Annotated in this window: 113 protein-coding genes, 1 tRNA gene and 1 riboswitch (1 of these 115 only partly in view); of the genes, 47 read left to right on the top strand and 67 right to left on the bottom strand. The window is 42.8% G+C overall.

The features are described 5' to 3' along the window. The 5 genes from LKX84_RS11035 to LKX84_RS11015 form a co-directional block, all read left to right on the top strand. Positions 1 to 379 carry the 3' end of a type IX secretion system plug protein domain-containing protein gene (locus tag LKX84_RS11035; protein ID WP_228237217.1) on the top strand. Its footprint begins 866 nt before the window's first position, so 379 of the gene's 1,245 nt are visible here — the last part of the coding sequence; the start codon falls outside the window, past its left edge; the stop codon is at positions 377 to 379. Positions 380 to 409: 30 nt separating this feature from the next. Continuing rightward, positions 410 to 1,660 (top strand): DUF3667 domain-containing protein, encoded by a 1,251-nt coding sequence (locus tag LKX84_RS11030; protein WP_228237216.1) that lies wholly within the window; start codon positions 410 to 412, stop codon positions 1,658 to 1,660. A 3-nt stretch (positions 1,661 to 1,663) separates the two neighbouring features. Then, positions 1,664 to 2,050 (top strand): Co2+/Mg2+ efflux protein ApaG, encoded by a 387-nt coding sequence (gene apaG, locus LKX84_RS11025; protein WP_228237215.1) that lies wholly within the window; start codon positions 1,664 to 1,666, stop codon positions 2,048 to 2,050. Positions 2,051 to 2,122: 72 nt separating this feature from the next. Next, positions 2,123 to 3,751, top strand: a complete 1,629-nt coding sequence (pruA, locus tag LKX84_RS11020; protein WP_228237214.1) for an L-glutamate gamma-semialdehyde dehydrogenase — start codon at positions 2,123 to 2,125, stop codon at positions 3,749 to 3,751. Between the two features lie 69 nt (positions 3,752 to 3,820). Further along, complete coding sequence (locus tag LKX84_RS11015) at positions 3,821 to 4,585, top strand: creatininase family protein (RefSeq protein ID WP_228237213.1); 765 nt, start codon at positions 3,821 to 3,823, stop codon at positions 4,583 to 4,585. 238 nt (positions 4,586 to 4,823) lie between these two features. Here the strand turns inward: LKX84_RS11015 and rsmG are convergent, their stop codons facing one another. Further along, positions 4,824 to 5,465, bottom strand: a complete 642-nt coding sequence (gene rsmG / locus LKX84_RS11010) for a 16S rRNA (guanine(527)-N(7))-methyltransferase RsmG (RefSeq protein ID WP_228237212.1) — start codon at positions 5,463 to 5,465, stop codon at positions 4,824 to 4,826. 115 nt (positions 5,466 to 5,580) lie between these two features. Here rsmG and LKX84_RS11005 point away from each other — a divergent pair, with 115 nt between their 5' ends. Beyond that, positions 5,581 to 6,684 carry a fatty acid desaturase family protein gene (locus tag LKX84_RS11005; RefSeq protein ID WP_228237211.1) on the top strand — a complete coding sequence of 368 codons (1,104 nt, stop codon included), beginning with the start codon at positions 5,581 to 5,583 and terminating at the stop codon, positions 6,682 to 6,684. A gap of 13 nt (positions 6,685 to 6,697) precedes the next feature. Beyond that, positions 6,698 to 7,882 carry a pyridoxal phosphate-dependent aminotransferase gene (locus LKX84_RS11000; RefSeq protein ID WP_228237210.1) on the top strand — a complete coding sequence of 395 codons (1,185 nt, stop codon included), beginning with the start codon at positions 6,698 to 6,700 and terminating at the stop codon, positions 7,880 to 7,882. Positions 7,883 to 7,981: 99 nt separating this feature from the next. Here the strand turns inward: LKX84_RS11000 and LKX84_RS10995 are convergent, their stop codons facing one another. Further along, on the bottom strand, positions 7,982 to 9,472 hold the full coding sequence (locus tag LKX84_RS10995) for a TrkH family potassium uptake protein (protein WP_228237209.1): 1,491 nt from the start codon (positions 9,470 to 9,472) through the stop codon (positions 7,982 to 7,984). Continuing rightward, complete coding sequence (gene trkA, locus LKX84_RS10990; RefSeq protein WP_228237208.1) at positions 9,472 to 10,821, bottom strand: Trk system potassium transporter TrkA; 1,350 nt, start codon at positions 10,819 to 10,821, stop codon at positions 9,472 to 9,474. The genes LKX84_RS10995 and trkA overlap by 1 nt, the downstream gene beginning before the upstream one ends. A 139-nt stretch (positions 10,822 to 10,960) precedes the next feature. On the opposite strand from trkA, the gene ubiE reads away from it, so the two are divergent. Together ubiE and LKX84_RS10980 are read left to right on the top strand one after the other, a co-directional pair. Further along, positions 10,961 to 11,746, top strand: a complete 786-nt coding sequence (gene ubiE / locus LKX84_RS10985; RefSeq protein ID WP_410548878.1) for a bifunctional demethylmenaquinone methyltransferase/2-methoxy-6-polyprenyl-1,4-benzoquinol methylase UbiE — start codon at positions 10,961 to 10,963, stop codon at positions 11,744 to 11,746. Between the two features lie 4 nt (positions 11,747 to 11,750). Next, positions 11,751 to 12,449: a porin family protein gene (locus tag LKX84_RS10980; RefSeq protein ID WP_228237206.1), complete on the top strand. Its 699-nt coding sequence runs from the start codon at positions 11,751 to 11,753 to the stop codon at positions 12,447 to 12,449. A gap of 77 nt (positions 12,450 to 12,526) precedes the next feature. Here LKX84_RS10980 and LKX84_RS10975 read toward each other — a convergent pair whose 3' ends face one another. After that, positions 12,527 to 13,243, bottom strand: a complete 717-nt coding sequence (locus LKX84_RS10975) for a TrmH family RNA methyltransferase (RefSeq protein WP_228237205.1) — start codon at positions 13,241 to 13,243, stop codon at positions 12,527 to 12,529. Positions 13,244 to 13,267: 24 nt separating this feature from the next. On the opposite strand from LKX84_RS10975, the gene LKX84_RS10970 reads away from it, so the two are divergent. From LKX84_RS10970 to accD, 3 genes are read left to right on the top strand one after another with little or no spacing between them, the layout of a single operon-like run. Next, positions 13,268 to 15,856, top strand: a complete 2,589-nt coding sequence (locus LKX84_RS10970) for a BamA/TamA family outer membrane protein (protein WP_228237241.1) — start codon at positions 13,268 to 13,270, stop codon at positions 15,854 to 15,856. 54 nt (positions 15,857 to 15,910) lie between these two features. Continuing rightward, on the top strand, positions 15,911 to 16,978 hold the full coding sequence (gene fbaA / locus LKX84_RS10965) for a class II fructose-bisphosphate aldolase (protein ID WP_228237204.1): 1,068 nt from the start codon (positions 15,911 to 15,913) through the stop codon (positions 16,976 to 16,978). 28 nt (positions 16,979 to 17,006) lie between these two features. Further along, entirely contained in the window at positions 17,007 to 17,867 is an 861-nt protein-coding gene (gene accD / locus LKX84_RS10960) for an acetyl-CoA carboxylase, carboxyltransferase subunit beta (protein WP_228237203.1), read from the top strand. A gap of 94 nt (positions 17,868 to 17,961) precedes the next feature. On the opposite strand, the gene LKX84_RS10955 is transcribed toward accD, so the two are convergent. Next, positions 17,962 to 18,840, bottom strand: a complete 879-nt coding sequence (locus tag LKX84_RS10955) for a hypothetical protein (RefSeq protein WP_228237202.1) — start codon at positions 18,838 to 18,840, stop codon at positions 17,962 to 17,964. A 173-nt stretch (positions 18,841 to 19,013) separates the two neighbouring features. On the opposite strand from LKX84_RS10955, the gene rpsO reads away from it, so the two are divergent. From rpsO to LKX84_RS10915, 8 genes are all read left to right on the top strand, one after another. Further along, positions 19,014 to 19,283, top strand: coding sequence for a 30S ribosomal protein S15 (gene rpsO / locus LKX84_RS10950; protein ID WP_119641935.1), 270 nt, complete (start codon positions 19,014 to 19,016; stop codon positions 19,281 to 19,283). A gap of 213 nt (positions 19,284 to 19,496) precedes the next feature. Then, positions 19,497 to 21,746: a polyribonucleotide nucleotidyltransferase gene (locus LKX84_RS10945; RefSeq protein WP_228237201.1), complete on the top strand. Its 2,250-nt coding sequence runs from the start codon at positions 19,497 to 19,499 to the stop codon at positions 21,744 to 21,746. A 161-nt stretch (positions 21,747 to 21,907) separates the two neighbouring features. Beyond that, the gene (locus tag LKX84_RS10940) at positions 21,908 to 22,771 is read left to right on the top strand and encodes an RNA polymerase sigma factor RpoD/SigA (protein ID WP_119641932.1); all 864 of its coding nucleotides are present in this window, start codon (positions 21,908 to 21,910) and stop codon (positions 22,769 to 22,771) included. 245 nt (positions 22,772 to 23,016) lie between these two features. After that, positions 23,017 to 24,285 carry a serine hydrolase domain-containing protein gene (locus LKX84_RS10935; protein WP_228237200.1) on the top strand — a complete coding sequence of 423 codons (1,269 nt, stop codon included), beginning with the start codon at positions 23,017 to 23,019 and terminating at the stop codon, positions 24,283 to 24,285. 74 nt (positions 24,286 to 24,359) lie between these two features. Further along, a complete protein-coding gene (gene rpe, locus LKX84_RS10930) occupies positions 24,360 to 25,019 on the top strand; it encodes a ribulose-phosphate 3-epimerase (protein WP_228237199.1) in 660 nt (219 codons plus the stop codon). Continuing rightward, positions 25,019 to 25,987 carry a YpdA family putative bacillithiol disulfide reductase gene (locus LKX84_RS10925; protein ID WP_228237198.1) on the top strand — a complete coding sequence of 323 codons (969 nt, stop codon included), beginning with the start codon at positions 25,019 to 25,021 and terminating at the stop codon, positions 25,985 to 25,987. Before rpe ends, LKX84_RS10925 begins: the two co-directional genes overlap by 1 nt. Positions 25,988 to 26,030: 43 nt before the next feature. Further along, on the top strand, positions 26,031 to 26,504 hold the full coding sequence (locus LKX84_RS10920; RefSeq protein WP_228237197.1) for a glutathione peroxidase: 474 nt from the start codon (positions 26,031 to 26,033) through the stop codon (positions 26,502 to 26,504). A gap of 58 nt (positions 26,505 to 26,562) precedes the next feature. Next, entirely contained in the window at positions 26,563 to 28,125 is a 1,563-nt protein-coding gene (locus tag LKX84_RS10915; protein WP_228237196.1) for a TlpA family protein disulfide reductase, read from the top strand. Here the strand turns inward: LKX84_RS10915 and LKX84_RS10910 are convergent. The 4 genes from LKX84_RS10910 to LKX84_RS10895 form a co-directional block, all read right to left on the bottom strand. Continuing rightward, on the bottom strand, positions 28,122 to 29,171 hold the full coding sequence (locus LKX84_RS10910) for a D-alanine--D-alanine ligase (protein WP_228237195.1): 1,050 nt from the start codon (positions 29,169 to 29,171) through the stop codon (positions 28,122 to 28,124). The two genes, LKX84_RS10915 and LKX84_RS10910, sit on opposite strands and share 4 nt — an antisense overlap. 5 nt (positions 29,172 to 29,176) lie before the next feature. Next, complete coding sequence (locus LKX84_RS10905) at positions 29,177 to 29,893, bottom strand: NRDE family protein (RefSeq protein WP_228237194.1); 717 nt, start codon at positions 29,891 to 29,893, stop codon at positions 29,177 to 29,179. After that, complete coding sequence (locus LKX84_RS10900; RefSeq protein WP_228237193.1) at positions 29,881 to 30,372, bottom strand: DinB family protein; 492 nt, start codon at positions 30,370 to 30,372, stop codon at positions 29,881 to 29,883. Before LKX84_RS10900 ends, LKX84_RS10905 begins: the two co-directional genes overlap by 13 nt. 134 nt (positions 30,373 to 30,506) lie before the next feature. Next, positions 30,507 to 30,959 carry a YHS domain-containing (seleno)protein gene (locus LKX84_RS10895; protein ID WP_228237192.1) on the bottom strand — a complete coding sequence of 151 codons (453 nt, stop codon included), beginning with the start codon at positions 30,957 to 30,959 and terminating at the stop codon, positions 30,507 to 30,509. Positions 30,960 to 31,250: 291 nt separating this feature from the next. On the opposite strand from LKX84_RS10895, the gene LKX84_RS10890 reads away from it, so the two are divergent. Genes LKX84_RS10890 through LKX84_RS10880 form a run of 3 tightly spaced genes read left to right on the top strand, consistent with a single transcriptional unit; the run spans position 31,251 to position 33,337 of the window. After that, positions 31,251 to 32,501 carry an NAD(P)/FAD-dependent oxidoreductase gene (locus LKX84_RS10890; RefSeq protein ID WP_228237191.1) on the top strand — a complete coding sequence of 417 codons (1,251 nt, stop codon included), beginning with the start codon at positions 31,251 to 31,253 and terminating at the stop codon, positions 32,499 to 32,501. Positions 32,502 to 32,520: 19 nt separating this feature from the next. Further along, complete coding sequence (locus LKX84_RS10885) at positions 32,521 to 32,829, top strand: TusE/DsrC/DsvC family sulfur relay protein (RefSeq protein WP_228237190.1); 309 nt, start codon at positions 32,521 to 32,523, stop codon at positions 32,827 to 32,829. A 31-nt stretch (positions 32,830 to 32,860) separates the two neighbouring features. Beyond that, the gene (locus LKX84_RS10880) at positions 32,861 to 33,337 is read left to right on the top strand and encodes a DsrE/DsrF/DrsH-like family protein (protein WP_228237189.1); all 477 of its coding nucleotides are present in this window, start codon (positions 32,861 to 32,863) and stop codon (positions 33,335 to 33,337) included. Between the two features lie 110 nt (positions 33,338 to 33,447). On the opposite strand, the gene LKX84_RS10875 is transcribed toward LKX84_RS10880, so the two are convergent. Genes LKX84_RS10875 through hypA form a run of 6 tightly spaced genes read right to left on the bottom strand, consistent with a single transcriptional unit; the run spans position 33,448 to position 37,425 of the window. Further along, on the bottom strand, positions 33,448 to 35,184 hold the full coding sequence (locus LKX84_RS10875) for a tetratricopeptide repeat protein (protein ID WP_228237188.1): 1,737 nt from the start codon (positions 35,182 to 35,184) through the stop codon (positions 33,448 to 33,450). A gap of 17 nt (positions 35,185 to 35,201) precedes the next feature. Next, positions 35,202 to 35,885, bottom strand: a complete 684-nt coding sequence (locus tag LKX84_RS10870; protein WP_228237187.1) for a leucyl/phenylalanyl-tRNA--protein transferase — start codon at positions 35,883 to 35,885, stop codon at positions 35,202 to 35,204. Between the two features lie 10 nt (positions 35,886 to 35,895). Then, positions 35,896 to 36,162, bottom strand: coding sequence for a HypC/HybG/HupF family hydrogenase formation chaperone (locus tag LKX84_RS10865; RefSeq protein ID WP_228237186.1), 267 nt, complete (start codon positions 36,160 to 36,162; stop codon positions 35,896 to 35,898). A gap of 11 nt (positions 36,163 to 36,173) precedes the next feature. Continuing rightward, on the bottom strand, positions 36,174 to 36,791 hold the full coding sequence (gene hypB / locus LKX84_RS10860; protein WP_262909130.1) for a hydrogenase nickel incorporation protein HypB: 618 nt from the start codon (positions 36,789 to 36,791) through the stop codon (positions 36,174 to 36,176). Then, positions 36,731 to 37,033, bottom strand: coding sequence for a hypothetical protein (locus LKX84_RS10855; protein WP_228237242.1), 303 nt, complete (start codon positions 37,031 to 37,033; stop codon positions 36,731 to 36,733). Before LKX84_RS10855 ends, hypB begins: the two co-directional genes overlap by 61 nt. A 50-nt stretch (positions 37,034 to 37,083) precedes the next feature. Beyond that, positions 37,084 to 37,425 (bottom strand): hydrogenase maturation nickel metallochaperone HypA, encoded by a 342-nt coding sequence (hypA, locus tag LKX84_RS10850; protein ID WP_228237184.1) that lies wholly within the window; start codon positions 37,423 to 37,425, stop codon positions 37,084 to 37,086. A gap of 162 nt (positions 37,426 to 37,587) precedes the next feature. Between hypA and LKX84_RS10845 the strand changes: the two genes are divergently transcribed. The 7 genes from LKX84_RS10845 to hypE are packed head-to-tail and all read left to right on the top strand — an operon-like array spanning position 37,588 to position 46,167. After that, a complete protein-coding gene (locus LKX84_RS10845; protein ID WP_228237183.1) occupies positions 37,588 to 38,712 on the top strand; it encodes a hydrogenase small subunit in 1,125 nt (374 codons plus the stop codon). A 10-nt stretch (positions 38,713 to 38,722) separates the two neighbouring features. Beyond that, the gene (locus LKX84_RS10840; protein ID WP_228237182.1) at positions 38,723 to 40,456 is read left to right on the top strand and encodes a nickel-dependent hydrogenase large subunit; all 1,734 of its coding nucleotides are present in this window, start codon (positions 38,723 to 38,725) and stop codon (positions 40,454 to 40,456) included. A 13-nt stretch (positions 40,457 to 40,469) separates the two neighbouring features. Next, positions 40,470 to 41,222, top strand: a complete 753-nt coding sequence (cybH, locus tag LKX84_RS10835; protein WP_228237181.1) for a Ni/Fe-hydrogenase, b-type cytochrome subunit — start codon at positions 40,470 to 40,472, stop codon at positions 41,220 to 41,222. A 9-nt stretch (positions 41,223 to 41,231) separates the two neighbouring features. Continuing rightward, positions 41,232 to 41,786 (top strand): hydrogenase maturation protease, encoded by a 555-nt coding sequence (locus LKX84_RS10830; RefSeq protein ID WP_228237180.1) that lies wholly within the window; start codon positions 41,232 to 41,234, stop codon positions 41,784 to 41,786. Between the two features lies 1 nt (position 41,787). Next, positions 41,788 to 44,043 (top strand): carbamoyltransferase HypF, encoded by a 2,256-nt coding sequence (gene hypF / locus LKX84_RS10825; protein WP_228237179.1) that lies wholly within the window; start codon positions 41,788 to 41,790, stop codon positions 44,041 to 44,043. A gap of 3 nt (positions 44,044 to 44,046) precedes the next feature. Then, a complete protein-coding gene (hypD, locus tag LKX84_RS10820; protein ID WP_228237178.1) occupies positions 44,047 to 45,135 on the top strand; it encodes a hydrogenase formation protein HypD in 1,089 nt (362 codons plus the stop codon). A gap of 6 nt (positions 45,136 to 45,141) precedes the next feature. After that, complete coding sequence (gene hypE, locus LKX84_RS10815) at positions 45,142 to 46,167, top strand: hydrogenase expression/formation protein HypE (RefSeq protein ID WP_228237177.1); 1,026 nt, start codon at positions 45,142 to 45,144, stop codon at positions 46,165 to 46,167. On the opposite strand, the gene LKX84_RS10810 is transcribed toward hypE, so the two are convergent. Next, complete coding sequence (locus LKX84_RS10810) at positions 46,164 to 46,868, bottom strand: sulfite exporter TauE/SafE family protein (protein WP_228237176.1); 705 nt, start codon at positions 46,866 to 46,868, stop codon at positions 46,164 to 46,166. The two genes, hypE and LKX84_RS10810, sit on opposite strands and share 4 nt — an antisense overlap. A 48-nt stretch (positions 46,869 to 46,916) precedes the next feature. Here LKX84_RS10810 and LKX84_RS10805 point away from each other — a divergent pair, with 48 nt between their 5' ends. Then, positions 46,917 to 48,173 carry an amidohydrolase gene (locus LKX84_RS10805; RefSeq protein WP_228237175.1) on the top strand — a complete coding sequence of 419 codons (1,257 nt, stop codon included), beginning with the start codon at positions 46,917 to 46,919 and terminating at the stop codon, positions 48,171 to 48,173. 121 nt (positions 48,174 to 48,294) lie between these two features. Here the strand turns inward: LKX84_RS10805 and LKX84_RS10800 are convergent. From LKX84_RS10800 to mraZ, 15 genes are all read right to left on the bottom strand, one after another. Beyond that, positions 48,295 to 48,368 (bottom strand) — tRNA-Arg (locus LKX84_RS10800). Positions 48,369 to 48,492: 124 nt separating this feature from the next. Then, positions 48,493 to 48,945 carry a GatB/YqeY domain-containing protein gene (locus tag LKX84_RS10795; RefSeq protein WP_228237174.1) on the bottom strand — a complete coding sequence of 151 codons (453 nt, stop codon included), beginning with the start codon at positions 48,943 to 48,945 and terminating at the stop codon, positions 48,493 to 48,495. Positions 48,946 to 49,045: 100 nt separating this feature from the next. Beyond that, on the bottom strand, positions 49,046 to 51,028 hold the full coding sequence (gene ftsZ / locus LKX84_RS10790) for a cell division protein FtsZ (protein WP_228237173.1): 1,983 nt from the start codon (positions 51,026 to 51,028) through the stop codon (positions 49,046 to 49,048). A 26-nt stretch (positions 51,029 to 51,054) separates the two neighbouring features. Beyond that, positions 51,055 to 52,386: a cell division protein FtsA gene (ftsA, locus tag LKX84_RS10785; protein WP_228237172.1), complete on the bottom strand. Its 1,332-nt coding sequence runs from the start codon at positions 52,384 to 52,386 to the stop codon at positions 51,055 to 51,057. 3 nt (positions 52,387 to 52,389) lie between these two features. Then, positions 52,390 to 53,109: a cell division protein FtsQ/DivIB gene (locus tag LKX84_RS10780; RefSeq protein ID WP_228237171.1), complete on the bottom strand. Its 720-nt coding sequence runs from the start codon at positions 53,107 to 53,109 to the stop codon at positions 52,390 to 52,392. Next, positions 53,099 to 54,448 (bottom strand): UDP-N-acetylmuramate--L-alanine ligase, encoded by a 1,350-nt coding sequence (murC, locus tag LKX84_RS10775; protein ID WP_228237170.1) that lies wholly within the window; start codon positions 54,446 to 54,448, stop codon positions 53,099 to 53,101. Before murC ends, LKX84_RS10780 begins: the two co-directional genes overlap by 11 nt. Beyond that, on the bottom strand, positions 54,445 to 55,533 hold the full coding sequence (murG, locus tag LKX84_RS10770; RefSeq protein ID WP_228237169.1) for an undecaprenyldiphospho-muramoylpentapeptide beta-N-acetylglucosaminyltransferase: 1,089 nt from the start codon (positions 55,531 to 55,533) through the stop codon (positions 54,445 to 54,447). The genes murC and murG overlap by 4 nt, the downstream gene beginning before the upstream one ends. Further along, a complete protein-coding gene (locus LKX84_RS10765) occupies positions 55,520 to 56,725 on the bottom strand; it encodes an FtsW/RodA/SpoVE family cell cycle protein (protein ID WP_228237168.1) in 1,206 nt (401 codons plus the stop codon). The genes murG and LKX84_RS10765 overlap by 14 nt, the downstream gene beginning before the upstream one ends. 2 nt (positions 56,726 to 56,727) lie before the next feature. Next, complete coding sequence (gene murD, locus LKX84_RS10760) at positions 56,728 to 58,062, bottom strand: UDP-N-acetylmuramoyl-L-alanine--D-glutamate ligase (protein WP_228237167.1); 1,335 nt, start codon at positions 58,060 to 58,062, stop codon at positions 56,728 to 56,730. Continuing rightward, positions 58,063 to 59,283: a phospho-N-acetylmuramoyl-pentapeptide-transferase gene (gene mraY, locus LKX84_RS10755; protein WP_228237166.1), complete on the bottom strand. Its 1,221-nt coding sequence runs from the start codon at positions 59,281 to 59,283 to the stop codon at positions 58,063 to 58,065. Positions 59,284 to 59,291: 8 nt separating this feature from the next. Beyond that, on the bottom strand, positions 59,292 to 60,755 hold the full coding sequence (locus LKX84_RS10750) for a UDP-N-acetylmuramoyl-L-alanyl-D-glutamate--2,6-diaminopimelate ligase (RefSeq protein WP_228237165.1): 1,464 nt from the start codon (positions 60,753 to 60,755) through the stop codon (positions 59,292 to 59,294). After that, the gene (locus tag LKX84_RS10745; RefSeq protein WP_228237164.1) at positions 60,752 to 62,761 is read right to left on the bottom strand and encodes a penicillin-binding protein; all 2,010 of its coding nucleotides are present in this window, start codon (positions 62,759 to 62,761) and stop codon (positions 60,752 to 60,754) included. The genes LKX84_RS10750 and LKX84_RS10745 overlap by 4 nt, the downstream gene beginning before the upstream one ends. Further along, on the bottom strand, positions 62,761 to 63,078 hold the full coding sequence (locus LKX84_RS10740; protein ID WP_228237163.1) for an FtsL-like putative cell division protein: 318 nt from the start codon (positions 63,076 to 63,078) through the stop codon (positions 62,761 to 62,763). Before LKX84_RS10740 ends, LKX84_RS10745 begins: the two co-directional genes overlap by 1 nt. An 88-nt stretch (positions 63,079 to 63,166) precedes the next feature. Further along, positions 63,167 to 64,069, bottom strand: a complete 903-nt coding sequence (gene rsmH, locus LKX84_RS10735; protein WP_228237162.1) for a 16S rRNA (cytosine(1402)-N(4))-methyltransferase RsmH — start codon at positions 64,067 to 64,069, stop codon at positions 63,167 to 63,169. Further along, positions 64,062 to 64,517 (bottom strand): division/cell wall cluster transcriptional repressor MraZ, encoded by a 456-nt coding sequence (gene mraZ, locus LKX84_RS10730; RefSeq protein ID WP_228237161.1) that lies wholly within the window; start codon positions 64,515 to 64,517, stop codon positions 64,062 to 64,064. Before mraZ ends, rsmH begins: the two co-directional genes overlap by 8 nt. Positions 64,518 to 64,783: 266 nt before the next feature. Here mraZ and LKX84_RS10725 point away from each other — a divergent pair, with 266 nt between their 5' ends. From LKX84_RS10725 to LKX84_RS10700, 6 genes are all read left to right on the top strand, one after another. Next, positions 64,784 to 65,548, top strand: a complete 765-nt coding sequence (locus LKX84_RS10725) for an alpha/beta fold hydrolase (RefSeq protein WP_228237160.1) — start codon at positions 64,784 to 64,786, stop codon at positions 65,546 to 65,548. A 2-nt stretch (positions 65,549 to 65,550) separates the two neighbouring features. After that, entirely contained in the window at positions 65,551 to 66,162 is a 612-nt protein-coding gene (gene yihA / locus LKX84_RS10720; protein WP_228237159.1) for a ribosome biogenesis GTP-binding protein YihA/YsxC, read from the top strand. 75 nt (positions 66,163 to 66,237) lie between these two features. Beyond that, positions 66,238 to 67,104 (top strand): AraC family transcriptional regulator, encoded by an 867-nt coding sequence (locus tag LKX84_RS10715; RefSeq protein ID WP_228237158.1) that lies wholly within the window; start codon positions 66,238 to 66,240, stop codon positions 67,102 to 67,104. 91 nt (positions 67,105 to 67,195) lie between these two features. Next, positions 67,196 to 67,924 carry a pirin family protein gene (locus LKX84_RS10710; RefSeq protein WP_228237157.1) on the top strand — a complete coding sequence of 243 codons (729 nt, stop codon included), beginning with the start codon at positions 67,196 to 67,198 and terminating at the stop codon, positions 67,922 to 67,924. Positions 67,925 to 68,086: 162 nt separating this feature from the next. Then, complete coding sequence (locus LKX84_RS10705; protein WP_228237156.1) at positions 68,087 to 68,746, top strand: SH3 domain-containing protein; 660 nt, start codon at positions 68,087 to 68,089, stop codon at positions 68,744 to 68,746. Between the two features lie 38 nt (positions 68,747 to 68,784). Next, positions 68,785 to 69,282, top strand: a complete 498-nt coding sequence (locus LKX84_RS10700; RefSeq protein ID WP_228237155.1) for a hypothetical protein — start codon at positions 68,785 to 68,787, stop codon at positions 69,280 to 69,282. Position 69,283: 1 nt separating this feature from the next. On the opposite strand, the gene gldC is transcribed toward LKX84_RS10700, so the two are convergent. Both gldC and gldB read right to left on the bottom strand, forming a co-directional pair. Further along, on the bottom strand, positions 69,284 to 69,622 hold the full coding sequence (gene gldC / locus LKX84_RS10695; RefSeq protein ID WP_228237154.1) for a gliding motility protein GldC: 339 nt from the start codon (positions 69,620 to 69,622) through the stop codon (positions 69,284 to 69,286). 1 nt (position 69,623) lies between these two features. Continuing rightward, positions 69,624 to 70,613, bottom strand: a complete 990-nt coding sequence (gene gldB, locus LKX84_RS10690; protein WP_228237153.1) for a gliding motility lipoprotein GldB — start codon at positions 70,611 to 70,613, stop codon at positions 69,624 to 69,626. 66 nt (positions 70,614 to 70,679) lie between these two features. Here gldB and nadE point away from each other — a divergent pair, with 66 nt between their 5' ends. Both nadE and LKX84_RS10680 read left to right on the top strand, forming a co-directional pair. Beyond that, positions 70,680 to 71,468 (top strand): NAD(+) synthase, encoded by a 789-nt coding sequence (nadE, locus tag LKX84_RS10685; RefSeq protein WP_228237152.1) that lies wholly within the window; start codon positions 70,680 to 70,682, stop codon positions 71,466 to 71,468. Positions 71,469 to 71,628: 160 nt separating this feature from the next. Next, the gene (locus tag LKX84_RS10680; RefSeq protein WP_228237151.1) at positions 71,629 to 72,258 is read left to right on the top strand and encodes a response regulator transcription factor; all 630 of its coding nucleotides are present in this window, start codon (positions 71,629 to 71,631) and stop codon (positions 72,256 to 72,258) included. Between the two features lie 59 nt (positions 72,259 to 72,317). On the opposite strand, the gene dnaG is transcribed toward LKX84_RS10680, so the two are convergent. Further along, on the bottom strand, positions 72,318 to 74,291 hold the full coding sequence (gene dnaG / locus LKX84_RS10675; protein WP_228237150.1) for a DNA primase: 1,974 nt from the start codon (positions 74,289 to 74,291) through the stop codon (positions 72,318 to 72,320). Positions 74,292 to 74,454: 163 nt separating this feature from the next. Between dnaG and LKX84_RS10670 the strand changes: the two genes are divergently transcribed. From LKX84_RS10670 to LKX84_RS10660, 3 genes are all read left to right on the top strand, one after another. After that, entirely contained in the window at positions 74,455 to 76,278 is a 1,824-nt protein-coding gene (locus tag LKX84_RS10670; protein WP_228237149.1) for a Xaa-Pro dipeptidyl-peptidase, read from the top strand. 85 nt (positions 76,279 to 76,363) lie between these two features. Then, positions 76,364 to 76,915 (top strand): flavodoxin domain-containing protein, encoded by a 552-nt coding sequence (locus LKX84_RS10665; protein WP_228237148.1) that lies wholly within the window; start codon positions 76,364 to 76,366, stop codon positions 76,913 to 76,915. Continuing rightward, a complete protein-coding gene (locus LKX84_RS10660) occupies positions 76,902 to 77,204 on the top strand; it encodes a phosphoribosylpyrophosphate synthetase (RefSeq protein ID WP_228237147.1) in 303 nt (100 codons plus the stop codon). The genes LKX84_RS10665 and LKX84_RS10660 overlap by 14 nt, the downstream gene beginning before the upstream one ends. A gap of 9 nt (positions 77,205 to 77,213) precedes the next feature. On the opposite strand, the gene LKX84_RS10655 is transcribed toward LKX84_RS10660, so the two are convergent. Further along, positions 77,214 to 77,825: a 2OG-Fe(II) oxygenase gene (locus LKX84_RS10655; RefSeq protein WP_228237146.1), complete on the bottom strand. Its 612-nt coding sequence runs from the start codon at positions 77,823 to 77,825 to the stop codon at positions 77,214 to 77,216. A gap of 138 nt (positions 77,826 to 77,963) precedes the next feature. Between LKX84_RS10655 and LKX84_RS10650 the strand changes: the two genes are divergently transcribed. Continuing rightward, the gene (locus tag LKX84_RS10650) at positions 77,964 to 78,314 is read left to right on the top strand and encodes a DUF6150 family protein (protein WP_228237145.1); all 351 of its coding nucleotides are present in this window, start codon (positions 77,964 to 77,966) and stop codon (positions 78,312 to 78,314) included. A 35-nt stretch (positions 78,315 to 78,349) separates the two neighbouring features. Next, positions 78,350 to 78,592 carry a zinc-ribbon domain-containing protein gene (locus LKX84_RS10645; protein WP_228237144.1) on the top strand — a complete coding sequence of 81 codons (243 nt, stop codon included), beginning with the start codon at positions 78,350 to 78,352 and terminating at the stop codon, positions 78,590 to 78,592. A 51-nt stretch (positions 78,593 to 78,643) separates the two neighbouring features. On the opposite strand, the gene LKX84_RS10640 is transcribed toward LKX84_RS10645, so the two are convergent. From LKX84_RS10640 to rsgA, 10 genes are all read right to left on the bottom strand, one after another. Continuing rightward, the gene (locus LKX84_RS10640) at positions 78,644 to 79,717 is read right to left on the bottom strand and encodes a hypothetical protein (protein WP_228237143.1); all 1,074 of its coding nucleotides are present in this window, start codon (positions 79,715 to 79,717) and stop codon (positions 78,644 to 78,646) included. A gap of 85 nt (positions 79,718 to 79,802) precedes the next feature. After that, positions 79,803 to 80,540, bottom strand: a complete 738-nt coding sequence (locus tag LKX84_RS10635; RefSeq protein ID WP_228237142.1) for a hypothetical protein — start codon at positions 80,538 to 80,540, stop codon at positions 79,803 to 79,805. A gap of 10 nt (positions 80,541 to 80,550) precedes the next feature. Then, positions 80,551 to 81,120, bottom strand: coding sequence for an RNA polymerase sigma factor (locus tag LKX84_RS10630; RefSeq protein ID WP_228237141.1), 570 nt, complete (start codon positions 81,118 to 81,120; stop codon positions 80,551 to 80,553). A 107-nt stretch (positions 81,121 to 81,227) separates the two neighbouring features. After that, positions 81,228 to 82,202, bottom strand: a complete 975-nt coding sequence (locus tag LKX84_RS10625) for a polyprenyl synthetase family protein (RefSeq protein WP_228237140.1) — start codon at positions 82,200 to 82,202, stop codon at positions 81,228 to 81,230. Between the two features lie 232 nt (positions 82,203 to 82,434). Further along, the gene (gene rlmN / locus LKX84_RS10620; RefSeq protein ID WP_228237139.1) at positions 82,435 to 83,475 is read right to left on the bottom strand and encodes a 23S rRNA (adenine(2503)-C(2))-methyltransferase RlmN; all 1,041 of its coding nucleotides are present in this window, start codon (positions 83,473 to 83,475) and stop codon (positions 82,435 to 82,437) included. A 232-nt stretch (positions 83,476 to 83,707) separates the two neighbouring features. Beyond that, positions 83,708 to 84,757 (bottom strand): tRNA preQ1(34) S-adenosylmethionine ribosyltransferase-isomerase QueA, encoded by a 1,050-nt coding sequence (gene queA, locus LKX84_RS10615; RefSeq protein ID WP_228237138.1) that lies wholly within the window; start codon positions 84,755 to 84,757, stop codon positions 83,708 to 83,710. Between the two features lie 87 nt (positions 84,758 to 84,844). Next, the gene (locus tag LKX84_RS10610) at positions 84,845 to 86,074 is read right to left on the bottom strand and encodes a 3-phosphoshikimate 1-carboxyvinyltransferase (RefSeq protein WP_228237137.1); all 1,230 of its coding nucleotides are present in this window, start codon (positions 86,072 to 86,074) and stop codon (positions 84,845 to 84,847) included. A gap of 69 nt (positions 86,075 to 86,143) precedes the next feature. Further along, positions 86,144 to 86,470 carry a nucleotide pyrophosphohydrolase gene (locus LKX84_RS10605; protein WP_119648359.1) on the bottom strand — a complete coding sequence of 109 codons (327 nt, stop codon included), beginning with the start codon at positions 86,468 to 86,470 and terminating at the stop codon, positions 86,144 to 86,146. Beyond that, entirely contained in the window at positions 86,470 to 86,922 is a 453-nt protein-coding gene (gene dtd / locus LKX84_RS10600) for a D-aminoacyl-tRNA deacylase (RefSeq protein WP_228237136.1), read from the bottom strand. The genes LKX84_RS10605 and dtd overlap by 1 nt, the downstream gene beginning before the upstream one ends. Next, positions 86,922 to 87,860, bottom strand: a complete 939-nt coding sequence (gene rsgA / locus LKX84_RS10595) for a ribosome small subunit-dependent GTPase A (protein WP_228237135.1) — start codon at positions 87,858 to 87,860, stop codon at positions 86,922 to 86,924. Before rsgA ends, dtd begins: the two co-directional genes overlap by 1 nt. Before the next feature lie 94 nt (positions 87,861 to 87,954). Between rsgA and LKX84_RS10590 the strand changes: the two genes are divergently transcribed. Continuing rightward, positions 87,955 to 88,395, top strand: a complete 441-nt coding sequence (locus LKX84_RS10590) for a hypothetical protein (protein WP_228237134.1) — start codon at positions 87,955 to 87,957, stop codon at positions 88,393 to 88,395. Positions 88,396 to 88,462: 67 nt separating this feature from the next. Here the strand turns inward: LKX84_RS10590 and LKX84_RS10585 are convergent, their stop codons facing one another. The 5 genes from LKX84_RS10585 to LKX84_RS10565 all read right to left on the bottom strand — a co-directional run bounded on the left by LKX84_RS10585 (position 88,463) and on the right by LKX84_RS10565 (position 93,191). After that, positions 88,463 to 89,137, bottom strand: a complete 675-nt coding sequence (locus LKX84_RS10585; protein ID WP_228237133.1) for a head GIN domain-containing protein — start codon at positions 89,135 to 89,137, stop codon at positions 88,463 to 88,465. A 130-nt stretch (positions 89,138 to 89,267) separates the two neighbouring features. Continuing rightward, entirely contained in the window at positions 89,268 to 90,350 is a 1,083-nt protein-coding gene (locus LKX84_RS10580) for a bifunctional 3-deoxy-7-phosphoheptulonate synthase/chorismate mutase type II (RefSeq protein ID WP_163634924.1), read from the bottom strand. A gap of 8 nt (positions 90,351 to 90,358) precedes the next feature. Further along, positions 90,359 to 91,219, bottom strand: a complete 861-nt coding sequence (locus tag LKX84_RS10575; protein ID WP_228237132.1) for a prephenate dehydrogenase — start codon at positions 91,217 to 91,219, stop codon at positions 90,359 to 90,361. 2 nt (positions 91,220 to 91,221) lie between these two features. Beyond that, entirely contained in the window at positions 91,222 to 92,364 is a 1,143-nt protein-coding gene (locus tag LKX84_RS10570; RefSeq protein ID WP_228237131.1) for a pyridoxal phosphate-dependent aminotransferase, read from the bottom strand. After that, complete coding sequence (locus tag LKX84_RS10565) at positions 92,361 to 93,191, bottom strand: prephenate dehydratase (protein WP_228237130.1); 831 nt, start codon at positions 93,189 to 93,191, stop codon at positions 92,361 to 92,363. Before LKX84_RS10565 ends, LKX84_RS10570 begins: the two co-directional genes overlap by 4 nt. 367 nt (positions 93,192 to 93,558) lie before the next feature. Between LKX84_RS10565 and gldA the strand changes: the two genes are divergently transcribed. Together gldA and LKX84_RS10555 are read left to right on the top strand one after the other, a co-directional pair. Further along, positions 93,559 to 94,452 carry a gliding motility-associated ABC transporter ATP-binding subunit GldA gene (gene gldA / locus LKX84_RS10560; protein WP_228237129.1) on the top strand — a complete coding sequence of 298 codons (894 nt, stop codon included), beginning with the start codon at positions 93,559 to 93,561 and terminating at the stop codon, positions 94,450 to 94,452. 82 nt (positions 94,453 to 94,534) lie between these two features. After that, positions 94,535 to 95,974, top strand: coding sequence for a pyridoxal phosphate-dependent decarboxylase family protein (locus LKX84_RS10555; RefSeq protein WP_228237128.1), 1,440 nt, complete (start codon positions 94,535 to 94,537; stop codon positions 95,972 to 95,974). 32 nt (positions 95,975 to 96,006) lie between these two features. Here the strand turns inward: LKX84_RS10555 and LKX84_RS10550 are convergent, their stop codons facing one another. From LKX84_RS10550 to LKX84_RS10470, 17 genes are all read right to left on the bottom strand, one after another. After that, a complete protein-coding gene (locus tag LKX84_RS10550) occupies positions 96,007 to 97,050 on the bottom strand; it encodes a HEPN domain-containing protein (RefSeq protein WP_228237127.1) in 1,044 nt (347 codons plus the stop codon). Next, a complete protein-coding gene (locus tag LKX84_RS10545; protein ID WP_228237126.1) occupies positions 97,047 to 98,120 on the bottom strand; it encodes a serine hydrolase domain-containing protein in 1,074 nt (357 codons plus the stop codon). The genes LKX84_RS10550 and LKX84_RS10545 overlap by 4 nt, the downstream gene beginning before the upstream one ends. 82 nt (positions 98,121 to 98,202) lie before the next feature. After that, positions 98,203 to 98,997, bottom strand: a complete 795-nt coding sequence (locus LKX84_RS10540; protein WP_228237125.1) for a head GIN domain-containing protein — start codon at positions 98,995 to 98,997, stop codon at positions 98,203 to 98,205. Between the two features lie 23 nt (positions 98,998 to 99,020). Further along, on the bottom strand, positions 99,021 to 100,118 hold the full coding sequence (locus LKX84_RS10535; RefSeq protein ID WP_228237124.1) for an acyloxyacyl hydrolase: 1,098 nt from the start codon (positions 100,116 to 100,118) through the stop codon (positions 99,021 to 99,023). A gap of 392 nt (positions 100,119 to 100,510) precedes the next feature. After that, positions 100,511 to 101,464: a methylenetetrahydrofolate reductase [NAD(P)H] gene (gene metF / locus LKX84_RS10530; RefSeq protein ID WP_228237123.1), complete on the bottom strand. Its 954-nt coding sequence runs from the start codon at positions 101,462 to 101,464 to the stop codon at positions 100,511 to 100,513. 180 nt (positions 101,465 to 101,644) lie between these two features. Then, positions 101,645 to 104,365: a methionine synthase gene (gene metH, locus LKX84_RS10525; protein WP_228237122.1), complete on the bottom strand. Its 2,721-nt coding sequence runs from the start codon at positions 104,363 to 104,365 to the stop codon at positions 101,645 to 101,647. Next, positions 104,362 to 104,712, bottom strand: a complete 351-nt coding sequence (locus LKX84_RS10520) for a four helix bundle protein (protein WP_228237121.1) — start codon at positions 104,710 to 104,712, stop codon at positions 104,362 to 104,364. The genes metH and LKX84_RS10520 overlap by 4 nt, the downstream gene beginning before the upstream one ends. Positions 104,713 to 104,733: 21 nt before the next feature. Continuing rightward, positions 104,734 to 105,735, bottom strand: coding sequence for a homocysteine S-methyltransferase family protein (locus tag LKX84_RS10515; RefSeq protein WP_228237120.1), 1,002 nt, complete (start codon positions 105,733 to 105,735; stop codon positions 104,734 to 104,736). 66 nt (positions 105,736 to 105,801) lie between these two features. Continuing rightward, a riboswitch (SAM riboswitch) is annotated at positions 105,802 to 105,945 on the bottom strand. Positions 105,946 to 106,086: 141 nt separating this feature from the next. Then, positions 106,087 to 106,848, bottom strand: a complete 762-nt coding sequence (locus tag LKX84_RS10510) for an SDR family NAD(P)-dependent oxidoreductase (protein ID WP_228237119.1) — start codon at positions 106,846 to 106,848, stop codon at positions 106,087 to 106,089. Positions 106,849 to 106,933: 85 nt separating this feature from the next. Then, positions 106,934 to 107,851 carry a helix-turn-helix domain-containing protein gene (locus LKX84_RS10505; protein WP_228237118.1) on the bottom strand — a complete coding sequence of 306 codons (918 nt, stop codon included), beginning with the start codon at positions 107,849 to 107,851 and terminating at the stop codon, positions 106,934 to 106,936. Between the two features lie 87 nt (positions 107,852 to 107,938). Further along, positions 107,939 to 109,000, bottom strand: coding sequence for an NAD(P)/FAD-dependent oxidoreductase (locus LKX84_RS10500; protein WP_228237117.1), 1,062 nt, complete (start codon positions 108,998 to 109,000; stop codon positions 107,939 to 107,941). A gap of 70 nt (positions 109,001 to 109,070) precedes the next feature. Continuing rightward, on the bottom strand, positions 109,071 to 109,847 hold the full coding sequence (gene cobA, locus LKX84_RS10495; RefSeq protein WP_228237240.1) for a uroporphyrinogen-III C-methyltransferase: 777 nt from the start codon (positions 109,845 to 109,847) through the stop codon (positions 109,071 to 109,073). Then, positions 109,840 to 111,930, bottom strand: a complete 2,091-nt coding sequence (locus LKX84_RS10490) for a HEPN domain-containing protein (protein ID WP_228237116.1) — start codon at positions 111,928 to 111,930, stop codon at positions 109,840 to 109,842. Before LKX84_RS10490 ends, cobA begins: the two co-directional genes overlap by 8 nt. 73 nt (positions 111,931 to 112,003) lie before the next feature. Further along, a complete protein-coding gene (locus LKX84_RS10485; RefSeq protein ID WP_228237115.1) occupies positions 112,004 to 113,251 on the bottom strand; it encodes a sulfate adenylyltransferase subunit 1 in 1,248 nt (415 codons plus the stop codon). An 80-nt stretch (positions 113,252 to 113,331) separates the two neighbouring features. Continuing rightward, positions 113,332 to 114,240 (bottom strand): sulfate adenylyltransferase subunit CysD, encoded by a 909-nt coding sequence (cysD, locus tag LKX84_RS10480; RefSeq protein ID WP_228237239.1) that lies wholly within the window; start codon positions 114,238 to 114,240, stop codon positions 113,332 to 113,334. Positions 114,241 to 114,335: 95 nt separating this feature from the next. Further along, positions 114,336 to 114,959, bottom strand: coding sequence for a phosphoadenosine phosphosulfate reductase family protein (locus LKX84_RS10475; RefSeq protein WP_228237114.1), 624 nt, complete (start codon positions 114,957 to 114,959; stop codon positions 114,336 to 114,338). An 11-nt stretch (positions 114,960 to 114,970) separates the two neighbouring features. Continuing rightward, positions 114,971 to 115,234: a DUF2061 domain-containing protein gene (locus LKX84_RS10470; protein WP_228237113.1), complete on the bottom strand. Its 264-nt coding sequence runs from the start codon at positions 115,232 to 115,234 to the stop codon at positions 114,971 to 114,973. Between the last annotated feature and the right edge of the window lie 109 nt (positions 115,235 to 115,343).

The raw sequence follows: 115,343 nt of genomic DNA, 5'->3' as shown, positions 1-115,343 counted from the left end.
CCTGCAAGGTGATGATGTATCGCGGGAAGCAGAATACACCAAAGTGCATTTTAAGCTGCCCTACTCCAATTTAATTGGGTTGGACCAAGTGTATGTGGTAGGCAAATTCAACAACTACGCGTTGGAGGACGAAAATCGGATGACCTTCAACCCAGATAGCGGAATGTTCGAGGTTTCCCTATTGATGAAGCAAGGGTTTTACAACTACAAATATGTGGTGGAAAGGGAGAATGGCACCATTGAACCCAACTTTGTCAGCGGCAATTTTCACTTCACCGAAAACAATTACCTGATCTTGGTATACTATCGTGATTTTGGCGATTTGTATGATAGTATAATAGGTATAGGAAATGCAAATTCCAGAACTATCAGCAATTGATTATATTTAAACCCAAATCCTGGTAAGGTTATGGGGAAAAAAGGCAGCTTGGTCAGTAGGGGCCGTTACGAACTACAATTTAGGGGCGTTTCATGTTTAAACTGTGGCCATCCGTTGGACATCAGCGATAAATACTGTCCCAATTGCTCCCAAGCCAACAGCACCAAAAAATTGACCCTCAAGGATTTTGTTGATGAGTTCTTTTCCAGTGTCATCAATTACGATTCCAAGCTTTTAAAAACGCTCTCCGCCCTATTATGGCGTCCCGGCGCCATTACAAGGGACTATATCAATGGCAAAAGAGTCTCCTACACGAATCCCTTCCGGTTTTTATTGAGTTTGGCCTTTATCTACTTTTTGATGTTCACCTTCAATAATAGGTTCACTGAACTGGATAAAAGTTTCAAGGATTTTGACGGAACCATTTCAGGGGGATCGCCAGTATCCTATAATTTAAAGACCGGTGAAACCACGGTAGACAGCTTAAAATTGAAACAACAGGCCGAAGAAGTCCTACAATCCTTGGATTCCGTTGAAAACAAAAGTCCCGGATTGGTATTTGGCCTTAAAAAGTTCGATTCCATCCGAAATGCCGATCCCGAAGTGGCCCATTCCCTAAGTATGCTGGATTCCCTCTCCCATTTGAAGGACCAAAAACCGAAGGTGAACAAAGATTCTTTGATGGCGGTCAATCCTAAAGGATACTATGATAGCATCAGCAAAAAAACAGGCATGGATGCATTTTCCGACAAGGTTGATTTTTTTGTTCAAATGATAAAGAAAGATACGCTGTACTCCTTTGAACAGGCCAGTGAAAAATATGATATTGAAAGTACCATGTCCAACCGGATGGCCTTCAATTCTTCCAATAATTTTCTGACCATTTTACAGCGTCCCAGTATCTTCATCAAGAGCACCATTTCCAAGTTACCTTTTGTGATTTTCTTCTTCATGCCGTTGTTCACCATCTTTATTTGGCTGGTGTACATCAGAAAAAAATACACCTACACCGATCATCTTATTTTTAGTTTCCACAATCAGTCCCTCTTGTTTATCTTGCTCATCCTTAGCTTGCTCTTGGATACCATTTTCAAGATCAGCACCGCAGGATTGTTTGTGACCATTTTCAGTATATATCTGTTCATGGCCATGAAAAGGTTTTACGGTCAAGGGATATTTAAAACGATTGTGAAATACATTTTTCTGAACACCATATTTACGATTTTGGCCTTTTTTGCCATACTCGTATTGTTTACAGGAAGTGTTTTTATCTATAACTAGCGTATGTTCACTCAAGTAACAAAAGGCATCAAGGTTTCCGTACAGACCACTTTTGAAGGCACTTTCTTCAAGAATTATAAAATGCACTATGCCTTTGGCTACACCATTACCATAGAAAACCTGAGCAAGGATGCCGTACAACTCGTGGCAAGACATTGGGACATTTTTGATGCCCTGAAGGACATGGAGACCATTGACGGCGAAGGAGTGATTGGCAGAAAACCGGTGATTAAGCCAGGTAAGTCGCACACCTACAGCTCCGGATGTCTTTTGGCCTCCCCCATTGGTGCCATGAAAGGACATTATGAGATGGTGAACTTTACCACCTCCGAAGAATTTGAAGTGGAGATACCCACCTTCAAATTTGCCGCTCCTTTTGCCATAAACTAAAGCGCATCATTTTCTATTCGATATCCGATTGCTTACCTTTGGTGGAATTTTAAAAATTAAAAGAACTACACCATGGGAAAAGGATTTTTTCAAGTTCCGACTGCATATAACGAACCTGTAAAAAGCTACGCCCCGGGAACCCCGGAACGCGACGAGGTATTAAAACAATATAAGGCCTATTACAAGGGAAATATAGAGGTGCCCCTTTATATTGGCAGTGAAGAGGTAAAGACGGGCAACACCAAGCCCATGTCGCCCCCACATGAGCACAAACACGTTGTAGGGCATTACCACACCGCCGACAAAAAATTGGTGGAAAAGGCCATTGCCAATTGTCTGGAATCCAGAAAGGCATGGGCCAACCTCCCTTGGGAGCAGCGTGCCGCCGTCTTTTTGAAAGCCGCCGAACTGATCGCAGGTCCATACCGCGCCAAGATCAATGCGGCCACCATGATGGCACAGTCCAAAACCATACACCAAGCAGAGATCGATGCCGCCTGTGAGCTCATCGATTTCCTGAGGTTCAACGTGGAGTTCATGTCCCAGATATACGGGGAACAACCCGAATCCTCGGAAGGCATTTGGAACCGGGTGGAGTACCGTCCGTTGGAAGGCTTCATCTACGCCATCACCCCTTTTAACTTTACGGCCATTGCAGGAAATCTGCCAGCCAGTGCCGCTATGATGGGCAACGTGGTCGTTTGGAAACCCAGTGACAGTCAGGTATTTTCAGCTAAAGTCATTATGGATGTGTTCAAGGAAGCAGGTCTTCCCGATGGGGTCATCAACATGGTGATGGGAGACCCTGCCATGATTTCCGAAACATTATTGGCCAGCCCTGATTTTGCGGGACTGCACTTCACCGGTTCCACCTATGTGTTCAAGGAACTTTGGAAACAGATCGGGAACAACATCCATTCCTATAAAACGTATCCAAGGATCGTGGGGGAAACCGGAGGGAAGGATTTCATCATCGCACACCCATCGGCAAAACCAAAACAGGTAGCCACTGCCATCGTTAGGGGAGCTTTTGAGCTACAAGGCCAAAAATGTAGTGCCGCTTCCCGTGTTTACCTTCCAAAATCCATCGCAACTGAAACATTGGATTTGGTGAAAACGGATTTGGCATCCTTCAACAAACCAGGATCGCCAGAGGATATGACCAACTTTGTTACCGCTGTGATCCACGAAGGATCCTTCGACAAATTGGCCAAGTACATCGATAAAGCAAAAGCCGACAAGGATGCGGAGATCATTGCCGGGGGCGGTTACGATAAGTCCGTTGGTTATTTTGTGGAACCTACCGTTATTCTGACCACCAATCCAAAATATGAGACCATGTGCACCGAACTGTTCGGGCCTGTGGTCACCGTTTATATTTATGAGGACAAGGATTGGAGCGAGACCCTGAAACTGGTAGACGGCACTTCCGAGTATGCCTTGACAGGGGCAGTTTTATCTACAGATCGTTATGCTATCGAGGAGGCCACCAAGGCCCTTCAGGATTGCGCAGGGAACTTCTACATCAACGATAAACCCACAGGTGCCGTTGTGGGACAGCAGCCCTTTGGCGGTGCCAGGGCATCGGGGACCAACGATAAGGCTGGGTCCGCCCAGAACCTGCTTCGATGGGTGTCCCCACGTTTGATCAAGGAAACCTTTGTAACACCAGAAGATTATCGCTATCCGTTTTTGGGATAATTCCGAAATACCTAATTTAAAGGCTGCCAATATTGGCAGCCTTTTTTTTGACCTAAATACAAATACACCATGCCCAGACCCTATATTTTGGCCGAAACCAATTGGAAACACTTAAAAAACGAGTCGTTTGATTTGGCCGTTCTGCCTTGGGGCGCCACCGAAGCCCATAACTATCATTTACCTTACGCCACAGATGTAATCGAAGCGACCAAAATCGCTGAAGAATCGGCACGATTGGCTTGGGACAAAGGTTGTAAAGTGGTTGTTCTGCCCACTATTCCGTTTGGGGTGAATACAGGGCAATCGGACATCTATTTGGATATGAACCTGAATCCTAGCACACAATTTGCCATTTTGAAGGACGTGCTGACGGTTTTGGAAAGACAAGGCATACACAAGTTCATGATATTGAACAGCCATGGCGGTAATAATTGGGAAGCACTGGTACGGGAATTGGGGCTGTTATTCCCCAACATGTTCCTTTGCGTGACCAATTGGTTTAAAATGGTTGAAAAAAAGGACATTTTTGAAAATCCAGGTGATCATGCCGATGAAATGGAGACCAGCCTTATTCTTCATTTGGCTCCAGAATTGGTATTGCCCAAAGCAGAATGGGGAGATGGAAAAGAATTCAAAAACAAGATAAAGGCCTTTTCCGAAGGATGGGCATGGACAGAGCGACCTTGGTCCAAAATTAGTGTAGATACCGGGGTAGGTAATCCTTCCAAAGCAACTGCGGAGAAGGGAAAGTTGTTTTTTGATGGAGTTTGCTCAAAAATGGCAAAACTTTTCATGGATATTTCTGAAGCCGATATTGCGAAGCTATACGAGTAAAATTGAGGGATTCAGGATGAATTTTTCATCAATCCAAACAATTCTTTTGTAAATTTAACGTTAATTAATTGTTACTTGAATGTAATCCACTTAGCTTTACAGTATCAAATCAATTCGTTATGAGCTCAGGAAAACATGTTTGGTGGAAAAAAATGGTTGATAAATACAACCGTCTCTGGAAATTTGGGAAAGACTATTCCAGAAAATGTAGATTGGTTTATAAAAGGATGTACAGTATTTAACTCCGGTCCTTAAACTTCTGCGGCAGGTACACCACTTTTTTGGTATCGAAAAAATCCTCCTCATAATAATCCTTAAGATCAAAGATCTGAACGGTGGTATAATCTTTCAACTCCTCTTCCAAGTCTCCACCCTTTAAATAAAGAATCCCATTTTTGCGTTCGTGCGCGGAATCCTTTTTTATTTTTCCCTTTGTCCAATGCACAAAAGTGGGCATAGCAGCAACGGCTCTGCTCACGATAAAATCGAATTGACCCGGGATTTCTTCAACACGGGAATGTATGGCCTTCACATTTTCAAGTTGTAGCCCATCGATCACTTCTTGAACAACTTTGATCTTTTTCCCGATGGCATCCACCAGGGTAAAATTTACGTTTGGAAACAAAATGGCCAACGGAATACCAGGAAAGCCCCCACCCGTTCCCACATCTAGAATATCGGCACCTTCATTAAAGGTTTGGATCTTTGCAATTCCCAGGGAATGAAGCACATGCCTTAGATATAGCTCATCAATATCTTTTCTACTGACCACATTGATCTTCTGGTTCCAATCTTGGTACAACTCCTCCAGTCCCTTAAAATGGAGTTGTTGCTGCTCGGTGAGCGTCGTAAAATATTTGAAGATCAAATCCGCATTCATCTTTCAAGTGTTAATATTGACAAAATTAATACTTTTAAAGACCTTAACACCGTTCTAACACAGATGAGGTGGCCTTAAAAGGTCAAATTGGTTATTTTTGCAAAAATATTTTTTTATGGATAAGACAACGGTCCGGTTTTCGAGAAGCGATTCCGCTAATTTTTTTAGGACACTGAACAAGCGAGTAAACGAATACTTCAACGAAAACAACCTCAAAAAAACAGGCAACTGGAAACTTCACCTGAAGACGATTGTAATGTTCGCCATTTTTTTGACCCCTTATTTTTTAATGTTAACCTTGAACTTGCCTTTTTGGGGCTATCTTTTGCTTTCCATCACAATGGGAGTGGGTATGGCCGGAGTGGGCATGAACGTAATGCACGATGGTAACCATGGGGCCTATTCCAACAAGAAATGGGTAAACAAGATCATGGGAAGCAGCATTTATATTTTGGCCGGAAATGTATACAACTGGCAAGTACAGCATAATGTTTTGCACCATACCTACACCAACATCCATGAGCATGACGAGGATATGGAAGCCGGAAGGATCCTTAGGTTCTCCAAACATGCAGAATGGCGCAAACACCACAGATTCCAACATTATTATTCCATTTTCCTGTACGGGTTGCTCACTTTCAATTGGGCGCTTACCACTGATTTCCAACAGATGTACCGCTACATGAAGCGTAACCTCAGCTATGGAAAATTGCCAAACCCTGTCATGAACTGGAGCACCTTGGTGATCACCAAGGTCATTTATTTGACTGTTTGGATCGTGCTTCCGTTGATTTTTGCTAATATCGCCTGGTGGCAAGTATTGCTTGGTTTCTTCATCATGCATTATGTGGCCGGAGTAATTTTGAGCGTAGTGTTCCAATTGGCCCACATTGTGGATGATGCCGATCAGCCCCTACCGGATGCAGAAGGAAACATGAAAAACACTTGGGCGATCCATCAATTGTTCACTACCGTGAATTTTGGCACCAAAAACAAGATCGTAAACTGGTTTACCGGCGGTTTGAACCATCAGGTAGAGCACCATATCTTCCCCAATATCAGTCACATACATTACACAAAAATTTCCAAAATTGTGAAACAGACTGCCAAGGAGTTCAATTTGCCCTACAACGAGTATAAAACTACCAGAAAAGCTATAATTTCGCACTTCAAACATTTGAAGGAATTGGGTAAAAACCCAGCACTTCAATACCAGTAAAATAGCATAATCGATGAGCAACCATTTATCTGACAGGATCAAGAACATGTCCACGTCAGCAACTTTGGCCATGGCTGCCAAAGCTCGTGAACTACGAAGTGAAGGAAAAGACATTATCGGATTGAGTTTGGGGGAACCCGACTTCAATATTCCCGATTTTATCAAAGAGGCCGCCAAACAGGCCATTGACGAAAACTACAGTGCCTATACCCCTGTTGATGGGTATGCCGAATTAAAGAAATCCATTTCTGGTAAGTTCAAACGAGATAATGGTTTGGATTACGGGTTGAACCAAATCGTGGTGTCCACCGGTGCCAAACAATCGTTGTTCAACGTGGCCATGGTTTGTTTGAATCCAGGGGATGAGGTGATCCTACCTGCCCCATATTGGGTAAGCTATAGTGATATCGTAAAATTGGCCGATGGTGTTCCCGTTGAAGTCCCTACCGGAATTGAAACGGATTTTAAAATGACACCTCAACAATTGGAAGCTGCCATCACCCCTAAAACCCGTATGCTTTGGTTCAGCTCGCCCTGCAACCCAAGTGGTTCGGTATATGGTAAGGAAGAATTGGAAGCCCTTGCTGCGGTTTTGAAGAAGTATCCAGATATTTATGTGGTTTCCGATGAAATCTATGAGCACATCAACTTTGTTGGTGGCCATGTAAGCATTGCCGCCATTGACGGTATGTACGATAGGACCATCACGGTAAACGGAGTTTCCAAAGCTTTTGCCATGACCGGATGGCGTATTGGATACATCGGTGCACCGGAATGGATTGCCAAGGGATGTACCAAACTTCAGGGACAGGTAACCAGTGGCGCCAACTCCATTGCCCAACGCGCCGTTATCGCCGCACTGGATGCCCCGTTGAGCAAAATCCAGTTCATGATCGATGAGTTCCATAAAAGAAGGGATTTGGTTTTGGATTTGCTTGGTGAAATCGAAGGATTTAAACTTAACGTACCAGAGGGTGCATTTTATGTATTCCCAGATATTTCATCCTTCTTCGGAAAAACGTTAAAAGGCACCACCATCAACAGTGCCGAGGATTTTGCATTGTATTTGTTGGAGCATGCCAATGTAGCTACTGTTACCGGCGAAGCTTTTGGTAATCCTAACTGCATCCGTATTTCTTACGCCGCATCTGAAAAAGAATTGAGAGACGCCATTGCCCAAATAAAGGCGGTACTTTAAAAAGTTTTTATGCGACCTTGAAACCAGTAAGGGTGACAACTTAAAATAAAAAGTAATTCAAAAACCTCTTGTTGTGAAAACTTCAGGAGGTTTTTTGTTTTAGGTCTTTTTCCAGAAGTAGGGTGTCAGGACAATCAAAACGGTGAACAATTCCAATCGACCCAAAAGCATCAAGAATCCGCACCACCATTTCCCTGCATCGGGCAAACTGTTGTAATTGCTGACAGGGTTCAAACTACCAAAAGCCGGACCTACATTTCCCAAGGAAGAAGCCGAACCACCCACAGCGGAGACAAAGTCCAACCCCAAGAAGCCAAGTACCAAAGCTCCGATGATAAACAAAAGCATGTACAGCACAAAGAAGGCTACCACATTATAAACGATATGTTCCGTAACCGTTTTTTGGTTGTATCGCACCGGAATCACCGCATTGGGGTGAAGCGTTCGTTTGAATTCCAATATCCCGTTCTTGATGATGAGCAAGTGCCGCATCACCTTGATCCCACCCGCGGTGGAACCGGCCGAGCCTCCAAGGAACATCAACCCAAAAAAGAATACGGTCAAAAAATGTGTCCAACCCGTAAAATCAGCCGTAACAAATCCCGTGGTGGTGATTACCGTCAACACTTGGAACAAGGTATGCCTAAAAGCACTTTCCGCTTTCCCCCAAACCATGGGATGAAAATCGGAAACAGGCACATCAGCCTTAAAATAAACACCCAATGCGGCCAGAATGGAAAAAACGACCACAAAGCCAAAGTAGTATTTGAACTCTTCGTCCCGAAGTGCCCGTTGCACTTTTCCCGTTAAGGCAAAATAACTGAGTACGAAGTTGCTCCCCGCCAAAAACATGAATACAATCACTATATATTGAATGATCGGTTCGTTGTTCCAATAGGCCAAACTGGCATTTTTAGTTGAAAATCCGCCTGTGGACATGGTTGCCAACGAATGATTGATGGCATCAAAAAAGGACATTCCGGCAACGTTCAATAAAATGGTCTCCAACACTGTATATCCAAAGTAGATGAACCATAGGCGCTTTGCCGTGTCGGTAATCCTGGGGTGAAGTTTATCCCCCCCTGGACCAGGAGCTTCTGCAGCGAACAACTGCATACCACCAATCCCCAAAAGCGGTAAAATGGCAATGGCCAGAACGATAATACCCATCCCTCCTATCCAATGCGTCAAGCTACGCCAGAGCAAAATACCCTTGGGCAAAGCCTCAATATCATCCAATATGGAAGCCCCCGTGGTGGTATAGCCTGAAATCGTTTCAAAAAATGCATCGGTTATGTTGGGAATGGATCCAGAGAACAAATAGGGCAACATTCCCGAAATGGACATGATAATCCATCCGAAGGTCACCACAATATAACCTTCTTTGCGCTTTACTTCCTTTTTATGGCCTCGGGTATAGAACATGGCCATGATCCCAAACAACATGGTTACAATAGCAGCTAGGGAAATGTCCAATGTTGCACCATCCTTGTACATGGCACTGGCAAAGGCAGCCAAAAGCATAAAGGAACCGTTGCACAAGAGCAACAATCCCATGATGTGGATGATGATTCGTGTATTGAGCCTCATTATAGGAACAACTTTTCAATCTTGGGAATGGCCTTGGGCAGGCAACAAACCACCACTTTATCCCCTTGCATAATTCTAAAATCACCCAAGGCAATGATGCCTTCCCCATTTCTGATGACCCCGCCGATACTTGCTTCGCGAGGGAAATTGAGTTCTCGGATAATCTCACCGTTCACCAAGGATGTAGCTTTCACCTCAAATTCCAGAATTTCGGCATTCAGGTTGTTCAAGCGGGTCAGGGCCAACACCTCCCCTTTTCTGATGTATCTAAAAATACTGTTTGCAGCAAGTAGCTTTTTATTGATAAGGGTATCCACCCCAATGGAATGCGACAACTGAAAATAATCCATGTTCTCCACCAAGGCGATGGTTTTCTTCACCTTCTTGGATTTCGCCACCAAACAGGACATGATATTGGTTTCCGAATTCCCCGTCACTGCAATAAAGGCATCCATAGAATCCAAACTTTCTTCATCCAAGAGCTCCACATTTCGTCCATCCCCATTGATAACCAAAGCATGTGGCAGTTCATCGGCAATATCAAAGGCCTTTTCCTTACTCTTCTCGATCAATTTTACATTGAATTTTTTACCACACAGGTCGCGGGCCGTTTTAAATCCAACCTTACTACCTCCCAAGATCATAACGTTCTTAATCTCTTGTTTTTGCATTCCCGTGAGCTTGTAGAGCTCTTCCACCCCTTTATCGGAAGTAATGAAATAGACCTGATCTCCTTCCTTGAAAACGGTATCCCCACGGGGAATCAAGGTATATTGGGTTCCCATGCGCTGCAAGGCAATGGGCATAAAATGAAGTTCCGGAAAAATGCGGGCGGCCTCTTTTACCATTTTGCCCACAAAGGGAGCTGTCTTGGGGAGAATTACCCCGAACATGGTCAACAAACCGCTTTCAAACTCGTAGGTGTCGTTAAAAGCCGACTGGTTCAGCATGAGCTGAATCTCCATGGCGGCCAACCGTTCTGGTGAGATCAATTCATCAATACCCAGTTGCTCAAACTTGATGACCTCTCGGTTATCCATAAACTCGGTATTCGAAATCCGCGCCATGGTCCTTTTACAGCCCAATTGCTTGGCCAATAAACAAAGGGTCAGGTTAGTGGTCTCCGAAGCCGTCACCCCGATCACCAGATCAGACCCATCTACCTGGGCATCGTTCAATACCTGTATGGAAGTGGCATCTCCCCGGAGTACCCGTATATCCAAATGGTTATCGGCATAGGACAATTTTTCCTTGTCCGTATCGATCAATGTTATATCCTGGGATTCATAGGACAATAGTTTTGCCAAATGAAACCCTACCTCACCAGCTCCAGCAATAATGATCTTCATTGAATAAAATAAGATGTGTTCCTAAATAAGTCCAATTGGTACCACACAAATGAATAATAGAATAGTAAACGTAGTCTAAGTGACATACTCTTAACCAAATACGGAATGGATCAGCCACTTAAGGGGCAAAATTACACAAATATTTTTGTCTGCCTTCCATATTGCTAAGTTGTATATTTGCGACCAAATTGTAAAGATGTCTAAAAAAGTATTGCCCTACAAGGAATCGGAACTTGGAAAGAAGGAACAGGTTAAACAAATGTTCGATAATATTTCGGGCAGTTATGATGGCCTAAATAGGGTAATTTCTTTCGGTACCGATGTGAAATGGAGAAAACGGATTGTGGCCTTCCTCAAAGAAGAACATCCCCAAAACATCTTGGATATTGCAACCGGAACCGGCGACCTTGCCATTGCCCTTGCTCAAACGGGAGCAAAAAAAATAGTCGGACTTGATCTATCTCCCGGAATGCTTGAGGTTGGAAAGGTAAAAGTCTCCAAAAAAAATCTTCAGGATACTATTGAAATGGTGGTTGGTGATAGTGAAAACCTTCCTTTTGACGACAACACCTTCGATGCCGTGACCGTGGCATTCGGCGTCCGTAATTTTGAAAATCTGGAAAAAGGTCTGGATGAAATCCGAAGGGTATTGAAACCTGGTGGACACCTACTCGTTCTGGAAACTTCCGTACCAACCAAAACACCCGTAAAGCAAGGGTATCGCATCTATACCAAATACATCATGCCAACTATAGGTAAAATCTTTTCCAAAGACCGATCTGCGTATCAATATTTGAGTGAATCGGCATCTGTTTTCCCTCATGGAAAAGCCTTCAACAATATTTTGGACAAAATTGGGTTTATAGGAATAGAGAACAAACCCCAGACATTGGGTGTAGCCACCATCTATGTCGCCACAAAGTAGATTAATGAAAAACATCCTCATCCTATTTGGGCTCTTGGTATTGACAGGCCCTAAGTCCATTGCGCAATTTGGCAAAGAACCCATACTCAATCTTCAGAATGAGGACAAGCGACTATTGAACTGGGGTTATTACCTCGGTTTCAACCAATATGATTTTCAGTTTGAGTACAAAAATGATATTGGCAAGGACATCTTGGTCGACAAAAGCATTGGTTTTAATGTGGGTTTGATCGGGGAGCTTAATATCAATGAATTTTTGGACACCCGCTTTGAGCCCGGGTTGTTATATACGGCAAGAACTTTGGGCTTCCCAGGATTTACCACAGAGGCTGATGCCATACGCGAAGTACGATCCACATACATTCGTTTTCCGTTATTATTGAAGGCCAGTACCCGTAGGATTGGCAACTGGAAACCTTTTATTGAAGGTGGGGTGTATGCGGCCATCAACTTGGGCAGCAAGGAAGACAGTTTGGACGATAACAGCAGTGGCGAGTTCCGGATGAAGAAAAATGTGTACGGTTACGAACTGGGTTTCGGAATCGATTTATATACCGAGTACTTCAAATTTACGCCATCCATTCGCGGCGTGTTCGCGTTGACCAACGAACTTGTTCCCGATAACGACCCCAACAGTCCTTGGACGGGCAACATCAACGCCATGCGTACCCGTGGCATTTTCATCAACTTTACGTTTGAATAAATTAGATTATTGGATTACCAGATTGTTAGATATTTAGACGTCCGAAAATCCAAGAATCTAATTATCCAATAATCTGATTACCTCCTGATCTCGTTTAGAAGAATCGCAGTAGCTGTGGCCACATTTAGGCTTTCGGCCGTTGGTTCACCAAATTGTGGAATGGAAATACGTTCGGTGACCAATGCTGATATCTCCTTGGAAATACCATTGGCCTCATTGCCCATGACCAGCACACCTTTTTCGGGCATTTTTTGGGTATAGATGGATGTACCGTCCATAAAAGCTCCAAAAACAGGCAACCCCGATTTTTTGATGTAAGTAGTCAAATCCGTGTACACAATGTTCACTCTGGCAATGGACCCCATGGTGGCCTGAAGTACTTTTGGGTTGAAGCAATCCACGGTATCTTCGGAACATATTAATTGTTTGATCCCGAACCAGTCGCACAATCGTATGATCGTTCCCAAATTGCCAGGATCCCGAACGGCATCCAAAACAACCACCCAATCAGAAATTTCGTTTTGGTGCACTTCGGGCATATAAAAAACTCCCAAAACGCCATTGGGTTGTTTCAAACTGCTCATTTGTTTTAAATCCGCCGTGGAAATTTGGTCCACTTCACCAAATCCGCTGAAATGATGGCCAGATGCCACAAAAATTTTGAAAGGCCTTAATCCCTCTCGTAGCAACTCTTTTATCAACTTTTCACCCTCAACCACAAAGAGTCCGTGTTGAGATCGGTACTTTTTTTGCTTTAGGCTTACAACTAGTTTAATTTGGTTTTTTGTAACCATCTAAATCGTGTATTTTTGGCGTCTATGAGGGGTTCTTTAAGTCTAATGTGCAACTGGGCAAAAATAGGATTATTGTTGCTTATGGTAAGCATTTCGGGTTGCAATACACTTAAAAAGGTGGGGGATGATGAATTGCTGCTCACCAAGAACACCATTTATGTAGATGATGAAAAGGTGACCGATAGCGAGATCAAAGGCCTCATCGACCAAAAACCCAATAGCAGCGTTCTCGGATATCCCCTGCGTTTGAACCTGTACAACATGGCCAAGGAAAATCCGGATTCTTCTTTTCAGGATTGGCTGCACAGAAAGGACAAACGTGAAAAACGACTCAATAATCTACTCTCCAAAAAACAAGTCAGCAGGTTACAGGAATCTTTTATCGTAAAAGGTGCCAGTGAATTTCTAAAAAGAGTTGGCGAGCCCCCAGTGGTCATTGATACTGCTTTGACCAACAAATCCTTGAACCGGATGGAGGCCTATTATAACAGCAAGGGGTACTTCAACAATTACGGCGATTATGAAATTGTGGAAAGCTCCCGAAAAAAACGAGCGCAGGTAGCTTATAACATCACCCTGAACAATCCGTATATCATTGACACGGTCCAAAAAAACATTACTTCCCCTGAATTGGATTCCATTTACAACGTGACCTCAAAGCGAAGTTTTGTAAAAAAAGGAGAGCAGTTCGACCTTCAAAATTTCACCTTGGAACGGGAACGACTGACTACTTTGTTCCGAAACTCCGGGGTCTATAATTTTCAGGAAAGCTCTATTAATTATGACATTTTAAGGGATACCACTTTAGCTGCCGACGACCAATTGATGGAGGTACAACTCAATATTAAAAAATTCAGAAGCGCCACGGATAGTACTGATGCCAACAGTCCATATAGGGTAGCCAGACACAAACAGGTGAATATTTATGCGGATTACGATATAAATGGCGACACCGATTCTTTAAAAACGTTGGAGTACGACAATTTCGTCATTCACTACGCCAACAAATTGAGGTACAGCCCCAAAGCACTCACCGATGCCATATTTTTTGAAAAGGATAGTGTATACCGGGATTTGGACCGCATAAGAACCTACAGACAGATTACCAACCTGAATACTTTTAAGTATCCCAACATCGAATTTATTCCGGATTCTTCCCAAACCGAATTGACCACCAATGTGTATTTGGCAGCCAAAAAGAAGTTTTCGCTGAACATGAACTTTGATGTGACTCATTCCAACATCCAACAGGTTGGAACGGCGTTCAGTACCTCCGTGATTACCCGAAACGTGTTCGGTGGTGCAGAAACTTTGAACGTATCGGCCAGGGGATCCATTGGTCTTTTGAGTGATGCCTCCCTTTCCAACGAAACCTTCACCTCAGAGCTTGGTGGGGATATCAACATCACCTTCCCAAGGATTTGGTTGCCCTTTAGCACCGAAAAAATAATTCCATACTACATGTTGCCCCAAAGTAGGTTGTCGGCAGGTACTAATTTTCAAAAGAACATTGGTCTGGACAAACAATCCCTTAACTCTATTTTATCCTATAACTGGACTCCTTCGGATAGGTTGAAAAACAACTTTGAGCTATTGAATGTCGAATTTGTTCGAAACGTAAACCCGGACAACTTTTATAATGTATACCGAAATACGTTTTCCAATTTAGATGACATTGCCGATCAATTTCAGGATGACCCAGCGTATGCCGATTATTTTAAAAGCGTGGACGATTCAACAGACCCCCTCCGCTTGGATATACCTGATGGTGCCAATGCCTTTGTTCAGGCGGTATTGAACAATGAGATTCCCGTTACAGCCGATGAACTAGACGAAGTAAACAGCATTGAGGAACGAAGAAGGCGATTGACGGAGAACAACCTCATTTTCGCCAGTAACTTTACCCATACCAAGAACAGCAAATCGGACATCAACGATAACGACTTTTATCAGTACCGCATCAAGTTTGAAAGTGCGGGTGGCATGCTGTCCCTGATTGCCAATGCGGTTCCTTACAACAAGAACGATAACAATCAATTGTTGGTTTTCGGCGTACCCTTTTCACAATATGTGAAATCGGAATTGGATTATATCCGACATTGGGACATTGGTGGATCGCAAGTGTTGGCTTTTAGGAGCTTCTTCGGGATGGCCGTCCCTTACGGAAACTCGAACAGTATTCCGTTCGTTAGGAGTTACTTTGCCGGGGGATCCAATGACAACAGGGCCTGGAACGCTTACGAATTGGGCCCCGGTAAAACGGACAACATCAACGACTTTAATGAAGCTAACCTGAAACTGGCCTTCAACTTGGAATACAGGTTTCCCATTGCAGGGGATGTAAAGGGTGCCCTTTTTGCAGATGCCGGGAACATTTGGAACGTATTTGACAATGAAAACAACCCCGATGCCATTTTCACAGGTTTTTCATCCTTGGCCGATATTGCCTTGGGTACAGGGCTTGGTCTGCGGTATGACTTCACCTATTTTGTCTTCCGACTAGATGTGGGCTTCAAAACCTACAATCCCGCAAAAGTGGGATCAGATCGCTGGTTCAATGGCTATAACCTCGGAAACGCCGTGTTCAATATCGGGATCAATTATCCTTTCTAGAGCAAATATTTTATTACTTTTGTCCTCTATTTTAATTCGAAACCATCTATAACTATGTCCCACAATATCAAGCCGGGCGTTGCCACCGGCGATGAAGTACAAGCAATTTTTAAGCACGCAAAAGAAAACGGATATGCCCTTCCCGCGGTAAATGTGATCGGTTCGGACACCATCAATGCCGTAATGGAAACCGCAGCCTCTTTGAACTCTCCCGTAATCATCCAATTTTCTAACGGGGGTGCACAATTCAATGCCGGTAAAGGACTTTCAAATGAAGGACAGAAGGCTGCCATCCTTGGTGGTATTGCCGGAGCAAAACATATACACCAATTGGCCGAGGCCTATGGTGCTACCGTAATTTTGCATACTGACCACTGTGCCAAAAAACTGTTGCCTTGGATCGATGGCCTTTTGGATGCCAGCGAGGAAAACTTCAAAGCTACGGGCAAACCATTGTTCAGCTCGCATATGATCGACCTATCCGAAGAACCTCTTGAAGAAAACATTGAAATCTGCAAGGGCTATTTGGAGCGCATGAGCAAGATGGGCATGACCTTGGAAATTGAATTGGGTATCACCGGTGGCGAGGAAGATGGTGTGGATAACTCCGATGTGGACGATTCCAAATTGTACACCCAACCTGAAGAAGTGGCCTATGCTTACGAGGAACTTTCTAAAGTAAGCCCACGTTTTACCATTGCGGCCGCTTTCGGTAACGTGCACGGGGTTTACAAACCGGGTAACGTGAAGTTGACCCCAAAAATCTTGAGAAACTCCCAAGAATATATTTCCAATAAATACGGTGTGGAGCACAATCATATCGATTTTGTTTTCCACGGTGGATCCGGTTCTACTTTGGAAGAGATTAGGGAAGCTATTGGTTATGGGGTAATCAAAATGAACATCGACACCGATCTTCAATATGCATTTTTGGAAGGCGTTAGGGATTATGTTCAAGGCAAATCCGCTTACCTACAAGGCCAAATCGGAAATCCTGAGGGAGACGACCAACCCAACAAAAAATATTACGATCCAAGAGTTTGGCTTCGTGAAGGTGAAAAGACTTTCATCGCACGTTTGAAGAAGGCTTTTGAAGACCTGAACAATGTAAATACCTTGTAAACCCTTCGTTTAACTTAAATTTGATTGCATGTCGTCTTGGTTTAAAAGAAAGGAAAAAGGAATACAGACCGCAACCGAGGAAAAAAAGGACACCCCAAAGGGATTATGGTATAAATCCCCAACCGGTAAAATTGTAGAATCCGAAGATCTCGCCAAAAATTTTTACGTTAGTCCAGAAGACGATTACCACGTTCGTATTGGCAGTAAGGAATATTTTGAGATTCTTTTTGATGACAACAAGTTCCGTGAGTTCGATGCCAACATGACCTCCAAGGATCCTTTAAAATTTGTGGATACCAAAAAGTACTCAGATCGCTTAAGGGCCGCTGAGCAAAAGACCGGTTTAAAAGATGCCGTAAGGTGTGCCGTTGGTAAGTCAATGGGGCAAGACCTTGTGGTTGCCTGTATGGATTTCGCCTTCATCGGTGGTTCCATGGGTAGTGTGGTAGGAGAAAAAATTTCTCGAGCCATTGATGTAGCCAAAAAGAAAAAGGCCCCCTTCCTGATGATTTCAAAATCAGGTGGTGCCCGTATGATGGAAGCCGCTTTGTCTTTGATGCAGTTGGCAAAAACCTCTGCAAAATTGGCACAATTGGCCGAAGCGCAGATTCCTTACATTTCCTTATGTACCGACCCAACTACTGGGGGAACAACCGCTTCCTATGCTATGTTGGGAGATATCAATATTGCAGAACCGGGAGCATTGATCGGATTTGCAGGACCAAGGGTAGTGAAGGATACAACAGGAAAAGATCTTCCGGAAGGTTTCCAAACAGCGGAATTTTTGAAAGAACATGGGTTTTTGGATTTCATTGCACACCGCAGTGAGCTGAAAAAGAAAGTCAATCTTTATATCGACTTGATCACCAACCAGCCCATTAGAGCATAAAAAAAGCCCCGAGTCCGGGGCTTTTTTATTTTCTTTTTCAATTGATGCATTTACATATCGACTGCGCTCGATGTGACAACACTTATTTCTTCATTTAATTCTTAAATCTGCGGAGGAAAATTTCTTCTTGGGTGCCATCAAGATAAGTTAAGGTTCCAATGGCATCACAAGAGCCATCACCAAAATCAAGACTTACCGTATTGCCCAATCGGGTAATATCCAAAACTCCGCTCACAATAAAACGGCAAGACATTTCCCTTCTCAATGGCGTAGTAATTTCCTTGATGAATTCATTGCCTGCCCTACTCACATAGGTTCTTTTACCTGTGATCAAGAAAACATTGTCGCCCCAAAAACCGGTTCCAAATCCTTCGATCCATTCCCTAGTGCGGGTTCCGTTAAAGGAAGCCACATCACCATTGGGCCAAGTGGCCGTAAAAGAAGCATTGGCGGTACCCTGTGGATTTCCATTTTCATTGCTTCGTACCCTTACAATGTTCGAAGCACCTTCTACTGCCACATCATTGAAGGTAAAGTTTTCCAAAGTCAGTTCAATGGTGTTGGATGCAGCCTCCAAATCCAAAGCATAGCTTATATGGATGATACCGCTTAGGGTATTCCCATTGTGGAGTTCGCAACCTTCACCAAAATCCAAGGTAACATCTTTGGTGGTATCGGTGACAACCACGGTAACAGTAGCACATTCAGGCAAATAATCGGAATGGTAATCGCCCTTGGATAAACTGGCAATTTCATCAGCGGCATACAGGTCTTCGGCAATGGTGGAAACTTCTTCCGAGATCATTTCCGTTTCATCGCTGTACTTAAGTTCAGTTGCTGAAATCACCTCGGTGGAAGATAGGTCTTCAGTTTGGGCAGCTTCATCACTACAAGAGGAAAAGGTCAGCAAAAGTCCACCCAAAACAAATAGGGCAAACGGATTCAAAATCATTGATTTAGTTTTCTTTTTCATAACGATTGAATTTAAAGGTTTGGCTCTTTGACCACCCTTTTTGCAAAAGGTTTAATTTCTTGTTAAAATTCGTAGTTTCAAAAAAAGGCTTATCTTTGCACGCTGATTGCGCGTCCTTCGAGAGACGAAGGAACTGACAATCAATACATAAAAATCATTTAAATAATATTGGAATGTATTTAACCAAAGAAGTAAAGGCCGAGATTTTCAAGAAACACGGCGGCTCAGAAGGCAACACAGGTTCTACGGAAGGACAGATCGCTTTGTTCACACACCGTATCAACCACTTGACAGAACACCTTAAAAGGAACCACAAAGATTACAACACCGAGCGTTCCTTGGTTCGTTTGGTAGGTAAAAGACGTAGTCTTTTGGATTACCTTAAAAATAAGGATATTGAAAAATACCGTTCTTTGATTAAAGAATTAGGTATCAGAAAATAATAATAACGGGGAGGCTTTGGCTTCCCCTTTGTTTTAGTTGGACGGGCTCCAACGACAAGTCCCGATGCAGGTCGGGCAAACACAAAAAGCTTCATATAGTTTTTCATTGGTCAGTGCCGAGAGGCAAACACAACAACAACACAACCCGGCCGCCCGGATGGCGGTAGACCAAATGTTTAACGACCCGCGCTATTTGCGGGTAAGACAATTTTTATGATTCCAAAAACTTTTAAAGAGGTCATTGACCTTGGTGACGGTAGGGAGATTTCCATCGAAACCGGAAAATTGGCTAAGCAAGCCCATGGTTCTGTTGTAGTCCAATCAGGCAAATGTATGTTGCTATGTACAGTTGTCTCCAATTATCAAGCTTCGGATGTGGACTTTTTGCCACTTACCGTTGATTATCGCGAAAAATTTGCCGCTGCTGGGCGTTACCCAGGCGGATTCTTCAAACGTGAGGCCAGACCTAGCGATGGCGAGGTTTTGACCATGCGTTTGGTGGACAGGGTGTTGAGACCTCTGTTCCCAAAAGATTATCACGCCGAAACCCAGGTGATGATCCAATTGATGTCTCACGACGAAAACGTTATGCCCGATGCTTTGGCAGGTTTGGCCGCTTCTGCTGCCATTCAATTGTCAGACATTCCTTTTGAGTGCCCCATTTCCGAGGTACGCGTAGGAAGGGTGAACGGTGAATTGATCATCAACCCGACCATGGCTCAATTGAAAGAGTCCGATATCGATATGGTTATCGGTGCTTCTGAAGATTCTGTGATGATGGTGGAAGGTGAAATGGGTGAAATTTCCGAAGAGGAAATGGTGGAAGCCATCAAATTTGCCCATGATGCCATTAAGGTTCAGTGTGCCGCCCAGGTGAAATTGGCTGAAGCTTTCGGCAAAAAAGAGACCAGGGAATACGAACCAGAGGTTGAAGATGAGGATTTGAAGAAAAAAATCCACAACATGGCTTACGATAAAGTGTATGCCGTGGCAAAAGGTGGATCTTCCAAACATGAGCGCAGTGAAGCTTTTGCTGCCATCAAAGAAGAGATCAAAGCCACTTATTCTGAAGAGGAATTGGCAGAGATCGGTGGATTGGTATCCAAATACTACCACAAAGCTGAAAAAGAAGCCGTTCGTAACCTTACTTTGGAAGAAGGACTTCGTTTGGATGGTCGTAAAACTACCGATATTCGTCCTATCTGGTGCGAGATCGATTATTTACCATCCGTTCACGGTTCATCTATCTTTACCCGTGGGGAAACCCAAGCTTTGGCAACGGTAACTTTGGGTACTTCAAGGGAAGCCAACCAAATTGACATGCCATCTTACGAAGGTGAAGAAACATTCTATTTGCACTATAACTTCCCTCCTTTCTCCACTGGTGAAGCAAGACCCATTCGTGGTACATCACGTAGGGAAGTAGGTCACGGTAACTTGGCACAACGTGCCTTGAAAGGTATGATCCCTGCGGATTGTCCTTATACCGTGCGTGTGGTTTCCGAAATCTTGGAATCCAACGGATCTTCATCCATGGCAACCGTTTGTGCGGGTACCATGGCCTTGATGGATGCCGGTGTACAATTGCAAAAACCTGTTTCAGGTATTGCTATGGGATTGATCACCGATACCGAAACCGGTAAATATGCCGTGCTTTCCGATATCTTGGGTGATGAGGACCACTTGGGTGATATGGACTTTAAAGTAACCGGTACCGCTGACGGTATCACGGCTTGCCAAATGGACATCAAAGTAAAAGGATTGTCCTATGAAATTTTGGTAAAGGCTTTGATGCAGGCAAGGGATGGTAGATTGCACATTTTGGGCAAATTGGTAGAGACTATTGCTGAGCCAAGACCAGAAGTGAAATCGTACGCTCCGAAAATCATTACCAGAGTCATTCCCGGTGAATTTATCGGTGCCCTTATCGGTAAAGGTGGAGAGGTTATCCAAGACCTTCAGAAAAAATCCAAGACTACAATCGTTATCAATGAAGATCCTGATACTGAAGAAGGTATCGTGGAAATCTTGGGTACCGATCAGGAAGGTATTGACATGGTATTGAAAAAAATCGATTCCTTGTTGTTCAAGCCTGAAGTAGGTAGTGCTTATGAAGTGAAGGTTATCAAAATCTTGGAATTTGGTGCCGTTGTGGAATATATCGATGCCCCAGGAAACGAAGTGTTGCTTCACGTATCCGAATTGGCATGGGAACGAACCGAAAATGTAACCGATGTGGTCAACCTAGGTGACGTAATCGACGTAAAATATTTCGGAATAGATCCTAAGACCAAAAAGGAGAAAGTTTCCAGAAAAGCGTTGTTACCTAAACCTGAAGGGTACAAGGAAAGACCACCAAGAGAAGATCGTGGTGATCGTGGCGGTGATCGCAGAGGTGGCGGTGACCGTAGAGGTAACGACCGTAGAGGTGGTGACCGCGACAGAAAGCCAAGAAGGGATTAATTCCATTCTTCAAAATAAAGTGAAACCCTGGACCAGTTCCAGGGTTTTCTTATTTTAAAAAATTTGAAAATAATTTTTATCGAATTGTAACTTTTTGGTTTTTTCAACGTATAACCTAATGAGCTTCTGCTCACAAATTTAATTTGAAGGGAAATTTTTAGATGAGACAGTTAAAAATTACAAAACAGGTTACCAATAGGGAAACCGCATCGTTGGACAAGTATTTGCAGGAAATCGGTAAAGTGGATTTGATCACTGCTGATGAAGAGGTGGAGTTGGCACAACGGATTAAGGCGGGAGATCAGGTAGCTCTGGAAAAATTGACAAAAGCCAACCTAAGGTTCGTTGTTTCCGTGGCCAAGCAATACCAAAACCAAGGTTTGACCCTTCCTGATTTGATCAACGAGGGTAACTTGGGATTGATCAAGGCCGCACAACGTTTTGACGAAACCCGAGGTTTTAAATTTATTTCTTACGCAGTTTGGTGGATCCGTCAATCCATTCTTCAGGCATTGGCCGAACAATCCCGTATCGTTCGTTTGCCGTTGAACAAGATCGGTTCCATCAACAAGATCAACAAAACCTTTGCTTTCTTGGAGCAAGCACACGAGCGTACCCCATCTGCAGAGGAAATTGCCAAAGAATTGGACATGACCGTGGAAGATGTGAAGCAATCCTTGAAAAATTCAGGGCGTCACGTATCCATGGATGCACCTTTGATCGATGGTGAGGATTCTAACCTTTACGACGTATTGCGTAGTGGGGAATCCCCTAACCCGGACAGGGAACTTTTGCACGAATCACTTCGTACTGAAATTGAGCGTGCCTTGGAGACCTTGACCCCTCGTGAGGCAGATGTTATCAGGCTTTATTTTGGATTGGCAGGACAACATTCCATGACTTTGGAAGAAATCGGTGAAACTTTTGACCTAACCAGGGAGAGGGTTCGTCAAATCAAGGAAAAAGCCATCCGTCGCCTAAAACACACCTCAAGAAGTAAGATTTTAAAGACATATTTGGGATAATATGTTAATTTGACCAAATAAATTACAGTTAAACTATCCTTAAATTTGATTTTTGGCAGGAAAGTTGTAATTTAGACACTATAACAGTTTATCATGACTGTTCGTTTTTTGATTGATGAATAAACTCCGGCTGATTACCGGAGTTTTTTCATTTTACCCCTTTCCTAACTTCACCCAAATCTTTCAATAAAGTTTTCAAATCCGTTTTATTTGTTAACTTTCTGGTATTCAACTGCATTTACACCATGAAACAAATACTTCACCTTTTTTTCATAGCCTTCTCGGTAATAGAAATGGGCATAGCTCAAGAGAACGCCCAATCGATTATAACCGAAAAGTCCATAAAAAGATTGGATTCTACCCTTAAAAGCTTTGTGGACAACAGGGACGTAGCCGGAGTATCTGCACTTATCTATGAAAAAGGAAAAGAAGTTTATTACAATGCTTTTGGATATGCCGACCTACAGAAACGAAAACCTATGGAGCGCAATACCTTGGTACAGATCTACTCCATGACCAAGCCAATAACAGGAACTGCGTTGATGAGCTTGCACGAGAAGGGAAAGTTCAAGTTGGACGACCCTTTGGAAAAATATGCACCAGAGTTTGCTAACATGCAGGTGTACAAAGGTGTGGATTCCACCGGAAAAATGATTCTGGAGCCTATCAAACGACCCGTTACCATCAGGGATATTACAAGGCATACAGGTGGTTTCACAACTAGAAATGATATTCCAAGATTGAGTACGGCCCTTCGCCTTGCAGACCCTTTTAACTGGGAAAACGATCTGGACCAAATGGCCGCAAGGTTGGGAAGGGTTCCCCTATGGTTTCAACCAGAAGAAAAATGGGAGTATGGCCCATCCGTTGATATACAGGCTTTTCTGGTGGAACGCATTTCTGGCCAACCCTATGCGGAATACCTGCAAGAGCATGTACTGGGCCCCTTAAACATGAAGGAAACCCGATATTTTGTACCTAAATCTGACCGAAAAAGAATGTCGGCAACCTATTCCCATGATAATCTGGGTTTTTTGGACCAACAAGATGACCAGAAATCCCACGCATACAATTATGGAAAATGGAAACTTACACCAGGCGGATGGGGCCTGACCTCAACCTTAGACGATTACATGACATTTGCCCAGATGCTGGTAAACAAAGGATCATTGAACGGCGTAAAAATTCTTGAACCCGAGACCGTAGAGTTGATGGCCACAAACCATCTGGACGAAAACATCAAAGATCGGTCTTGGTTGCCCAGTAAAGGACAGATGGGATTTGGGATAGACTTTGCCGTCAGGTTGAGACCACCTGTCTCAACAAAGGAGAACAATGGGGTTGTCGGTGAGTTTTTCTGGGATGGGGCTGCAAGTACCCTCTTTTGGGTAGACCCGATAAATAAGCTTACTGCTGTTTTCTTTGTTCAGATATTTCCCTTCAATGGAACGTTGCACAAAAAGTTCAGAGACGCTGTTTATGGGCCGGTTTCTATGGAAACAACGGGAAATTAAGGTAAGCTCCACTTCAAAACAGGATATTGATTTAACATTTCACTACCTTTGTATGGAACAATTTTGGTCCACTCATGAGCAAAAAAATCATAGCACCTTCCCTATTGGCATCTGACTTTGCCAATCTCCAACATGAAATAGAAATGGTGAACCAAAGTGAGGCCGATTGGTTTCATTTGGATATCATGGATGGTGTTTTTGTCCCCAACATTTCCTTTGGAATGCCCGTTGTGGAAGCCATTGCTAAACATGCAAAAAAACCGTTGGACACCCATTTGATGATTGTAGATCCGGACCGCTACATCAAAACCTTTGCGGACCTTGGTGTACATCACCTTACCGTACATTATGAGGCATGTCCACATTTACATCGCACTTTACAAGCTATAAAGGCCGAAGGGATGAAGGCGGGTGTAGCCCTAAACCCCCATACCTCCATCAATCTTTTGGAAGATACGATCCAAGATATCGATATTGTGATCGTGATGAGTGTAAACCCTGGTTTTGGAGGTCAATCCTTTATTGAGAACACCTATCAAAAGGTAAAGGACCTTAAAAATTTGATCGAAAGGAAAAATTCCAGTGCCTTGATCGAAATTGATGGCGGGGTAAATGCTGGCAATGCAAAAAAGTTGATCGACCACGGGGCGGATGCCTTGGTAGCCGGTAGTTTTGTGTTCAAAAGTGAACAACCTACAGAAACCATCAAACAATTAAAAGAAGCCATAGCATAATGCAGGAATTTGATGTTGCCATTATCGGAGGCGGACCCATTGGTATTGCCTGTGGATTGGAGGCAAAAAAACAGGGCTTGAGCTACATCATCATCGAGAAGGGACCTATTGTAAATTCCCTTTTCAATTATCCTGTGAACATGCAATTTTTCTCCTCTTCAGAAAAATTGGAAATCGATGAAATTCCTTTTATCAGCAAGGAAGCCAAGCCCAAACGTAGCGAGGCCTTGGAATACTATAGAAGAATCGTGACCTCCAACCAATTGAACATCCAGCTGTTTGAAACGGTGTTGAAGGTGGAAAAACAAGCGGATTTCTTTTTCGTGGAATCCAATAAAAACCAGTATCGCGCCAAAAATGTGGTGGTGGCCACCGGATTTTATGATCTCCCCAACAAAATGAATGTACCTGGTGAAGATTTGCCCAAGGTTTCCCATTACTACAACGACCCCCATTTTTATGCAGGCCAAAAGGTGGCTGTGATCGGTGCTAGCAATTCCGCCATTGATGCGGCTTTGGAATGCTGGCGAAAAGGGGCCCAGGTAACCTTGATCATTCGCGGGCCTGAAGTGGGTCAAAGGGTTAAATATTGGGTGAGACCGGATATTATCAACCGGATCGAGGAAGGCAGCATTAAGGCTTATTACCATGCAACCGTAAAGGAAATCACTCCAAACGATATCATTATAAACACTCCCGATGGAGATGTGTCGTTAGACAACGACTTTGTGTTGGCGTTGACGGGTTATATGCCCAACTTCGAATTTTTGGAAAAATTAGGGATTACCCTTTCGGATGACGAAAAGCGATTGCCTACTTATGACCCAGAAACTATGGAGACCAATATTCCAGGACTTTTCTTGGCGGGAGTAATCTGTGGAGGGATGGAAACCCATAAATGGTTCATTGAAAATTCCCGTATCCATGCACCGATAATCATGCAGGCAATTCTTCAAAAAAGGCAATAAGCGTAAAAGAATGCTTAACTTTAGGAAGCTAAATTCTTGAACCATGACCTTTTACGACTTTGAAGCAGAACGTTTGGATGGCACCTTGAAATCCATGTCAACCTACAAGGGTAAAACCGTAATTGTGGTGAATACGGCCAGTAAGTGTGGGCTGACCCCACAATATGAAGGATTGGAAAAACTGTACGAAACCTACAAAGATCAAGGGTTGGTTATCTTGGGGTTTCCTTGCAACCAGTTCGGGAATCAAGAACCAGGAACTGCGGACGAAATCGAAGAATTTTGCCAATTGAATTACGGTGTGAGCTTCCCTATGTTTGCCAAAATCGAAGTGAATGGCAAAAACACCCATCCCATTTTTAAGTACCTTAAATCTGAACTAAAGGGATTGTTGGGCAGTGCCATTAAATGGAACTTCACCAAATTTGTGGTGGATAAACAGGGAACTCCGGTAAAACGCTTTGCGCCCGTCAGCACCCCGGAGTCTATGAAAGACTACATTAAGGAAATCCTTTGATCACTTCAATCTTTTTTCCTCCAAATATTCCTATTTTTAAGGAAACCTCTCATTTTCAATGTTTAACAAGAGTTTTTTCTCCATTATCGTTTTTACTATAACGGTCTTTTTATCTTCCTGCAAAAAGGAGCTACCTATATTGGATACGCCGCTCATCAAACCCAACCAAGTGGTTCTGATATCCATTGATGCCCCTGCCGAATATGTGCATCTCATGGCCCAGGATAGTGTTGGAAAATCGGTAAAGGACAGCTCCGGACCCAGAGCCATCCACCCGAATAGGGGTTTTTCCTATTTAGATCACATGAACAATGAAAAACTTTGGATTCCCAAACCGAACACCAATGACACTTTGATCGTTGAAACATACTCAGAGTTTTTGGAGTTAGCTACCCAAAACTTTTTCACTTCCATCAAAGAAACCTTTTTGGTAAAAAAAGGAGATACTGTACTGTTTACCTATAACCATCTTATCCCTGAAGCAAAGATTACGAACAGAACCGTAAATGATTGGGAATTAAACTATAACAAACATCGACTAGCTGAACTCTTTGACAACAAATACACCAGTCACAGCCTCATTTTATTAGGGAATATGCTTGCCCATGATGATGGTATTGCAAGTTTCGATGAACGTTCGGTTCATTATTATCAATTGGCAAAAATTGATTTTGATAGGGAAATGGCTTATTTGGATTCCCTTTATCAATCCAATATTTTGTCAGATGAGCACTATAAATATCGAAAAGATGCATTGGACATGTTGATGGAGACCCATAAAACCATGAAACCGATTGCCGATTGGTTAAAAGTAAATCAATCCTTGCTTGGTGATGACCAGATGGAACCACCAGTTTCCTTTGATCTGTACAAAACAGATTCCCTCATGACCTTTTCATTTTTCCGAGATTATTTGGACCAAATCACTAAGTATGATCTCAACTTGATTACGGAAAATCATGGCGGGTCGGGAGGTTCCTATATCGATTCACGCATCCGTTTCGATTCTATCTTGGCCGATAATCGCCTGAACCAAACCGCAAAAAACCATTTGTTGTTCAAAACTTATGAGGGAATTGGACAAAATTTCAAAGTAAAGGACAAGGAAAATTATTTTAAAAAGCTCCAACAAAACACCACCAATCCAGAAAAATTGAATGCCTTCCAGAAAAAATACAAACTGGATTTCAGCAAATCGAACACCTTGATCCTAACCAATATCCAAAGTGATACCACCACCTATTCAAACATGCTGAAAAAGAATCTTGGCAAATGGCTCTATATTGATTTTTGGGCTAGTTGGTGCCGACCTTGTAGGGAAAACATGCCAGCCTCCATAACCATGAAAAAGCGTTTGGCAAATAAGAATGTAGAGTTCATTTACATCAGTTCCTACGACAAAAAAGAACTTTGGGGAAAAGCCATGGAGAAGGACGGAATCATAGATAGCCAAAATTATTTTATTGAAAATGGCAATGTATCAAAGGTCATCGAAGAGCTTGGAATTGAGACTATACCCCATTATTTGATCTATAATCCAGAAGGGAAGTTGGTAAATAGATATGCCGATAGACCCGGACAAGGTGCGGAAGAACAGTTGTTGGGTTTGATGGAAAACTAGTGGAAACTCATGCGTATACGAGCTTGGTTCTGCCCGTTTTGTTTGAGCATGGCCCTACCATCCTTAAAACTTAGGTAAGAATGTCCCTTTTGATGGTTCAAAATACTGATCTCGTTCAGTAAACCCCAGTGCCTGGCCACTTCTTTCCAGGCCCAGAAAATGGAGTGTTTGGGATCATAAATATGGGTGGCCTCCCCTCCTGTTCCGTTAATCTCAATCACCTTAAAATTTTTCCCTTCGCACAGCTCCTCAAAAGTATTGTATAGCACATCCAATCGACCATAATGAAAATCCTCCATTTGCCCGCAGATGGCATGTATTGTCCGTGTTAAGTCTTCATTGATGCGATGACTGATATCCACAAATTTGGCACCCCGCGTATGGCTGCCGTAAGGTACCAAGATCAAATCCTCCCCTTCAGAAAGCACCTCGTTCAGTCGCTCACCGAATTTCTTCCGGAGGGGTTTTAACTGTAAGTGGCTCCTTGGATTTTTCTTGATGAGTTGCAACAAGGTGCTTTTACCATCGCCTTTAACAGACAAGAATTCCTTCGAAACGATTCCCGTAATGGTACCTTGTTCCTCCCCTGGTTTGCGGATATAAAAAATACCTACCTCTTTCTGGTAGGGAATAAGCTCCTGCACCAAAAAATTGGATGGACTCCATGACACATAGCTCTTGAATTCGTCCTTATTGTGAATTTTCTCCACCCCAAATGCCTTCATGCCCATATCGGGTTTGGCTATAAAGGGAAAACCAATATCCGAGGACAATACCTTTCCCAAAGCCAATTCTGGAGATTGTTCCTTTGGAACATAAACCGTCTTTGGGATGTATTGCTGTGGGATCATATTATAGATCACCATTTTGGATTCCATGGCCATGCCGCCATTTTTCATAGTTGGATTGGCCGCATTGAAAAAGAAAATAGATCTAGCCTTAAAGGAATAGTACAACCAAACCGGGAACATAGGATAGTATACGAGCCAAAAGGGCCAATACTCCCAATGGGTAATCCTGTGCCAGGTAAGTTTGAGGGAATCCATCGTTTTTATACCAATAATTGACGGGAGGAAAACGGAACCTCATAAATGCTATCGTTGAGCAAATCGGCATGCCGCATCAGAATTTCGTCCTCATGCAACACCACTTGGGTAACGCTAAAGGTCTTCAATCCGGTTTCGCGGTCGATTACAAATCCGTTCTCATAATCATTATGGTTGTTGGAATGAAAAGCCATCACGTCCTTGGCACTGATTTGGTCATTTCCCTCTACAAATTGGGAAAATAACTTCGCTCTATGTTCCATCACTTCATGTTGATAAAGTGTGGCGGAGGACCAAATGTGGTTTTGCGCCTTATCCAAAGGCCTAAAATATTTTTGTGTTCCATCCCAACGAAATTCCAACAATTGAGAAGTGAACAACACTAAGGTAAAGGGTTCGATTTGATATAGATCTATTTGTTCCAACACCACAACAGGGTTTTTGGAAGCAAGCACCTCCAAAAGTATCAATCCCCTACTCCTCGCATAATTTCCTTGCGGGGTATGTCGCACAAAGGCACCATTCAATAATACTCCCACAGCTCCAAATTCATTCACGGTAAACCAAGTTCCACCAGCTTTGGGATCTTTGGGAAACAACTGTTTCAATGAACCAATGGTCTCTTCCTTGGGAACATGTGAAATTGGTCTGGAAACATGTTCATCCCTATTGGAAGTAATGTAATAGGTATTTCCCTTTGATATGAAACTTACTGTGCACATGTTTCCCTGTATTGCATGGTAGAAGGTGCCACACCGAAGGATTCCGGGAGTTGCAAACTAGTAAAATGCTCAATACCCACTTTGATCAAAGCCTGATGATGAATGGTATGCTCCAGATTGTACATGACTTCCCTAAAATAATTGGAATCCAAACAGGTTTCGCAACCGGCCAATTCATAACTGATCTTAATGGATTTGTTCGGGCGATCCAATTGTGCTTGAATAAATTCCAGTTGTTGGATGGCAAAAGAAAGGTCCTGTTCAATTTGAAGGTCACGCTTTCTGCGGTCGTATGACACATCGGCGGTATCATAACCTTGCAACAAACAGAGGTACAGTTCAATGATATGACGGGTGTGTTGCCCAATACTGGAATTGGAAAGTACGTTGCACGACTGAGCGTAACAATCCTTGGGCAATCCCAACAGTACCTGCTTGAATTGTTCAAGGGTATCCAAAGAAGATTTGAATAGGGTCATTAGAGTTTGATTGAATTTAGTTTTTTGATGAATTGGAACATAAGATAGAAAGAAAATCCAAGGTATAAGGTTGCCAACTCCACATTTACTGTCTTGAATACCCCAAGCTTTTTAGTGGGTCGTTCCATCAAAAATTAGTTATTCTTTATTTTTTGCCAATTGGTATCGGCTTTATTTTGAAGGTTTTCCGGCGACTCTTTGAGCCAAAGTGCCAAGGTGTTCGTACTTCCTGAATTGTAGAACAGGTACAACTTGCCATCCCGAATTTCAAAGGTTTTCGGGTTCACACTTACCTTTTTACCCGAAACAGCAACCGCATAGGCACAATATCCACCATACTCGGGAAGGAAAGCCTTGGGATCCGCTTTGAATTTTTCTAAATGGGATGCATTTGCAAATTTGTAGTTCACCCCATCATAGGCGGCAGTAAATTCTTTTAAGCCTTCTATGGCCTTTCCATCAAAATAGGAAACCACGTCGTACCCATTGGCTGCATATCCTTTTTTGGTATTGTAGTCTATACTTTGTGAAAAGGTTAGTGCTCCCATCAACATGAAAAGTCCTAAAATCAGTTTTCTTTTTCCCATTATTTCAACATTAAATGAGGTGATATGGAAAATTTAGTCCTAGGAGAGATACTTTCCTTTCAATTTTATTGAAAAAAACTATTTAGGGTACAAATTCTTTCCACTTGCATTATCCTTTCGGAGGACCTCCAATTCCTTGTAAATTGCTTAAAACCAAATCATATCTTATTGATTAATAATGTCTTATGTAACCTAAGTTACACAACTTTAGGCCAAAAACTGATAATTGTCATAATTGCTCGCAGGGGCTTTAAGTACTTTTACATCAGTAAATCACACAATCTAGAAATCATGAAAAATTTGGTCATATTGGGTGCGGGAACAGCAGGAACCATGATGGCAAACCATCTGGTACACAAGCTTCCCCATAACGAATGGAAAATTACAATTGTAGACCAGTACAAGACTCACTACTATCAACCAGGGTTCTTGTTTTTGCCCTTTGATATATACACTACGGACCAAGTAAAAAAGAAAGGTTCCAAGTTTATTCCCAAAGGTGTTGATTATATTCAAGAGAAGATTGAATTGATCAAGCCCCAAGAAAACAAAGTCTTGTTGGAAAAAGGCGATGAACTCCCATATGATATTTTGATCATTGCCACCGGTACCAAAATTGCCCCCGAAGAAGTCGAGGGCATGAAAGGTCCCGAATGGCACAAGAGCGTCTTTGATTTCTACACCTATGAAGGTGCAAAGGCCCTACGTGATAAATTCAGGGAGTGGGAAGGTGGAAAATTGGTGGTCCATATCACCGAAATGCCAATCAAATGTCCCGTTGCCCCATTGGAATTTGCCTTCTTGGCCGATTCCTATTTCAAAAACAAAGGCATGCGCGACAAAGTGGACATCACTTTTGTGACCCCTTTGGGAGGTGCTTTTACCAAGCCCAAAGCCACTGCCGCCCTTCACCACTTGTTGACCGATAAGAACATTACTGAGGTTACCGACTTTAACATAGAACGGGTGGATTATGAGAACAACAAGATCATCGACTATGCTGATACTGAAGTTCCTTATGACATTCTGGTAACTGTTCCCACCAACATGGGGGATGCGTTGATCGCACGCTCCGGTATGGGAGACGACCTTAACTATGTACCTACCAACAAGGCCACCTTGCAGACCGAGGATTATGAAAACATTTTTGCCTTGGGCGATGCCACCAACCTACCAGCATCCAAAGCGGGTTCCGTGGCCCACTTTGAGGCAGAGATCTTGACAGAGAACATCATGAGGTACATCAACGGGGAACCTTTAAAAGAAGAGTTCGATGGTCACGCCAACTGTTTTATTGAAACTGGTGATGGCAAAGCGTTGTTGATTGATTTCAACTACACCCATGAACCTGTTGAAGGAACCTTCCCCTTCCCCGGAGTAGGTCCTTTGAACTTACTTAAGGAAAGTAGAATGAACCACATGGGCAAATTGGCCTTCAGGTGGATCTACTGGAACATGCTGATCAAGGGAATCCATATCCCCTTCGTATCGGCAACCATGAGTGAAAAAGGCAAAAAATTTGAAGAATCAAAAAGCATATAAACCATAAAAATCTATCAAAATGGACAAGACATTAGCACATGCAACAATTTCCGTGGACCCAGAAGGATATCTAACCGATTTTTCCCAATGGAACAAAGAAATTGGCACAGAGATAGCCAAAGAACAAGGCATTGAAATGACCGATAAACACTGGGCCATCATAGACTACATCCAACAAAAGTTCAAAGAAGAAGAACCTTTGTCCATCAGGGGCATCAAAAAAAGTGGTGTAATAGATATTAAGGCATTTTACGATCTGTTCCCAGGCGGCCCATTGAAAAAAGCCACTATGATCGCTGGTGTTCCAAAACCAAAAAGCTGTATTTAACCAAGTTGAACGAACCCTAAAATGTAAGGTCATGAGTCAAACAAAAGTCAAAAAAATGCTCTTTATCCTCTCCAAAGCTACTTTGGAAAATGTCTATGCGGCATTTGTTATGGCCAACGGAGCAAGAATGGAAGGCATTGAATCAGAAATATTTTTCACCTTCTTTGGATTGGAAGCCATTCAAAAGAAAAAATTGGAGCACCTCCACGTGGCAACGGTAGGAAACCCTGCCATGCACATGCCCACCATGTTAGGTGGATTACCTGGAGTAGAAGCTTTCGCATCCAACATGATGAAGAAAGAAATGGAAAAATTGGACATGCCCCCCGTAGGTGAGTTCTTGGAAATCCTCTCCGATTCCGGATGCAAGCTTTGGGCCTGTAAATTGGCAGTGGACATGTTCCACTTGGAAAAAGAAGACCTCATTGATGAACTGGATGGCATCCTTACCATCGGCGATTTCTACAGTAGGGCCGATCAAGAGGGAACACAATTGTTGTTCATCTGATCAATAGAGAAAACGATACCTTTTTCATATGTAATGGGAACCGGTCAAAAAGTGATCTTTCCGAATTGGAAAACACTTCTTGGTCGGTTCCTTTTTTTGATAAATTGTTTTTAGGTGAACAGGGATTTTATCTGAATAAAATTTGGGTGATCAATACCATCACTTTCCAAAACATTCAGGTCGTTCAAGATAATTTCCTGGAAAGATTTTCCCTCACCATTAACCCGATTTCTTAATTCAGCATAAAGGGTTTGCGCTTTTTCCCATTCATCTTTTAAAAGATAGGTATGGGCCAGATTACATTTTAAGGACCACAGCGGATTTGGAAGTTGGGGAGCATCTTGTAAAACCTCCATAGATTGATCATACTGCTTTGTCCTCAAATACAGCCATCCCAAATTGGAACAGGCAATGGCCAGTTCCATTTGTAATCTACTATTTTGTGTGTATTGTTCTGATTTTGAGTTGAGGAGCGACTTAATTTCTTTTTGATACACCAACTTCTCCATAGGATCTATGGTACTATCAATTTCTTCGTTTAGGCTTTTGATTATTGAATAAACCAGATTCAAGTCCAACTGTTCCTCGTCCACTGCATTGAAATAGGCTGTATAAAATGTACAATCACCCTTCATGTTTTTGATCACCGGTCTGTGGTCTTCATATTGGCTCAACCTTTTTTCCACATCAGTAAGCAGGGAAAGGGCTTTTTCCCGATAAATAAAATCAACCTTTTCCTCCAATTCGGCTTGGTACAGTTCCACAAGGTTCAAAGCTGTGGCACAATAATCCGGATCAAAATTTTCTGGTTGTTCAGCAGCCAATCTTTTTCGTAATTCCAAGGCTTGATGAAAATACTCTGCTGCCTTGTGCCTGTGTTTCAATTCAAAATGGAACAATCCCAAGTTATGCAGTCCAGTGGCCAGGTAATGTGTAAATTCTTGGGGACGTTTATCAGCTAAATCATTATATATTTCAACCGCTTTTGAAACAAAATTTATTGCCCCGTCTAGTTGCTTCAATTCGGAATGAACGATACCCATACTGTTACAGCTGGCCGCCACATAAGGTTGAAAGACGTCAAAGGCCTCCTTCGTTAAAATCTCATATTCCGCCAAAGCTTTGTCATAATATTCCAAAGCCTTTTCCGGTTCGCCCATCGCATTGAACGTAACTCCTAAATTATTGAGCACTGCAGCCAAATGTGGTCTAACTGCATTTTCACCGCCTTTGACCAAATCTTCATATAGGGAAAGGGCTTTCAGATATTGCATTTTGGCATCGAACTCATAGAATTCCTCCGTATAAATATTTCCCAGTTGATAATGTGCACTGGCACGTAACCCTTGATACGTACTTTCGGCCAAATGTTCGTAATATTTAATAGCTTCCTTGTAATGCTTTTTGGCAAAATAATAATCATTCTTTTTGTTGTAGACCTCTGCAAGCGCCAATTGGGTGTTGGCAAAATGTGGCATGAACTCCACTTTTCCCTCTTCCATTTGGTATGAAAATATTTCAGATGCTGCTTTATAATTCTCGATGGCCTTTGCCCTGTCCCAATCCACATAAATGGCCGCCAAATTGTTCAGCAACAATGCTTTCTCCACCAGATTACAAATCTCCTCATTGCAAAATGACAAGGCCTTTTCAAAAGCCGTCAATGCTTCTTTGGGATTCTTCATTTTTTGGTACAATTTGCCCAAAACACTATATAAATGGAGTCTTTCCTGGTCGTTTCGGGCCAGCTGAAGTGCTTCCAAATAAATTTCAATGGACTTCTCCAGATCATTTTCCTGCAAAAGCACATTGGCATGCTGTAACTGTTCTTCAAAGGATAGGTTCATTATTTTGCTTTTTACAATTAAAAATCTTGGCAATCTTCAGGATGTAATCGGGCATTTTCTTTGCACAGGTCCACATATTCCAATCTGGGCATTTCATCATATTCAAAACCAGGAATCAAAAAGGATTCCTTTTGCATGTCGATCAAATCAAAATTCTGGTCTTTGAGTTTTTCTATCAAATAAATCATGGCCGCTTCATCCGCACGTTCTACTTTAGCGAACACGTATTCCCCGAAAAACAGTTTTCCTATGGCTATACCGAACAATCCCCCTACCAAGTCATTATTTTGCCATACTTCAATGGAGTGAGCATAACCTTTTTGGTGCAATTCCATAAACAAACGGATCATCCGCTCGGATAACCAATTATTGTCCATCCGATCTTGAATATTGAACACACTTTGGCATCCCCGAAGGACTTCTTCAAAATGCGCATCTACCTGTATATCAAAATCTTTAAATAAGCTTTCCTGCTGAGAATTGGATTTTACAAAGGAATCCGGCTTTAACACAATCCTTGGGTCAGGTGACCACCATTTGATGTGTTTTAGGGGATAATGCCAATAATAGATACCGCTGTTATAGGCCAACAGCAAGCGTTCCACGGACATGGTGCCCCCAACGGCCAACAAACCATCTATATCCGCAAAATACGCGGGAGGAAAAGAAACCTCATCTTTCTTAAGCTCAAAATAAGGCATCTGTAAAGGGTTATGGGTTATTTTCAGGCGGAGGATTCAGATCTTGCAATTCGCCCAGTTGGGACAAAACCTCAAAGGTTTTTTTGGCCTCTTCCTCATCCACAACACTGATGGCAGCACCAACATGCACCATGACATAATCATCTACCTTGGCCTCAGGTACCAATGCCAGGCTCACTTCCTTTTTTACTCCTCCAAAAGACACTTTGCCCATGCGGAAGGTTTCATCCAGTTCTGAAGTGATCTCCAATAATTTACCAGGAATAGCCAAACACATATCTCAATGTTTTAATGTTCTTCGGGCACCAACTTGGCTTGGCTTTCAAGCCATTCGCACCATTGCTCCATTCCAGTTCCTTTAGTGGCTGATACTTCAAAAAAGACCAATTCAGGATTTACCTGAAGAGCATTTTTCTTCAACTCTTCAATATTCGTGTCCAAATAAGGAACTAGGTCAATTTTATTGATGATGCAGATATCCGAGGTATGGAACATATCCGGATATTTTATGGGTTTGTCATCACCTTCCGTAGTACTCACGATCACCACTCTTTTATGCTCCCCTAGATTGAACATGGAAGGACAAACCAAATTTCCCACATTTTCGATCATCAAAACCGAATCATTGGCGATATTCAATTTTTTGACCGCGTCATGGATCATATCGCTTTCCAAATGACAACCTTTTCCTGTGTTGATCTGTATAACGGGAACATCCAAGGCTGCGATGCGGTTGGCATCGTTCAGGGTCTGTTGATCGCCTTCGATTACATAAAAAGGAATTTTACCTTTTAGATCTTTCAACGTACGTTCCAAAAGTGATGTTTTTCCGGAACCGGGAGAGCTTACCAAATTGAGGGCAAATACGCCTTTTGCATCAAAGTAACCTCTATTTCTGGCTGCCATGATTTCATTTTGTTGAAGGATATCACGTTCCACATCCAATACGGTTTTATGATGGTGGTCATGATCATGGTCATGATCGTGGTGGTGGTGTCCATGATGATGGTCATGATCGTGCTCATGATGGTGATGGTGGTGCCCATGATGATGGTCATGGTCGTGGTCATGATGATGACCGTGTCCATGATCATGACGATGCCCATGTTCCTCTTTGCCCATTTTTGGGGATAAAATTTTAGCGCCATTCCCATCGCTTCCACATCCGCAAGTACCGCACATAGTATTAAGTTTTAAATTAGATGACCTCTAGGGCCTTCACCCTAAGTTCCTTTCCTTGAATTATACCCTTGAGATTACTACCACATTTGGGGCAGGAATCGTAAAAATGTTGTATTTCAAAAACCATATCACAATCCCCACATTGCCCCAATCCTTCCTTGACATCAATCTTCCTTTCCGCATCTTCCAGCACGGTATTCTTTACCGCAGCTGGCCATACAAAATCAAGGGATTCAAACTCGACCCCGGCAAGTTTGCCGATTTCCAGTTCGATCAAAGTGACCTTTTTTGCGTTGGCCTTTTTGGTCTCGTCTTCCGCAATCTTCACAATGCCCATGGCCACCGAAAGCTCATGCATGATATTGAATTTTAAATGCTGATAAAGAGCAACATAAGACACAATATTATTCAAAACCTTTTTCCGTGGACATGATTTTTGTCATATGAATCACTGAATGTAATGGCTACATTTAAAGCTAAATCCCTGAAAAATCAATATTTAGATTTAAAAATTTGGGTCATGGCAATAGAAAAATCAGTAAAGGAAACCTATTACGAAAGCATCATCAAACAGGGTTACAGCAGACGTGATTTCATGAAGTTCGCCACCTATATCGCAGCATATATGGGTCTGGAAACTTCCATGATCGGTCAAGTGGCAAAATCCCTGGAAAACACGTTCCGTATCCCCGTGATCTGGGAACATTACCAAGAATGCACTTGTTGCAGTGAATCGTTCATCCGATCCGATCACCCGATTGTTTCGGATATTATTTTGGATAAAATTTCCTTGGACTACACCCTGACCTTGATGGCTGCATCGGGGCACCAGGCCGAAGCGGCCAAACAGGCTACCATGGAAAAATACAAAGGGGAATACATTCTATGTGTGGAAGGTTCGGTTCCCTTGGGTGATGATGGCAATTACTGTTGTATCGCCGGCCGATCTGCCAAAGATCTTTTGATCGAGGCTGCGGAAGGAGCCAAGGCCATTATTGCTTGGGGAAGTTGCGCATCCAACGGATGTGTGCAAGCAGCATACCCCAACCCTACCCAAGCCACCCCAATCCACAAGATCATCAAGAACAAACCCATCATCAGGGTTCCCGGTTGTCCCCCAATTGGCGAGGTCATGGCGGGTATCATCGTTCACATGATCACTTTTGGCAGATTGCCAGAATTGGATGGACTTGGCAGGCCAAAAGCATTTTATGCCAAGCGGGTGCATGACTCCTGCTACAGAAGACCTTATTACGATGCTGGTCTTTTTGCTGAAACCTTTGACGACCAGAATGCCAAGGATGGTTACTGCTTGTATAAGGTAGGATGCCGTGGTCCGATGACCTATAACTCCTGTGGTACCATTAAATGGAACAATGGCGTGAGCTATCCTATTCAATCCGGTCATGGATGTATTGGTTGTAGTGAAGAGAATTTTTGGGACAACGGCCCTTTCTACGAAAGATTGACCGGTTTGGCCGGATTCGGCATTGAAAGTTCTGCCGACACCATCGGTAAAGTTGCCGCTGGCGTGGTTGCTGGTGGTTTGGCCGTGCATGCGGTAGCCGCAAATATTTCCAAACGGAAAGAATTGAAGAGCAGGACTTCCCGAGGCATTCAAAACGAAAAGAAATTAGATTCTTAATAAAAGTATCATGGCAAATAGAATTGTTGTTGACCCCATTACCAGAATTGAAGGTCACTTGCGCATAGAAGTAGAGGTGAAGGATGGAAAAATCACCGACGCCTATAGTTCAAGTCCCATGGTCCGGGGTCTGGAAAATATTGTAAAAGGAAGAGATCCCCGGGATGTTTGGGCGTTCGTGCAACGGGCCTGTGGGGTGTGTACCACCATTCATGCCTTGGCATCGGTACGTTCCGTTGAAGATTCATTGGGGATTGAAGTGCCACCGAATGCCGAAATGGTAAGGAATATTATGGAAGGTGCGTTGTATATGCACGACCATACCGTGCATTTTTATCACCTTCATGCCCTGGATTGGGTAGATGTGGTGAACGCCCTGAAGGCGGACCCTGTGGCAACTTCCCAATTGGCCCAAAGCATTTCCAATTGGCCAAAAAGCTCTCCGGGATATTTCTCCGACATCAAAAAAAGAATTACAAGATTTGTGGAAAGTGGGCAACTGGGCATTTTTGCAAACGGGTACTGGGGCCATCCCCAAATGAAATTGCCCCCTGAAGTTAACCTGTTGGCAGTTGCCCACTACCTGGAAGCCCTGGAATGGCAAAAAGAAATCGTGAAAGTCCATACCATTTTTGGTGGTAAGAACCCACACCCCAACTACTTGGTAGGTGGTATGGCCTGCGCCATCAACACGGAAAGTCCAGGGGGCATCAATGCAGAACGATTGGCCTACGTTGGCAGACTGTTGCAAGAAGGAAAAGAGTTCATTGAGCAAGTGTATATTCCAGATTTACTCGCCATTGCTTCCTTCTATAAAGATTGGGGCACCATTGGCAAAGGGTTCGGTAATTACATGTCGTATGGTGATTTCCCAACCAATGGATATGGGGACATTTCCAACTTCAAATTCCAACAGGGTATCATCTTGGATCGGGACCTATCCAAAGTATATGACGTAAACCATAGGAACGAAGATATCGCTGAGTTCGTCAACAATTCTTGGTATGATAATTATTCCGAAGGAAAAGACCAAGGAAAACACCCTTGGGACGGGGAGACCAATATCAACTATTCCGGTCCCAAGCCACCTTATGACCAATTGGATGTAAGCCAAAAATACAGTTTTATAAAAACGCCACGTTGGCAAGGTAAACCGATGGAAGTTGGCCCATTGGCCAGACTTTTGGTAGGGTATGCAAGAGGGAACAAAGAAATTCAAGAAGCGGTAAATGGGGCTTTGAGCCATTTGGATGTACCTGTGGATGCCCTGTTCTCCACGTTGGGAAGAACGGCTGCCAGGGGAATCGAGACGCAATTGGTGGCGAATTGGACCATGGAGTTTTATGACACCTTGTTGCTCAACATCAAGAATGGGGATACCCGAATGGCCAATATGACCAAATGGGAACCTGAGCTTTGGCCCGCCGAATCCAAAGGCGTAGGATTTGCTGAGGCTCCTAGGGGTGCTTTGGCCCACTGGATCAAGATCAAAGAAGGCAAAACCGAAAACTACCAGCTGGTGGTACCTTCAACTTGGAATGCCTCCCCAAGAGACCCAAAAGGACAACGGTCGGCCTATGAATCCACACTATTAGATACCCCGGTGGCCGATCCTGAACTTCCTTTGGAAATCATCAGGACCATCCACTCCTTTGACCCCTGTATAGCCTGCGCCGTGCATTTGTACGACGAGCATGGCAAGCATATCTCACAGGTTCAAAACGTTTCGAGCTGCGAAATCTAGAAAATCATGGATCATGCAAACACGAAAATTTAGAAGGGTATATGTTTGGGAGCTTCCAGTGCGATTTTTCCATTGGATCAATGCCCTTTCCATTACCATTTTGGCGGTAACCGGACTTATCATTGCCAATCCTCCCGCTATTTTATCAAACAAGGAAGCGAGTGACATCTATTGGTTCGGAACGGTGCGCTTTATCCATTTTGCAACGGCCTACGTGTTCTTTTTCAATATGATCATGAGGATATACTGGTCGTTTGTCGGAAACCGCTTTTCTAGTTGGAAAGCTTTTTGGCCCTTCAACAAAAATATGTGGCACAACTTTCTGCACGTCATCAAAGTGGATGTCTTTTTGGCAAACGAAAAAAAACCGGATATCAAGGATATCAGCATCGGCCACAACAGCGTAGCGGCTATTTCCTATGTAATTCTATTCCTATTGGCACTGGTTCAAGTGTTCACTGGCTTTGGTCTTTATTCCGCCAATGCAGGATGGTGGCTGCCCAAAATGTTTGCTTGGGTAGTTCCTTTCTTGGGAGGGGATTTTATAGTAAGGACCATACACCATGCCACCACTTGGTTGTTTATTCTCTTTACCCTAATCCATGTGTATCTGGTGTTCTATCACGATTGGCTTGAAGGACGGGGAGAAGTTTCCTCCATGTTCGGAGGTTATAAATTCGTTTGCGATGAGCGACTTAAACAATTGGTGGAGGATGAAGAAATAGAGGCTCCCAAAGATGAAGAAGCCCTAGAAATAATTGAATAAAACTAACTCATGGAAGAATCCACAAATACCAAAACGGATTTGGCAAGAAAACCCATTGCCATAAGCAGTGACGCCTTTTATTTTGAAAAGGACAAGTCCAAGTCCATTTTGGTTTTGGGGGTTGGCAATTATTTGATGGGCGATGAAGGGGTCGGTGTACATGTAATCCAACAAATGGACAATCTTGAGCTTCCCGATCACTTGGATATTCTGGACGGTGGTACCGGTGGTTTTTTATTGCTGAACTGTTTTGAAAGTTACGCCAAGATCATTTTTGTGGATGCTACCATGGATGGCCAGGAAGAAGGTATCGTTTCCTTGATCCGACCCAAGTTCGCCAGTGATTTTCCTTCCGCATTAAGTGTGCATGATGTGGGGCTAAAAGATATGATTGAAGCAGTCTACCTCATGGAAAACCAACCCGATCTATACCTGTTCACCATATCCATTGAAAAGGTGGAACCCATGACCACCGAATTGGCACCAAAAGTAAAAAAGGCTATTCCCAAGGCAATCGAACAAATTATGGACTTGGTGGATGCCCTGCACCATCAAATTTCATAAAGTGTCCAAATCTTATAAGATCATAGTAACCGGTCGAGTGCAGGGAGTTGGTTTCAGACCCCATGTGTTCCATTTGGCCCAAAAGTTCGGTCTAAAAGGTTCCGTATCCAATAATGAGGAGGGAGTGGTCATTTTTTTATCTGGAGAGTTGGAAAAGGCAAAGGAATTGTATGCCCAACTCATTCAAAATCCACCAAGGTCTTCTAAAATAAAGGGACATCATTTTTCCGAGATAGATTTCCAACCATTTGATGATTTTTCAATAGTCCCATCACAAACTGAAGGGAAATTGAATTTGCAGCTTACCCCGGATTTTGCCATTTGTGACAACTGTAAGGATGAAATAACCGACCCAAACAACAGACGTTACCACTACCCTTTTACCACCTGCGTGAATTGTGGGCCACGATGGGCCATTACCAACAAATTCCCTTTTGAAAGGGAAAACACCAACATGTCAGCGTTTGAAATGTGCGGGACCTGTTCAACAGAATACCAAGACCCCTCCGACCGAAGGTTCCATTCACAGACCAATTCCTGTTCCCATTGCGGGATTGAATTAAGGTTGACCGATGCCGAAGGAGGTACTATCTTATGTTCTGATGCAATAAAAAAGGTTGCTGGTTTCATCAAGGCCGGTAAGATTGTGGCCATTAAAAATACCAGCGGTTATCTCCTCTGTTGTGATGCAACCAATGCCACTGTCATCCAAAAATTGCGCGAGCGTAAGCGAAGGCCCACCAAACCATTTGCGATTTTGTATCCTTCTTTAGCTGCATTGAAGAAAGATTTAAAAATTACCAAAATACAGGAAGAAGCTTTGACTTCGCCGGAAAGTCCCATTGTTATCCTTCCCAAAAAAGGGATTACAGGAAACTTGGCACTGGAAGAGTTGGCTCCCCAACTCAATCAATTGGGCATCATGCTCCCCTACTCAGGTATTTTGCATCTTTTGGCAAATGAATTGGAAATCCCGATTGTGGCAACCAGTGGCAATATCCATGCATCACCTATAATTAGTGAAGCGGTAATTGCTCATCAAGAATTGAAAGAAGTAGCCGATTATTTTTTGGACCATAATTTAAAAATCACCAATCCTCAGGATGATTCTGTTATCAAGTTCAGTACTCACTCACAAAAAAAAATCCTTTTTAGACGATCTAGGGGACTGAGCCCCAATTTTGATGTAGCTATACCAACAGAGCAGAAAATTTTAGCGATGGGTGGGCACCTAAAAAGTACACTCGCCTTTATTCCCAACAATTATCTGTACATCAGTCAATACTTGGGAAACCTAGATCATTTTGATGTGTATAATCGTTACCAAGATACTGTTGCCAAGTTTATTGAATTATTCGAGACTCGTCCCGAGATTATCCTAGTGGACCATCACCCTGCCTACAACAGTACCCTTCATGGAAAAGAATTGGCCAAAAACTGGAAAATCCCCATTCAATCCATTCAGCATCACAAGGCTCATTTTGCCTCCGTTTTGGGGGAACACGAACTTTTTAAAAAAAAATCACCGGTTTTAGGAGTTGTTTGGGATGGCACCGGATACGGGGATGACCAACAGATTTGGGGTGGTGAATTTTTCAAATATGAGGACCATACCATGGAACGTGTTGGGCATTTTGATTATTTCGACTGGTTGGCGGGCGACAAAATGGCCAAGGAACCACGGATTTCCTTTTTCTCATTGGCCGATGCCTCCATGAAAGTGGAACTCCAACAAAAATTCACCGAGCAAGAGATGGCCATTTACCAACAACTTAAAAAGAAGGAAACCTTGAAAACCTCTTCAGTAGGAAGGCTTTTTGATGCCGTGGCATCTTTGTTACACCTATGTGATCATAATACTTATGAAGGGGAAGCGGCCATCTTACTTGAAAACCAAGTGGACCAATACGAGTTAAAAAAATGTACTTCCTATATCACCGAAATAAAGGATGGTTTGGTACCCACACACCTTCTTTTTGCTAAAATCCATCATGATTATCATGGTAGAAAGGAAAAGCAAAAAATCATTATCGACTTTCTTTTCACTTTGGCCATTATCATCCTACAAATGGCAAATCAATTGGGTATAAAAGAAATTGCCATGAGTGGAGGGGTATTTCAAAATACAGTGTTGGTAGATATGGTCAAGGAATTGGCTCCCAACGATTTCAAACTTTATTTTAATCGTAACTTAAGTCCAAACGATGAAAACATTTCCTTCGGACAAGTGGCTTACCATCAAAATATTAAGGATTGACCCATGAAGTATTTGAGCGAATATAGAAACTTGGAGGCCACCAAACAGTACTTGGACCTGATTCACAAAACGGCCACTAAAACGTGGAATATCATGGAAATCTGTGGTGGACAAACCCATGGATTGGTCAAGAATGGAATCATCAACCTACTTCCAGAAAACGTTCGAATGATCCATGGCCCTGGTTGCCCTGTTTGTGTTACACCACTCAACCTGATTGATAAGGCTGTGGAATTGTTGGAAAATGGGGTCATTGTTTGCTCCTTTGGTGATATGGTCCGAGTGCCGGGCAGTAAAAAAAGTCTTTTGGAAGCCAAAGCAAACGGAGGTGACCTTCGCATCTTGTATTCGCCGTTGGAAGCCGTCAACATCGCGAAACAAAACCCGAACAAAGAAGTCGTTTTTTTTGCTGTCGGATTTGAAACTACGGCGCCTGCCAACGCCCTTTCGGTGTTACATGCTAAAAAGGAAGAAGTGAAAAATTATTCCATATTGGTATCCCATGTATTGGTACCACCTGCCATGGAAGGAATTTTAGGCGATGAGTTCTGTACCATTGATGCCTTTCTGGGAGCAGGCCATGTGTGTGCCATCATGGGGATGAAGGAATATTACCCGTTGGTTGAAAAATACAAAATCCCGATCGTGGTGACGGGATTTGAACCTCTAGATCTGGTTCAAGGCATCTACTTGGCCATACAGCAATTGGAAAAAGGAGAATACAAGCTGGAAAACCAATATTCCCGTGTGGTAAGGGAAGAAGGAAACCTGGAAGCCCTAAAAGTGATCCAATCTGTTTTTGAGGTAGGAGATCGTGAATGGCGTGGCATTGGAACCATCCCTGACAGTGGTTATGTTTTAAAGCCAGCATTTCGGGACTATGATGCGGAAACCAAGTTTGGAATCAGTTCCATTGCTACTCCCGAAAACTCCGAATGTATCGCTGGACAAATTTTAAAGGGCATCAAAAAACCACATGAATGTCCACAATTTGGCAAGGCCTGTAATCCTTCCAACCCGTTGGGTGCCCCCATGGTTTCTTCGGAAGGAGCCTGTGCCGCTTATTACCATTTTTCAAACCACCTAAATTAATGTGCCATGAACAAAAAAGAATTGGGATACGACACCATTAACCTGGGACATGGAAGTGGCGGTTTGATGACCCGTGAGCTGTTGGACAAGATTATTTTTGAAACGTTCAGCAATCCTTACCTCGATCAAAAACACGATGGTTCCATCATCCAAATAGATGGAAAAATGGCCATTTCTACGGATAGCTTTGTGGTTTCTCCCATCTTTTTTAAAGGGGGGAATATTGGGGATTTGGCCGTAAACGGCACTGTGAACGATGTGGCCATGTGCGGTGCCCAACCTGAATTTTTATCCTTGGCCTTCATTGTGGAAGAAGGGTTGCCCATTGACGACTTTGTCAAAATTGTGGAAACCATCAAAGAAACCGCCGACCAGAGTGGGGTCAAAATCATAACTGGGGACACCAAGGTTGTGGAACGGGGCAAGGGAGATAAGATTTTCATCAACACCACAGGTTTTGGGAAAGTGCATCCCAAGGCAAACATCTCAGCTAAAAAAATTAACCCGGGTGATAAAATCATCATCAGTGGACCCATTGCCCAGCATGGCATGGCCATCATGTCTCAAAGGGACGGTTTGGAATTTGAATCGAGCATTGAGAGTGATACAACTAACTTGAATTTCTTAGTGGGAAAACTTTTGGATGCCTTTGGAGACAAAATACACTTGTTCCGAGATCCCACAAGAGGTGGATTGGCCAGTGTACTTACTGAAATTGCTGGTGATATTAATTTAGGAATTAACATCATTGAAAACCAATTACCCATTGATGATCAAGTGGCTGCAGCTTGCGAAATGTTGGGACTGGATCCCCTTTTTGTGGCCAACGAAGGTATTTTTGTTTCCATTGTAGATCCAACTATCGAATCTGAAATGATTGAATTGATGCAAAAGGATGACAAGGGACAAAGTGCCATTTGTATAGGGGAAATCACCAAAGAACATCCGAACAAAGTGGTTATGCACAGTGTTATTGGGGGCAAGCGTATGGTTACACCCTTGCTCGGCGAGCAACTACCAAGAATTTGTTAGCTACTGAAGATCCAATAAAAACCTATGGCCAAGGCAAACAATCCTCCAGCAAAACGGATTCCGTTAAAGAAAACTTCATTGTGTCCATTTTTCACTACGGAAGCAATTCTTCCTATCACAAAAGCGAAGGTGATCATCGCCACCAAAATACCCGCCGCAAATCCAATGATATAAGTGATGGAATCGGCTCGTGTTTCGAATCCTAAAACAGGCAAGAACAACAAAAAATGGGAAATTCCCGCCAATCCGTGTAAAATTCCAATGGAAAACGAGGCCAAATTATTTTGCCTCAATGTTTGGGAATGTTGGTGATGATGTGTTGGATTATGTTCGTGTTGGTGCTCATGGGAATGGATTACTGGGGCATGTTCCGTATGCACATGCAAATGTTTGTGGTGCCTTCTCTTTTTAAAAATCCGATAGAGAGACCAACATCCCAATCCTACCAAAACGATTCCGACCAATTGCTCGCTGTATTGGGAAATGGCATCTACAGGGATAATCTCCCTGAAAATGGCAAACAAAAGTCCAATGGCAATCATGCCTACCAAGTGCCCAATACCCCAGAACAATCCTATTTTCCATGCCTTCCGCTTGGATTCGATGGCAAAGGGAGCGACCGCCGCCAAATGATCGGGACCAGCAATAACATGTAGCATGGAGGCTATTAAACCAGCGGTCAACGGAAAGGTTGTATCCATGTATTTTTAATGGAATTTACACCTTTAAATTTACGAAATTTTAGAGGATTGCACATTAAATCAACCAACCAAAAACTGCGGTCCACCTCTATTTCAGAACACTTTCAAAGTTCCTTTTTAGCTATCTTTATGGATGAAAATATTGGCCTACCTATGCCTCAAGACCAACACCGTTACCTTCCTAAAATCATCCAATTAAGGCGTGAGTTGCATGCTAACCCTGAATTGTCCGGTCAAGAATATAAAACCGTAAATAGAATACGGCAGTTTGCAGAAAAACATGGTAAGGCGGCACAAATTGAAACTTTTGGGGAAACTGGTTTCGCTGTAATCTACCAATTTCCAGAACCAGGAAAAACCATTGCCATCCGGTGCGAATTGGATGCATTGCCCATTCAGGAAGAAAATCAGTTTTCATATAAATCGGTCAATGCAGGAGTTTCCCATAAATGCGGTCATGACGGCCATATGGCTATCGTTTCTGGGCTGATTTTCTGGTTGGAAGCACAACCGATCCAAAAAGGGAAGGTCATCTTGCTCTTTCAACCTGCCGAAGAAACGGGCAAGGGTGCACAAATGTTGGTGCATGATAATAAATTTGAAGCATTGGGCATCGATTATCTTTTCGCGCTTCACAACATTCCAGGTGAAAGTATCCACAACATTATTATTACTCCAAAGGGATTTTCCGCCGAAGTACAAAGTGTGGTCATCAAAATTAAAGGAAAAGAAGCCCACGCTGCCGAGCCAGAAAATGGAAATAATCCTGCACTAGCCGTTTCCAAAATAATAGAAGGGATGTCCAGTTTGAATTGTTTGGATCCCAAAATGGATAACTTTGCCGTATTGACACCAGTTCACCTACTGATGGGCGAAAAAGCTTATGGCATTTCCCCTGCAAATGCCGAATTACATTACACCATTCGCACTTGGAACAGTTCACAAATGAGTTTATTGACTTCCAAAATTAAAACTTTGGTGGATGGCATCTGTTTATCAAACCATCTCGATTTTAGTTTTGAATGGTTAGAGTTTTTCCCGGCAAGCATCAATGATGAAGAATGCACTGCACATATCCAAAAGGCAGCCAATGCAAACGGTTTTGAAATCATCAACAAGGAGCATCCATTCAGATTTGGGGAGGACTTTGGCTGGTATTCCAAAAAATACAAAACCGCCATGTTTGGCCTAGGTTCAGGGATTGATTCGCCTGCTTTGCACCATGCTGATTATGATTTCCCCGATGAGATCTTGACAACTGGCATTCAAATGTTCTCGACCATTATCCAGAATATTTTGAAATAGGCTTATCCATTTCATCTGTCATTTTTCGGATTGTCGTAAGTCTACAAAATGAAGAAAATCAAAAAGCCCCACTTACAAATTCAAGTAACCTTGATTTGACGTGAAGCTTTTAATCTTTATGTGACCCAGGGAGGATTCGAACCCCCAACCCTCAGAGCCGAAATCTGATATTCTATCCAGTTGAACTACTGGGCCATTATTTACTCCTGAGAATGCAGGAGACACATTTTTTCATTTTGCTTAAGTCTTATATTCCAACCAGAGGCAGGCAGCTATCCATCCCGATAGCTATCGGGAGAACTACTGGGCCATTAAAATATTAAGAACTAAGTTTTGCCTTTACGATGTTGGAAATGGTCTTGCCATCAGCCTGCCCTGCCAATTCCTTGGAAACAATACCCATGACCTTACCCATATCCTGCATTCCCGAAGCACCAACGGATGCAATGGTTTTCAGCACTACTTTTTCAATTTCTTCCTCGGACAATTGCTCGGGCAAGAATTTCTCGATTACCGCCACTTGCGCTAGCTCTGGTCCTGCCAAATCCTCACGACCTTGTTGTTGATAGATAGTGGCACTGTCCTTTCGTTGTTTTACCAACTTTTGAATCAGTTTCACTTCTTCTTCCTCAGAAAGTTCGGCGCCGGCACCTGTTTCTGTCTTTGCTAACAAAATAGCGGACTTGATGGCACGCAATGATTCCAAGGCAACAGTATCCTTTGCCTTCATTGCTGTTTTCATCTCGGTCATCACCTTATCCTGCAAACCCATTTCTATCTATTTTGGGCTGCGAAGATAAAAAATAAACCCGAAAGTATTTCACTTCCGGGTTTATGCTTTCCATTAAAAATGGATGTTAATTTAAACACTACTAATCAACATTATCGTGCAGGAAAGAGTTATTGGATCGCAACTGAAGATCATCGTTGCTATCCTCACTCAAAGTGGTCCTTGATACTTTTTGTTCCCTTGGCACATCGTTCAGATCCACCCCTTGTCTTTTATAAGCAGGCTGCTTCTCAATTTCGTCGATGCTGCTCCTGTTGTTCTGGAACTTATAGTTGAAATTTTTCAGTTTTCTTCTGCGTTCATCGGCACGCTCCCTCAAAATCTCATTGATGGGGCTGTTCATGGGATCTAAACTGTCCACCGTTTCTTCTTGTTGTTCGGCGGTTTCCAATTTGATGGTCTTTTTCTCAAAAACCAATTCGTTCTCCACCAATTTGGGTTCATGGGTTTCCGCCATGGACCTGGCTCCGGTCAACTTGTTTTCAAGCTCCATGTATTCTTCAAGGTTGTAACGCGTCTCACCCTGGTTCCTGTATTCCAAAACAGGTTTCACCTCTACATACTCGTTCACGTTCACATCCCCAATACCATCTTCCAAATTAAAAGTAATGGTGTGCTCTCGCTCATCCTCTTCTTCCTCTTCCTGACTGTTCAAAGGCATATCAAAGCTCAAGGTGAACTGATCTTCATTTGTCCTTGGTGCTACCACCTCGGCATCAATCACTTCAATATTGTTGATGATATTTTTGGCCTCAATGATGATGAAGTCATCTTCCACATACTCAGGAACAACTTCTTCATAGAACACATTAAAGTTTCTGATGTAGCTTGTCGTGGGAACCAAATCTGGTTCTTGCTTCTTCATTTGGGGTTTTACCTCGATGATTTCTTCTACTTCATCAACCTCCAAAGTATGCTTTACAATGCTTGGCTCTGGTTCTGGTTCCACAACAATGGGCTGAACCACTTTCACTTCTTGGATGGAAGTAGCCTCAGGAGTTAAATCCTGTTGGGCCGTTTGTTCGTCCTCCAAAGTATAGAATACCTTTTTGGATTCCGTGTTCACGATATTATCTTGCTGATCTACATTGAAACCAGTGGCAATTACAGTTACGGCAATGGCTTCGCCCAAGCTTTCGTCCTCACCCACACCCATGATGATGTTGGCTCCATGACCAGCCTCTATTTGGATGTGATCGTTGATTTCCCCGATCTCGTCAATGGTGATTTCTTGTGAACCGGAAACAATAAGCAACAATACATTTTTGGCTCCATTGATCTTGTTATCGTTCAACAAGGGAGAATCCAAGGCTTTCATAATCGCTTCCGTGGCCCTAGCAGAACCTGAAGCGGTGGCTGAACCCATTATGGCCGTGCCACTATTGGAAAGTACCGTTTTGGCATCCCTAAGGTCAATGTTCTGTGTGTAGTGGTGTGTTATAACCTCTGCGATACCCCTTGCCGCAGTGGCCAAAACTTCATCCGCTTTGGAGAATCCGGCCTTAAACCCAAGATTGCCGTATACCTCACGTAGTTTGTTGTTGTTGATTACAATAAGGGAATCCACATTGGCGCGCAATTTTTCAATCCCCAGTTGTGCCTGTTTGTTACGCATGGCCCCTTCAAACTGAAAAGGAATAGTCACGATACCAACGGTCAACACATCCATTTCCTTGGCCAATTTGGCAAGGATAGGTGCTGCCCCTGTACCGGTACCGCCACCCATACCAGCGGTAATAAAGGCCATTTTGGTATTGTGCCCCAACATACCCTTGATCTCTTCCATACTCTCCAAGGCAGCTTGCTCCCCAACTTCGGGGTTGGCACCTGCACCAAGACCTTCGGTAAGGGAAACCCCTAATTGAATCTTGTTGGGTACTGGACTGTTCTGTAATGCCTGGGCATCGGTGTTGCAGATGACGAAATCCACTCCGTTGATGCCAGCCTGGAACATGTGGTTGATAGCATTGCTACCGCCACCTCCTACTCCGATAACTTTAATTACGTTGCTCTTGTTCTTGGGTAAATCAAAAGCGATGTTGTCAAATTCAGTGTTCTTACTCATGACAAATGTGTTTCTTTATGGGGTTATTATTCTGCGTTGTCCAAAAAGTCCTTCAACTTTTCCGACCACTTATCAAATATGGATTTTCTTTCTTTGAGAGTGGACACGTTTGTATGTCCTCCCATATGATGGTCATCCTCCACCAACACGTTTTCCTCTACATGGATTTCTCCTTGTTCCGTAACAAATGTTCTCTTCTTCGTCTCCAGAGCTTTCATCAACAGTCCAACGGCCGTAGCATACAATGGGCTAGCGATTTCCTCATCGGAATCACCTGCCAAATGCTCGTTCGGATAACCGATACGGGTATCCATACCCGTGATGTACTCTACCAATTGCTTTAAATGTTTCAATTGGCTTCCACCACCGGTCAGAACGATACCGGCGATCAATTTTTTCTTTTGCTCTTCGTGACCATAGTTTTTGATTTCCACATAAACCTGTTCCACGATTTCCACCACACGGGCGTGAATGATCTTGGAAAGATTTTTTAAGGTGATTTCCTTTGGCTCACGTCCTCTTAGCCCGGGAATGGACACGATTTCGTTGTCCTTGTTCTCTCCTGGCCATGCGGAACCGAATTTTATCTTCAACAGTTCGGCCTGTTTTTCGATGATGGAGCAACCTTCCTTGATGTCCTCGGTGATCACGTTACCTCCAAATGGGATAACAGAAGTATGGCGAATGATTCCATCCTTGAAAATGGCAAGGTCGGTGGTACCACCCCCTATATCGATAAGGGCTACACCGGCTTCTTTTTCCTCTTGGCTCAATACCGCATCTGCAGAAGCAAGGGGTTCCAAGGTGATGCTACCTAGATCCAATCCGGCACTTTTAATACACCTTCCTATGTTTTTGATGGATGACACTTGGCCTACAACCACATGGAAATTGGCTTCCAATCGTCCACCGTACATTCCCTTCGGATGTTTGATTTCGGATTGGCCATCTACTTTATATTCTTGTGGCAATACATGGATGATCTCTTCACCCGGAAGCATTACCAGCTTATACACTTGGTTGACCAACTTGTCCAAATCGTCATCGTTGATGACTTCTTCGGAATTGGGTCTGGTGATATAATCACTATGTTGCAGGCTTCGGATGTGTTGACCGGCAATGCCCACCACAACGGAACCAATTTTCAGCCCTGAATTCAATTCGGCCTGTTCCACTGCTTGTTGAATGGAGGAAATGGTCTGGGTGATGTTATTGACCACCCCACGGTGCACTCCCAAGCTTTTGGACTTTCCGGTGCCCAGTATCTCAATTTTTCCATACTCATTTTCCCTACCGATGATCGCTACGATCTTGGTAGTTCCAATATCCAACCCTACTGAATAATTACCCTGTTCCATACTTTATATTTTGGTACAAACCACTTGATTGTTGAATTCCAAACTCACTATAGCATACTTTTCCAAGGATTTGTCCTTGGCAGCCTTGGCATAAAAGGCCATGAAATTTTTAAACTTCATGTTCAGGTTGTCCACCCCACCCAAATTCACCACAAAATTTTCCATGCGGAACCTGAGCTGGTAACTTCCTTCCTCTTCTATATGGATCCCGATGACATTTTTTCTCAAAAAATCATCGTCGTTGATATAGTTCAAAATAACATAGGCATCCTCAAGGGATTTCCCTGTAATTTTACCTGTAATGATGGGCACGCGAGCCGAATGATGCCTTGACAATGGCATGCGTTCTCCCAAATCATCCAAATAAAATTTGGTGACCCCCTCAACTCTCCCTATGGGTTTTCGCTGAACAATCTTAGAGATAAGCTCCCCGTTTACAGTAAGATAGACTTGGGCATTTTTCACCATATCGTTGGACCTGATTACCTCCTCTATGGTGTTCAAAACTAACTGTTCTTTATCCCTATTTTTTAGGGGTCCGTAATTTTGTATTAACAATTTATTAACCGCATCCTCGGTCAAATACAAGTTTTCATCACCTACAAATTTGATGGTGACGTCGCTCACTTTTCTTTGATTACTCCTGTGATCGGCAAAACCGTAAAGGGCAATTACCGACACTGACAAGCATGCCAATTTGATGTAATTCCAATTAACCCGCATAGGCCAATTCTTTTTTGATTTTTGGTACTTCCATTCCAATATCACCTGCACCAAGAGCTACTAAAACCCCTGTTTTACAGTTCTTTATCTCATTCAACAAAGCTGATTTTTGAACCAACTTTTTGTTAGGGTTCTCTATTTTGTCCAACAGCCATGAAGAAGTGACCCCTTCCATGGGTTCTTCACGCGCCGGGTAAATTTCCATAAGCATGATCTCATCAAACTGGGAAAGGCTGGCAGCAAAATCATCTGCAAAATCCCTAGTTCTTGAGAATAAGTGAGGTTGAAAAATCACGGTGATTTTTTGTCCCGGATGCATTTCCCTTATGGCTTGATGTACCGCATCAATTTCGGTTGGATGATGGGCATAATCGTCAATAAAAACAAAGTCCTTTTCCTTGATTTGATAGGAAAACCTTCGTTGCACTCCCTTAAAACTTGCTAAAGCTTCGGCTAGGCGGTGTGGTGGGCAACCGGTTTGCACCGCCATTCCGAATGCAGCTAATCCATTGAGCAAATTGTGCCTTCCGGGCTTGTTGAACTTCACGTTCATGATAACCTCCGAAGGCGTGACGAGATCAAATATGTAGGTACCATGTTCAATGTCAATATTTTCTATGCAAAAGTCAGACCCATCTTCAATTCCAAAGGTGATGCCCTCCATGGGCAACCCTTTTCTAACAAACAATTTTCCTCTCGGTTTGATCTTTCCTGCAAATTCCCTAAAAGAATGGTGTAGTTCTTCTTTGGTGCCATAAATGTCCAAATGGTCCGCATCCATGGAAGTGATACAGGCCACCGTCGGGGAAAGTCTTAAAAAGGAACGATCGAACTCATCCGCCTCCACAACGGAATATTCAGTGCCATCCAACACAAAATTACTGTTGAAATCCTCGGAAACACCTCCTAAAAATGCCGTAAAGGGCAAGTTGCATTCTTTTAGTAAATGGGCCAAAATCGCAGATGTGGTGGTTTTACCATGCGTACCTGCCACCGCCAAGCAAAAGGAATCCTTGGTGATGATGCCCAATACTTCGGAACGTTTTTTTATTTGGAAACCATTGTTCTGATAAAAGTTAAGTTCCGTATGATATTTTGGTACTGCAGGGGTATACACCACAAGGGTCTGGGGGTGTTTGAAGGTATCGGAAATCAAATCCACATTGTCCTCAAAATGAATTGAAATTCCAATTTCTTCAAGTCCATCGGTAATGGGAGTCGGCGTTTTATCATATCCGGCCACTTCCTTACCAATAAAATTGAAATAGCGCGCCAAAGCAGACATTCCGATGCCCCCGATGCCAATAAAATAAACGCTATGTATATCCTTCAAATTCACTTCAACAATTTTTCAATTTCATCCACAATATGTTCCGTAGCCTTTGGCATGGCGAGTTTTTTGATGTTCTGTCTCAAGTTTTTCTGCGTTTTTTCGGATTCCAATAATTCCGTAAATCCGCTCTCAAAGTTTTCTTCCAATTCTGACTCCTTCATCATGATGGCTGCATTCTCCGCCACCAAGGCACTGGCGTTTTTGGTCTGATGGTCCTCTGCTACATTGGGTGAGGGAATAAAAATCACCGGTTTTCCCACCAAACAAAGTTCCGAGACCGAACCGGCACCTGCCCTTGAAATGATTACATCGGCAACGGTGTAGGCTAAATCCATCCGATTGACAAAGGGTAAAACCTTTACCTTTTCGGTATCATATTTTTTATATTCTTCGTGATAGAGTTTTCCGCATTGCCAAACCAATTGCAGTCCCTGCTTTTCGAAAAAATCCAATTCCTTTTCCACCAATTGATTGATGCGACGAGCTCCCAAACTTCCACCTAAAACCAAAAGGGTTTTCTTGTTGGCATCCAATCCAAAAAAAGTAATGGCCTCATTTTTATCGGCTTTCAAATCCACCAAATCCATACGGATGGGGTTCCCGGTTTTCACGATTTTTTCCTTTGGAAAAAATTTCTCCATTCCATCGTAGGCCACACAGATTTTCTCAGCTCTGCCCGCCAAAAGCTTGTTGGTGATCCCAGCGAAGGAATTCTGTTCCTGGAGCACACAGGGAACACCAGCACCAGCGGCCACCTTCAACAAAGGTCCACTGGCAAACCCCCCGGTACCTATGGCCACTTGGGGTTTAAACTGCTTCACTATTTTACGTGCTCCTAACAAACTACTTATCACTTTAAAGGGAAACATGAGATTCTTCAATGTCAGTTTCCGTTGTAATCCACTGATCCACAAACCTTTTATTTCGTATCCGGCCTGTGGCACTTTTTCCATCTCCATTTTATCCTTGGCCCCTACGAACAAAAATTCCGCATCCGGATGTCTTCTTTTTAGCTCGTTGGCTATGGCCACAGCGGGATAAATATGTCCTCCCGTTCCTCCTCCAGATAGAATAAACCTATAATTGCCCACTCAATACTTCTAAAGGGTTCGTTTCATCTATGTCATAGGATTGCTCCTCCAAATTCTCTTTTCTATTGCTAGCACTAAGCACAATGCCAATGGCCATACAGGTCATCCAAATGGAAGTACCTCCCATACTGATCAAGGGCAACGGCTGACCTGTTACCGGGAACAATTGTACCACAACTGCCATATTGATAAAGGCCTGGAATACAATCGGCAACCCGACTCCTATCACCAATAATTTTGAAAAAACGGTTTTGGCCGAATGTGCCACTACCACTATCCGGAACAACAAGAGCAGATAGAAGAACAACAATGCGCCACCGCCAACCAATCCGTATTCCTCTATAATGATGGCAAAAATGAAATCGGAGGTACTCTGTGACAACATATTCTTCATGACACTTTTTCCTGCCCCTTTGCCCACAAGACCTCCTTCGGCTACGGCAATCTGGGCCAAGGTCAACTGATGAAGGTCATCCTTATCAGCATTTTCTGGGTGCAAGAAAGTCTCAATCCTGGATTTCCAGGTTCCGGCACGTTGGGGTAAAACATCAGGTGTCTTGAACAACACAAACAGGAACATGCCTGCAAATACAATCCCAACCCCAAGCATGGACAAGAGATATTTTAATGGATAACCTCCCAAAAAGCAAAGCACCATCACCATAAAACAAATGATGGCCGCGGTTGAAAAGTTCTCCGGTAAAATCAATAAAACAACCAAAGCTACAGGCAGCCATAGCGGTAAAATACTTTCCTTGAAAGTGATTTGCACATCCTTGATCTTGGTCAAATACCTAGCGATCCAAATCATCAACACCACAGATGCCAATGTGGATGTCTGAAAATTGACCCCTACAAATGGAATCTTGATCCATCGATTTGCAGTAACCCCTCCGATCCTGGTTTCCACTGTTAAGGTGTACGCCAATAGAATCAACACAATAGGAAGTGCAATGATGGAAAGTCCTTTAAAATAATGTGTAGGTATTTTATGGATGGCATAAATGATCCCGAATCCTAAAAACAGGAGCATGGCGTGTTTTACCAAGTGACCGATAGTTGTTCCATCGCCATTGACATAGACCAAGTTGGTACTGGCACTGTACACGGGCAAAAATGAGAAAAGGGCCAAAAGAGCTACTACGCCCCAAATGGCTTTATCACCTTTCAGATTTTTGAAGATTGCAAACACGTTTACAAGTTTTTTACTGCGTTTTTAAATTGATTTCCCCTATCCTCATAATTTTGGAACAGGTCAAAACTGGCACAAGCAGGCGAAAGCAAAACGGCATCACCTCTTTCGGCCATTTTATAGGCCACCTTCACAGCCTCTTCCATGGAAAAGGTCTCGATCATTAAATCGATCACATTACCAAAGGCATCCTTAATCTTGGAATTGTCAACACCCAAACAGATGATTCCTTTTACTTTTTCCCTGACCAATGGCATCAATTCGGAATAATCGTTTCCTTTATCCACACCGCCAACAATCCAAACAATGGGTTTTTTGATACCGTCCAACGCATAGAAAGTTGCATTGACGTTCGTAGCCTTGGAATCGTTGATGTACTCCACATGATTGATTTTCAATACTTTCTCCAATCGGTGCGGTGCTCCCTGGAACGACTGGATACTCTGGCGGATGGTCTCTTTCCTTACCTTCACCAGTAAGGCGGCCATGCTTGCTGCCATCGTGTTCTTCACATTGTGCTGCCCTTCCAAGGCCAAAATATCTGTACTCATTTCCAAGGTTTTATGTTCTAATTTTATTTTAATCGTATCATTTTCGAGCCAAGCTCCTTCTTTTACTTCCCCTTTTAGGGTGAATGGAATCAATTTAGATCGTACGGGATGCTTTTTCAACCAATCCACCAACACTTCATCGTCTGCATCATAGATCAGGTAATCCTGCTCATCTTGATTCATCGTAATGCGAAACTTGGATGCGATGTAGTTTTCAAATTTGTACTCATAGCGATCCAAATGGTCCGGCGTTATGTTGGTGATCACGGCCACATGGGGTTTAAAATCCACAATGCCATCCAGTTGAAAACTGCTGATCTCCAAAACGTAATGGTCAAAATCCTGTTCTGCCACCATCTTGGCATAACTATCACCAATATTACCGGCCATACCCGCATTTAATCCACCTTCGTTGACCAGATGATAGGTCATCATGGTGGTGGTGGTCTTTCCGTTGCTTCCCGTAATCCCGATAATGGTTGCATCTGTATATCTAGAGGCAAACTCGATTTCCGAAATCACCGGAATCCCTTTTCCAACAAGCTCCTTGATCAAAGGCACTTTGTCAGGTATTCCCGGACTTTTCATCACCACATCGGCATTTAGGATTTTGGCTTCCGTATGCTGGCCAGATTCCCATTCGATCTCAAAATGTTCAAGAACTTCTTTGTATTTATCCTTTATTTCGCCTTTATCCGAAACAAAGACTTCAAATCCTTTTTTTAATCCTAAAATGGCCGTTCCCACACCACTTTCTCCTCCTCCAAGTATTACCAGACGCGCCATCTATCTAATTTTCAAGGTGACAATACTGATGATCGCCAACAATATCCCAATGATCCAAAAACGGGTCACTATTTTACTCTCGTGGTACGATTTCTTCTGATAATGATGATGCAAGGGTGCCATCAGGAAAATGCGTCTGCCTTCTCCGTATTTCTTTTTGGTATGTTTGAAATACCCCACTTGTAACATTACGGACAACGATTCCGCGAAAAAGATGCCGCACAAAATGGGCAACAATAATTCCTTACGAACGATAATGGCAATCACAGCAATGATGCCCCCGATCGTTAAACTTCCGGTATCACCCATAAACACTTGGGCAGGATAGGCATTGTACCATAAAAACCCGACCAGCGCTCCCACAAATGCAGCAAGGAACACCACCAATTCGCCAACTCGGGGTAGATAAAAAATATCGAGATAACTAGAAAACTGAATGTTACCGGAAACCCAAGCAAAAATGCCCAAGGTGAGCACGATAATGGCAGAGGACCCTGCCGCTAAACCATCAATACCATCCGTTAGGTTGGCCCCATTGGAAACTGCTGTCACAATAAGGATGACCACAGGTATAAAGATGATCCAGGCATAGTTTTCCATTCCATCCCCCATCCAAGAGATGAAGTCGGCATAGTCCAATTCATTATTCTTAAAAAAGGGCACGTTAGTTCGGACAGCTTTCGTTTCTTCGCCAAAAACCCGCTCTACTTTAAAGTTTTCCGTAATGGTCGTAGAATCCTTTTCCTTTATGGTCACTTGTGGATGAAAATATAAGGTCAAACCCACGATCAAGCCCAAACCAACCTGGCCCATTACCTTGAACCTTCCTTTTAGACCCTGTTTGTCCTTTTTGAAGATTTTGATGTAGTCATCAATAAATCCGATGATACCCATCCAAATGGTGGTGATGATCAATAGGATGACATAAATATTTTTGATGTCCGCGAACAAAATAACAGGCAATAATGTGGACATGATAATGATCAATCCACCCATGGTAGGGGTACCTGCCTTTTGCTTTTGTCCTTCCAATCCCAAATCGCGAACCGTTTCACCGATTTGCTTTTTTTGAAGGAAAAGAATGATGCGCTTACCGTAAACCATGGCGATTAAAAGAGACAACATTACAGCCATAGCTGCCCTGAAGGTGAGGAACCGAAAAAGACTCGCACCTGGCAGTTGGTATTGTTTCTCCAAAAATTCGAACAAGTAGTATAGCATGGACTACGTTATTTATTTAGGCTCTCAAGAGCTTCTTTAACTTCTTTAAAATCATCAAAATCTACACGGACACCGTTGGTTTCCTGATAGGTTTCGTGCCCTTTACCGGCCACTAAAATGATATCGTTGGCCAAAGCCAGTTTACAGGCAGTCTTTATGGCCTGCTTCCTGTTTTCAATGGACAAAACCTTCTTGATATTTTGGGGTTCCACGCCTGCTTCCATTTCTTCAATGATCACCGCAGGGGATTCCGTTCTTGGGTTATCCGAAGTAAAAATGGCCTGATTGCTCATTTCGGAAGCGATATGACCCATAACCGGACGCTTAGACTTATCACGGTCACCACCACACCCCACTACGGTGATGACGTTTTCATTTCCAGTCCTCAATGCATTGATCGTAACCAATACATTTTTAAGTGCATCCGGCGTATGGGCATAATCAACAATAGCCGTTATCTTGTCTTTTGATATGTAATATTGGAACCTACCGTCAACATTTTCCAGCTCGCTCATCAACCTTAGGATTTCCATTTTTTCCAATCCCAAAAGGTCTGCCGTAGCATAAATGGCCAAAAGGTTGTAAGCATTGAAATCACCGATGAGTTTGGACCACAGTTCGTTCTCATCCATTTTTAACAGTTGCCCATTGAACTGTCTTTCCAAAATCTGGGCCCTGTAATCCGCATAGGTTTTAAGGGCATAGGTATATTTTTTGGCCTTGGTGTTCTGCAACATCACCAAGCCGTTCTTATCATCAATGTTCACCAATGCAAAAGCTGTTTTGGGAAGTCCATCGAACAACTTCTTTTTGGTATCCCTGTATTCTGCAAAGGTTTTGTGGTAATCCAAATGATCGTGGGACAAGTTTGTAAAGATGGCTCCTGCAAAATGCAGACCTTCCGACCTTTTTTGATGGATTCCATGAGAGCTCACTTCCATAAAGCAAAACTCCACTCCCACCTCGTTCATTTTGGACAAGTAACTGTTGATGGTCAACACATCAGGCGTAGTATGACTGGTTGGAAAAACCATTTCATCTACCATCACCTTGATGGTTGAAATGAGTCCAACTTTGTACCCTGCTTTTTTGAACAAGTTGTACAAAAGCGTAGTTACCGTGGTTTTTCCATTGGTACCCGTTACCCCGACCAACTTTAAGTTTTTGGATGGATTACCGTAAAAATTGGAAGCCACAACCGCCAATGCACTGTTGCAATCCGGGACTTTTAGGTAGGTAACCCCATTGACCAATATTTCAGGAAGCTCCTCACAAATAATGGCCTTGGCACCAGAGTCTACCGCTTTTTGAATGTAGTTATGACCGTCTGTCAAAGTACCCCTAACGGCCACAAAAACATCATCCATCCCAACTGCCCTTGAGTCGAAATGGATAAGATTCACCAGCACATTGGTGTCTCCGCTCACCGCGGACAAGCTTACTCCGTATAAAATGTCCTTCAACAACTTCATGAAAGCTCGAGTACTATTTTTTTGACTTGTTTGATATCGGTTCCTTGATCTATGGATTGTTTTTTCACCTTGCCATTGCCGTGCACCTCCACTTCCAATCCCATGTTTTCCAAAAGAGAAACGGCATCCATTCCACTCATGCCTTTTACATTCGGGATAGTGCTGAATTTCTTCTGCGCCTCAGCAAAATATTGTTGGTAGCTTTCGTCGAGTTTTACATCCTCGATCATCTCATCTTCCACTTCATCTACCATAGGTGAGATGGCATGTATCTTTTGGGCCATGGACTTAAAAACTGGACCTGATACATCGGCTCCATAATACCCTACACTTTTATCTGGTTCATGAATGACCACTATGCAAGAGTACTTGGGATTATCCGCTGGAAAGTAACCGGAAAAAGTAGATATGTAAGCCAATTTATCCGGGTCCTTGGCTACATAGTTTTTTTGACAAGTACCTGTTTTTCCCGCCATAGAGAAGTTTTTGGAATAGAGTTTATGACCTGTTCCATAGTCCTTTTCCACTACACCCTTCATCAATTCTTGCACTTTTTCAACGGTTTCTTCGGAACAGATGGAAGAATTCACCACTTGCTTATCAAAGCGTTTTACCACTTTGCTACCATCGCGCACCTCTTTGATCAATCGGGGTTTTACAAATTCGCCATCGTTGGCAATGGCATTGTAAAAAGCCAAAGTTTGCATAGGTGTCAGGGAAACTTCATATCCGTGCGACATCCAGCCCAAGGAAATACCGGACCATCCTTTTTCCCCTGGATATCGAAGCACGGGATCGCCTTCCCCGATGATGGGCAGACCCAACTTTTTATGAAGGCCCATGTTCATCAATCGGTTTACGAACTTTTCTGGCTGTTCCTTATAATTTTCATTGATGATTTTGGCAAACGCAGTGTTTGATGACACCTCGAAGGCCTTGGCTACCGAAATCTTTCCGTAACCCCCTTGTCTGGAATCCTTTACCACGCCATCATAAATGCGATAGCGGCCATTTTCAGTATCCACCACAGTGCTTGTATCCACCACCTTGTCCTCCAAAGCGGCGATGAGCGACATCAATTTAAAGGTAGACCCGGGTTCATGGGATTCGCCTATGGCGTAATTGAGCTTTTCGTAATATTTTCCATCGGAAGTACGGCCCAAATTGGAAATGGCCTTGATCTCACCTGTTTCCGTCTCCATTACCACCACACAACCGTGATCGGCATTGTACCGCTCCAATTGTGCCAAAAGTTCGTGATGGGCAATATCCTGAATGTTCACATCAATGGTCGACACCACATCCAAACCATCTTGTGGCTCCACAATATTATCCAGACCCACAGGTTTCCATTGGCCTTTGGCAATTTTTTGTTTCAAACGTTTCCCTTCCTTGCCACGCAAGTAGGTTTCGCCGAAGGCACCATCCATACCCACTCGGGTATAGTAGCCGTTTTCATCCACCCTTTCATAGCCGATACTACGTGCGGCCATTTGTCCCAATGGATATTCACGTACCACTCGGTGCGTTTCAATAAAACCACCTTTATATGGGCCCAAGTTGAACAAGGGAAACTGCTTGATCCTAACAAAATCAAGATAATCCACATTTCGGGCCACCAAAGTATACCGGTTGCCATTGGCTCTGGCCTTGCGGAACAATTGCCGATAATAAGAGGATGGCCTATTGAACATAATGCCCAACGAATCGGAAAGAGCGGCCACATGGTTCTGGAAATTATCCTCGGTCACCGTTTTGGCATCAAACCGAATTTCATATTTGGAAACGGAAGCAGCCAACAAACTGCCATCTTCCGAATACAAATTGCCACGATTCGGCTCAATGGTAAACATTTTCTCCGTTTTGCTCAACGCCAACTCCTTGTATTCGTCGGCCTTTACCACCTGAATATCCACCACCTTCACCATAACGGCGATGGCCAATACCACAAGACCCCCGGAAACCAGGTACAGTCTATTCATGATATTTTTTTCAGTGATTGGCATTAGTCAGCGGATTTTACTTTGATTTTTTTTGGTGGATTTTCGGAAGGAACCAAACCTTTGTCGGCAACCACGTGCCTCAAAGTCGATTCCAGTTTAAGTTGTTGTACTTGGGAACGGCCTTGAAAGAATTCACTCTTCAACATCCTTACCTCTTCATTAAGGGCAGCAATTTCAAGGACCTTTCGGTCAGCATTATGGCTACTGGAAATCATTAAGGCGGCCAAAAAGGAGGCAAACAATAAAAACATCCAATTCTTGGGAGCATCCCCGCTCACCAAAAACTTTCCTTTTAGTATGTCCAGTAATCCTTTTCTCATTTCATCTTCAATTGTCATTCCCGTGCCGACGGGAATCTTTTAAAAAATCACCTTTCGACTGCGCTCAAGATGACATTTCAACTTTGACCTATATTTTTTCCGCGATGCGGAGTTTGGCACTGCGCGCCCTATTGTTCTGTGCAATTTCTTCTGTCGATGGCGTGATGAGCCCTCCCACTTTTTTTAAAGGAACACTAATGTTCCCATAAAAATCCTTTTCCGGCTCCCCTTCAAACCTACCATCCCTGATGAACCTTTTCACCAACCGATCTTCCAAGGAATGGTAACTGATCATGCTCAATCGGCCACCAGGGTTCAGCATTTCAGGAACTTGCATCAAAAACTCCTTGAGCACTTCCATTTCTTGGTTCACCTCGATCCTGATCGCCTGATAGATCTGCGCCAAGATTTTGTTCTCCTTCATCTTGGGCAGAAACTTGCCAAGCACCGTTTTCAAATCATCGGTTGTTTTGATGGGCTTTTGCTCCCTTGCAGAAACAATGGTCTTGGCCATTGCATTGGCATTTCGCAATTCACCGTATTGGAACAAGACTGTTGCAAGGTCCTCCTGGGAATACGCATTGACCACTTCAAAGGCCGATAGCGCATTGGACCTGTCCATTCGCATGTCCAAATCGGCATTGAAACGAATGGAAAAACCACGTTCCGCCTCATCGAACTGATGCGAGGAAACCCCAAAATCCGCTAGGATCCCATCAACTTTCCGAATGCCATAGAACTTTAAATATTGCTTGAGGTAACGAAAGTTCTGGTTGATCAACTGAAATCGGTCGTCATCGATAGCGTTCTGCAACGCATCTTCATCTTGATCGAATGCGAACAACTTTCCACTTTCGCCCAATCGCTTCAAAATTTCACGGGAATGCCCTCCGCCACCAAAGGTGACATCCACATACACCCCATCTTTTTTTATGTTCAATCCGTCCACCGACTCCTGTAACAAAACCGGATTGTGGTATGCACTATTCATCGTCATCAAATATCTCCTCCGCCAAATCGGCATAGTCCTTCTCCCCTTCGGCCAAGACCTGCTCGTACATGTCTTTGTTCCAAATCTCTATCTTATCGAACACCGCATTAAGGACTACATCCTTGTCGATTTTCGCATATTCCACCAAGTTTTTTGGAATCTGCAATCTGCCCGTATCACCATCTATTCCGACCTCTTTCATACCTGCCACAAAGTTTCGGACAAACGCATCGTACTTGCGATTGATCTTACTTTTCTTCATGACCTTTTGCATGAGCACATCAAATTCTTGCTTGGGATACAACTCCAGACATTGCTGGAAAACGGACCGCTTGATCACGAACCCTTCCTTGATCACGGGCAACAACTGATTCTTCAAGGAAATAGGCAGGAGCACCCTTCCTTTTGAATCGGCCTTACAGTCATGTTGTCCTATGATATGGGTCACTAGAAATCAATTGGTTACTTAATACAATTCAAATATATATATTTTATTTCCACAATTCTCCACTAAACACCACTTTTGTTAATAAATTCCCCACTTTTGAACTCAATTCTACCTTTCACCGATGATAATGATGGCCCAAAAATGGATGGAGAAGATCCTCTTAAAAATGTCGTTCATGAAAATCTTGTTGTCGTTGGGCCAAAAACCTGAAATCTTTATGATTTGAATTGCCTATATTTGCGCCTCTTACTACCAACTAACTATAGATGGAAGAGCATTTAATTGAGGACGGCAAGTACCGATATATAGAAAAGGGAGAAGGGACCCCCATGATCATATTGCACGGACTCATGGGCGGATTGAGCAACTTTCAAGGGGTATCGGAATACTTTCCGACCAAAGGATACAAGGTCTTGATCCCTGAACTTCCCATATACGACATGCCTATCCTGAAGACCACCGTAAAGAACTTTGCCAAGTTTTTGGAAGACTTTATTGAGCACAAAGGATTGAAGGATGTGATTCTTTTAGGGAATTCCCTAGGCGGCCATATTGGGCTTTTGCACACCAAAATGTTCCCTAAAATGGTAAAAGCCCTTGTGATTACAGGCAGCTCCGGCCTATATGAGAGCGCAATGGGCGATGGTTACCCAAAACGTGGCGACTATGAGTTCATCAAAAAGAAGGCACAAGATGTTTTCTATGATCCTGAAGTAGCCACCAAAGAAATTGTAGACGAAGTTTTTGCCACGGTAAACGACCGTATGAAATTGGTAAAAACCCTTGCCATTGCCAAGAGTGCCATTCGCCATAACATGTCTAAGGATCTTCCACACATGAAAACGCCAACCTGCATTATTTGGGGAGAGAACGATACAGTTACCCCACCTAATGTAGCCAAGGAGTTTCATGAGCTTTTACCCGATTCCGATCTGTATTGGATCGAGAAATGTGGTCATGCCCCCATGATGGAGCACCCAGAGGATTTTAACCGTATCCTTGATGCTTGGTTGAAAAAGCGTAACTTCTAGCCATGAAAATCACATCGGCGGAATTTGTCATGAGCAACTCCAATGTTGCCAAATGCCCCAATGAACCCCTGCCCGAATATGCCTTTATTGGCCGTTCCAACGTGGGCAAATCGTCCTTGATCAATATGTTGGTGGACCGAAAAGGTTTGGCCAAAACATCAGGCAGACCTGGAAAAACGCAACTTATCAACCACTTTAAGATCAATAACAATTGGTTTTTGGTGGATTTGCCTGGATATGGCTATGCCCGGGTTTCCAAAAAGGACAAGAATACCTTCCAAAAATATATCACGGAGTATTTTCAAAAAAGAAAGCAATTGGTATGCGGTTTTGTTTTGGTCGATATTCGCCATGACCCACAACCCATAGACCTTGAGTTCATGGAATGGCTGGGCACCAACCAAATTCCTTTTGCCATCATCTTTACCAAAGCTGATAAACTGAAACCTGGAGCCGTGGACAGACAGGTGAATGCCTATTTGCAAAAAATGGTGGAGGGCGTTTGGGAAGAAGCACCCCCACATTTTACCACTTCCTCAGCAAGCCATATGGGCGGTGATGCTTTATTGGAATTCATCGATGGCATCAACCAGGATTTTTTCAAAAACCAATAACCTTTAGGTTATACATCTCTCCTAATTTTAAGGAAAAGGGTAAATTCAGTACTTTTCCATTCAACTTCTGTACCCATGGATGCGGTCAAAACCTATCACGATGTCAACAAAGCAGATGACTCCCTAAGTTTTGGGATATCCAAAATGGAGGACATCTACCAAAAAAGAAAAGGTCGACCAGATGTACCTCATCGCCATGATTATTACACCATTTTAGTGGTAAAGGAAGCTAAAGGCAGCCATATTGTGGATTTCACTACTCATTTACTGGGCAACAATCAAGTTTATTTTATAAGTCTAGGTCAAGTACACCAACTCACGGAATTTAAACCCACCATTGGCTATTCCATTGTGTTTTCATCCCAATTCTTGGCTTTGAACCATATTTTGGTGGACTTTATTGAAGACATCAACCTCTTCAATGATTTTTCCAATACACCTCCCTTGCAAGTGGAACCCAAGGAAATGGAGCTCCTTACCTCCTATTCTGAGGAAATGTTGCGCTTAAACGCGGGGGATTCCATTTATAAATATGAAGCGATTGGTGCTTTGCTCAAATTACTTTTGATCACCTGCCATAACTTGTGTTCCTTGAACCAACTGGATACCCAAACCATGGAAGTTGGGGCCAGTTTGGTGCGCAACTTTAAACAATTGGTGAATCAGCATTACAAGACATGGCACCATGCTGCAGCTTATGCGAACGCCCTGCACATTACCCCGGATCATTTGAACCGCGTGGTAAAATCCTTAACTGGAAAAACTGCGAAGGAGCATATCCAAAGTCGAATTACCACCGCCGCCAAACGATTGCTCTATTTTTCTCCACTATCACAAAAAGAAATTGCTTTTGAACTAGGGTTTTCGGAACCTGCCAATTTCAGCGCATTTTTTAAAGCATGTACGGGCATTTCGCCCAGTACGTTTAAACAATCTGTCTGATATCGGATTTTCATAAGTCCTTCCCGTATTTTCATATCTCCGAATCACAAGCTTAGACTGATCTTTGTATAGAACAAAAAAAGCAGAAATCATGAAAACCGTTTTACACAAAGCCAATACCAGAGGACATGCCAACCACGGTTGGTTGGACTCCCACCATACCTTTAGTTTTGCAGGATACCAAAATCCGGAGCGAATGCATTTTGGGGTTTTGCGTGTCTTGAATGACGATCAAGTATCAGCGGCCAAAGGTTTTGGGACCCATCCGCATGATAATATGGAAATCATCTCCATTCCGTTGGAAGGAGATTTGGAACATAAAGACAGCATGGGCAACGTGGCTACCATTAAGGAAGGAGAAGTGCAAGTGATGAGTGCCGGCACCGGTATTTTCCATAGTGAGTACAACAAAAATCCCGACAAGCCTGTCAAGTTTTTACAAATTTGGGTGTTTCCGAACAAACGGAATGTAGAACCCAGATATGATCAAATTTCCATTAGGGATATTGAAAAGGAAAATGCCTTTTACCAAGTTTTGTCGCCAAACCCAGAGGATGAAGGCGTTTGGATCCATCAGGATGCTTGGTTCCACTTGAGTAAATTTGATTCGAGTGCCGAAGCATCCTACCAAATCCATAAGGAAGGAAATGGCGTTTATGCCTTCGTTTTGGACGGTGAGGTAGAAATCAATGGTCAAAAATTGGAAAAACGGGATGGTTTTGGCCTATGGGAAATCGACTCCTTCGATTTTAAATCCATAACAAACAGTAGAGTGTTGTTAATGGAAGTCCCCATGAGCCTATCTCAAATAGGTCGATAATCAAAATCAATCAGTACTCAAAAAAAGCCCAATATTGGGCTTTTTTTGTTCCCAAATTCTATTTCCTAATCTTTCTACAACCTCCAAAAGGTTAAGAAATGCCCAGCTCTTTCCAAAGTTTTTAGAATAATAGGTATTTTAGAATCACCTAATTAACCAAAAATGCACAGGACTTTTTTCATGTCCCTTCTTTGTTTGGCCACTTCAACAGTTTTTGCACAGGACACCTTCTACCCTCCAAAAGTTGAAATATCGGATTATACGCTTTCCAAATTTTTGACCGAAATGACCTTGGCCGTTGGCAGGCAAGACCAAGCTTTCATCCTAGAACATTTGGACCCCAATATTCTGACCAGTTTTGGAGGAGACGGTGGCATTGAAGAATTTAAAGAGTACTGGGATTTTAAAAACAATAGCACCCGTTTTTGGGAAGTTGCCGAGCAACTGTTATTGATCGGCGGCCCAAAATATGAAGAAGGTTCCAACAGCTACACCATTCCCTACACCTTTACCGATTGGCCCGAAAAATTTGATGCCTTTGAATATTATTTAGTAGCAGGCACCAATGTGAACGTGCGAGACAATCCCAATACCACAGATTCTCAAGTCATAGGGCAGTTGAGCTACCAGATTGTGAAGTACAATGCCCCTGATTGGGAGAGGCAAAATGATCATCCTGACTGGATGAACGTTAGTACCGTTGACGGCAAATTGACCGGGTATGTTTTTGATAAATTTTTGGTGTCCCCCATTGGCTATCGAATGGGATTTGCAAAAACGGCCAAAGGCTGGATCATTACCATGTTGGTTGCCGGGGATTAAATTTCAATACATAATCACATTTAAACAAACTCTGCACCATGACAACAACCAATAATCGATTTACACCTGGTGGATTTTTGAAAATCATGTCCTTTTTACATTTGGGCATTGCGGCCACCCCTATTATTTTGGGTATTTTGTTTTATACCCAGAGTCAAGGTGCACAAATGAATTTCGATACCAGCGGGGATATGTTGATGGCCATTGTACCGGTTGTGGCCATTGGTAGTATTTTTCTGGGAGATTTTGTTTTCAAGAAAATGCTGAACGGCCTGTCCAAGGATTCTAGCCTTCGGGATAAATTGGCCAAATTCCAAACAGCATCCATGATTAAATATGCACTATTGGAGGGAGCCGCCCTGTTTGCCATCGTCATCTTTTCCAACACCCAAAACCTTTCCTATCTAATCATCGGGGCTTTCTTGATTTTTTTTCTCCTGCTTCAACGTCCAACAAAGGACAAAATAGAGCGCTTTTTGGATTTAAGGGGAGAGGAAAAAGCAAAGTTCGATCAATTGAACGAACCTTTGGATTGAACTACATTTTGTCCAACTCCAGCTTTTCGGCAAAATAGTCGCAGAAATCCTTCATGGTAGCGGTCATCTTTTCATCTTGGGTGGCCTTCATAAAGGTATCGGCCATTGTCATCAACGTCTGATGGAAAAATATCTTCATCTCATCCACAGGCATATCCTTGGTCCAAAGATCAATTTTCAAGGATTCCCGATGTTTGCTGTCCCAAACGGACAACATCATGGCCTTGGCATCTTCTTCATTTATGCCACCATCTTGTGCCGACCATTTCAATTCTTCAGGAACACGGTTCTCATCCAATCCTACGGTCAATTTTATTTCTGAAGTATGTACTACTGCCATTTTATTTTCTTGGTTTGTAATTTGATTGTTTCAATATGTCATCAGCCGGCATATCAAAAAGCTGCTTCAGGCTGACATCATTTTTTTCCATAAAGGCTCTTACGATTTGCCAACCCATATATCTACCCAGCCTTCCGGGGGATTGATTGTCCAACTCCAATCCGAATTTGGAAAAGGGTGCCGGGTCTAAAAACTTTCGGTCCAACTTGGAATCCGTACTGTACAGAACTTCTTGTTCCACAAAATATTTCCAAATCTGTTCCTCGTTGGCAATGGCCCATTCCATCTGTTCCTCGGAGTACCCAATTTTTTGTGCATCGGTATTGGTGGGCAACAGCTTATCTTTTAGATAAAGTTCCTTTCCATAATACACCATTCGGGAAAGAAAGGCACGGTTACGCGGATAGGAAATCACTTTTTTGGAAAAGGCACTGGCCACATCCGAAGCCAAAAACTTTTTATCCAGCCCAGAGGCGATATACCGTTGAATGCCCTCATAGAAATAATGGTCCTTCCCCAAATAATTATCCAAACCGATGAGCAGAAGGGTATCTGTCAAAATTATCCTGTCTTCGTATCGCACATCGGAAGTCAGGGTTACCACCTTCGGGGTTTCAAATTCAGGAAAGTAATATTTGATGTGTTGAAAAAGCGATTCCAAGGCTTCGGTCTCTGTTTCGAAATTCCCAAAGGTTTTGTCCACTTGGTCAAAAAGTTCCACTTGAAGGGTATCCGTCAATTTGGCTACCCAAACACTATCTGGAAACTGGCTCGGGAACAAATACGGATACTGTTTTTTCAATTGGGAAATGTCCGATGCAGAAGCCTCTGCAAATTCGCGGTCAAATCGTGAAATTTTCAAGTCTATCGGTATTTTGGCAATGGCTTCCTCGATCTTATCGGTCTCTTTACAACCCGATAACACAAGAATGAACGCCAAAAACAACCAACTTGCCGATTCTAGGGTAAAGTATTTCAACAACCTCTTCATTATTAAGGGCACAGCGTTTAAATTTACAGGGCACAAAGGTAATTTATAGAATCTAATTTAGAAGATATGCAAACAGAAAAGGTAATAGACCATATCGTGAACTGGCTAAAAGACTATGCGACCCAAGCAAAATGCAATGGGTTTGTAATCGGGGTTTCCGGTGGAATTGATTCCGCAGTGACCTCTACTCTATGCGCCAAAACAGGAATGGACCTTTTATGTTTGGAAATGCCGATACATCAAGGAGAAAACCAAGTTACACGGGCAGACAAACACATTGATTGGCTGATGGAAAACTTTCCGAATGCTTCACGCCAACCCGTAAACCTAACCCCGGTTTTTGATAGTTTGGTGGCCGCTTTCCCAAAAACGAGCACTGAGGAGGAACGCCATATGTCGTTGGCCAATACACGGGCCAGATTGCGCATGACCACACTTTACTACTTTGCTGCACTTAAAGGATACCTAGTGGCAGGAACGGGAAATAAGGTTGAAGATTTCGGAATCGGTTTTTATACGAAATATGGCGATGGTGGTGTAGATCTTAGCCCAATTGCCGACCTAGTAAAAACGGAAGTGTATGAATTGGGTCGAGTCCTTGGGGTAAACCAAGATATCATGGTAGCACCACCAACAGATGGACTTTGGGGAGACAGTAGAACGGATGAGGATCAAATCGGGGCTAGCTACCCCGAATTGGAATGGGCCATGGAAATGGACAATCAAGGAAAGACAATTGAAGACTTTTCTGATAGGAAAAAGGAAGTATTCGCCATCTATAAAAGGTACAATACTGCAAACAAACATAAGATGGTTCCTATCCCAATTTGTGAGATTCCAAAGGGCCTAAAATAGCCTTTCAACCATAAAACCCCTGTTTAAGACGAAAAAAACCATAGAAAAACTATGGTTTTAAGAAAAAAAATTCAGTTTTACGATCACAAATTGTTATCTTGCCTGCTATGCCACGCAAGTTGCACAACACTAACCAAACAAGAATTAATTATTTAAGCGAATGATAAAAGTATTGATCGCAGACAACCATCCTGTAGTTAGGTTGGGGATTAAAAAGGTACTTGAATCCAGTCCTGATATTGAAATCATTGCAGATGTATCTACTACCGCAGAGCTTTTCCAAGCTTTGAAAACCATTACCCCCGATGTTATTATTTTGGAAATGGACATTCCAGAGATCAACGGAATTGCCACCCTTCGTAAAATAAAATTGGAGTACCCGGACATCAGGACCCTAATGTACAGTGGTCAATCTGAAGATGTATACGCCTTAAGCACTATTCGTGCGGGAGCGTATGGTTATTTGTCCAAAACAGCCGATTTGGATTACATTATTTCCGCCGTTAGAAAGGTAAGCGAAGGCAATATGTTCATTACCAATGAACTAGCACAACGTCTTGCTTTTGATGAAGGCACACAAAAACCAAGAAGGTTCTTCAGAAAACTGTCTTCGCGAGAAGTGGAAGTGTTGAAGCTCTTGGCCAGTGGCAAACGAAACAAGGAGGTTGCAGAAGGTCTTAATCTGAACGAAAAAACCGTAAGCACCTATAAGGCCCGTTTGATGAAGAAGTTGAACGTAGACAATTTGGTGGATCTGCTACAACAGGCAAAAGCCTTGGAACTTTATTAAGAATACCCAACCAAACCAACTATAGTAAGTCCCTTTCAATGGTTTTGAAAGGGATTTTTTTATGACAGAACTCGGTTCAACTTGGCGTTGAGCAGTTTGTTGAGTTGCAAGTAGTTAATGATTTCTTCCAATATCTCAGAATTGTCATCATGTTGGTCCTGGGTCTTTTCCTGCAACTTTCGGATTCGGTTCTTGATGAGATTACAACGAAGGGTAAGAATGGTCTCGCCAACCAACTGCGCCACTCCCAATTGTTTTTCCTTGGGATAGATTTCCCTTCGTTCCCAATCGTGCAACACATATTGTTCTTCTTCCATTAAAATTGACGACACTTCCGAAACCATTTCCTGGTTCAGTTCGGCCAAAAAGGTGTTTACCGAAAAATCCTCCTTTTCGTTAAGGCTTTCGATCAACTTGTAATAAATGGATTTGAACTGTTCGTTACTAAGTTCAATTTCATCTTCCTGAAGGTCCAAATATACCTTTTCATATACCTTGGCTTCCACAATTTCTGGTTCCAAAACTAGCTCCCCATCTTCATTTTCCTTCAATACCAAGTCTTCAAACTCCTGTTTTTGGTCCCCGTACAATAGCAACATCTCAATAATCTTGCGTTCTAGTTCGTATTGCACATCAACCTTTTCCACTACCGGGTCGTTCTTGACCACCTCAAAGACTTGCTGCTCCTGTTTTATTTTTTTGGAAGCCTCAGTTACCTCTTTCTTATTAATTTGTGCCAAGGTGTTGTAAAGCACCTCTTCGGAAATATGCATAATCTTGGCACATTCCTGAATGTAGACCTCTTTTTGGATTCGGTCAGGTATTTTACTGATGCTGTTTACAATATCCCGAATGGTATCGGCACGCTTAATGGGATCGTTAGCGGCTTCCTTGACCAACAATGATGTTTTGAACTGGATAAAATCTTTGGCATTCTCTTCCAAATAAAGTACAAGATCTTCATAGGTATTGCTCTTGGAAAAACTATCCGGATCTTCACCTTCGGGAAAGGTGCACACCTTTACGTTCATGCCCTGTTCCAAGATCAAATCGATACCACGAAGTGAGGCGCGCAGTCCTGCAGCATCCCCATCAAAAAGTACCGTTATGTTCTTGGTGAGCCTATTGATCAAGCGTATCTGTTCGGGTGTAAGGGCCGTACCGCTGGAAGCCACTACGTTCTCCACCCCGCGTTGTACCATTTGGATTACATCCGTATACCCTTCCACCAAAAAACAGTTGTCTTCCTTAGCAATGGCCTGCTTCGCATAATAGATTCCATAGAGCACCTTACTCTTATGGTAAATATCGCTTTCAGGGGAATTCAGATATTTGGCCGCCTTTTTATCGTTGGTCAAAATACGTCCGCCAAAGCCCAGCACCCTTCCACTCATGGAATGGATGGGGAACATGACCCTTCCTTTGAACCTATCGAACCTTTTGGTTTCCCCACCAGTTTGTTCCTTTACAATGGTGAGACCGGTTTTTTCCAAAAATTCCAGTTGATATCCTCGATCAAGGGCGGTTTGGGTAAAGGCTTCCCATTCATCCAAACTATACCCCAATCCAAATTTCTTTATAGTCTCATCAGTAAAACCACGCTCCTTAAAATAGGTCAAGCCAATTGCCTTGCCAGGTTCGGTATCCCACAAGGTCTTTTCAAAATATTTTTGGGCATATTCGGAGACCAGATACATGCTTTCCTTTTCGTTCGCCTGCTCCTTTTCCTCACTGGTCTGCTCAATCTCGTCTATCTCAATGTTGTATTTTTTTGCCAGATATCTAATCGCTTCGGGATAGGTAAAATGTTCGTGCTCCATTAAAAATGCCACCACATTTCCTCCTTTCCCACTACTGAAATCCTTCCAGATCTGTTTTACGGGCGACACCATGAAACTGGGGGTACGTTCATCCGTAAACGGACTGAGACCCTTAAAGTTCGATCCCGATTTCTTCAACTGCACAAAATCACCGATCACCTCCTCCAGTCGGGCGGTTTCATAAACTTGGTCTATGGTGGTCTTTGAAATCAAGTGTGATGTGTTAAACTAGGTGTTAAAGGTAAATAAAAACAAAGTTTTGGGGAATCCAGTACCAAGTTTCCCCTTGAAGTTTTAGTAACTTAGGAGCAGACAAATCCAAGCAGCAATCACTTTTCAACGCTGCGCCCTAAGTGAATAGCAAAAGAACAGCAATATGACCCAAAATTATTTCAGGAACATATCTATTTGGACCACTTTCGTTTTGGCCACCGTGGTAAATGTTTATGCTCAAATGGCCGAAAAGGCTGAACCTTTTTTTAAGGATGGTGAGGCACAAGTTGTGGAAGCATTTGCCAATCCGGATAATTGGATCAGGGAAGATCTTTGGGTGGAGACCGAATTCGATTCGGATGGGGACGGGAAACTAGATCGTATGCACGTAGATGTAACCCGACCCGTACAAACCCAGACCGATGGACTTAAACTTCCCATTGTCTACGAATCCAGTCCTTACTACGCAGGTACTGCAGGTTTAGATCCCGCAACATTTTGGGATGTAAAACACGAACTCGGCAAATTAGGAAGGCCAAGACAACATCCTGAAGTCACCCGTATCGGCGAGCGCCCCATCATTTCCAATTCGCAAGTCCAAACTTGGGTACCTAGGGGTTATATTGTGGTTCACTCCTCTTCGCCAGGAACCGGATTGTCCGATGGATCGCCAACCGTTGGAGGGGATAATGAATCCTTGGCTCCCAAAGCGGTCATCGATTGGTTATGTGGTCGTGCCAAGGGTTATAAAGAGCGAACCGGAACCGAAGAAGTAAAGGCATTTTGGTCCACGGGAAAAGTAGGCATGACAGGTACCAGTTATAACGGAACTTTACCGCTTGCAGCTGCCACAACAGGGGTAAAAGGTTTGGAAGCCATCATTCCTGTGGCACCGAATACTTCATACTATCATTATTACCGATCCAACGGATTGGTGCGTTCACCAGGTGGTTATCTAGGAGAGGATATTGATGTACTCTACGATTTTATCCATAGTGGGGACCAATCCAAAAGGGCTTGGAGCAATCAAAATGTGCGCGATACGGAAATGAAAAATGGTCAAGATCGCATCACTGGGGATTACAATGATTTTTGGGCCGGCCGGGATTATTTGAACGACATGAAACTGATGAAAGCTGCTTTGTTGATGTCACACGGATTCAACGATTGGAACGTGATGCCAGAACACAGCTACCGTATTTATAACAAAGCAAGGGAAATGGGATTGCCCATACAAATCTATTATCACCAGAACGGTCACGGTGGACCACCACCGCTTACCATGATGAACCGTTGGTTTTCCCACTATTTGTTCGGGGTGGAAAATGGGGTTGAAAATGACCCTAAAGCATGGATTGTACGTGAAAATGATGCTCGGGAAAATCCAACTCCATATAAAGATTATCCCAACCCCGATGCTTCCGATGTTACATTCTACCTAACCAAAGGAGCTCCAGAAAAAGGAACGCTTACCACTCAAAGACCTGCCAAGCAAGGCACGGAGATGCTTGTGGACAATTATTCCTTTAGTGGTTCCAGTCTAGCCCAGGCGGAATCTACGAACCATCGCTTGTTGTATGTGACCCCCATTTTATCCGAGGATGTACATATTTCTGGGACCGTAAAGATCAAAACTAAATTAGCAAGCAGTAAACCTGCTGCCAATCTTTCGGTTTGGCTAGTTTCCTTACCTTGGAACGAAGGCCGCAATACCCAGATCACCGATAACATCATTACCCGAGGTTGGGCCGATCCGCAGAATTACAAGTCGCTTACCAAAGGTGAACCGTTGCTGCCCAATAAGTTTTATGAAATGCAATTTGAATTGATGCCGGATGATCAAATCATCCCAAAAGGTCAACAGATAGGTCTGATGATATTTTCAAGCGACAAAGAATTCACGCTGTGGCCAGAGCCGGGCACCGAACTCACTGTGGATTTGGATGGAACCGAACTTACAGTACCCATTGTGGGTGGTAAGTTTTAATATCAAAATTTGATATCCTGACATTAATCATTTGAATAGCAACAATAATTACGTGCCTTTAGGATTTTAAAATCATCCTAAAGACATGAAAATTTTAATTGTTTACGGCTCGTTGGAAGGACAAACCAGCAAAATAGCCCATTTTATGAAAGAGATTCTTCTTGATGATAACCATGATGTAATCCTTGCCAATGTCACCAATAACCCTCTTCCTGCAGATAAGTTTGATGTCATTTTAATTGGGAGTTCTATTCATCTAAATTCATACAACCCTTCAATAAAAAAGTATGTAAAAAATAATATCGAGGAACTTAATAAAAAAATCACCGGTTTTTATTCAGTAAGCATGGCCATTGCATCCAATTTACCGGAGAAACATCAAGAAGTTAATCAATTGACACAACAATTCTTAACAGACACTGGATGGGAGACCAATAGAATTTGGCACATTGAAGGAGCATTAAAATTCACAAAATATGATTACCTTAAGAAGATGATGATGCGTTCCATAGCACAAAAAGAATTTGGTCCTATAAACATTAACAAAGATTACGAATATACAGATTGGGAAAAGGTTAAAAATCATCTTTCGCAATTCTCAAGTCGTTTAAAAACAAGACTTCATGAACAAGCATAGTTTTGACACCCTATCCGACGCCGTGAACACCCTCACCCAAGAAGGGTTTACCGAAGATTTTGAGGCTGAAGAAAACTGTATCAAGGCCCTGTATTCCAAAAAGGAATACCAACCCGGTGAACTTTTGATCATTGAAACCTACCGTTTTGAAGGAATGACCGATCCAGAAGATCAGGCAACGCTGTTTACCATTGAGGCACATGACGGCACCAAAGGAACCTTAGTGATGTCTTACAGTGCGGAGCATGGACAAAACGAGGAACTCATCAAAAAAATACCTATGAAGTAGGGAAACGGCCTAGCCAAAAAGTTGACCTAAAGCCGAAGGTTGGTACAACAGCCACCCTGTTAAGCTAAATCGACTTTTATGGGCCTGCAATACGGCATGTGGTACTTCGGCACTCTTGAACATAACACAGCGCATGGCCAAGGGTTCTACCAAGAAACTGGAACCGTCCTTTTCAAAAATCTCAAGTTCGCCCCCATACCCTTGTTGCCAACCTTCATTTAGATAGATGACTACAGAAATCATCCGATTGTTCCGGTTCTCAAATTGATCTAGATGTTTATCGTAATGACCGCCAGAAGGATAATGTGCCAAATGGAACTCGTATCCTGATAAGCTCAAATAACAGTAGCGGTTGAACATTTGAATGATTTCATCGAGGAGTTCCCAAAAATTTTGAAGATTGGCATCCCTTTTTCGGTCTAACCAATACGTAAAATCACCACGGATCTTGGAATTGACCTGTTTCTCAGTATCCACACCAATAGCAGCCTCCTTAAAGTTGGGAAGCTTTGAGAGAAAGAACGATCGTATTTCGGTATAAAGCTCTTCCCGAAAAAATTGATCGATGATCACATAATCCTTATCGGAGATCTCATCCATCCAGGACAACCAATTCTCCAAGCTATGGTAGGGTTCCAAGGGTTTAAAATGTGTGCGAATGTAGAAAATATTTCAAAATGAATCGTTGTTTTTTATACCTTGGACTTTCTCAACCTCATAAAGAAATCTTGGTACAAACTTTGTTTCAAATACTTCATTATGAGAAAAATAATTCCAATCCTTACCCTAATTTTATGCACCACAACCTTAAAGGCCCAACGTGTTTTTGAGGTAGATGGAGACTTTAAGGCCGATTTCCTAATCTTTGTAGCTGACCGCGATTACAAGGCCGATCTTTTGGTCCATAAGGTGGATCGGGATTACAAGGCCAGGGGTGATAAAGGTTTATGGTTTTTTACCAATGGGGACTTTAAGGCTGATTTTACCGTATTTTTTGTGGATCGCGATTATAAGGCAGATCTCATCATTTATTATGTAGATCGTGACTATAAAGCTGGCTGGAGAAATGAAGACAAGCGACTTGAGCTCGATTTGCCAACATGGGAATAGGTTAAACTAAGTATATTTGTTTTTAAACCTACTCTATGATTCTTTTCTTCGGAACCAGACCAGGCAAAAAGGAAACCAAGGTCCTTCACAATACTGCCTGCCCCTATTGCCATCAAAATGGCACGCTAACGGTGGTTTCCCAACCCAATTATGCCCATTTGTTCTGGATTCCCATTGTTACCCTCAACAATGCCCAATATGCAGAATGTTCGCACTGCAAAAGGGTATTTTACAAAGAGGAATTTACTCCCGAGATGCAGCGTGCCCTATCAAACTAAAAAACACGGTCAGTGTTAACCGACCGTGCCTTTTATTTGTGTAAATGGTTCTTAAATATCGAACCGAAGGCCCAAGGAAATATTGTTCTGTTTGATGTCTGCATCTTTAAAGATGGGATTCAGGTCGTATTTCATATACAGAAGCACCCCATCAAAACCGATATACCCACTAACGCCATATATCAAGTCGCTGGTATTGTAATCCCGTTTCAGTTTGTCCTTGATGTGCTCTCCATCCACCGTATATTTTAGTTTTTGACGGGTTCCGAGGTTGAATCCACCATATCCACCGAAACCTACCCTGAACTGGTCATGAATGGAATAGCGAATGGTTCGTTCCGTTTTTCTCAATTTTGATGGACCAAATTCAAAATGAATTGGGAACACCAAGTTATCCATACGCAATTTGGCCTTGTCCAAATCGTATTCAAATTCCTCCAATGTGGTTTGATTGCCATTTTGGACAAAGATTTGGTTATCATCCGGTTTTAAACCATTGAATTGGAAAGAAACCCCATAATGGAACCGCAGCCAGTTGGAACGATCAAAAACTCGGGTACGCCATTGCCAACCCATTTCAAAAAAACGGCTTCCACCAATTTTATATGGGGAATCATTAAGGGATTGCCCCTCGCTGACCGCATTGTTCAACCCTACTGCGAAAACAAAATCGGAATAGGTACGTCTATCGTATTTTATATCTCTTTTCCAATGGTTTGAATTGAAAATAATGGCAGGTTTCCCATCGATCATAATACCTAAATTGACGTGGTCATTCTCCAGGGAATCCAACTCGGACAAGGTCAAAACCTCTCCTTCATTTCGTTCCAGCAAAGCAATCTTGTTTTCCACAATGGCCACTCGGTTCTCAATGTTCATGGCCCTTCTTTTGGCCACTTCCTCTTTCAAGATTTTGGCCTCTGCCTCAGAAATATCACCCTTCTCCAAACGTCGGTTTATGTCACGAACTTCCAGTTTCAGGGCATCTTTTTCTTGTTCAATAATCCGTTCCTTTTCAATTTTAAGGGCCTTCACTTCCCTCAGATAATCTTCTTCTTGCCCCAAAACATGCTGGGAAACAAGCAATAAAAGGAATGTAGCTAAGTAAAATGTAATGGTTCTCATGATTTTTTTGATTATAGATTTCCCCTCCCCGCCCAGTTTGTGCTGGGCAGGTATTTGGGAAAATCATGTTGATTGATGAATAATTTTAATTGTTCCGGTCGGCCACCGCAGTACGTAATTTTAGGTAACCATCTTTAAGTGCATCGAATATTTGATCTCGAAACGTTTCGTCAAGTTCATCCTCCACTTCTGCCAACAGACCCATGGCGTCCACAGTGCCATCCTGGGCAAAAAGTTTATCGGTCAAGATCTGTTTTTGAGCTGCACGAAGTAATGAATCCACTTCGGCCTCACTGACATTATTTTGTATGGATTCCAAGATTTCTACCTGGGCCACTACTTCCTCCACCTTTTGAAAAATGAGACCTTCGGATTTTTTGATTCGGTCATCTTGAACGGGAAGCCTGGTTTCCTGTTGCACCAAAACGGATTCGGATTTTGGCAATTCCACTTGCTTTATAGATTTTTCAGGCAGGACTGTTTCAGGTTCTGATTTGGCAACTTGAACATCCATGTCATCTTGTAGTTCCTTTTGAGGAATTTCAGTGGGGATCACCTCAATTTTCTTTACTTTTTCACTTTTCCCATGGTTCTCATCCACCACTTGAACTGGAATTTCGTTGTTCGGTTCGGAAGTGAAAAACAGGATGGAAACCAATAAAATTCCTATAAAACTGGCCGCAATGGCAAGTGGATACCACTTACTAGTTTTCTTTTTTGGCTGAACGGATACTTGCCCGGCAATGCTGTCCCATGCTGAGGCAGAAGGTACAATGGTGCGTTCTTCCAATTTTTCCTTGATATGTTTTTCCAATTTATCCATACCTATATTTTTATTTGCCCGATCTTGATTTGGGCGACATTCCCTTTAAAGTCAAATTCTCTTGAAGCATTTTTCTGGCCTTGAACAACTGCGATTTTGAAGTTCCCTCCGAAATCTCCAGCATTTTGGCAATTTCCTGGTGCCCATACCCTTCAATGGCATACAACAGAAAAACCGTTTTGTATCCTTCAGGCAGTGCATCGATCAAATGTTGCACATATTCCACATCCAAAAGTTCGCCGCTTTGGTGGCTTCCTTCATGTTGCACTTCAAATAGTTCTTCATCATAAACCACGAACTGTTTTTTACGCAGATGGTTGATGCTTTCCCGTACCATGATGGTCCGGATCCAGCCTTCAAAACTCCCCAAACCTTTAAAGGCTTCCAAGTTTTGAAATACCTTGATGAATCCGTTGATCATCACATCCTCGGCAAAATGAAGATCCTTGATGTATTGTCTGCAAACACTCAACATTTTTGGAGCATACCGTTCATACAACAACCTTTGGGCCTGTGGATCCCCTTTGACCGATTTTTTGATCAATTGGTTTTCGTTGTTATATAAGGATATAATCTTCAAAGTCAGGTTTCAATAGTGTTTCTATCTAGATAGACGGAAAGATGCGTGGCAAAGTTGCCTGAAAATTAAAATTTTTTACAAAAAATTGATTATCTAATGATTAAAAATCATTTTTTACGATCCACCACGTAATTGACCATCAAGGTAAGGGAGCTTTTATATTCGGAATCGGGGTAATTGTCCAAAATGGCCAAGGCTTCATCCTTAAATTGTAACATTTTGGTCACCGCATATTCCAAGCCTCCTTGTTGCTTAACGTAATCGATGACTTCCTTAACCCGCTTTTTGTTCTTGTTATGGTTTTTGATGGAATTGATCAACCATCTTTTCTTTTCAGAATCGCTTTGGTTCAAGGCATAGATCAAAGGAAGGGTCATTTTTTGCTCTTTGATATCGATTCCCGTTGGCTTACCGATCATTTCGGCCCCATAATCAAAAAGGTCGTCCTTGATCTGAAAAGCCATTCCGCAGAGCTCCCCGAACTTCCTAAAGGTTTCCACTTCTTCGGAATCTGGCCGAACCGAACAGGCCCCCATACTGCAACAAGCCGCAATCAAGGTTGCCGTTTTTTGACGGATGATATCGTAGTAAACATCCTCGGTGATGTCCAAAAGTCTGGCTTTTTCAATTTGGAGCAGTTCCCCTTCGCTCATATCACGAACCGCGTTGGAAATGATATGGAGCAAATCGTAATCCTTGTTTTCTAGCGAAACCAACAATCCTTTTGAGAAAAGGAAATCGCCTACCAAAACAGCGATCTTATTTTTCCAGAGGGCATTGATGGAAAAGAATCCACGACGTTTGTCGCTATCGTCCACCACATCATCATGTACTAAACTGGCTGTATGGATCAATTCTATGATGGATGCTCCGGTATAGGTTCGCTCGTTGACTTCGCCATTGAGCAATTTTGCGGTAAGAAACACGAACATGGGGCGCATTTGCTTGCCCTTCCTATTCACGATATAGTAGGTGATCCTATTGAACAGTGCCACTTTGGACTGCATGGATTTGTGGAATTTCTCCTCAAAAAGTTCCATCTCCTGTTCAATGGGTTCCCGTATCTGCGAAACAATTTTCAACGGTCTGGTTTGGCGTTTGGTTTTGAAAGCCTAAAAATAAAGAAAATGAAACAGTATAAAGTAGGAAGTTTTAAGTTTTAGGAAAGAGATATAAAAGTATCGATGATTGGGTAAGTTATTTGGGATAAAGGGTGAAAGGTTTAGAGGAATTGGCTCTAGGATGAAGGGTAAAGGGTCAATGGGTGAAGGGTAAATGTTAATTGATAATTGTTAATTGACCATTGTACATTGATTACTGTTTATTCGCCAATTGCCCACAGGCGGCATCAATGTCCTTGCCACGTGATCTTCTAACGGTGACGGTAATGCCATTTCTTTCCAAAGTGTTCTGGTACATGGCCACAGCTGCATCGGATGCTTGTTGAAACTCTCCGTCATCAATTGGGTTGTATTCGATCAAATTGACCTTGGACGGAGCAAATTTGCAAAACTTGACCAAGGCATCCACGGCTTCTTGGGTATCATTGATGCCCTTCCAAACCACATATTCGTAGGTAATTCGGTTTTTGGTCTTGCTGTACCAATATTCCAATGCCTCACGTAAATCCTTCAAAGGAAAGTTAGCATTAAAAGGCATAATGGATGTCCGTACCTCATCAATGGCGGAATGCAGGGATACGGCCAATCCAAACTTCACTTCCTCATCGGCCATTTTTCTGATCATTTTGGGTACCCCTGAAGTAGAAACCGTAATTCTTTTGGGCGACATGCCCAATCCTTCGGGAGAGGTGATCATTTCGATGGCCTTCAACACATTGTTGTAGTTCATCAAAGGTTCGCCCATGCCCATAAAAACGATATTGCTCAACGGACGGTCGTGGTACAATCGGCTTTCATTATCTATGGCCACCACCTGATCATAGATCTCATCGGCATTGAGGTTGCGCATTCGTTTCATCCGTGCCGTTGCACAGAACCTACAATCCAAACTACATCCCACTTGACTGGAAACACAAGCGGTTGTGCGCGTTTCAGTAGGAATCAAAACGGATTCCACCACCAGTCCATCATGCAAACGAACCGCATTCTTGATCGTACCATCCGAACTGCGCTGCATCTGATCCACCCGAATGTGATTGATCACAAAATGGTCTTCCAGCATTTGTCGGGTTTCCTTGGAAACATTGGTCATAGACTCAAAGGAATGGGCAGACTTTTGCCACAGCCATTCGTAGACTTGGTTGCCACGAAAAGCCTTATCACCCTGCTCCACAAAAAAATTGCGGAGTTGGTCCTTGGTCAATGCCCGTATGTCCTTTTTTTTGGTTTCCACACTTAAAGATAATCAAGAAAAAATCCCGCTGGTCCTTAACCGAACGGGATTTTAAATTTCATGAAAGTTAAAAATCAGTTTTGTTCAACAATCCCTTACCATCATTCCGAATTTATTTCGGAATCTCACAAAACCTGTAATCAACCATTTCAATGAGAACCTGAAACAAGTTCAGGTTGACGAATGTTTGTCCTAAAATGAATTTCAAATTATTGATTTTCAAAAATTATTTTCAGAGAATTAACATGGCATCTCCGTAGGAGTAAAAACGATACCCCTCCAAAATGGCCTGTTTGTATGCTTTTTTGATCAAATCATGACCAGCAAAGGCAGATACCATCATCAACAAAGTTGATTTAGGTAAGTGGAAATTGGTGATCATGCAGTTGGCAATGCTAAAATCGTAGGGAGGAAAAATGAACTTGTTGGTCCAACCCTCAAAGGTATTCAGGGTTTGTTCCGAAGAAACAGCACTTTCCAATCCACGCATTACGGTAGTACCCACTGCACAGATTTTCTTTTTCTTGGCCTTGGCCTTGTTGACCACTTCCGTAGCCTTTTCATCAATAACCAATTCCTCGCTGTCCATTTTGTGCTTGGACAAATCCTCCACTTCCACGGGATTGAAAGTACCCAACCCTACGTGCAAGGTCACCTCCGCAAAATCGATTCCCTTGATTTCCAAACGCTTCAACAAGTGCTTGGAAAAGTGAAGTCCTGCCGTTGGGGCAGCCACGGCACCTTCATGCTTTGCATAAATGGTCTGGTAACGCTCTTCGTCATCCGGGGTAACATCCCTTTTAATGTATTTAGGAAGTGGTGTTTCACCCAGTTCCCGTAGTTTTCTTCTAAAGTCGGTATAGGAACCATCATAAAGGAAACGAAGCGTTCTACCCCTTGATGTGGTATTATCGATAACCTCTGCCACCAAACTTTCATCATCGCCAAAATAGAGCTTGTTCCCGATACGGATCTTACGGGCCGGGTCTACCAAAACGTCCCATAGACGTTGTTCTTGGTTCAATTCACGCAACAAAAACACTTCGATACGTGCCCCTGTTTTTTCTTTGTTTCCATACAAACGCGCTGGAAATACCTTGGTATTGTTCAAGACCATTACGTCACCTTCATCAAAATAATCGATAAGGTCCTTGAACATTTTATGCTCAATTTTTCCAGAATCCCTGTGGATTACCATTAGTTTGGATTCGTCCCTGTTTTCAGCAGGATATTCGGCCAATAGTTCCTTAGGCAATTCAAAATTGAAGTTTGATAATTTCATCTATGCTTTATTTGGATTTTTTAAAAGAGGGGCAAATATACAACCTCGCGATAGGGGATGTCAAGTAAAACCGTGATTAAATGACCCTTACATTTCTTGGATACCAAATCCAAGGGTTTTGAGGTCGTTCCAATAGTCCGGATACGACTTGGAGACCACGCCGGCATCATTGACCACAAGATCAACCTTTAGTGCCAACGGACCAAATGCCATGGCCATTCTGTGGTCGTTATAGGTATCGATGGCTACACCAGTATTCAACGTGGACAAGGGTTGTAGGATAAGGCTCTCAGCATCGATATCCACTTTAGCCCCAAACTTGGAAAGTTCGGTCTGCAATGCTGCCAAACGATCTGTTTCTTTGATCGGAAGGGTGTGAAGTCCTGTTAAATGACAACCCAACCCCAATCCCAAACAGGTCACCGCAATAGTTTGGGCAATGTCAGGGGCATTGGAAAGGTCATAATTGACGATATTCGGTAGGTTATCATTTGTTTTAGAAAGGACAATGGTGTTTTCACCAAATTGGGTCTCCACCCCAAAATCCTGATAAATATTAGAGAGCACACTATCACCCTGCAAGGAGTTTTGCTTGTAGGACGACAACTGCACCTTGGTCCCGGTTTCACAAAGGGCCACTATACTGTAAAAGTAGCTGGCAGAACTCCAATCCGATTCCACAACCAAAGTGGTTTCCTCGATATTTTCTACGGGTTGAACTGTAATTTTATTGCCTTCAAAAGAAGTGGCAACCCCAATTTGCCCTAACAATCCCAACGTCATTTTAATGTAGGGAACCGAAGTGATCTTGCCGACCAGTTCCAATTCCAGACCATTCTTCAAACTGGGAGCGATCAGCAACAAAGCTGAAATGTATTGGCTACTGATGTTGGCCGGAAGGGATACTTTGGACTGCTCCAATTTTTTCCCCGAAATCTTTATTGGTGGATATCCTTCGTTTTTTACATATTGAATATCGGCACCCAAGGCTTGAAGTGCCTCCACCAAAACCTGAATAGGTCTTTCCTGCATTCTGGAAGAACCGGTGAGAACCACTTCCTTACCCGCTTGGGAAGCAAAATAGGCGGTTAAAAAACGCATGGCGGTGCCGGCATGATGAATATCGACTTCCCCTTCCGAAATCAACAATCCTTTTTGCATGACCTCCCCATCATCTGAATTGGATACATTCTCGATCTTGATATTCGGGAATAGGGCTTGAAGCAACAAAGAACGGTTGGTCTCACTTTTGGAGCCCGTTATCTGAATTGCCTTTTGGATATTTTTATTGGATGGTGCGGAAAGCTGAAGTCTCAATTTTCTTGGGTTTGAATGAAACTCCAAAACTAGAAAAAACGGCCCTACTATCCCCTTAAGGGGATAACTTTATTTGAGCTTTTTGTTATTCTGATGACGGTCGTGATCTCGTTTGGTCTTCAAATCCAATTTTTTATCGAAAGCGGCTTGTAGGTCAATACCAGTTTGATTGGCCAAACATAGGACCACAAAAACCACATCGGCCAGCTCCTCACCAAGGTCCTTGGCCTTATCGGATTCCTTTTCACTTTGCTCCCCATAGCGTCTGGCAATAATCCGCGCCACTTCTCCCACTTCCTCGGTGAGCTGGGCCATATTGGTAAGTTCGTTAAAATAGCGAACTCCATGGTTTTGGATCCATTCATCAACAGCTTTTTGTGCGTTTGCTATGTCCATTATTCTTTATTTTTAGTGTCGATGGTAATCGTTACCGGACCATCGTTCAACAATTCTACTTTCATATCGGCGCCAAAGATTCCGGTGCCCACTTTTTTACCCAGATCCTGCTCTATCTTTTGCACAAAGCTTTTGTACATAGGAATAGCGATATCCGGTTTGGACGCTTTGATGTAGGAAGGACGGTTGCCCTTTTTAGTGAGGGCATGGAGGGTAAATTGGCTCACTACAATAATATCGCCCCAAACATCCAACACTGAGCAGTTCATTACACCGTCCTCATCATTAAAAATTCGAAGGTTCACTATTTTTTGGGATAGCCAATCAATATCTTCCTTACCATCGGCATCCTCTATTCCCAACAATACCAACAAACCTTGACCAATGGATGAGACCACTTGGCCATCAACGGTTACACTTGCCCTTGAAACTCTTTGTATAACTGTCTTCATTAACGCTCCCTATATGGATTATCTTCCTCCCCGGTCAACATTTGAACATAACTCCTATAACGGCTCCATGCGATTTCCTCGTTTTCCAATGCTTCCTTCACGGCACATTTAGGTTCGTCCAAGTGCAGGCAATTATTGAACTTGCATTGTGATTTCAACTCGAAGAACTCCGGAAAATAATCCCCGATTTCATCCTTTTCCATATCCACGATACCAAATCCTTTTATGCCAGGTGTATCAATGATCCTTGCATCAAAATTGAGGTCGTACATCTCGGCAAAGGTGGTGGTATGCTGCCCTTGAAGGTGTTGTTCGGAAATTTCCGCAGTCTTGAGATGTAATCCCGGTTCCAAGGCATTGACCAAGGTAGATTTCCCTACTCCCGAATGTCCTGCGAACATGCTGGTCTTCCCTGTCATCAACTCCTTAACCTTGTCCACATTCTTACCGGTCTTTGCCTCCATCTGGATACATGGATAACCAATGTGTGTATATAAATCCACGAGGTAGGCCACTTCGGCTTTTTCATCTGGTGAATACGTATCCATCTTATTGAAAAGCAGAATTACAGGAATATCATACGCTTCGGCAGTGACCAAAAAACGATCTATAAAACTGGTGAAGGTCATGGGATTGTTCAACGTGACCAACAAGAAAACTTGATCTAAATTGGAAGCAATGATATGGGTCTGTTTGGACAGTTTAACCGATTTCCGGATAATGTAGTTTTTACGCTCCCCAATCTCTGAAATAACACCAACGGTTTCATCCCCAACATTTTCCAGCTCAAATTCCACATGGTCGCCTACCGCAACAGGATTGGTACTTTTTATGTTTTGGGTACGGAACTTCCCCTTGATCCGGCACTCGTAAAATGCACCATCCGTGGACTTTACGGTATACCAGCTACCCGTTGATTTATAAACAGTTCCGTTCACAATTTGTTCAAATTTTCATTACAAAGAAACAATATTCCTTCTTTTCCGTCGTATATCTTTGTTAACAGTTTTAATAATCATTAACTAATACATTATGAAAAAAATCGTTTTGATCGCAGTGTTGACCCTAGCTGCCGCATTCGGTGCAAACGCACAACAGTACAAGGTAATCACCAGTGTGGAATCCATTGTTCCCAACGGTCTTGGTAGGTCAAGGATCATCAATGCCCTTGAAGACAAGGATTATAGGGAGTTCACCAGTGTACAGACCGAGGATGACAACACCCGTAACAAATCGGACAGGGACGAAATCCGTGTGAAGAATTTTGAGGAAACCAAATTGTTGAACTTTTACAACATTGGTGGTATCCGATTCCAGAACATCGCCGCAAACGACGCCATGATCACTTCCATGATTAACGACATGATTTCCAATGGATGGGAATTGGCTTTTGTGGTAAGCGGTGTTGAGAGCGAAGGTGGTAAAGGTGACGGACAAGGTATTTTTATTACCCGTTACATTTTTAGGAAGTAACCAATCCTCACAAAACAAAAAAGGCCCTGAGGATAAATCCGATGGGCCTTTTTTTTGTGTTTATATTTTAATCCTTGATGTAGATCCTACCCCCTACAAAGGTTTTTTTGTGTACCATTTTCGGATTGCCGTACACATAAACATCCCCACCGGCACGCACATTGATGTCCACTGCTTCAGAGGCGAAAATATCAGCTTCCCCACCAGCTGAAATTTTGATATCGGTATTGGCGGTCCTAAGATCTCGGCCATCAAAAATACCGCCCGTGTTCAACACTACGGATTGGTTCTTGGCCAAACCGGAAGCTCTCACAATACCACCCGTTACGGCACGGATGTCGGCATAATCCACATCCATACCAATATGTATCAGGGCACCTTCTTGGGCCCTTAGTTCAATTTTGCTTTTTTGCACCATTTCGTTACAGGTAATCTGGGCACCTTCATTACTGTCGATCACATCCAAATTGGTATAATAGACTTCGATCATGGTGTCCTCTCCTTGGAATTTTTTGTCCAATTGCATGCGAAGTTTCAAGATACCTTTCTTATTGGTCCAGGTAATATCATCCACATTATGCCCTTTGATCATAATTCGGTTTTCATCCGATTGGATCAGGTTCACTTCGATGAGATCAAATACTTTGATTTCATGGAACTCCCCCACCTCTGTATCAATGATGCGTTGGGCAAACGTCAAAAAGGGAAGTAAAAGGAAACTGAGTACATATAATTTTTTCATGATAGAGTGTTTTTACTTCTGAAAGATGACCGAAGAACAAGATCGTTACAGTTTAAAATAAAAAAACTGTTTGCATCCCGGAATATTTACCCAGAGACACAAACAGTTTCCTCAAAAACAGTCCTATTTACTAGGCGTTGATGATTTTTTCTTGATGGTTGATGGATTCTTGGTGAATGGCCTTGAACATCTTCAAAACAAATTCCTCACTCAATCCTCTTTGCTCACCTTCCAAGATCATGTTGCCCAAAATGGCGTTCCATCGATTGCTTTGCAACACGGCAACGTTCTTTTGCTTTTTCAACTCCCCGATACCATCAGAAACCTTCATGCGTTTGCCCAAAAGCTCGATCAATTGGTTATCCAACACATCAATTTGCGTTCTAAGGTTGTTCAACTTGTTATTGTATTCCGCTTCCTCATCGGTTTCTTTTCTGATGCGAAGGTCTCTCATGATCTGCACCAAGCGTTCTGGTGTCACTTGCTGAGCGGCATCACTCCATGCATTGTCAGGGTCACAGTGGGTTTCAATCATCAGACCATCAAAATTCAGATCCAAAGCCGTTTGGGATACATCAAAGATCATATCGCGTTTACCGGTAATGTGGCTTGGGTCGTTGATAATAGGAAGGTCAGGGAACTTAGTTTGAAGCTCAATGGCCAACTGCCACTCTGGAATGTTACGGTATTTGGTCTTCTCGTAAGTGGAGAAACCACGGTGGATCACACCCAATTTTTCAATATTGGCGGTATGCAAACGCTCCACGGCACCCAACCACAAAGAAAGATCCGGGTTCACTGGGTTTTTCACCAATACTATCTTATCGGTACCTTCCAAAGCGTCGGCTATTTCCTGAATGATGAATGGGCTCACCGTTGAACGGGCACCGATCCACAATAGGTCTACATCATATTCCAAGGCAAGGTCTACGTGGGCACGGTTTGCCACTTCGGTAGCGGTCTTCAATCCGGTTTCCTCTTTTACCTTTTGCAACCATTTTAGCCCGATGGCACCAACGCCTTCAAAATTTCCGGGACGGGTACGCGGTTTCCAGATTCCGGCACGGTAGTAGCTCACGTCCGTATCCTTCAATTGGTGTGCAATCTTAAGTACCTGGTCTTCGGTTTCGGCACTGCAAGGTCCTGCGATGACCAGTGGATGGCCCAAGTTCATATCATCCAACCATTTTCTCATTTCCTTCTTGTTTTCCATAATGCTTCCTATTTTTTTGTAAGTGGAATTCCTTTAAGTATTTGTTTTATTTTATTGGTATTGCTCATTTCTAAATGGACGTTTTCAAAATCGTTGTTCTCCAACAGCTGCTTGAAAGTGGTCAGGTTTTGGATGTACTCTTCCAATGTCTCTACCACGTTGTCCTTGTTCTGTTCAAATATGGGTGTCCACATGTCAGGTGAACTTTTTGCCAAACGCACGGTACTTTCAAAACCAGATCCCGCCATGTCAAAAATATCACGCTCGTTCTTTTCTTTTTCGATAACCGTTTTTCCCAACATAAAAGAACTGATGTGTGATAAATGGGATACGTAGGCGATGTGTTTATCGTGCGCTTCTGGATTCATATATCGGATTCGCATGCCAATTTCCTGAAAAATGGCCAAGGCCCTTTCCTGCAATTTGAAGGCTGTTTTTTCTACCTCACAGATAATCATGGTCTTGCCGTCGTACAAACCTTCCAAAGCCGCGGACGGACCTGAAAATTCTGTACCCGCAATGGGATGGCAGGCCATAAAATTGCGTCGTTTGGGATGTTCGGCCACACTTTCACAGATCAATCTTTTGGTAGATCCGGCATCCATCACCACGGTGTCATCTCCCACGGCATCCAAAATTTTGGGAAGTTCGTGCACCATGGCATTAACTGGAATACTCACATAGACCATATCGGCATCCACCAAGGCATCCAAATCCCCTTTTTCATCAATTATTTGTAGGTCCAAGGCTTCATCCAAGTGGGTCTGGTTCTTGTCCAACCCCACAATGGTAACCTGAGGATGCAATTTTTTCACATCCCTGGCAAACGAGCCCCCTATCAATCCTATTCCGATTACTGCTACCTTCATGATTAAAATCTTGATATGGCTTCCTTGATTTTTTCTTCCTTTACACAAAGTGAGAATCGGATAAATCCTTCACCATTGCTCCCAAAAATAGTCCCGGGTGCAATGAATATGTCCTTTTCATACAAGACGTTATCGATAAATGCCTCTGACGAAAGGGATCCTTCGGGCAATTTGCACCAAACGAACATACCCACGGCATTTTTATCATAGGTACAGCCCAATTTATCGGCCAATTGAAACATCAATTCCCTTCTTTTGGTATACACTTTATCTAGTTCCTCATACCATTCAGGGCCACTTTGCAAGGCCACCACAGCTCCCTTTTGGATACCGTAGAACATCCCTGAATCCATATTGCTCTTCACTTTGAGCACCGCATTGATATGTTCCTCATTGCCTAAAACCATTCCCACACGCCAGCCGGCCATATTGAAAGTCTTACTCAAACTGTTCAGTTCCAAGGTGCATTCCTTTGCTCCTTCAATGGACAAAATACTGGTTGGGTTGCTGGACAGTACAAAGCTGTACGGATTGTCGTTCACCAAAAGAATGTTGTGTTTTTTGGCAAAGGCTACCAAAGACTCCAGTTGTTCCAACGTTGCCGTAGCCCCTGTTGGCATATGCGGATAACTGATCCACATCAACTTTACTTTGGACAGGTCCTTTTGGGATAATGCTTCCAAATCTGGGAACCATCCATTTTCTTCTGTAAGATCATAAGTGACCGGTACGGCTTCAACCAAATTGGTCACAGATGCATAGGTGGGATATCCTGGATTGGGCAACAACACTTCATCCCCCACATTCAAAAACGCCATACTAATGTGCATTATGCCTTCCTTGGAACCCATTAAGGGTAAAATCTCGGTGGCTGCATCAACACGTACCCCGAATTTTTGCTGATAGAAATCGGCGATGGCCTCCCTAAGTTCTGGCAACCCTTGGTAACTCTGGTATTGATGCGCACCTGTATCGGTAATGCAGTCCCGCAAAGTTTCCAACACCTTTGGTGATGGTGCCAGATCAGGGCTCCCGATTCCCATATTGATGATGGGCTTTCCTTGATTGACCAACCCCCTTACCTCTCTCAACTTTTTAGAGAAGTAGTATTCCTGAACGCTATGTAATCTATCTGCAGTTATCATTGCAACCTCGCATTTTTATATTCTCCCAATACTTGAAAATCCTCTGCCATAATCTCCAAAAGGGATTTTGCCTTGGCAAATTGTTCGTATTTCTCAAAGGTCATGTCCACAAAAAAGGCATACTTCCATGGTGTTTCAATGACCGGAAGCGATTGGATTTTAGTAAGGTTCATATTGCAATCGCTCATCACGTTCAAAACTGTGGCCAAACTTCCCCTTTTGTGATCGGTGATGAAGCGCAAAGAGGCCTTATCTATTTCTTCTTTGGGTAAAACTTTGTTCTGTTTTTTAAGGATAATGAAACGTGTTGCGTTGTTGACAATAGTCTGGATGTTATCCGCAATGATGTCCAACCCATACAGCTCAGCAGCCATTTTTGGGGCAATGGCGGCAATATTTTTCAGTTTCTTCTCTTTGATTAGCTTGGCCGTTTCAGCGGTGTCAGCACTTTCCACCAATTTAATGTGAGGATGGGCCCTAAAAAATTCCTTACACTGCAACAAGGCCATGGGATGGGAATGCACTTCTTTTATATCCTCAAAAGTCCTGCCTTTGAGTACCATCAAATGATGGTGGATGTTCAAATAATGTTCCCCTATGATGTGGATCTTGTTATGGTAGACCAGATTGTAATTGGGAATGATGGAACCCGCAATGGAATTCTCGATGGCCATGACACCTTTGTCCGCTGTTCCTGTCAACAAATGGTCGATGATGGCATCAAAAGAACTGCATTCCAATAATTCGATGTCGTTTCCAAAAAAATCCGTGGCCACCTTATGGTGGTTGGAACCCTTAATTCCCTGAATGGCTATTTTTAAACCCATTGCAAAAAAAAAGTCCCGATTTAGATCGGGACTTTATGTATTGGTTATACTTTAAACGCATTCACAACAGTCCCGCACCTCTCTTAAAAAAGAAGTAAAAATAAAAACCGTTCCAGAAATACGTATTTGTCATCTCGTAATAAATTCTCGGCTAATTTAGACAATCCTTCCTAAATCAACAGGTTTCCTTAATTTTTTTTTGATTTTTTTCGATTTAGAAGATTTCGTTGCATTTTACTTCGTCATAATCTATCATTTTTAAGAATTTAAATATAAAATTGTTTTATGCCAACGTAGAGCCGTATTGTATAAAGTCTTATAAACAATACTTCTAAAAGTGTATTTTTGAACAATCAAATTAAGTGGAATGTCCATCACCGTTCAGAACATCACCAAAACCTTCGGCACCCAAAAAGCGTTGAACAATGTATCATTCTCCATCAAAAAGGGAGAAGTGGTGGGTTTTTTAGGTCCCAATGGGGCAGGCAAATCCACCATGATGCGAATTTTGACCACATACTATGAAGCGGATAGTGGCGATGCCGAGGTTAATGGTTTTGATGTGTTGAAAGCGGAACGGGATGTGCAAAAAAGCATAGGATACCTTCCTGAGCACAATCCGCTCTATCTGGAAATGTATGTGAAGGAATATTTGGCTTTCAATGCCGATGTGTACCACGTGCCCAAGTCGAAGATTGCAGAGGTCATTGAAAAAACGGGACTTACTCCTGAATCCCACAAAAAAATCGGGCAACTGTCCAAAGGATACCGGCAACGTGTTGGCTTGGCCGCCGCCCTGCTCCATGACCCCGAGGTTTTGATCTTGGATGAACCTACCACTGGCCTTGACCCCAATCAATTAATCGAGATTCGAAAATTGATCCGTGAAATTGGCAAGGAAAAGACCATTCTGCTTTCCACACATATCATGAAAGAAGTGGAAGCCGTATGTGATCGAGTCATCATCATCAACAAGGGAGAATTGGTTGCTGATAAAAAGCTGGAAGAACTCCGTGAGACAGAGGAACAAATCATTGAGGTGGAGTTCGATTATCGTGTGGAAGAACAATTGCTTCAGCAATTACCCCATGTCTCTAAAGTGATCAACACCGGTGGGTTTGTGTATGAGCTTACCTTCAACACTACCAGTGATATGCGCCCTGCTGTTTTCGATTTTGCGCATGACAACCAATTGAAAACTCTTCAGTTAAGCAGGAAGAATAAAAATTTGGAAAGCCTTTTCACCGAGCTTACTTCTTAAATTTTCAAGGGATACCCTTTCCTAAATAATCCAATAACCGCAACAATTATGGTATTTTTGCGGGCAGAAGTATTACGCACCTATGAAGCAGAACAAAGCCCGGTTGGAACTTTCCAAAGAAGAAATGCAAAAGTACGGTTATCAGATCGTGGATGCGATCGTGGAGCATCATCATACCCAACATGAAAAATTCCCCGTCGCATTTGGTTCCCGGGAAGAGATGGACAACCTGTTTTTGGAAGAGGCCCCCGAAAGCGGCATGGATGCTTCAAAGGTTTTGGAATTTGTTCTAGAGAAGGTGATGACCAACACGGCCAATATGGCCCATCCCAGATCGTTTTCCTTTGTTCCTGGCCCTAGCAACTATATCAGTGTTATGGCCGATGCTCTGGCCACTGGCTACAATATTTTTTCAGGTGGGTGGTCCATCGGTCCAGCAGCTGCGGAATTGGAAATTGTGACCATTCAATGGTTGTTGAAAATCTTTGGATTTCCGAAGAAAAAGGGTGGAGGGATTTTTACCAGTGGTGGTTCCATGGCCAACCTCACTGCCGTGGCAACGGCCCGAAGGATCAAATGTGGGGACAATTTTTCAAAAGCGATCATCTATCTGTCCGATCAGGCACATTCTTCCAACATCAAGGCTATTCGGGTTTTGGGATTCAAAAAGGAACAGATCCGGATCATTCCCACTGACAATGAGTTCAAGTTTGCGTTGAACAAATTAAAAAACTGTATTGCCAAAGACCGATTGGAAGGTTTGCACCCTTTTTGCCTCATAGCTTCTGCAGGAACAACCAATACGGGTACCGTTGATCCCTTGCCAGAATTGGCCAAAATTTGCAAGAAGGAGGATATTTGGTTCCATATTGATGGCGCTTACGGTGGTGCCGCCATTTTATCCCCGAAAGGTAAAAGCATGTTGAAAGGCATTGAAAAGGCTGATTCTTTGACGGTAGATCCGCACAAATGGTTTTACCAACCGTATGAAATGGGATGTTTGTTGGTCCGAAACCACAAAAACCTGAGCCATACCTTTACTGAAAAACCAGAATATCTGCGTGATATTGAAGGGAACACTTCCGAAATCAATTTTTATGACCACGGCATCCAACTCACCCGAAGGTTCAGGGCGCTTAAGTTTTACATGTCCTTAAAAACCTTTGGTTTAAAGGAATTTCGGGATGCCATTTCTTATAATATCGACCTGGCGGAAGAAGTGGAAAACCTATTGAGGGGCAGCAAAAGCTGGGAAGTAGTGTTCCCGGCCACTTTGGCGGTCATCAATTTTAGGTACAATCCCATCAAGCAAAATTATGGCGAGAAAGAACTGGACCAGATCAACCAATACATTTCCCATAAAGTAGTGGAATCAAGAAAAGCGTTATTGGTTACCACCATTTTGAACAACCAAGTAGTGTTGCGGATGTGTCTGATCAATCCCAGAACGACTATGGATGATGTAACTGAAACTTTGGATCTGTGCAGGAAATTTGCGGAGGAATGGGAAAACAAGCTATGAAATTCAAGTAAAAATCTTATCAAACAAGATTTTCATTTTGAAATGTTATATTCAAATTTCAGTTCCAAACGATTTTCTAAGTGCATTTTTTGGAGTGTTGAAATAACCAATAATAATGCGAAAAATTGCGCATTATAAATTTGAAAATCAAACGATTGCTCGTATTCCTGCAAATCATTATCATGATGAATTGGATAAACAGGTATATCCCCATGCAAGAAACGAGACCTTACATCATACATCTTTTTGATTTCTTTTTTAAAATTTTTCATTTCACCCAAGTATAATTGGATTTTTGTATTTAATTGATCGGAGATTTGTGTCACTCCTTTAGTATAAATCAATTCAAGAATTCTCATCAAGTAAACAAATCTTGTAATCTCATCTGCATCTCCATTCAAATGAGATAAATCATTTAGAGCTTTTCCGTATGTGGATTCTTGATGATACAAATACAACAGTTTGTTCTTCTTTATCCAACTATAAAATGTTGTTATCTTCAGGAAATTTATTTCCGGGTATTCATATTTGTTCCTCAGTTCAAATACTTCTCTGAATGAGTAAATTTCATATTGATTTCCAGCTCCGTATAAAAGTTCTTTATCATTGATGAAAATTCTAGGTTTCCATAGCTTTAGGCATCCCGGCCTTGCTATTGACGAAATCAATAGAATCTCAAAAAAACCGTCAATAAAGTATGAGCTCAAAAAATAAGGTAAGTAACTTACATTTTCTTCATCTTTTATTTTTATATCCTTTCCTCCTTGCGTGAAATTATTTTCCACACAATATAAGTCTAAATCTACGTCAACATTAACATCAAATAACAACCTATTTTCCTTGAGTTCATATAAAGGAAAAGACATTATATCATTCAAGCCCAACTCCTTCTCATCAAATTCAACTAGTGCCACCCTTGAAGAATAATTCAAAATCCAATTTGGCAATTCAAATGGAGAGGATTCAATGATTTCATTAATCTCTTTGATTGCAATTTTTTTCTGTTCAAAAGGATAGTAATCTTCAAAACGATAATCGAATACAACTGGATAATAAATTTTGATTGAATTTTTCATAAAACAATTTTGAATATTTGATCCAGCTCATTTTGCACCTTGGGATCGGTACAATTGATCAAGATGGAAATTACTTTTTCTTCCTTGGGATAGATAAAAAGGTTGGTATAAGCCCCCACGCTGTTGCCCACATGTCCCACAAAATCCCTTCCTGCTGCATCTCGGCTCACCTGAAAGCCCAAACCATAGTAGGTTGGCTTGCCATTTATCATTTGGGAAGTCAATATTTGGTCATACGTTTCCTTTTTCAGCAACTTACGCTCTAAAATGGCCTGACCGAGTTGGGCAATATCATCACTGGTGGACAGAAATCCACCACCCGCCAATTTGTAAGCATTGTTCACCTCAATAGCTTTTGTAAAACACAAAGAACGCTTGGTATAAAAACTGGCCGTGTTCTCGACTGCGCTCGAACTGACATCTATTTCATTAGGTGAAAAAGTGGAGATCAATTCCAAAGGAACCAAAACTTTCTCCTTTACATATTCTGAAAACGGTACACCGCTGGCTTCTTGCATGGCCAAGGAAAGGAGTACAAAATCGAAACTATTGTAGAGGTACCCTTTACCAGGCTCGAATTCCAAAGGATCTTTTTGAAACACCTCAATACTGTCCTTAATACAGAAATCTTGGTTCAGGGCAAATTCCTTGCCCCTATATCCTCGAATCCCTGCCGTATGTCCGGCTAATTGTCGTAATGTAAAATCGAATTCTTTTTTCGGGTAGTTGGGGACATACTTGTAAAATGAATCATCCAAATCCACCAAACCTTCTTCCATCATTTTACCCAAGGCCAGTGCCGTGATGCATTTGGAAATACTGGCAATCCTAAAGATGGTATGTTTGGGATCGATTCGAGACCTATCCTCCAAATGGGCGAAGCCATATCCATTTTGGAGTATGATTTCCCCTTTGTCCAAAATGGTGACTCCCAATCCAGGTGCTTTTTTTTCGGCCACCAGATTATGGAACTGGGCATCGGCTTTTTCAATACCTGAAAGTCCATCCAGCGATTTGACTTTTGGGTAGGGAGAAAACAGACATTTAATAAAGGGAAAAAGGCCTTTCAAACGAATCCGATTTTGATACATCAAAGGTACCTAGAAATCCACTGGATTCTATGGATTGTTGTCATAGTTTAGACTAATATCCTCAATCTTGGAAGATAAGTCTGCCATTGTACAATTCTTCCACATCAACCTCTGGAGGTCGATTGACACTGACTACGTCACCCGTTCCCCGAATGACTCCACTAATCCGCTGTTGGGGGTTTACATAGACATCATTGGTGCCCCTATGATTGATGGAGACCGAGTTTGCCATCAGTTCTTCGGCCTCTATCCTGGAATCCCCAGCGGCAACCGTAACATTAAAATTGTTCGTGTTTCCTCTCAATTTAAAATACGCAATACCGTTTACCACAATACTTACGGTGGTTGAATTCATCTCCAAATCAAAAGAACCATCCGTAGTCTCGGTTTCAGGATTGGTAAAGCTTTCAGATATAAGGGTTATACTTGGATAATCCAATACCCCATCACTGGAAATGGGCAAACCCGTGCTACTTCTAATTTCGGTAATGTTCGGGGAGGTCACATACACTGTGGTCAAACCGTATTCCCTTACATAATTGCAGCTATTTTCATTCCGAAGGATCAATCGGCCATCTTGTACTTCGGCAGAAACATCATCGAGCAAATATTCCCCGGTTTCAATTTCCACCAATTGTTCATCACCTTGTTTCAATACTACTTTCACGTTTTCAAAAACCGTCATGGTGGTAAATTCTGGAACATCTACAGGCACACGAACCAAATCCCCCGCATTTTGAAAGCAATCGGGAACATTATCTCCGTTGCAAGAATTCAAAATCAATAGAAGAATTACAATGAACGACCTCTCGACTGCGCTCGAGGTGACATTCATAAATCCATGTATTCTTCCCATTGTTAACATCTCAAATCTCATTGCTATAATCTAACACCGATTCCAAATTCAACAGCTTCGGCCTTTGCCCCATGGGATTTTAAGGTAAGGGCTCCGAAGATCCTATCCCCAAAATACCGTTTCATCCCAATTCGATTGTACATACGACCTTCAAAATCAAAAGGATAATACACGTAATACCCTAATTGGGCCACGACGCTCATCTTGTTCACGAACAATTCATGACCCAAGAATACCCCCACTCGCTTGTAATCGGTATCGGGATCCACATCCAGTTCCGGAAAAGATATGGATTGGTATCGAATCAATTCCTTCAAAAAATTGGAAAAGAATACATCCGTACCCAATTGAATGGCACTTCGTTTACCCAAACGCTTATCGGCATAAGCTGAAACTATGACAAACCCATATCGCCCCATATTGATCACATCACTTTCATTGGCACCTCCACGCAAAACCAGGTTATACCGAATCGGTTCTGTTGTTATCCCTGTAGATTCTGGATGCAGGTACTCGTAAGTAGTATCGTTATCCAGCTCGTACGTAAGGCCAAAATTGAGGGCAAAGGTATTGGTAGAGGTATTGGGTGCCTTAAAATTGGCATTGGAATAATGGATAAATGCCAGACCTGCATCCAATCCTAAACCTGACACAATTTTTTGATGGTAATTGAACATTAATGTGGTACTGCTCAAAATATGGCTCCCGTAGGCGTTGTTCCTGAAATTTTCATTTTTATCGTACGGATTGGTGTTGTAAGCCAGTCCTTGGGCCACACGCAATTGCACTTTCCTATTGAAAAAATAAAAATTATAGTGCCCATACAATCCAAAGTGTTCGCCCAGGGTAGCATTATTGGTGTTTTGATACACAAACGTGAACCCCGTATCGGGATAGCCGAAATCGGCCTCCCATTCCTTATCTCCATAGGTTTTCCGACTCACCCCCAAAATAAAGCCACCGGGATGTTCCGTGATCAAGTGGGAAATGTCAGGATTGTGCAACAGAATAGATCCGTAAAACTGATGGGCGTCCAACACGAACTTTTTGGGCACTTCCCTACTCTGGGAAATTCCAAAAAATGAAATCAGGGCGAAAATCAGGCAAAGTAGGTACCTCATGGGGCACTAAAGTAGGGAAATAAAAAAACACCCTTACTCATCGAATTGGAAAATTACTATGAAAGATTACCCCTGTCGTTTTCAACAGAGTGAAGAATCCAACCTATTTGGCAATCACGTCTACCTATTATTTTTTTTGAGATTCTTCGTCAGTATACTTCCTCAGAATGACTCTTACTGTTGATTTTTTCCCCAATAAAAGCAAAGCGGGAACGTCATTCTGAACGCAGTGAAGAATCTCCACAGTTTTTCAATGTACCCAACTTAAGATTCTTCGTCAGCAAAGCTTTCTCAGAATGACTCTTATTGTTGATTTTTTTCCCAATGAAAGTAAAGCGGGAATGTCATTCTGAACGGAGTGAAGAATCTCCACAGTTTTTTAATGTACCCTACTAAAAAAGCTCCTTGGCTATATCCTTGATATTATCCGATTTCCCCATGGAATAATAATGCAGTACCGGAACGCCTGCAGCCTTCAACTCTTTGGATTGCTGAATGGCCCATTCTACCCCAACTTTCCGTACATCCTGATTGGTCTTACAACCTTCTACGGCTTCAATCAAATCTTGCGGGATATCCACACGAAATACCTGTGGCAATAATTGTAGGTGTTGTTTCACTGCAATCGGCTTTATACCTGGAATGATGGGCACGTCAATACCCATTTCACGTGCTGCCTCCACAAAAGCAAAGAACTTTTTATTGTCGAAGAACATTTGGGTCACTACGTAATCGGCCCCCAATTCCACTTTTTCTTTTAACCGTTTCAAATCAGATTGAAGGGAAGGGGCTTCCATATGTTTTTCAGGATAACCAGCTACACCAATGCAGAAATCACCCATTTCATGGCCTTCAATGACTTCATGTAAATAGTTGCCTTGGTTGATATCATGGATTTGCTTTACCAACTCGGCAGCATATTGATGACCTCCCTGTGTGGGAATAAAATATTTTTCTTCCTTTCTGGCATCTCCCCTCAACGCCATTACGTTTTCAATTTCCAAATACTGACAGTCCACCAAAAGATACTCGGTCTCTTCCCTGGTAAAACCGCCACACAGTACATGAGGAACGGTATCCACATCATATTTATGCTTTAGAGAAGCACAGATGCCTAATGTTCCTGGACGTGTACGGGTCAGTTTTTTGTCCAATAATCCATCTTTCTCCTTGTAAATGTATTCTTCACGCGAAGTGGTAACATCAATAAAGGGTGGCTTAAACTCCATCAACGGATCTATGTTCCTATAGAGTTCTTGTATACTTTTCCCCTTTACCGGTGGTACAATCTCAAAACTGAACAAGGTGTCTCCTTTGGCCTTTTTTATGTGGTCCGTTATCTTCATTCTTAACTAATCGTTTTTAGTTGTTGGTTGATAGTTAATGGTTTTCTCTTTTTAATTATCCTATTTTGGTTGACTCATATTTCCTCTTTGAGAAAGGTTCTAGATGTCCAATAAATCATTTTGACCAGTTTTCGGGATTCTTTCCAAACTTCCAAATCAATATATTCCATAAACCAAAACCTATAAACCATCAACAATATTGGGAGCTAGCCACTTTTGGGCTTCCTCCAAAGTTATTTCTTTTCTTTTTGCAAAATCGGCTACTTGATCTTGGGTCATCTTTCCCAAACCAAAATATTTGGCCTGTGGATGAGCAAAATAATATCCACTAACGCTGGCCGCTGGCCACATGGCCAGACTCTCCGTTAATTTTACCCCGATTTTTTCCTCCACATCCAACAATTCCCAAATGGTCAATTTTTCCAAATGGTCCGGACACGCTGGATAACCGGGTGCGGGACGGATTCCCTGATATTTTTCATCAATAAGGGACGAATTATCCAAGTTTTCATTCTGGGCATACCCCCAATATGTTGTTCGAACTTCTCTGTGGAGATATTCCGCAAATGCTTCTGCCAAACGATCGGCCAAAGCTTTTATCATGATGGAATTGTAGTCATCATGGTTCCTTTCGAATTCAGTGGCCAACTCTTGTGTCCCAAAACCGGTACTGACACAGAAAAAGCCCATGTAATCCTGTATTCCTGATGTTTTTGGCGCAATAAAATCTGCCAAGGCGATGTTCGGCACCCCTTCCCTCTTTTTCAATTGTTGACGAAGCGTTCTAAAAATGAAGGTCTTTGTATTGTTCTCGACTGCGCTCGAACTGACAACTTCAATATCATCCTCATCAATTTGATTTGCAGGGAACAATCCAAAAATGGCCTTTCCCTTCAATAATTTTTCATCCAAAACCTTTTGCAAGAGTTCCTTGGCATCCTTAAAAAGCTCAGTCGCTTGCTTGCCTACCACCTCATCGGTCAAAATATCCGGATATTTGCCATGTAGGTCCCAGCTTCTGAAAAACGGGGTCCAATCAATATAGTCCGTAAGCAACTTCAAATCAAAATCTTCCAACACCTCAATACCCAATTGCTTTGGTTTTTTAATGTCCGATGGATTCCAGTCAATCTGCAATTTATTGGCCCTAGCCTCTTCCAAGGTCAAATATTCCTTTTGCTTGCCACGGTTCAAAAACTTGTCCCGAAAGCTCTCATAATCCAGCTTGATGTTTTTCTTATATGAGGTCGAGGTTTCCTTTTGCAACAAATCCCCCACCACGGTCACGGCCCGGGATGCGTCGTTTACATGAACCACCGAATGACTGTATTGCGGGTCGATTTTTACAGCTGTATGGGCCTTACTTGTAGTGGCACCCCCGATCAATAAGGGCACTTGAAAGTTTTGGCGTTCCATTTCCTTGGCCAAGAACACCATTTCATCCAAGGATGGGGTAATCAAACCGCTGAGGCCAATAATATCCACCTGCTCTTCCTTGGCCTTGTTGATGATCTTTTCCGGTGGCACCATCACGCCCAAATCCACAATTTCATAATTGTTGCAGGCCAAAACCACACTTACGATGTTCTTTCCAATGTCATGCACATCACCCTTCACCGTGGCCATCAAAATTTTTCCTGCCGCCTTGGTGTTCTGATCCTTGGATTCCTCAATGAAAGGAGTTAAATACGCCACGGCTTTTTTCATTACCCTTGCGGATTTTACCACTTGGGGCAAGAACATCTTTCCGCTTCCGAACAGGTCACCCACCACATTCATCCCGGTCATCAAATTGCCCTCTATCACTTCCAAAGGTCTATCGGCCTGAAGTCGAGCTTCCTCCACATCTTCAACAATGTATTGGTCTATCCCCTTTACCAAAGCACGGGTTATCCGATCTTGAAGCGGTTCTTGCCTCCACGACAAATCCACTTTGGCTTCCTTGGCCGTTCCCACAACGGTCTCGGCAAACTCCAACAAGCGTTCGGTGGCATCCTCACGTCTGTCCAGCAATACATCCTCTACATGCTCCAGCAAATCTTTGGGAATATCATCATACACCTCCAACATGGTCGGGTTAACGATTCCCATGTTCATACCTGCTTTAATGGCATGGTACAAAAATGCAGAATGCATGGCCTCACGTACCGTATTGTTTCCACGGAACGAAAAGGAAACGTTGCTCACCCCTCCACTGACACTACAATAAGGCAAATTGGTTCGAACCCAGCGTGTCGCCTCAATAAAATCGATGGCGTTGCGGCGGTGTTCTTCCATTCCTGTTGCCACAGGAAAAATATTCAAATCGAAGATGATGTCCTCCGGTGCGAACTTTACTTTGTTCACCAAAATGTCGTAGGAACGCTTCGCTATTTCGATCCTACGCTCATAATTGTCTGCCTGACCTACTTCATCAAAAGCCATAACGATGACCGCAGCGCCATAGCGCTTGATCAATTTTGCCTGGTGAATAAATTGTTCCTCTCCTTCCTTCAAACTGATGGAATTCACCACACATTTGCCCTGCACCACTTGAAGACCTGCCTCAATGATTTCCCATTTGGAGCTATCGATCATGATGGGTACACGGGCAATATCGGGTTCGGAAACAATCAGGTTCAAGAATTTGACCATAGCTTCTTTTCCATCGATGAGACCATCGTCCATATTCACGTCGATAATCTGCGCCCCACCTTCTACTTGGTTACGGGCAATAGCCAAAGCTTCATCAAACTTTTCTTCTTTAATGAGCCTTAGAAATATCTTGGAACCGGCCACATTGGTACGTTCCCCCACGTTGATGAAATTACTTTCGGGGGTGACGATCAAGGGCTCAAGACCTGATAAACGCAAAAAATGTTCTTGGTTGTTCGTTGTCCGTTGTTCGCTGATAATACTCATAACTTTTTATGATAGTTGATGAATCCGTTCAACAATTTTTTAACTCTTTCAATTTCTACAAGAATCTCATCAATACTGGCAATCGTAAGATTCAAATCCTTCGCAAGTATAATTTGAGTTTCAACTTCGTATAGTGAACCTCTGGCAATATGTAAAAAATGTATGGTTTCCTTAGCTGTTTGTCTTCCACATCCTTCTGCAATATTAGAAGATACAGAAACAATAGATCTTCTTAATTGGGAAGTAAGGGAAAACTGCTCTTCCTTCGGAAAAGTTCCTGAAAGCTCATACACTCCCTTGACCAATCCTCTTGCTTGCAACCAAACATCCAATTCTTTGTAATCCATAACTTTGATTTCCAAGAACGATTAACTGATAACGGACAACGACCTCGGTTCATAATCCTTTACAACATTGGCAATCGCTTTAATATGTTCCGGAGTAGTGCCACAGCAACCGCCTACAATATTCACCAATCCTTTTTCCACATATTCCTTGATCTGGGCGGCCATCTGTTCCGGCGTTTCATCGTATTCCCCAAAAGCATTGGGCAACCCCGCATTGGGGTGGGCGGAAGTGGCAAATCCCGACTTTGCGGAAATCACCTCCAAATGGGGAACCAACTGTTTGGCGCCAAGCGCACAATTGAACCCCACCGATAAAATCGGAATATGGGAAACCGAGATCAAAAAAGCTTCCGCTGTCTGTCCTGATAAGGTTCTACCCGAAGCATCGGTAATAGTACCACTCACCATGATGGGCACTTCAATATTCCGTTCATCCTTAACTTCTTCAATGGCAAAAAGGGCCGCTTTTGCATTCAGCGTATCAAAAATGGTCTCTACCAATAAAATATCGGAACCACCATCCAACAAAGCTTCAACCTGTTCCTTATAAGCCTTTCTAAGTTCATCAAAGGAAACGGCACGATACCCGGGATCGTTAACGTCTGGCGACATGCTTGCTGTTTTGTTGGTGGGACCTATACTCCCCGCCACAAACCGTGGTTTGCTTGGATTCTTTTTGGTGAACTCATCAGCCACTTGTTTGGCGATTTTGGCCGATTCAAAATTCAGTTCATACACCAATGCCTCCATACCATAATCGGCCATGGCGATGGTAGTACCGGAAAAGGTATTAGTCTCGATGATGTCCGCCCCAGCTTCCAAATAAGCCCTATGAACATCTGCAATGGCCTGGGGCTGGGTCAAGGACAAGAGATCATTGTTCCCCTTAAGGTCACTGGGCCAATCCTTGAAACGTTCTCCCCTAAAATCTTCCTCCTCGAATTTATAGCGTTGCAGCATGGTGCCCATGGCCCCATCCAATACCAAAATCCGTTTCTTTAAAATGTCCTCAATTTTTTCCATAGTACAATTCCCTTTACAATAGGATGTAAGGGTATCAAGAAAAGTGTGGAAATACTTTGAATTCTTTCGTTATCCTTCCCTTTTGGCAGGATATTGCTCCAAACCTTCCCGTAAAACGTTCAGGATAAGGGTAGAATGTAGCACCTTCTCGGAAGTCGAGGGTTGCTAAGGCTTCAAAGGGTCCAATCCCTCCACCTTTCTTGATAACACTTTCAATCTATTAATGAACTGAAGTACAAAGAAACGGCTCTCCCCAGTGAAAAGCAAAAAATGGCCCTTGATTTTTACATTTCCAACAATAAAAAAACGGGCTGAAAAATCAACCCGTTTTAGAACACTCTTTGTTAGAATTTAAATCATCATACCACCAGAGACTTCTATGCGCTGGCCGTTTACCCATTTGGCATCGTCAGTGCACAGAAAGGCAACCACTCCACCAATATCACTTGGGATACCCACACGGCCCAAAGCAGTGAAATTGGCTATGGCCGTTCTTTTGCCTTCATCGGTCTTGTTGGTGCCACCACCAAAGTCCGTTTCTATGGCTCCTGGTGCGACCACATTCGACCTGATCTGTCTTGCACCAAGCTCTTTGGCCTGATATCTGGTAAGAGTTTCCATAGCTGCTTTCAAAGCTCCATAAACTGAATATCCAGGGAAAGAAAATCGAGCCAATCCACTGGAAATGTTCACGATTCCACCTCCGTTCGTCATGATCGGCAACATTTTTTGTGTCAGGAAAAATGCACCTTTAAAATGAATATCCACTAAAGTATCAAATTGTTCTTCCGTAGTTTCTGTGATCATAGCATTGATGCCAATCCCGGCGTTATTGACCAAATAATCAATGTGGTCCGCTCCAAAATGGGAACCAATCGCTTTTTTGACTTCTTCTACAAAGGCATCAAAACTACCTACCTGAGACACATCCAATTGCAACGCATAGGCTTTTTGACCCAAATTTTCAATTTCCTGAACTGTTTTGTCCGCCTCTACCTTATTGCTTTGGTAGGTCAAGACCACATCCAATCCTTTTTTGGCCAAATTGATGGCCATATTTTCCCCAAGGCCTCTACTGCCTCCGGTCACTAATGCTATTATACTTTTTGCCATTTTTTTTTGATTTTTGATTAGGATACAAAGTTCTGAAACAAGTGATCTTGGCAGATTGCGAGCATCAATCCATTTTTTGCAAAAATCAAATAGCGATACTACCTCTAAATTTTAAAGGAGATGTTTTAGAAAACTTCTTGAAGAAATTGGAAAAGTGGGCCACTTCCTCAAATCCCAAACTGAATGCGATTTCGGAAATGTTCCAATCCGTGTTGTTAAGTAAGATTTTGGCCTCTTCAAAAACACGGGCATGGATGATAGCCGTTGTGGTACTTCCCGTAGTTTCCTTGAGTACTTTATTCAAATGATTCGCATGCACTGCCAACCGCTCCGCAAAATCGTTCGCCGTTTTCAAAATCAAGCGTTGGGCAGGAGTATTTATGGGAAACTGTCGCTCCAACAGTTCCACAAAAAGGTCAGTGATGCGGGTTGCCGCATTTTTGCCATTTTCCACAGGTTGCACTGGTTGTAACTTTTGACCAATGTGCAACAGTTCCACAATATACGCCCGAATCAAATCAAATTTAAAAGGATAGTCTGAAGATAACTCCCTGTCTATCTTTTGAAAAAGTTGTTCCAGTTCTGCATAATCCTCATCGGAAATATTGAAAATGGGAAACCCTCCTGGTTGGAAAAGTGGCAAGGTTTCCAAAATGACCCCACTTTTATCCTTGGATAAAAAGTTCTCCGTGAATACACAAAAATACCCAGACTGGTTTTCATCCTGTGGTACATAATGATATGGGATTTTGGGTGATGCAAACAATAGGGCCTTATCAGCAATATCGATGACCTTATCGGCATATTCCGCCCTGTTCTTGCCGTTGATCAGACTGATCTTAAAATAGGATCGCCGATCGTAACGCATCTCCCCTTCGTTCAGCTTGGCTCGGTATTCATCGATTTTGAACACATTAAAATGCCCAATGTCCTTTCCAATGGTATCAGGAATGGGCAATTTCATTTTTCCATAAAAATCCCGCAAGGTGAACAGCTCTTCCATGGTATTGTAAAATTCAAATATAGTGTAAAAACAAAAACACCCTCCAAAATTGCTTCTGGAAGGTGTCTTTGGAAAATATATATAATTTTAATTGATGCTCTGCACCACTTCTTTTTTGGCCTCTTTTTTAGATCCATCAAATCCTTCCACACCACCAACAGTAGTATATTTCATCACGTAGCGTTTATCTGGATTGATAATCTGATAGGCAAACTGGCACATAACGGCAGCTTCGTGGAATCCAGAAAGGATCAACTTCAATTTACCAGGATAGATGTTAACGTCCCCAATAGCGAATACCCCTGGAATGTTTGTCTGGTAATCCTTCGCATTGTTCACCTTGATGGCGTTCTTCTCAATTTCCAAGCCCCAATCTCCGATAGGTCCTAATTTGGGAGACAATCCGAACAGCGGAATGAAATAATCGGTCTCCACGTAGCTTTGTTCCTTGGATTCGTCATTGTATTTGATCACCACAGCCTGAAGTTCTTCCTTACCATGGATTTCCTGTACTTCTGCTTCGGTATACAATTGAATCTTGCCTAATTTGGCCAATTCCCTTGCTTTTTCCACGGAATCCAAAGCGCCACGGAACTCATTTCTACGGTGTACCAAAGAAACTTCGGAAGCTACATCTGCCAAGAAAATGGCCCAATCCAATGCGGAATCCCCACCACCGGAAATGACCACTTTTTTGTCGCGGAACAGTTCAGGATCCTTGATCATGTATTCCACACCTTTGCTTTCAAACAGTTCAATATTGGCAATCAACGGTTTCCTAGGTTCAAAAGAGCCCAATCCACCAGCAATGACCACAACAGGAGCTTGATGCTTTGTACCTTTATTCGTGGTTACCACAAAGGAACCATCCTCTTGTTTATCCAAGGTTTCGGCACGTTCACCCAAAGTAAATCCAGGCTCAAAAGGTTTGATCTGTTCCATTAACTTGTCCACCAATACCCCGGCCAAAATCTCTGGATAGGCCGGAATATCATAGATCGGTTTTTTAGGATAGATTTCGGAACACTGACCACCTGGTTGTGGAAGTGCATCAATCAAATGGCATTTCAACTTTAACAAGCCCGCCTCAAAAACGGTGAACAACCCGGTTGGTCCCGCTCCAATTATAATGATGTCTGTTTTAATCATAATACTGCTTTTAAAATTCTGCAAAGTCCCTTCGACTACGCTCAGGGACCCCAGATTAACTTGACAATTTTTAAACTTTAACTAGCGATTTTTTTCCCTTGTATTGGTATTCCTTTTGAATATCCAATATTCTTTGGCGATGATTTACCACCTCACCGATGATGATGATCGCAGGATTGGACAACTGCTGCTCCTTTGCCTTGTTCTCAATGGAAGCAACAGTACCAATACCTATTTTTTCATGCTCCGTAGTACCATTTTGAATAATGGCCACCGGAGTCTGTTCTTTTCCTTCTTGCTTGAAGAGTTCCATGATTTCTCCCAATTTTGACATTCCCATAAGGATGATGACCGTTGCACTCGATTTCGCGGCCAAGGCCACATCATTGGAAAGTTTGTGTTCCTTGGTGGTACCCGTAATGACCCAAAAACTCTCGGCCGCCCCACGTTTGGTCACTGGAATGTTTTGGGATGCCGGCACTGAAACAGAGGATGAAATCCCTGGAATCACGGCCACTTCGAGGCCCAGTTCCGCGGCATATTCCATTTCTTCGGCACCACGGCCAAAAACAAATGGATCACCCCCTTTTAAACGGACCACATGAAGTCCCTGATCGGCTCTTTGCACGATCAGTTCGTTGATCTGTTCCTGCTGGTAGGTGTAGCAACCTTTGCGCTTACCCACAAATATCTTTTCAGCTTGGGGAGCATAGTCCAACAACTCTTCGGACACCAAGGCATCATACAACACCACATCCGCAGCCTGCAATGCCTTCACACCCTTAAGGGTGATCAAATCCACATCCCCGGGGCCTGCCCCAACCACTGTCAATTTTCCGTTACGCATGTTCCAACTCCAATTTTCTGTATGCTTCCAATCGTTCCAATACGGTTTTCGCATCTTCCACATAGCTTTTTGCAAAGGCTTCGGAAGGCTCATTTTGGTTGAGTTGAAGAGCAAAATTTTCAAATCCACCTTCAAACTCAATTTTTCCTGTGGCCACATAGAGTTCATCAAAATCCTTGATGATGCTCGCATGGGTATTCACTTTTTGTTTCTCCGCAGTCAACAATGCCTTGGCAGAGTTCACCATGGACTGATAGGAATAATAAATACTCGCCGCCCATTTTCCTTCTTGGATGGCTTCTTCGGCACTGTCAATCTTCTCTTGGCTCTCGAAGAACAGCGTAGCCACCAAGTCCACAATAACTCCGGCGCATTCCCCTACCCCGATTTCCTGAACGTATTTTTCCTCGTTGCCCCAATCGATGAAATCTTCTTGGGTCAGGTTATCCACATCGGTCAATGGTTTTAAGAAATCATAGAAATAAAGCTGCCCTTTTTCCTCATAATACTCGGTGAAGTTTGTCCCATTTCCATTGGCCTCAAAATCATCCAAGATCAAACGAAGGGCCTGAGGTCCTCTTTTACTTGGGATTTTGGCCACTTTGTCCGCGAACTTTCCGTTTCCGTTACCCAAATTTCCACCACCCAACAAAACCTGAAGGGCAGGTGCCACCAATTTATCCTTGGTACGGATAGACATTCCTTGGAAGCCGATGTGAGCCATATTATGTTGCCCACAAGCATTCATACACCCACTGATCTTAATCACCACATCAGCATTGTTGATGTATTGTGGGTATTCGGCTTTGATCACGCGTTCTAACTCATCGGCGATACCGGTACTGCTGGCAATACCCAAATTACAGGTATCCGTTCCAGGACATGCGGTGATGTCCAAAGCCTTGTTGTAGCCTGCTTCGGCAAAGCCTAATTTTTCAAGTTCTTGGTAAAAGAAAGGAACCAATTCCTCCTTCACGAAGGGTATCAATATATTTTGACGTAGGGAAAGGCGAAGCTCACCGGCAGCGTAGTTCTGCACCAAATGGGCCAATTCCCTTGCTTTATCGGTATAAAAATCACCCAACAATACCTTAATACCGATGGCTACATAGCCTTCTTGTTTTTGGGGCACCAAGTTGGTGGATTTCCACTGTTCAAATGCTTTGGTATTCTTAATTTCAACTTTGGGAGTTTCCACTCCGGCCACTTGTACCTGTGGATAATTTTCAAAATCGATTGGATAGGATTGAATAGGAATGGCGGTCTGCTCTTCTTCCAATAATTGTTTGAAACCGTCCAAACCGATATCCTTCAACAAAAATTTCATACGCGCCTTGGCCCTACTCTTGCGTTCCCCGTAACGGTCGAACACACGAACCACGCCTTCCATCATCGGGATGATCTTGTCCGTAGGCAAAAAACTGTAAAGTTCGTCGGCATGGCGGGGCTGTGAACCCAATCCACCGGCCAACATCACTTTGAACCCTCTTACCCCATTTTCAATTTTGGCGATAAAACCAAGATCGTGCATATAGGACAATCCGGTATCGGCATCGCTGGCAGAAAAAGAAACCTTGAATTTTCGGCCCATTTCCTGACCGATAGGGTTTCTTAAAAAGTATTCGAACAACGCTTGGGCATAGGGAGACACATCGAATGGCTCATCCACATCGATACCTGCTGTTTCACTGGCCGTTACGTTACGAACCGTATTACCACAGGCTTCGCGAAGCGTAACTTGGTCTTTTTCCAACTCTGCCCAAAGCTCAGGAGTGCGCTCCAAATCCACATAATGGATCTGGATATCCTGACGGGTGGTGATGTGGAGACGACCACGGGAATATTCATCGGAAACATCGGCAATCCGGAGCAGTTGTTTGGAAGACACCTTACCATAGGGCAATTTGATGCGGATCATCTGCACCCCTGGTTGTCGCTGGCCATAAACGCCACGCGCCAAACGAAGACTACGGAATTTTTCCTCATCGATGTTGCCATCCTTGAACTGGCGAATTTTTCTCTCCAAATCAATGATGTCCTTTTCTACTATCGGGTTCTCTATTTCTGTTCTAAAACTTTTCATTATCCTATTTTTCCTATCTCTTTTATAGGTTTATAATAAAAATCTTCCCTTTTGCCCATTTGGGCATTACCTGTTATTCTATGAAACCTACGCCTGCTGTATGATTGGTCCTGCTATCGATGATGATAAAGGAACCGTTGGTACGGTGCTCCTTGAACCTATCATAAAAAATAGGTTTGTTCAATCGTAAACGCACTTTGGCAATATCGTTCATATTAAGAGAGGACACATTTTCCTCTATACCTGAATAATCTGGGTGGATCTTATGGTCAATGGCATCTACTTTGGCCAAAGCCTTATTAACGCCATGCTGCAACACATACTTTCCACCAACGGTCAACTGATTGGAATCCATCCAAGATATGGTTGCCGTCAATTGTTTGTCAACGATCGGAAGGTCACCCACTTTCACCAACATATCACCACGGCTTACATTTACCTCATCTTCCAAAGTAATGGTCACTGAGGAACGACGTGGAGCCGTTTGGTATTCCGTATCGTAAAAATAAATGGCCTTGATCTTAGATCGGGTCATGGAGGGCAAAACCACCACCTCGTCACCTACACTCAACTCACCACCGTACACTTTACCTGCAAATCCACGGAAATCGTGGAATTCTTCGGTTTTTGGCCTGATGACATATTGTACTGGAAAACGCGGAGTTCCAACGTTGTAAATATCCTGAAGATCCAATTCTTCCAAATGTTCCAACAAGGTCTGGCCTTTATACCAATCCATGCTTTGGGAACGATTTACCACGTTATCACCCTTTAAGGCGCTAACCGGAATGAAGGTGATTTTCTGATCTTGATAATCCCTTTTGTCCATCAATTCCTCAAAATCGGCCTTGATATCATTGAAGGCATCTTCGGAAAAATCAACCAAGTCCATTTTATTGATGGCTACGATCACATCTTTGATGCGCAACAGGTTGTTGATGAAAAAATGCCTGTTGGTCTGCTCGATAACCCCTTTTCGGGCATCGATCAAAATAATGGCCGCCTGAGAAGTGGACGCACCGGTAACCATGTTACGGGTATATTCCACATGCCCTGGGGTATCGGCTATAATGTAACTTTTGGATGCGGTGGAGAAATAGATATGGGCCACATCTATGGTGATGCCCTGCTCCCTTTCTGCCACCAAGCCGTCAGTTGCCAGTGAAAAATCAAGGTAGTCGTACCCCTTTTGTTTACTGGTACGCTCAATGGCTTCCAATTTATCGTCGGTCAAGGATTTTGTGTCATACAGCAATCTTCCGATCAATGTACTTTTACCATCATCCACACTTCCTGCCGTTGCTATCTTTAATACTTCCATGTCTTGTTGTTCGTTATTGGTTGTTCGTTGCCGGTCATCTATATTTCTAAAAACCAACAACTATAAACCATCAACTTATTTTAAAAATACCCTTGTTGTTTACGTTTTTCCATTGCCGCCTCGGAACGTTTGTCATCGATACGGGCCCCTCTTTCCGATATTTTTGAATCCCTGATCTCCGAAACCACTTTATCGATGGTATCCGCATAGGATTCCACAGCTGCGGTACAACTCATATCACCCACGGTACGGAAACGCACGATTCTTTCTTCCACTTTTTCATCTTCTGCCCTGAAAACCACACCATCTTCGGCAGACCAGATCAGTCCATCACGTAGGAAGGTATTTCTTTTGTGGGCGAAGTAAATGGATGGGATTTCAATATTTTCTTTTTGGATATAGCTCCAGACATCCAACTCGGTCCAGTTGCTGATCGGGAACACCCTTACATTCTGGCCCATTTCAATTTGTCCGTTCAACATATCGAACAATTCCGGACGCTGGTTCTTTTCATCCCATTGGCCAAAATCGTCACGAACGGAAAAAATACGTTCCTTGGCCCTGGCCTTTTCTTCATCACGTCTGGCTCCACCAATACAGGCATCGAACTTGAACTCTTCAATGGCATCCAACAAAGTTGTGGTCTGCAACATATTCCTACTGGCATATTTTCCAGTTTCTTCAACAACCTTTCCTTGGTCGATGGAATCCTGAACATTGCGAACAATAAGTTCCACACCCAATTCTTCTACCAATTTATCCCTGAACTCAATGGTCTCCGGGAAGTTGTGGCCAGTATCAATGTGCATCAATGGAAAAGGAATCTTGGCTGGCCAGAATGCCTTTTGTGCCAATCTAACCAAGGTTATGGAATCCTTTCCTCCGGAAAACAACAACACAGGTTTCTCAAACTGTGCAGCTACTTCCCTTAAAATGTATATGGCTTCATGCTCCAGCGCATTGGCGTTTGGCCTTTCTGCATCAGTCAACGTCAATGGATTTTTAATTTCTTCTGCGAGTGTACTCAAAGCTTTTTATGTTTTAACCTCTCAATTACTCTTGAGGTGACAATTCATATTAATTATTAGGTATGCAAACCACATTCGCGGTTGGCCAATACTTTTGTAGGATCGAAATATTTGTGCTCGTTGGGCAATCCATGACCTTGCAAATAGGCATCCAATTGGGTATCGCTCCAGTGATAGAATGGACTTACTTTCAGCACACCATCTTTGCTCATGCTTAACACATCCAAGGAATCGCGGTGAGCGGTCTGTCCTTTTCTTAGATTGGTGAACCAAACATCAGGTTTGTGCTCTTCCATGGCTCTCCTGAACGGCTCCAACTTCACTTGCTCCGTGAACAGTTCATGACGGGGATCATCTATTTGAGGAATTCCCATTACCGCATCTCGGTGTGAAGTGGTCTGTTTGGGTACATATAGTTTGATGTTCAGTCCCAAACGGGCAATCAATTCTTCGGCATGCTTGTAGGTTTGAGGGGTATTGTAACCAGTATCGCACCAAATAACCGGAATATCATTATTGACCTCGGTCACCGCGTGAAGAATAGCCACTTCATAAGGCCTAAAATTGGTCGTCACCACCGATTTTTTGCCATGCTTGATGGCCCAAGAAATGATTTCTTCCGGTGGAATGCCCTTAAACTGGCGATTTAGATTCTGAATTTCTTCTTGTGTCAATGCCATAACCGTTATTTTTATTTACCCCATTTGATGGAGTTCCAAATTCTTTCGTGAAAAAAATACAAGACCATTTTAGTGACCAGTTCCACCATACCAATGGAGAAAGCTAAGGTTAATGTTCCGGTAACGATCCATGAAATAATAATGGTATCAATGGTACCCACAATCCTCCAGCTGATGGATTTTGCAATACTACGTTTTGGACTTTCGGAACGAACATCCTTCACATAGGTGGATTCTTCTTTGCTGCTTTTTATTACCAGTTGGTCTGTGATCATTTCTAAGTTATATTTCCTATCGATTTACTAGGGAATTCAAAAATAGAATTAAATTTCGGAACCACATGCAAAAGCCATCTTAAAATTACGTTTATCCTATAGTTTTAGT

The organism is Allomuricauda sp. M10 (assembly GCF_020782875.1).
GTDB lineage: Bacteria > Bacteroidota > Bacteroidia > Flavobacteriales > Flavobacteriaceae > Flagellimonas.
The sequence above is the reverse complement of the archived record's forward strand: the minus strand, read 5'-3'. Positions and strand labels throughout refer to the sequence as shown.

Excerpts from the sequence above, each read along its gene's own strand:
- LKX84_RS11030 (WP_228237216.1), top strand. The coding sequence starts at position 410 with ATGGGGAAAAAAGGCAGCTTGGTCAGTAGGGGCCGTTACGAACTACAA.
- apaG (WP_228237215.1), top strand. The coding sequence starts at position 1,664 with ATGTTCACTCAAGTAACAAAAGGCATCAAGGTTTCCGTACAGACCACT.
- pruA (WP_228237214.1), top strand. The coding sequence starts at position 2,123 with ATGGGAAAAGGATTTTTTCAAGTTCCGACTGCATATAACGAACCTGTA.
- LKX84_RS11015 (WP_228237213.1), top strand. The coding sequence starts at position 3,821 with ATGCCCAGACCCTATATTTTGGCCGAAACCAATTGGAAACACTTAAAA.
- rsmG (WP_228237212.1), bottom strand. The coding sequence starts at position 5,465 with ATGAATGCGGATTTGATCTTCAAATATTTTACGACGCTCACCGAGCAG.
- LKX84_RS11005 (WP_228237211.1), top strand. The coding sequence starts at position 5,581 with ATGGATAAGACAACGGTCCGGTTTTCGAGAAGCGATTCCGCTAATTTT.
- LKX84_RS11000 (WP_228237210.1), top strand. The coding sequence starts at position 6,698 with ATGAGCAACCATTTATCTGACAGGATCAAGAACATGTCCACGTCAGCA.
- LKX84_RS10995 (WP_228237209.1), bottom strand. The coding sequence starts at position 9,472 with ATGAGGCTCAATACACGAATCATCATCCACATCATGGGATTGTTGCTC.
- trkA (WP_228237208.1), bottom strand. The coding sequence starts at position 10,821 with ATGAAGATCATTATTGCTGGAGCTGGTGAGGTAGGGTTTCATTTGGCA.
- LKX84_RS10980 (WP_228237206.1), top strand. The coding sequence starts at position 11,751 with ATGAAAAACATCCTCATCCTATTTGGGCTCTTGGTATTGACAGGCCCT.
- LKX84_RS10975 (WP_228237205.1), bottom strand. The coding sequence starts at position 13,243 with ATGGTTACAAAAAACCAAATTAAACTAGTTGTAAGCCTAAAGCAAAAA.
- LKX84_RS10970 (WP_228237241.1), top strand. The coding sequence starts at position 13,268 with ATGAGGGGTTCTTTAAGTCTAATGTGCAACTGGGCAAAAATAGGATTA.
- fbaA (WP_228237204.1), top strand. The coding sequence starts at position 15,911 with ATGTCCCACAATATCAAGCCGGGCGTTGCCACCGGCGATGAAGTACAA.
- accD (WP_228237203.1), top strand. The coding sequence starts at position 17,007 with ATGTCGTCTTGGTTTAAAAGAAAGGAAAAAGGAATACAGACCGCAACC.
- LKX84_RS10955 (WP_228237202.1), bottom strand. The coding sequence starts at position 18,840 with ATGAAAAAGAAAACTAAATCAATGATTTTGAATCCGTTTGCCCTATTT.
- rpsO (WP_119641935.1), top strand. The coding sequence starts at position 19,014 with ATGTATTTAACCAAAGAAGTAAAGGCCGAGATTTTCAAGAAACACGGC.
- LKX84_RS10945 (WP_228237201.1), top strand. The coding sequence starts at position 19,497 with ATGATTCCAAAAACTTTTAAAGAGGTCATTGACCTTGGTGACGGTAGG.
- LKX84_RS10940 (WP_119641932.1), top strand. The coding sequence starts at position 21,908 with ATGAGACAGTTAAAAATTACAAAACAGGTTACCAATAGGGAAACCGCA.
- LKX84_RS10935 (WP_228237200.1), top strand. The coding sequence starts at position 23,017 with ATGAAACAAATACTTCACCTTTTTTTCATAGCCTTCTCGGTAATAGAA.
- rpe (WP_228237199.1), top strand. The coding sequence starts at position 24,360 with ATGAGCAAAAAAATCATAGCACCTTCCCTATTGGCATCTGACTTTGCC.
- LKX84_RS10925 (WP_228237198.1), top strand. The coding sequence starts at position 25,019 with ATGCAGGAATTTGATGTTGCCATTATCGGAGGCGGACCCATTGGTATT.
- LKX84_RS10920 (WP_228237197.1), top strand. The coding sequence starts at position 26,031 with ATGACCTTTTACGACTTTGAAGCAGAACGTTTGGATGGCACCTTGAAA.
- LKX84_RS10915 (WP_228237196.1), top strand. The coding sequence starts at position 26,563 with ATGTTTAACAAGAGTTTTTTCTCCATTATCGTTTTTACTATAACGGTC.
- LKX84_RS10910 (WP_228237195.1), bottom strand. The coding sequence starts at position 29,171 with ATGGATTCCCTCAAACTTACCTGGCACAGGATTACCCATTGGGAGTAT.
- LKX84_RS10905 (WP_228237194.1), bottom strand. The coding sequence starts at position 29,893 with ATGTGCACAGTAAGTTTCATATCAAAGGGAAATACCTATTACATTACT.
- LKX84_RS10900 (WP_228237193.1), bottom strand. The coding sequence starts at position 30,372 with ATGACCCTATTCAAATCTTCTTTGGATACCCTTGAACAATTCAAGCAG.
- LKX84_RS10895 (WP_228237192.1), bottom strand. The coding sequence starts at position 30,959 with ATGGGAAAAAGAAAACTGATTTTAGGACTTTTCATGTTGATGGGAGCA.
- LKX84_RS10890 (WP_228237191.1), top strand. The coding sequence starts at position 31,251 with ATGAAAAATTTGGTCATATTGGGTGCGGGAACAGCAGGAACCATGATG.
- LKX84_RS10885 (WP_228237190.1), top strand. The coding sequence starts at position 32,521 with ATGGACAAGACATTAGCACATGCAACAATTTCCGTGGACCCAGAAGGA.
- LKX84_RS10880 (WP_228237189.1), top strand. The coding sequence starts at position 32,861 with ATGAGTCAAACAAAAGTCAAAAAAATGCTCTTTATCCTCTCCAAAGCT.
- LKX84_RS10875 (WP_228237188.1), bottom strand. The coding sequence starts at position 35,184 with ATGAACCTATCCTTTGAAGAACAGTTACAGCATGCCAATGTGCTTTTG.
- LKX84_RS10870 (WP_228237187.1), bottom strand. The coding sequence starts at position 35,885 with ATGCCTTATTTTGAGCTTAAGAAAGATGAGGTTTCTTTTCCTCCCGCG.
- LKX84_RS10865 (WP_228237186.1), bottom strand. The coding sequence starts at position 36,162 with ATGTGTTTGGCTATTCCTGGTAAATTATTGGAGATCACTTCAGAACTG.
- hypB (WP_262909130.1), bottom strand. The coding sequence starts at position 36,791 with ATGGCAGCCAGAAATAGAGGTTACTTTGATGCAAAAGGCGTATTTGCC.
- LKX84_RS10855 (WP_228237242.1), bottom strand. The coding sequence starts at position 37,033 with ATGGCGCTAAAATTTTATCCCCAAAAATGGGCAAAGAGGAACATGGGC.
- hypA (WP_228237184.1), bottom strand. The coding sequence starts at position 37,425 with ATGCATGAGCTTTCGGTGGCCATGGGCATTGTGAAGATTGCGGAAGAC.
- LKX84_RS10845 (WP_228237183.1), top strand. The coding sequence starts at position 37,588 with ATGGCAATAGAAAAATCAGTAAAGGAAACCTATTACGAAAGCATCATC.
- LKX84_RS10840 (WP_228237182.1), top strand. The coding sequence starts at position 38,723 with ATGGCAAATAGAATTGTTGTTGACCCCATTACCAGAATTGAAGGTCAC.
- cybH (WP_228237181.1), top strand. The coding sequence starts at position 40,470 with ATGCAAACACGAAAATTTAGAAGGGTATATGTTTGGGAGCTTCCAGTG.
- LKX84_RS10830 (WP_228237180.1), top strand. The coding sequence starts at position 41,232 with ATGGAAGAATCCACAAATACCAAAACGGATTTGGCAAGAAAACCCATT.
- hypD (WP_228237178.1), top strand. The coding sequence starts at position 44,047 with ATGAAGTATTTGAGCGAATATAGAAACTTGGAGGCCACCAAACAGTAC.
- hypE (WP_228237177.1), top strand. The coding sequence starts at position 45,142 with ATGAACAAAAAAGAATTGGGATACGACACCATTAACCTGGGACATGGA.
- LKX84_RS10810 (WP_228237176.1), bottom strand. The coding sequence starts at position 46,868 with ATGGATACAACCTTTCCGTTGACCGCTGGTTTAATAGCCTCCATGCTA.
- LKX84_RS10795 (WP_228237174.1), bottom strand. The coding sequence starts at position 48,945 with ATGGGTTTGCAGGATAAGGTGATGACCGAGATGAAAACAGCAATGAAG.
- ftsZ (WP_228237173.1), bottom strand. The coding sequence starts at position 51,028 with ATGAGTAAGAACACTGAATTTGACAACATCGCTTTTGATTTACCCAAG.
- ftsA (WP_228237172.1), bottom strand. The coding sequence starts at position 52,386 with ATGGAACAGGGTAATTATTCAGTAGGGTTGGATATTGGAACTACCAAG.
- LKX84_RS10780 (WP_228237171.1), bottom strand. The coding sequence starts at position 53,109 with ATGCGGGTTAATTGGAATTACATCAAATTGGCATGCTTGTCAGTGTCG.
- murD (WP_228237167.1), bottom strand. The coding sequence starts at position 58,062 with ATGGCGCGTCTGGTAATACTTGGAGGAGGAGAAAGTGGTGTGGGAACG.
- mraY (WP_228237166.1), bottom strand. The coding sequence starts at position 59,283 with ATGCTATACTACTTGTTCGAATTTTTGGAGAAACAATACCAACTGCCA.
- LKX84_RS10750 (WP_228237165.1), bottom strand. The coding sequence starts at position 60,755 with ATGAAGTTGTTGAAGGACATTTTATACGGAGTAAGCTTGTCCGCGGTG.
- LKX84_RS10745 (WP_228237164.1), bottom strand. The coding sequence starts at position 62,761 with ATGCCAATCACTGAAAAAAATATCATGAATAGACTGTACCTGGTTTCC.
- LKX84_RS10740 (WP_228237163.1), bottom strand. The coding sequence starts at position 63,078 with ATGAGAAAAGGATTACTGGACATACTAAAAGGAAAGTTTTTGGTGAGC.
- rsmH (WP_228237162.1), bottom strand. The coding sequence starts at position 64,069 with ATGAATAGTGCATACCACAATCCGGTTTTGTTACAGGAGTCGGTGGAC.
- LKX84_RS10725 (WP_228237160.1), top strand. The coding sequence starts at position 64,784 with ATGGAAGAGCATTTAATTGAGGACGGCAAGTACCGATATATAGAAAAG.
- yihA (WP_228237159.1), top strand. The coding sequence starts at position 65,551 with ATGAAAATCACATCGGCGGAATTTGTCATGAGCAACTCCAATGTTGCC.
- LKX84_RS10715 (WP_228237158.1), top strand. The coding sequence starts at position 66,238 with ATGGATGCGGTCAAAACCTATCACGATGTCAACAAAGCAGATGACTCC.
- LKX84_RS10710 (WP_228237157.1), top strand. The coding sequence starts at position 67,196 with ATGAAAACCGTTTTACACAAAGCCAATACCAGAGGACATGCCAACCAC.
- LKX84_RS10705 (WP_228237156.1), top strand. The coding sequence starts at position 68,087 with ATGCACAGGACTTTTTTCATGTCCCTTCTTTGTTTGGCCACTTCAACA.
- LKX84_RS10700 (WP_228237155.1), top strand. The coding sequence starts at position 68,785 with ATGACAACAACCAATAATCGATTTACACCTGGTGGATTTTTGAAAATC.
- gldC (WP_228237154.1), bottom strand. The coding sequence starts at position 69,622 with ATGGCAGTAGTACATACTTCAGAAATAAAATTGACCGTAGGATTGGAT.
- gldB (WP_228237153.1), bottom strand. The coding sequence starts at position 70,613 with ATGAAGAGGTTGTTGAAATACTTTACCCTAGAATCGGCAAGTTGGTTG.
- nadE (WP_228237152.1), top strand. The coding sequence starts at position 70,680 with ATGCAAACAGAAAAGGTAATAGACCATATCGTGAACTGGCTAAAAGAC.
- LKX84_RS10680 (WP_228237151.1), top strand. The coding sequence starts at position 71,629 with ATGATAAAAGTATTGATCGCAGACAACCATCCTGTAGTTAGGTTGGGG.
- LKX84_RS10670 (WP_228237149.1), top strand. The coding sequence starts at position 74,455 with ATGACCCAAAATTATTTCAGGAACATATCTATTTGGACCACTTTCGTT.
- LKX84_RS10665 (WP_228237148.1), top strand. The coding sequence starts at position 76,364 with ATGAAAATTTTAATTGTTTACGGCTCGTTGGAAGGACAAACCAGCAAA.
- LKX84_RS10660 (WP_228237147.1), top strand. The coding sequence starts at position 76,902 with ATGAACAAGCATAGTTTTGACACCCTATCCGACGCCGTGAACACCCTC.
- LKX84_RS10650 (WP_228237145.1), top strand. The coding sequence starts at position 77,964 with ATGAGAAAAATAATTCCAATCCTTACCCTAATTTTATGCACCACAACC.
- LKX84_RS10645 (WP_228237144.1), top strand. The coding sequence starts at position 78,350 with ATGATTCTTTTCTTCGGAACCAGACCAGGCAAAAAGGAAACCAAGGTC.
- LKX84_RS10640 (WP_228237143.1), bottom strand. The coding sequence starts at position 79,717 with ATGAGAACCATTACATTTTACTTAGCTACATTCCTTTTATTGCTTGTT.
- LKX84_RS10635 (WP_228237142.1), bottom strand. The coding sequence starts at position 80,540 with ATGGATAAATTGGAAAAACATATCAAGGAAAAATTGGAAGAACGCACC.
- queA (WP_228237138.1), bottom strand. The coding sequence starts at position 84,757 with ATGAAATTATCAAACTTCAATTTTGAATTGCCTAAGGAACTATTGGCC.
- LKX84_RS10605 (WP_119648359.1), bottom strand. The coding sequence starts at position 86,470 with ATGGACATAGCAAACGCACAAAAAGCTGTTGATGAATGGATCCAAAAC.
- dtd (WP_228237136.1), bottom strand. The coding sequence starts at position 86,922 with ATGAAGACAGTTATACAAAGAGTTTCAAGGGCAAGTGTAACCGTTGAT.
- LKX84_RS10590 (WP_228237134.1), top strand. The coding sequence starts at position 87,955 with ATGAAAAAAATCGTTTTGATCGCAGTGTTGACCCTAGCTGCCGCATTC.
- LKX84_RS10585 (WP_228237133.1), bottom strand. The coding sequence starts at position 89,137 with ATGAAAAAATTATATGTACTCAGTTTCCTTTTACTTCCCTTTTTGACG.
- LKX84_RS10580 (WP_163634924.1), bottom strand. The coding sequence starts at position 90,350 with ATGGAAAACAAGAAGGAAATGAGAAAATGGTTGGATGATATGAACTTG.
- LKX84_RS10575 (WP_228237132.1), bottom strand. The coding sequence starts at position 91,219 with ATGAAGGTAGCAGTAATCGGAATAGGATTGATAGGGGGCTCGTTTGCC.
- LKX84_RS10570 (WP_228237131.1), bottom strand. The coding sequence starts at position 92,364 with ATGATAACTGCAGATAGATTACATAGCGTTCAGGAATACTACTTCTCT.
- LKX84_RS10565 (WP_228237130.1), bottom strand. The coding sequence starts at position 93,191 with ATGGGTTTAAAAATAGCCATTCAGGGAATTAAGGGTTCCAACCACCAT.
- gldA (WP_228237129.1), top strand. The coding sequence starts at position 93,559 with ATGTCCATCACCGTTCAGAACATCACCAAAACCTTCGGCACCCAAAAA.
- LKX84_RS10555 (WP_228237128.1), top strand. The coding sequence starts at position 94,535 with ATGAAGCAGAACAAAGCCCGGTTGGAACTTTCCAAAGAAGAAATGCAA.
- LKX84_RS10550 (WP_228237127.1), bottom strand. The coding sequence starts at position 97,050 with ATGAAAAATTCAATCAAAATTTATTATCCAGTTGTATTCGATTATCGT.
- LKX84_RS10540 (WP_228237125.1), bottom strand. The coding sequence starts at position 98,997 with ATGGGAAGAATACATGGATTTATGAATGTCACCTCGAGCGCAGTCGAG.
- LKX84_RS10535 (WP_228237124.1), bottom strand. The coding sequence starts at position 100,118 with ATGAGGTACCTACTTTGCCTGATTTTCGCCCTGATTTCATTTTTTGGA.
- metF (WP_228237123.1), bottom strand. The coding sequence starts at position 101,464 with ATGAAGATAACGGACCACATAAAAAAGGCCAAAGGAGACACCTTGTTC.
- metH (WP_228237122.1), bottom strand. The coding sequence starts at position 104,365 with ATGAGTATTATCAGCGAACAACGGACAACGAACAACCAAGAACATTTT.
- LKX84_RS10520 (WP_228237121.1), bottom strand. The coding sequence starts at position 104,712 with ATGGATTACAAAGAATTGGATGTTTGGTTGCAAGCAAGAGGATTGGTC.
- LKX84_RS10515 (WP_228237120.1), bottom strand. The coding sequence starts at position 105,735 with ATGGAAAAAATTGAGGACATTTTAAAGAAACGGATTTTGGTATTGGAT.
- LKX84_RS10510 (WP_228237119.1), bottom strand. The coding sequence starts at position 106,848 with ATGGCAAAAAGTATAATAGCATTAGTGACCGGAGGCAGTAGAGGCCTT.
- LKX84_RS10505 (WP_228237118.1), bottom strand. The coding sequence starts at position 107,851 with ATGGAAGAGCTGTTCACCTTGCGGGATTTTTATGGAAAAATGAAATTG.
- LKX84_RS10500 (WP_228237117.1), bottom strand. The coding sequence starts at position 109,000 with ATGATTAAAACAGACATCATTATAATTGGAGCGGGACCAACCGGGTTG.
- cobA (WP_228237240.1), bottom strand. The coding sequence starts at position 109,847 with ATGCGTAACGGAAAATTGACAGTGGTTGGGGCAGGCCCCGGGGATGTG.
- LKX84_RS10490 (WP_228237116.1), bottom strand. The coding sequence starts at position 111,930 with ATGAAAAGTTTTAGAACAGAAATAGAGAACCCGATAGTAGAAAAGGAC.
- LKX84_RS10485 (WP_228237115.1), bottom strand. The coding sequence starts at position 113,251 with ATGGAAGTATTAAAGATAGCAACGGCAGGAAGTGTGGATGATGGTAAA.
- LKX84_RS10475 (WP_228237114.1), bottom strand. The coding sequence starts at position 114,959 with ATGGCATTGACACAAGAAGAAATTCAGAATCTAAATCGCCAGTTTAAG.
- LKX84_RS10470 (WP_228237113.1), bottom strand. The coding sequence starts at position 115,234 with ATGATCACAGACCAACTGGTAATAAAAAGCAGCAAAGAAGAATCCACC.